At 59.3% G+C, this 110,041-nt stretch carries 78 protein-coding genes, 1 tRNA gene and 1 other RNA gene; 55 read left to right on the plus strand and 25 right to left on the minus strand.

The window, feature by feature from the left end:
• Positions 1-41: 41 nt before the first annotated feature.
• Both HMPREF2712_RS05300 and HMPREF2712_RS05305 read right to left on the minus strand, forming a co-directional pair.
• Positions 42-269 carry a DUF3107 domain-containing protein gene (locus tag HMPREF2712_RS05300; RefSeq protein WP_070507618.1) on the minus strand — a complete coding sequence of 76 codons (228 nt, stop codon included), beginning with the start codon at positions 267-269 and terminating at the stop codon, positions 42-44.
• Positions 270-468: 199 nt separating this feature from the next.
• Positions 469-1,731 (minus strand): glutamyl-tRNA reductase, encoded by a 1,263-nt coding sequence (locus tag HMPREF2712_RS05305; RefSeq protein WP_070819451.1) that lies wholly within the window; start codon positions 1,729-1,731, stop codon positions 469-471.
• A gap of 221 nt (positions 1,732-1,952) precedes the next feature.
• Here HMPREF2712_RS05305 and hemE point away from each other — a divergent pair, with 221 nt between their 5' ends.
• The 7 genes from hemE (at position 1,953) to hemB (ending at position 10,489) form a co-directional block, all read left to right on the plus strand.
• Positions 1,953-3,152: a uroporphyrinogen decarboxylase gene (hemE, locus tag HMPREF2712_RS05310; protein ID WP_070819452.1), complete on the plus strand. Its 1,200-nt coding sequence runs from the start codon at positions 1,953-1,955 to the stop codon at positions 3,150-3,152.
• A gap of 139 nt (positions 3,153-3,291) precedes the next feature.
• A complete protein-coding gene (gene hemG / locus HMPREF2712_RS05315; RefSeq protein WP_070819453.1) occupies positions 3,292-4,842 on the plus strand; it encodes a protoporphyrinogen oxidase in 1,551 nt (516 codons plus the stop codon).
• A 114-nt stretch (positions 4,843-4,956) separates the two neighbouring features.
• A complete protein-coding gene (gene hemQ, locus HMPREF2712_RS05320; protein ID WP_070819454.1) occupies positions 4,957-5,778 on the plus strand; it encodes a hydrogen peroxide-dependent heme synthase in 822 nt (273 codons plus the stop codon).
• Positions 5,775-7,223, plus strand: a complete 1,449-nt coding sequence (locus HMPREF2712_RS05325) for a ferrochelatase (protein ID WP_070819455.1) — start codon at positions 5,775-5,777, stop codon at positions 7,221-7,223. The genes hemQ and HMPREF2712_RS05325 overlap by 4 nt, the downstream gene beginning before the upstream one ends.
• A gap of 181 nt (positions 7,224-7,404) precedes the next feature.
• Positions 7,405-8,538, plus strand: coding sequence for a hydroxymethylbilane synthase (locus tag HMPREF2712_RS05330; protein WP_049337881.1), 1,134 nt, complete (start codon positions 7,405-7,407; stop codon positions 8,536-8,538).
• Positions 8,539-8,543: 5 nt separating this feature from the next.
• A complete protein-coding gene (locus HMPREF2712_RS05335; protein ID WP_083323944.1) occupies positions 8,544-9,452 on the plus strand; it encodes a uroporphyrinogen-III synthase in 909 nt (302 codons plus the stop codon).
• 35 nt (positions 9,453-9,487) lie between these two features.
• Positions 9,488-10,489: a porphobilinogen synthase gene (gene hemB / locus HMPREF2712_RS05340; RefSeq protein WP_070819456.1), complete on the plus strand. Its 1,002-nt coding sequence runs from the start codon at positions 9,488-9,490 to the stop codon at positions 10,487-10,489.
• A gap of 91 nt (positions 10,490-10,580) precedes the next feature.
• Here hemB and HMPREF2712_RS05345 read toward each other — a convergent pair whose 3' ends face one another.
• From HMPREF2712_RS05345 to HMPREF2712_RS05370, 6 genes are all read right to left on the minus strand, one after another.
• Positions 10,581-11,585, minus strand: coding sequence for a transcriptional regulator (locus HMPREF2712_RS05345; RefSeq protein WP_246828675.1), 1,005 nt, complete (start codon positions 11,583-11,585; stop codon positions 10,581-10,583).
• Between the two features lie 228 nt (positions 11,586-11,813).
• Positions 11,814-13,007: a carboxylate transporter gene (locus HMPREF2712_RS05350; RefSeq protein WP_070819458.1), complete on the minus strand. Its 1,194-nt coding sequence runs from the start codon at positions 13,005-13,007 to the stop codon at positions 11,814-11,816.
• A gap of 144 nt (positions 13,008-13,151) precedes the next feature.
• On the minus strand, positions 13,152-14,333 hold the full coding sequence (locus HMPREF2712_RS05355; protein WP_049349425.1) for a hypothetical protein: 1,182 nt from the start codon (positions 14,331-14,333) through the stop codon (positions 13,152-13,154).
• A gap of 32 nt (positions 14,334-14,365) precedes the next feature.
• Entirely contained in the window at positions 14,366-15,715 is a 1,350-nt protein-coding gene (gene hemL, locus HMPREF2712_RS05360; protein ID WP_070819459.1) for a glutamate-1-semialdehyde 2,1-aminomutase, read from the minus strand.
• 209 nt (positions 15,716-15,924) lie between these two features.
• Positions 15,925-17,292, minus strand: a complete 1,368-nt coding sequence (locus HMPREF2712_RS05365) for a threonine/serine exporter family protein (protein WP_070819460.1) — start codon at positions 17,290-17,292, stop codon at positions 15,925-15,927.
• A 165-nt stretch (positions 17,293-17,457) separates the two neighbouring features.
• Complete coding sequence (locus HMPREF2712_RS05370; protein WP_012903182.1) at positions 17,458-18,153, minus strand: 3'-5' exonuclease; 696 nt, start codon at positions 18,151-18,153, stop codon at positions 17,458-17,460.
• A gap of 305 nt (positions 18,154-18,458) precedes the next feature.
• Between HMPREF2712_RS05370 and HMPREF2712_RS05375 the strand changes: the two genes are divergently transcribed.
• The 5 genes from HMPREF2712_RS05375 (at position 18,459) to HMPREF2712_RS05395 (ending at position 31,583) form a co-directional block, all read left to right on the plus strand.
• Positions 18,459-19,514 carry a DNA cytosine methyltransferase gene (locus HMPREF2712_RS05375; protein WP_070819695.1) on the plus strand — a complete coding sequence of 352 codons (1,056 nt, stop codon included), beginning with the start codon at positions 18,459-18,461 and terminating at the stop codon, positions 19,512-19,514.
• A gap of 28 nt (positions 19,515-19,542) precedes the next feature.
• Positions 19,543-21,117 carry a PDDEXK family nuclease gene (locus HMPREF2712_RS05380; protein ID WP_070819461.1) on the plus strand — a complete coding sequence of 525 codons (1,575 nt, stop codon included), beginning with the start codon at positions 19,543-19,545 and terminating at the stop codon, positions 21,115-21,117.
• A gap of 47 nt (positions 21,118-21,164) precedes the next feature.
• Positions 21,165-22,745, plus strand: a complete 1,581-nt coding sequence (locus HMPREF2712_RS05385; RefSeq protein WP_070819462.1) for a PDDEXK family nuclease — start codon at positions 21,165-21,167, stop codon at positions 22,743-22,745.
• A gap of 164 nt (positions 22,746-22,909) precedes the next feature.
• Complete coding sequence (locus tag HMPREF2712_RS05390; protein WP_070819463.1) at positions 22,910-26,752, plus strand: UrvD/REP family ATP-dependent DNA helicase; 3,843 nt, start codon at positions 22,910-22,912, stop codon at positions 26,750-26,752.
• Positions 26,753-26,831: 79 nt separating this feature from the next.
• Complete coding sequence (locus HMPREF2712_RS05395; RefSeq protein ID WP_070819464.1) at positions 26,832-31,583, plus strand: ATP-dependent DNA helicase; 4,752 nt, start codon at positions 26,832-26,834, stop codon at positions 31,581-31,583.
• A gap of 1,102 nt (positions 31,584-32,685) precedes the next feature.
• On the opposite strand, the gene HMPREF2712_RS05400 is transcribed toward HMPREF2712_RS05395, so the two are convergent.
• Positions 32,686-33,687: a phosphotransferase gene (locus HMPREF2712_RS05400; protein WP_049341877.1), complete on the minus strand. Its 1,002-nt coding sequence runs from the start codon at positions 33,685-33,687 to the stop codon at positions 32,686-32,688.
• A 326-nt stretch (positions 33,688-34,013) separates the two neighbouring features.
• Between HMPREF2712_RS05400 and HMPREF2712_RS05405 the strand changes: the two genes are divergently transcribed.
• Together HMPREF2712_RS05405 and HMPREF2712_RS05410 are read left to right on the plus strand one after the other, a co-directional pair.
• Positions 34,014-35,948 (plus strand): ATP-dependent helicase, encoded by a 1,935-nt coding sequence (locus HMPREF2712_RS05405; protein ID WP_070819465.1) that lies wholly within the window; start codon positions 34,014-34,016, stop codon positions 35,946-35,948.
• On the plus strand, positions 35,932-36,570 hold the full coding sequence (locus HMPREF2712_RS05410) for a M48 metallopeptidase family protein (RefSeq protein WP_070616100.1): 639 nt from the start codon (positions 35,932-35,934) through the stop codon (positions 36,568-36,570). The genes HMPREF2712_RS05405 and HMPREF2712_RS05410 overlap by 17 nt, the downstream gene beginning before the upstream one ends.
• 119 nt (positions 36,571-36,689) lie before the next feature.
• Here the strand turns inward: HMPREF2712_RS05410 and HMPREF2712_RS05415 are convergent, their stop codons facing one another.
• Entirely contained in the window at positions 36,690-38,153 is a 1,464-nt protein-coding gene (locus HMPREF2712_RS05415) for a zinc-dependent metalloprotease (RefSeq protein WP_070616098.1), read from the minus strand.
• A gap of 321 nt (positions 38,154-38,474) precedes the next feature.
• Here HMPREF2712_RS05415 and HMPREF2712_RS05420 point away from each other — a divergent pair, with 321 nt between their 5' ends.
• The 5 genes from HMPREF2712_RS05420 (at position 38,475) to HMPREF2712_RS05440 (ending at position 46,100) form a co-directional block, all read left to right on the plus strand.
• Entirely contained in the window at positions 38,475-39,698 is a 1,224-nt protein-coding gene (locus tag HMPREF2712_RS05420; RefSeq protein WP_070616096.1) for a YlbL family protein, read from the plus strand.
• A 273-nt stretch (positions 39,699-39,971) separates the two neighbouring features.
• Positions 39,972-43,115 (plus strand): UPF0182 family membrane protein, encoded by a 3,144-nt coding sequence (locus HMPREF2712_RS05425; protein ID WP_070819466.1) that lies wholly within the window; start codon positions 39,972-39,974, stop codon positions 43,113-43,115.
• Between the two features lie 332 nt (positions 43,116-43,447).
• Positions 43,448-43,524, plus strand: a tRNA-Met gene (locus HMPREF2712_RS05430).
• A 648-nt stretch (positions 43,525-44,172) separates the two neighbouring features.
• Complete coding sequence (locus HMPREF2712_RS05435; protein ID WP_005505322.1) at positions 44,173-45,408, plus strand: IS256 family transposase; 1,236 nt, start codon at positions 44,173-44,175, stop codon at positions 45,406-45,408.
• Between the two features lie 98 nt (positions 45,409-45,506).
• Positions 45,507-46,100 carry a protoglobin domain-containing protein gene (locus tag HMPREF2712_RS05440; RefSeq protein ID WP_005505324.1) on the plus strand — a complete coding sequence of 198 codons (594 nt, stop codon included), beginning with the start codon at positions 45,507-45,509 and terminating at the stop codon, positions 46,098-46,100.
• Between the two features lie 575 nt (positions 46,101-46,675).
• On the opposite strand, the gene HMPREF2712_RS05445 is transcribed toward HMPREF2712_RS05440, so the two are convergent.
• From HMPREF2712_RS05445 to HMPREF2712_RS05460, 4 genes are all read right to left on the minus strand, one after another.
• Positions 46,676-47,299 (minus strand): hypothetical protein, encoded by a 624-nt coding sequence (locus tag HMPREF2712_RS05445; RefSeq protein ID WP_005505326.1) that lies wholly within the window; start codon positions 47,297-47,299, stop codon positions 46,676-46,678.
• A gap of 726 nt (positions 47,300-48,025) precedes the next feature.
• Positions 48,026-48,628 carry an ABC transporter ATP-binding protein gene (locus HMPREF2712_RS05450; RefSeq protein WP_239663304.1) on the minus strand — a complete coding sequence of 201 codons (603 nt, stop codon included), beginning with the start codon at positions 48,626-48,628 and terminating at the stop codon, positions 48,026-48,028.
• Between the two features lie 64 nt (positions 48,629-48,692).
• Entirely contained in the window at positions 48,693-48,932 is a 240-nt protein-coding gene (locus HMPREF2712_RS09250) for a gallidermin/nisin family lantibiotic (protein ID WP_005505332.1), read from the minus strand.
• 324 nt (positions 48,933-49,256) lie between these two features.
• A complete protein-coding gene (locus tag HMPREF2712_RS05460; protein ID WP_070684968.1) occupies positions 49,257-49,700 on the minus strand; it encodes a hypothetical protein in 444 nt (147 codons plus the stop codon).
• Positions 49,701-49,709: 9 nt separating this feature from the next.
• Between HMPREF2712_RS05460 and HMPREF2712_RS05465 the strand changes: the two genes are divergently transcribed.
• Both HMPREF2712_RS05465 and HMPREF2712_RS05470 read left to right on the plus strand, forming a co-directional pair.
• The gene (locus HMPREF2712_RS05465; RefSeq protein ID WP_369825424.1) at positions 49,710-50,222 is read left to right on the plus strand and encodes a site-specific integrase; all 513 of its coding nucleotides are present in this window, start codon (positions 49,710-49,712) and stop codon (positions 50,220-50,222) included.
• Between the two features lie 1,472 nt (positions 50,223-51,694).
• The gene (locus HMPREF2712_RS05470) at positions 51,695-54,115 is read left to right on the plus strand and encodes an S-layer homology domain-containing protein (RefSeq protein ID WP_070819467.1); all 2,421 of its coding nucleotides are present in this window, start codon (positions 51,695-51,697) and stop codon (positions 54,113-54,115) included.
• A 121-nt stretch (positions 54,116-54,236) separates the two neighbouring features.
• Here HMPREF2712_RS05470 and HMPREF2712_RS05475 read toward each other — a convergent pair whose 3' ends face one another.
• The 4 genes from HMPREF2712_RS05475 to HMPREF2712_RS09075 all read right to left on the minus strand — a co-directional run bounded on the left by HMPREF2712_RS05475 (position 54,237) and on the right by HMPREF2712_RS09075 (position 60,502).
• Positions 54,237-55,001 carry a PspA/IM30 family protein gene (locus HMPREF2712_RS05475; protein WP_070543768.1) on the minus strand — a complete coding sequence of 255 codons (765 nt, stop codon included), beginning with the start codon at positions 54,999-55,001 and terminating at the stop codon, positions 54,237-54,239.
• Between the two features lie 265 nt (positions 55,002-55,266).
• Positions 55,267-57,336, minus strand: a complete 2,070-nt coding sequence (locus tag HMPREF2712_RS05480) for a TPM domain-containing protein (protein ID WP_070819468.1) — start codon at positions 57,334-57,336, stop codon at positions 55,267-55,269.
• 269 nt (positions 57,337-57,605) lie between these two features.
• Complete coding sequence (locus HMPREF2712_RS05485; protein ID WP_070819469.1) at positions 57,606-60,020, minus strand: non-ribosomal peptide synthetase subunit; 2,415 nt, start codon at positions 60,018-60,020, stop codon at positions 57,606-57,608.
• 314 nt (positions 60,021-60,334) lie between these two features.
• Positions 60,335-60,502 carry a hypothetical protein gene (locus HMPREF2712_RS09075; RefSeq protein WP_168160863.1) on the minus strand — a complete coding sequence of 56 codons (168 nt, stop codon included), beginning with the start codon at positions 60,500-60,502 and terminating at the stop codon, positions 60,335-60,337.
• Positions 60,503-60,882: 380 nt separating this feature from the next.
• Between HMPREF2712_RS09075 and HMPREF2712_RS05490 the strand changes: the two genes are divergently transcribed.
• Complete coding sequence (locus HMPREF2712_RS05490) at positions 60,883-62,211, plus strand: S1C family serine protease (protein WP_070543765.1); 1,329 nt, start codon at positions 60,883-60,885, stop codon at positions 62,209-62,211.
• A 193-nt stretch (positions 62,212-62,404) separates the two neighbouring features.
• On the opposite strand, the gene HMPREF2712_RS05495 is transcribed toward HMPREF2712_RS05490, so the two are convergent.
• Both HMPREF2712_RS05495 and HMPREF2712_RS05500 read right to left on the minus strand, forming a co-directional pair.
• The gene (locus HMPREF2712_RS05495) at positions 62,405-63,052 is read right to left on the minus strand and encodes a uracil-DNA glycosylase family protein (protein ID WP_070543764.1); all 648 of its coding nucleotides are present in this window, start codon (positions 63,050-63,052) and stop codon (positions 62,405-62,407) included.
• 1 nt (position 63,053) lies between these two features.
• Positions 63,054-63,521 (minus strand): tRNA (cytidine(34)-2'-O)-methyltransferase, encoded by a 468-nt coding sequence (locus HMPREF2712_RS05500; protein ID WP_049352650.1) that lies wholly within the window; start codon positions 63,519-63,521, stop codon positions 63,054-63,056.
• 180 nt (positions 63,522-63,701) lie between these two features.
• On the opposite strand from HMPREF2712_RS05500, the gene HMPREF2712_RS05505 reads away from it, so the two are divergent.
• The 10 genes from HMPREF2712_RS05505 to secA all read left to right on the plus strand — a co-directional run bounded on the left by HMPREF2712_RS05505 (position 63,702) and on the right by secA (position 77,454).
• On the plus strand, positions 63,702-64,949 hold the full coding sequence (locus HMPREF2712_RS05505) for a cysteine desulfurase family protein (RefSeq protein ID WP_070819470.1): 1,248 nt from the start codon (positions 63,702-63,704) through the stop codon (positions 64,947-64,949).
• Positions 64,950-65,144: 195 nt separating this feature from the next.
• Positions 65,145-66,347 (plus strand): tRNA 2-thiouridine(34) synthase MnmA, encoded by a 1,203-nt coding sequence (gene mnmA / locus HMPREF2712_RS05510; RefSeq protein ID WP_070615043.1) that lies wholly within the window; start codon positions 65,145-65,147, stop codon positions 66,345-66,347.
• Positions 66,348-66,458: 111 nt separating this feature from the next.
• Entirely contained in the window at positions 66,459-66,857 is a 399-nt protein-coding gene (locus HMPREF2712_RS05515) for a chorismate mutase (protein WP_049356519.1), read from the plus strand.
• Positions 66,858-66,924: 67 nt separating this feature from the next.
• Complete coding sequence (locus tag HMPREF2712_RS05520) at positions 66,925-68,232, plus strand: uroporphyrinogen decarboxylase/cobalamine-independent methonine synthase family protein (protein WP_070615041.1); 1,308 nt, start codon at positions 66,925-66,927, stop codon at positions 68,230-68,232.
• A 55-nt stretch (positions 68,233-68,287) separates the two neighbouring features.
• Positions 68,288-68,989 (plus strand): MtrAB system response regulator MtrA, encoded by a 702-nt coding sequence (gene mtrA, locus HMPREF2712_RS05525; protein ID WP_005505360.1) that lies wholly within the window; start codon positions 68,288-68,290, stop codon positions 68,987-68,989.
• Positions 68,990-69,023: 34 nt separating this feature from the next.
• Positions 69,024-70,775, plus strand: a complete 1,752-nt coding sequence (gene mtrB, locus HMPREF2712_RS05530; RefSeq protein ID WP_070819471.1) for an MtrAB system histidine kinase MtrB — start codon at positions 69,024-69,026, stop codon at positions 70,773-70,775.
• 228 nt (positions 70,776-71,003) lie between these two features.
• Complete coding sequence (locus HMPREF2712_RS05535; RefSeq protein ID WP_070819472.1) at positions 71,004-72,710, plus strand: LpqB family beta-propeller domain-containing protein; 1,707 nt, start codon at positions 71,004-71,006, stop codon at positions 72,708-72,710.
• A gap of 226 nt (positions 72,711-72,936) precedes the next feature.
• Entirely contained in the window at positions 72,937-73,635 is a 699-nt protein-coding gene (locus tag HMPREF2712_RS05540) for a ComF family protein (RefSeq protein ID WP_246828676.1), read from the plus strand.
• Between the two features lie 209 nt (positions 73,636-73,844).
• Entirely contained in the window at positions 73,845-74,486 is a 642-nt protein-coding gene (hpf, locus tag HMPREF2712_RS05545; RefSeq protein ID WP_239665130.1) for a ribosome hibernation-promoting factor, HPF/YfiA family, read from the plus strand.
• Positions 74,487-74,838: 352 nt separating this feature from the next.
• Positions 74,839-77,454: a preprotein translocase subunit SecA gene (gene secA, locus HMPREF2712_RS05550; RefSeq protein ID WP_070819474.1), complete on the plus strand. Its 2,616-nt coding sequence runs from the start codon at positions 74,839-74,841 to the stop codon at positions 77,452-77,454.
• Between the two features lie 113 nt (positions 77,455-77,567).
• Here the strand turns inward: secA and HMPREF2712_RS05555 are convergent, their stop codons facing one another.
• Entirely contained in the window at positions 77,568-78,233 is a 666-nt protein-coding gene (locus HMPREF2712_RS05555) for an Rv3235 family protein (RefSeq protein ID WP_049356532.1), read from the minus strand.
• Positions 78,234-78,342: 109 nt separating this feature from the next.
• A complete protein-coding gene (locus HMPREF2712_RS05560) occupies positions 78,343-79,287 on the minus strand; it encodes a LysM peptidoglycan-binding domain-containing protein (protein ID WP_070687833.1) in 945 nt (314 codons plus the stop codon).
• A gap of 207 nt (positions 79,288-79,494) precedes the next feature.
• Here HMPREF2712_RS05560 and HMPREF2712_RS05565 point away from each other — a divergent pair, with 207 nt between their 5' ends.
• Positions 79,495-80,163: a hypothetical protein gene (locus tag HMPREF2712_RS05565; RefSeq protein ID WP_005508573.1), complete on the plus strand. Its 669-nt coding sequence runs from the start codon at positions 79,495-79,497 to the stop codon at positions 80,161-80,163.
• Between the two features lie 183 nt (positions 80,164-80,346).
• On the opposite strand, the gene HMPREF2712_RS05570 is transcribed toward HMPREF2712_RS05565, so the two are convergent.
• Positions 80,347-80,580: a helix-turn-helix domain-containing protein gene (locus HMPREF2712_RS05570; protein ID WP_044150292.1), complete on the minus strand. Its 234-nt coding sequence runs from the start codon at positions 80,578-80,580 to the stop codon at positions 80,347-80,349.
• Positions 80,581-80,941: 361 nt separating this feature from the next.
• On the opposite strand from HMPREF2712_RS05570, the gene HMPREF2712_RS05575 reads away from it, so the two are divergent.
• The 3 genes from HMPREF2712_RS05575 to HMPREF2712_RS05585 all read left to right on the plus strand — a co-directional run bounded on the left by HMPREF2712_RS05575 (position 80,942) and on the right by HMPREF2712_RS05585 (position 85,199).
• Positions 80,942-81,634, plus strand: coding sequence for an SAF domain-containing protein (locus HMPREF2712_RS05575; RefSeq protein WP_070819475.1), 693 nt, complete (start codon positions 80,942-80,944; stop codon positions 81,632-81,634).
• On the plus strand, positions 81,631-83,319 hold the full coding sequence (locus tag HMPREF2712_RS05580; RefSeq protein WP_070819476.1) for a nucleotide-binding protein: 1,689 nt from the start codon (positions 81,631-81,633) through the stop codon (positions 83,317-83,319). Before HMPREF2712_RS05575 ends, HMPREF2712_RS05580 begins: the two co-directional genes overlap by 4 nt.
• Positions 83,320-83,624: 305 nt before the next feature.
• Positions 83,625-85,199, plus strand: coding sequence for a sensor histidine kinase (locus tag HMPREF2712_RS05585; RefSeq protein ID WP_070819477.1), 1,575 nt, complete (start codon positions 83,625-83,627; stop codon positions 85,197-85,199).
• Between the two features lie 155 nt (positions 85,200-85,354).
• Here HMPREF2712_RS05585 and HMPREF2712_RS05590 read toward each other — a convergent pair whose 3' ends face one another.
• Positions 85,355-85,603 carry a WhiB family transcriptional regulator gene (locus HMPREF2712_RS05590; RefSeq protein ID WP_005505386.1) on the minus strand — a complete coding sequence of 83 codons (249 nt, stop codon included), beginning with the start codon at positions 85,601-85,603 and terminating at the stop codon, positions 85,355-85,357.
• Between the two features lie 472 nt (positions 85,604-86,075).
• Between HMPREF2712_RS05590 and HMPREF2712_RS05595 the strand changes: the two genes are divergently transcribed.
• Positions 86,076-86,516 (plus strand): alpha-N-acetylglucosamine transferase, encoded by a 441-nt coding sequence (locus HMPREF2712_RS05595; protein ID WP_070819478.1) that lies wholly within the window; start codon positions 86,076-86,078, stop codon positions 86,514-86,516.
• A gap of 65 nt (positions 86,517-86,581) precedes the next feature.
• Here HMPREF2712_RS05595 and HMPREF2712_RS05600 read toward each other — a convergent pair whose 3' ends face one another.
• Positions 86,582-91,090, minus strand: a complete 4,509-nt coding sequence (locus tag HMPREF2712_RS05600) for an FtsK/SpoIIIE domain-containing protein (protein ID WP_246828677.1) — start codon at positions 91,088-91,090, stop codon at positions 86,582-86,584.
• Between the two features lie 644 nt (positions 91,091-91,734).
• Here HMPREF2712_RS05600 and glf point away from each other — a divergent pair.
• The 18 genes from glf (at position 91,735) to HMPREF2712_RS05690 (ending at position 109,974) form a co-directional block, all read left to right on the plus strand.
• On the plus strand, positions 91,735-92,922 hold the full coding sequence (glf, locus tag HMPREF2712_RS05605) for a UDP-galactopyranose mutase (RefSeq protein ID WP_005508581.1): 1,188 nt from the start codon (positions 91,735-91,737) through the stop codon (positions 92,920-92,922).
• 2 nt (positions 92,923-92,924) lie between these two features.
• Positions 92,925-94,931 (plus strand): glycosyltransferase, encoded by a 2,007-nt coding sequence (locus HMPREF2712_RS05610; RefSeq protein ID WP_070819480.1) that lies wholly within the window; start codon positions 92,925-92,927, stop codon positions 94,929-94,931.
• Positions 94,928-95,809 (plus strand): ABC transporter permease, encoded by an 882-nt coding sequence (locus HMPREF2712_RS05615; protein ID WP_012903227.1) that lies wholly within the window; start codon positions 94,928-94,930, stop codon positions 95,807-95,809. Before HMPREF2712_RS05610 ends, HMPREF2712_RS05615 begins: the two co-directional genes overlap by 4 nt.
• A 4-nt stretch (positions 95,810-95,813) precedes the next feature.
• Positions 95,814-96,587, plus strand: a complete 774-nt coding sequence (locus tag HMPREF2712_RS05620) for an ABC transporter ATP-binding protein (RefSeq protein ID WP_005505398.1) — start codon at positions 95,814-95,816, stop codon at positions 96,585-96,587.
• A gap of 467 nt (positions 96,588-97,054) precedes the next feature.
• The gene (locus HMPREF2712_RS05625) at positions 97,055-98,317 is read left to right on the plus strand and encodes a TadA family conjugal transfer-associated ATPase (protein ID WP_070819481.1); all 1,263 of its coding nucleotides are present in this window, start codon (positions 97,055-97,057) and stop codon (positions 98,315-98,317) included.
• A complete protein-coding gene (locus tag HMPREF2712_RS05630) occupies positions 98,317-99,171 on the plus strand; it encodes a type II secretion system F family protein (RefSeq protein ID WP_070819482.1) in 855 nt (284 codons plus the stop codon). Before HMPREF2712_RS05625 ends, HMPREF2712_RS05630 begins: the two co-directional genes overlap by 1 nt.
• Positions 99,168-100,100 carry a type II secretion system F family protein gene (locus HMPREF2712_RS05635; protein WP_070819483.1) on the plus strand — a complete coding sequence of 311 codons (933 nt, stop codon included), beginning with the start codon at positions 99,168-99,170 and terminating at the stop codon, positions 100,098-100,100. Before HMPREF2712_RS05630 ends, HMPREF2712_RS05635 begins: the two co-directional genes overlap by 4 nt.
• 108 nt (positions 100,101-100,208) lie before the next feature.
• Positions 100,209-100,436, plus strand: a complete 228-nt coding sequence (locus tag HMPREF2712_RS05640) for a hypothetical protein (RefSeq protein WP_005505403.1) — start codon at positions 100,209-100,211, stop codon at positions 100,434-100,436.
• Complete coding sequence (locus HMPREF2712_RS05645; protein ID WP_070819484.1) at positions 100,436-100,891, plus strand: TadE family protein; 456 nt, start codon at positions 100,436-100,438, stop codon at positions 100,889-100,891. The genes HMPREF2712_RS05640 and HMPREF2712_RS05645 overlap by 1 nt, the downstream gene beginning before the upstream one ends.
• On the plus strand, positions 100,857-101,378 hold the full coding sequence (locus HMPREF2712_RS05650; RefSeq protein WP_049352612.1) for a hypothetical protein: 522 nt from the start codon (positions 100,857-100,859) through the stop codon (positions 101,376-101,378). Before HMPREF2712_RS05645 ends, HMPREF2712_RS05650 begins: the two co-directional genes overlap by 35 nt.
• Positions 101,365-101,934, plus strand: a complete 570-nt coding sequence (locus tag HMPREF2712_RS05655) for a pilus assembly protein TadG-related protein (protein ID WP_239662326.1) — start codon at positions 101,365-101,367, stop codon at positions 101,932-101,934. The genes HMPREF2712_RS05650 and HMPREF2712_RS05655 overlap by 14 nt, the downstream gene beginning before the upstream one ends.
• A gap of 247 nt (positions 101,935-102,181) precedes the next feature.
• Positions 102,182-103,309, plus strand: a complete 1,128-nt coding sequence (gene prfB, locus HMPREF2712_RS05660) for a peptide chain release factor 2 (RefSeq protein ID WP_049327697.1) — start codon at positions 102,182-102,184, stop codon at positions 103,307-103,309.
• A gap of 19 nt (positions 103,310-103,328) precedes the next feature.
• Positions 103,329-103,823, plus strand: a complete 495-nt coding sequence (gene smpB, locus HMPREF2712_RS05665; protein ID WP_005508591.1) for an SsrA-binding protein SmpB — start codon at positions 103,329-103,331, stop codon at positions 103,821-103,823.
• A 126-nt stretch (positions 103,824-103,949) separates the two neighbouring features.
• Positions 103,950-104,417, plus strand: coding sequence for a DUF4190 domain-containing protein (locus HMPREF2712_RS05670; RefSeq protein ID WP_049352608.1), 468 nt, complete (start codon positions 103,950-103,952; stop codon positions 104,415-104,417).
• Between the two features lie 238 nt (positions 104,418-104,655).
• Positions 104,656-105,537 carry a DUF4190 domain-containing protein gene (locus tag HMPREF2712_RS05675; protein WP_049352605.1) on the plus strand — a complete coding sequence of 294 codons (882 nt, stop codon included), beginning with the start codon at positions 104,656-104,658 and terminating at the stop codon, positions 105,535-105,537.
• Between the two features lie 262 nt (positions 105,538-105,799).
• Positions 105,800-106,172, plus strand: a transfer-messenger RNA (tmRNA) gene (ssrA, locus tag HMPREF2712_RS05680).
• Positions 106,173-106,672: 500 nt separating this feature from the next.
• Complete coding sequence (locus HMPREF2712_RS05685; RefSeq protein WP_065423884.1) at positions 106,673-108,988, plus strand: N-6 DNA methylase; 2,316 nt, start codon at positions 106,673-106,675, stop codon at positions 108,986-108,988.
• A 386-nt stretch (positions 108,989-109,374) separates the two neighbouring features.
• On the plus strand, positions 109,375-109,974 hold the full coding sequence (locus HMPREF2712_RS05690; RefSeq protein ID WP_049352602.1) for a hypothetical protein: 600 nt from the start codon (positions 109,375-109,377) through the stop codon (positions 109,972-109,974).
• Positions 109,975-110,041 lie beyond the last annotated feature (67 nt).

Here is a 110,041-nt window from a genome sequence, read left to right on the forward strand (position 1 = left end):
GGGGGGGGGGGCTAAAGCTAAAGGGGGTTCAGCCGCCGAAATTAGGCGCCGATACCGAAACCAACGTGACGCTTAGCGTCGGAACCCAGCTCGACGTAGCCAATCTGAGCGCCAGAAATCAGGGTGGTGTTGCCCTTATCATCCATAATCTGCAGCAGCGAGCCATCCTCAATAGCCTTCGAGACCTTCTCCATGAGGATTTCCTTAGCCTCACTGGTCTCAACAATAATTTCACGAGCAATGTGGCGAATGCCAATCTTGATTTCCATGAGTCTCCTCGCAGAATAGTCCGGCACAGCCAAACGTGCGCCGGGTATGGGAACTGTCTTATCTAGCATCTACTCTAGCGTGAATACGCCCATCGGCACCGTGAACGGGCGGTACTTCGCCGGGGGCTAATAAAATACTCGCCGCCGGATGCGCGAAAATGCGCGCGAAAAACGCCGGGAAGAGGGGAGGGAGCGACTCCTAAGACTCTTCCACCTGAATACCGTAGAGGGTCTCCAGCGCCTGCACGTAATCCTCTGCGCGGCCCTCCGATGCCAGCTTCTTGGCGCGCACCGTCGGGGTGTGCAGAAGAGACTTCACCATGCGGCGCATCGCCAGCTCAAACTGCTCCGTCGCCGCACCGCAACCAAACTGGTTACGTACCTTCTCCAGCTCGGAATCCAGCACATCCATAGTGTGCGAGCGCAACGCAACAATCGCGGAGTCAATCGTGCGGGAACGCTGGCGAGACACAAACGCCGCCAGCTCAGACTCCACAATGCGCGTAGCCGTCGCCACGGATTCCTCGGTCTCCTCGGGGGCGGCAAGGCGCACCGACTCGAGCGTAATCAGCTCAACATTCGGCAGGTCAGCGACCGACGGATCAAAGTCACGTGAAAGAGCAAGGTCAAGAATCGTGTGGTGGCCGCCCGGAATCTGCTCGGGAAGCAGCGGGTCGGAGCCGCCGGAGCAACCAATAATGACGTCGGCAGAAGCCATGGCCTGCTCCATGCCGTCCTCGGGCACTGCGAAGACGTCGCGCTTCGCCGCGAACTCGGCGGCACGACCCGAACGGGAATTGACCCAAATATCGGTGCAACCGCGCTCGCGCAGCGCCGCAATGGTCGCGCCTGCGTAAGCACCCGTACCAAAAATCAGGGCGCGGCGGGTCGACCAGTCCTTTTCGGCAACCTCGTCCGCAAGATCCAGGGCAACAGACACAATCGAGCGGCCCTGGGCGCCAAGCGCCGTATGCTGACCCACCTGACGAGCCGTATGCGCCGCATGCTCAAATAGCTGAACCAGCTCACCGGGAAGGGGGACGTCGTCCTCTTGTGCCTTTGCCTGCGCGGCAGCTAGGGCGCGGCGCACCTGACCGGCAATTTCACGCTCGCCCACCACGGCAGATTCCAGACCGGAGGCGACCGTTAGCAGGTGGCGTGCCGCCTCCTCATCTTCGAACAGGTCGAAGCTGGAGGCAACTAGCTCCTTATCCAGCCCGGAGGTCTGAGCAATCGAATCAACAATCAGCTCACGAACCATGGGGACATGGGCAGACACGTGTAGCTGAACATACATTTCAAGACGGTTACAGGTGGCAAGAACTACTGCACCCTTAACACCGAGTTGACGTGCGATATCCGCCGCCAGAACATCGGGTACGCCAGAGGCACCGGCGCTCAACGCAGCGACGGTGGTCAAATCAACGGTGTGGTGCGATGCCACAAATGCATAAGTACTCACTAGAGACTAATCATAACCACGCCGACTAAGCCCCTGTAAAGCTCATAGAACCTAAGTTCCATCATCGTAGGGGGCAAGAAAATCTGCGCGGTGGGGGAGCGGACACGAAGAGTAAGCGCGAACTAAGGTGTCCCTCACCGCTAAGAAAGCCATCATTAGGTAAGAGTCACCATGACATAGTGTCGCAAAAACGCCCACATAAACCTGTCACACTAGAGACTATGAGCGAAAACCAGCACACCACCCCCGCATCGGAAAAGGGCCCCGCGTCGGCACAGGGCACCGCACAGGCACCTTCCCTGCCCGCACACCCCACTGACGCCCAGCGACCCCTGCTCACCGACGAACAGCTCGCACACCTACCCGCAAACCACCCCCTGCGCGCAGGCGTCGCCGCCGACTCGCCCATGCTCCGCGCCCTCACCGGCCGCCCCTCCAGCCACCGACCCGTCTGGTTCATGCGCCAGGCAGGCCGCTCCCTGCCCGAATACCGCCAGGTACGCGAAGGCATCCCCATGCTGGATGCCTGCCTCACCCCCGAGCTCGCCGCAGAAATCACCGTGCAGCCCGTCCGCCGCCACAAGGTTGACGCCGGCATCTTCTTCTCCGACATCGTTATTCCCATGAAGCTTGCGGGCGTCAACGTCGACATCGTGCCCGGTAAGGGCCCGGTCCTCGACCAGCCCGTGCGCACCCTCGACGAGGTGCGCGCCCTGCCCGAACTCAAAGACAGCGACCTCGACCCCATCCGCGAAGCCGTCGCCGCAACCGTAGAAATGCTCGGCGACACCCCGCTCATCGGCTTCGCTGGAGCCCCCTTCACCGTCGCCGCCTACATGGTCGAAGGCGGTCCCTCCCGCGACCACCTGCGCCCGCGCACCATGATGCACGCCGACCCCGCCGCCTGGCACGAACTCGCCGCCTGGGCGGCCCGCACCGCAGGCCAGTTCCTGCGCGCACAGATTGAGGCGGGCGCATCCGCCGTGCAGCTCTTCGACTCCTGGGCAGGATCCCTCGGCGAAAGCGACTACCGCCGCTACGTGCAGGCACACTCCGCAACCGCCCTCGATATGGTGCGCGAATACGGCGTGCCGCGCATCCACTTCGGCACCGGCACCACCGCCCTGCTACCCGCCATGCACGAAGCCGGCGCAGACGTCATCGGCGTGGACTACCGCCTGCCGCTGTCCGCAGCGAACACCCTGCTCAACGGCGCCGTACCCCTGCAGGGCAATATCGACCCGGCACTGCTCGCCGCAGGCAGCGAAAACCTCTACGCACACGTAGACGAGGTCCTCGCAGAAGGTAACGCCGCCCCCTCGCACGTGGTCAACCTCGGCCACGGCGTACCCCCGACCACCGACCCGCAGGTGCTCACCGACCTCGTGGCGTATATCCATGAACGCACCGCGCAGGCATAGGATAAATAACGATAAATAGACGGTGCAGATGCCGGGCACCCTCCGGCATCTGCACCGAACACCTACCCCCCAGAACCAACCACCACACCCGTTACCGCAATGGGCAACTCCACTGCACGCAGACCAAAGGAGAACCACCATGGGCCACACCAACCAGGCACCGCACCGCACCGCACAGGTCAGTTCCTCCGCCGCGCCCCAGAACGCACGAGCTTTCACCCGCAAAGAGAAGGCACCCACCGCCATCGTTATCGGTGGCGGCCCCTCCGGCCTGATCTCCGCACGCCGCCTCGCCGCAGCCGGTATGCGCGTCACCCTGCTCGAACAGCGCCACCACCTCGGCGGTGCCGTTGGTGCCCATGAAGTTGGCGGCCTTCTGCTGGACTCCGGCGCAGAATCCTTCGCAACCCGCAGCCCCATTGTCAGCGACCTCGTCAAGGAACTCGGCCTGGGCGACCAGATCGTCACCCCCAACTCCTACGGCTCCTGGCTGTACCTGCCGCAGGGCGCCCGTCGCACCCCCAGCACCGGCATCATGGGCATCCCCGGCAACGTGAACGATAAGTCGCTAATCCCCGTCATCGGTAAGAACGGTCTGCGCCGCGCCCAGGTGGACAAGTTCCTGCCCGTCTCCGCCGGCGAGAACGCGAAGACCCTCGGTGAGCTCGTGCGCATCCGCATGGGCCAGAAAGTGCTCGACAACCTCGTCGCACCCGTCGTGTCCGGCGTGTACTCCACCCACCCCGACAAGCTCGACGTCGATGCGACCATCCCCGGTCTGCGCGAAGCCTTCCGCAAGCACCGCTCCCTCTCCGCCGCAGCGCACGCCTTCCGTTCGGCAGCCCCCGCAGGCTCACAGGTCGCCGGTATCGTGGGCGGCATGAACCAGCTGTCCGAACGTCTCGTCGAAGACCTGTACGCCTCTGGCGTTCGCATCGTCACCGGATTCGACGTCATCGCCGTAGACCGCGACGAATCCACCGGCCAGTGGTTCATCATCCAGCGCCACACCACCGACGGCGAAAACACCCCCCTCTACGCCGACTACCTGGTGCTCGCCACCGACGGCCCGACCGTGGCACGACTCATCGGCCCGCACGTCTCCACCGCACTACCCGCCCTGGAACCCGGCCCCGAAGTCGCCCTCGTCACCCTCGTCGTTGATGCCCCCGCCCTGGACAAGCACCCCCGCGGTACCGGCCTGCTCGTCTCCGAAGAAGCCACCGCCGTACGCGCCAAGGCACTCACCCACGCCACCGCCAAGTGGCAGTGGGTCGCCGACGCCGCAGGCCCCGGACGCCATGTCGTGCGCCTCTCCTACGGCCGCGGCGGCGAAGACGCCCGCTTCTCAGAAGTGGCACTCGCAGACGAACAGCTCATCACCCTCGCCCTGCGCGACGCCACCCGCATGATGGATGTAGCCCTCACCCGCAGCAACCTCGTCGACGCGGACGTGGTGCGTTGGCGCGGCGTACTGCCCGCCTCCACCCCCGGCCACCGCGACCGAGTCAAGGAATTCCGTGAACGCGCCAGCGAACTCGGAACCCTCAGCACCGTCGGCTCCTGGGCGGCAGGCTCCGGCCTGGTCTTAACCGTCAAAGACACCTACGAGCAGATGGACCGCCTCATCTACCACGCGGCACAGGACTGGGAAGGCGTCACCTCCCCGAAAGCCGCAACCGCCAAGTAGACGGCGTAGCGGCAGAAACCAACCAGCAACTAGACCAAAAAATTTGAGAAAACGCGCAGCTACGGAAGCCGCGCCTCCAGCACAGCGAACCCTCGCTGAAGAAAGGAACACACAATGTCTCACGATCACGCAGCACACGGCTACGGCGGCGCACACGGCGCAGGTCAGGGCGGCTACACCCACGCAGGCCACGGCTACGGCGGCGCACCCAAGGGCTACGCAGTCCAGCACTCCGCAGCTGACGAGAACCGCCGCGGCCGCGAAGAAGGCGAAACCCTGCACTACGCCCTGTACACCGTGTTCGCACGCTCTGGCGCACGCCCGGCAGAGGCTAACACCGACGAGGCTCGTGCCGAATTCGAGAAGGTTGTTGAGCAGCTGGCCGCCGAGGGTGTGACCCTGCGCGGCATCTACGACGTCTCCGCAATGCGCGACAACGCCGACGTCATGATTTGGACCCACGGCCAGAACCCCGAAAAGCTGCAGGCAGCAGTCCGCAAGATTCGCCGCACCGCACTGTTCGCAGGCACCACCATCGTCTGGTCCACCATGGGCGTACACCGCGAAGCAGAGTTCACCCGCAACCACGCCCCCGCCTACGCACGCGGCAAGGCACCTGAAACCTGGGTCTGCGTCTACCCCTTCGTACGCTCCTACGACTGGTACTACATGAACCCCGAACGACGTGCAGAAATGCTCAAGAACCACGGTATGAAGGCCATCGACTTCCCGCAGGTTCTGGCAAACACCGTCGCATCGTTCGGCTTGAACGACTACGAATGGGTCCTCGCCCTCGAAGCACCCGAACTCGTGGACCTCGTCGACCTGATGCGTCACTTCCGCAACACCGAAGCACGCCTGCACGTTCGCGAAGACACCCCCTTCTACACCGGCCGCCGCATCGGCGCAGACGAAGTAGCAGAGGTTCTGGCGTGAGCCATCAGCCGAACAACGGCGTAACCCTCAACGGCACGCTCCTGCCGGACGACGTGGTACCCAACCGCACCGACCCGGCGAACACCGCCTCCAACGGCCCCGCCACGCTCAATGAGCAGACCCTCGGCGACTACCGAAGCGAACGCAGCATCACCCGTGAACGTGCCGAAGAGGCACGCCCCTACGACCTGGTGATTCTCTCCTCCTTCGGTGGCCCCGAAGGGCAGGAGGACGTCATCCCGTTCCTGCGCAACGTAACCGCTGGTCGCGGCATCCCGGATGAGCGCCTCGAAGAGGTCGCCACCCACTACCGCGCCAACGGCGGCATCTCGCCCATTAACGAGCAGAACCGTGCCCTGCTCGCCGCACTGCAGCAGGCGCTCGCCGAGCGCGGCCCGCACATCCCGATCACCTGGGCAAACCGCAACTGGAAGCCCTACGTGAAGGACGTGCTCGCCGAAGCCTACGAGAACGGCCACCGCAACGTGCTCGTGCTGGCGACCAGTGCCTACCCCGGCTACTCGAGTTGCCGCCAGTACCGTGAAGACTACGGTATGGCGATCGAGCAGCTCGGCCTGGAAGGTCGCGTGCACGTGGGTAAGATTCGTCAGTTCTTTGACGTGCCCGGCTTCTCCCGCGCTTTCGCTGACGGGCTGAAGGACGGCCTCGCCACGGTGCGTGAGCAGCTTGCCGCACGCGATAGCGGTTCGCTGAACCCGCGCCTGCGGATCATGTTCTGCACCCACTCGGTGCCGACCTCCGCGGCGAATGAGGCAGGTCCGCGCGGCGTGAACTACGAGGGCGGCTCCGCCTACGTGGAGAAGCACCTGCAGGTCGCTCGCGCCGTGCTTTCGCTGGTTCGCGATGAGGCCCCGCAGCTTCTGCAGAACGTCGAATGGGAGCTGGTGTACCAGTCCCGTTCCGGCCCGCCGTCCATGCCGTGGCTGGAACCGGACGTCAACGACGCCCTGGAGGCGCTGCCCACCCCCGCCAACCCGGCGGAGGACGGCGAAGCCCCCGTGGAAGGCGTCGTGCTGGTGCCCCTCGGATTCGTCTCCGACCACATGGAAGTCAAGTGGGATCTGGACACCGAGGCGCTGGACACCTGCGAGCGCCTGGGCGTGGTTGCCGTGCGCACCCCCACCCCCGGCACGCATCCGGCGTACGTAGAGTCGCTGCGCCGCCTCATTGAGGAGCGCGTGGAGAACGGCGTTTCAGCCGACCTGCGCCCCGAACGTGAGAGCGTCCTCGCCCCGAGCGCGAGCGGTCAGTACGGCTGGTTCGACGAGTGCGAACCGGGTTGTTGCAAGCCCGGTCGTGGCGCGCCGAAGCCGGTCATCGCCGAGTATACAGCCGGCGCTACCGGCGCTGAGGACAGCGCTTCTGAGAACGCACCCGCCAGCCGCTCCGGTGGATGCGGCTCCGGCGGATGCTGCTCCCACTAACACCATCTGTAGCTCCGGCTCGCCCCAACACCCCATCACCGGGGTGTGCGGGCGGGTCGGAGCGCACGTGCCTACAGGCAACCCCCAGAATTTAGACAAACACACAGCGTCTAGGGGCACAGCGTCTAGAGGCAATGCACACGCCTACGGGCTATCACACACATCACCGAAAAGGAGAGATATGAGCCATCACGAGTACATCTTGGGCACCCGCGGGTCTGCTCTCGCCCTGACCCAAAGCCGTATTGCCGCTGAAACCGTTACCTCCCTCTACGCCGAACACCAGGCACACCACAGCGCCGCAGATGCCGAGGTTGTGGACTTCACCCTGCGCACCGTCAAAACCGAAGGTGACGTGCTCACCGGGCCCCTGGCAACCCTCGGCGGCACCGGCGTATTCGCTGCGGCACTGCGCCAGCGTCTGCTTGACGGCGAGAACGCCTCCGAAGAAAACCGCGTGGACATGGCAGTACACTCCCTCAAGGACCTGCCCTCCGCACCCTGCCCCGGCCTGGTGGTCGCGGCAACCCTCAAGCGTGAAGACCCCCGCGACGCCCTCGTGGCACGTGACGGTCTGACCGTCGACACCCTGCCCGAAGGCTCCCGTGTGGGCACCGGCTCACCCCGCCGCGCCGCCCAGCTGCGTGCACTGCGCCCCGACCTGGAAATCGTGGATATTCGCGGTAACGTGGGCACCCGCATCGGCCGCGTCAAGGGCCTCGAAGAGCACGCCGGTAAGCAGGTTGTGCTCCGCCAGAATACTGAAACCTCCGAACGCGCCGACCACGGTGTAGGCACCGAACGCAGCGGCGACTGCGATGCCGTGGTGCTCGCCGTCTCCGGCCTTAAGCGCCTGGGCAAGGAAGAACTCATCACCGAGTACCTTGACCCCACTCGCATGCTGCCCGCCCCCGGTCAGGGCGCGCTTGCCCTGGAGGTGCGCGAAAGCGAGTTCGAGAACCCGGACCCCGCCGTGCTGTCTGACCCCGAGGTGTCGCGCCCGGTGCGTGCCCTCGGCCGCGCTCTAATCGCCGCAAACCACCACGAAACCCGCCTCGCCGTCAGCGCCGAACGCGCCCTGCTACGCCGCCTCGAAGCCGGATGCGCCGCCCCCATCGGCGCGTACGCGCAGGTGGTTGAGGGCGACCTGGTGCTTAACGTTGTGGTGGCTTCCCCGGACGGCACCGACATGCTGCGCCATACCTCCGCAACCGCCGAACTGGACGTGCCCGGCGCCGAACGCCTGGGCGTGCGCGTGGCAGAAGACCTGCTGCAGATGGGTGCCGCCGCCCTGGCCGGTTTGGACCTGAAGTAGGCGCCATGTCTGCCTCGTGTTCTGAATCCCGGCAATGCGACGCCCCGCAGGCTGATATCCCGCGCACGGTTCTGCTGACCCGCTCCGCCGCCCAGGGCGCCGCCTTCGCACGCGCCCTCGCCGAAGAATGCACACAGAACGGGTTAGGGGAGTGCCGGGTACTCTTCGCCCCGCTACAGCAGGCACGCACCGTCGAACCGGGCGCAGACCACGCCGCCGCGCTGGAGGCGCTCGCCTCCGGTCACTATGCGTGGGTGAGCTTCACAAGCGCCAACACGGTTCGTGCCTGTGCCGAGCTGTGGGGCGCGGAGTTCGCCCGCGCCTGCGCGAGTGGGGGAGTGCGCATCGCCTGCGTGGGAGCGGCAACCGCCCGCGCCGTGCACACCCAGCTGGGGCTGGGCACGGATTTTCAGCCGCAGGTGCAGAGTGCCGTGGGTATGCTCGCGGAGTTTGGGCGCCCTGCCCCCGTAGACTCCGCAGCTGATTCCGCCGCGACTGATTCAGCCGCCGTGCTGGTTCTGGAAGGCTCCAACGCCCGCCCGACCCTGCGCGAGGGCCTCAAAAACCTGGGCTGGGACAGCCACCGCTGCGTGCTCTACGACATGGTGCCCGCTGAGCAGGTGGCACCCGGCGAGTTGAGCCTCAGCGCCGCCCGCGCACTCGTGCAGGGGAGTATCCCCGAAACCCCCGCGCCGGATGCGCTGGTGGTGACCGCCCCCTCCCGCCTGCACGCCCTGCTGGACGGCACCCCCGCGCTATCGCCTGAATCCGTGCCGCCCGAATCGGTGCCGCCGGTGGTGGCGATTGGGGCGAGTACCGCCTCCGCATGCCGCGCCCTGAACTTGCGCTACGTGCAGGCTGATTCGCCGTCACCGCAGGATTTGGCGCGCGCCGCTGCATCCCTCATCTACTAAGACCACATATTTTTATCGAGTTTTCAGGAGAGATCATGAACCTCACCCGCCGCCCGCGCCGCCTGCGCACCACCGCAGCCATGCGCTCCCTCGTCGCTGAGACCACCCTGCGCCCCGCGCAGCTGATTCAGGTGTTCTTCGTTCGCGACGGCATCGACGAGCCGCAGCCGATTCGTTCGATGCCCGGTCAGTTCCAGCACACCCTGGAGAGCATCATCCCCGCCGTGCGTGAGGCCTACGAGGCGGGCATCCGCTGCATTGACCTGTTCGGCATTCCTTGCGATGAGGATAAGGACGAGGTCGGCTCGACCGCGTGGGATCCGCAGGGCATCCTGAACCGCGCGATTGCCGTGTGCCGCGAGGAGTTCGGCGACGACCTGGTGGTCATGGCCGACACCTGCCTGGACGAGTTCACGAGCCACGGCCACTGCGGTGTGCTGGTCGATGACGGCCACGGCACGCTCGTGGTGGATAATGACGAGACCGTGGAACTGTACTGCAAGATGGCGGTTTCGCAGGCTCGCGCGGGTGCGCACACCGTCTCGCCCTCGGGCATGATGGACGGCCAGATTGCGGCGATGCGCGCCGCCCTGGACGAAGCAGGCTTCGAGGACGTGTCGATTCTGGCGTATTCGGCGAAGTACGCTTCGGCGTTCTTCGGCCCGTTCCGTGACGCGGTGGAGTCGACCTTCAAGGGCGACCGTAAGACGTATCAGCAGGACCCGGCGAACCGCCGCGAGTCGCTGCTGGAGGTGCGCGCCGACCTGGAGGAGGGCGCGGATATGGTCATGGTGAAGCCTGCCGGTAGCTACCTGGATATTGTGCGTGAGGTGGCGGAGTTTTCGCCCGTGCCGGTGGCGGCATATCAGGTGTCTGGTGAGTACGCGATGATTGAGGCGGCTGCGGCGAACGGTTGGATTGACCGTAAGGCTGTGGTGTTGGAGTCGCTGCGTTCGATTCACCGTGCAGGTGCGGACGTTATCCTGACCTACTACGGTACGGAGGCGGCAGGCTGGCTGCGCGAGCTGGACGCCTAAACCCTTCCCTCTTTGAACGCTGAGAAGCCACATGTGTTTCGAAAAGCCACGTCTTTGGTGGCTTCTCGAAACACATGTGGCTTTTCGCTGTTTATGATCGTTCCTCCGGCTCTTCGCTGACGGGTTTGTACCCGAGGGAGGTGCACACAATGTTGCCGTTGGTGAAGTATTCCGCGAGCTTTTCACGGTCGGCGGGGGAGCGCAGGTCCGCCCAGCGTTCCTGCTCCAGGTAGAACGCAACCTGGGAGGTCAGGCAGACGACCCGCTCATCGTGCACCGCCACAATGTGCCTGCGCAGCCACGGCATGCGCTTGGCAAGGTTCGGCGGAATCTTGGACGGCACCTTGATCTCTATCTGCCACTGTGACGGTTCGTAGAAGGTCGGCTTGATCTGTTCGGGGTTCTTCGGGAAGACACAGAACTCCACAATATCGGTGTAACGGTACTTCTTCGCGGGGAGGAAGAGCCGCCCAATGTAGAACGAATCGGGGTTGAACAGCAGGTACCGCCTCATATGAACCCACCGAGTTACTGCGGTTACCGTGGCAACAATTGCCAGCGTTATGGATGCGCCACCAATGGGCATAGGGCGGACACCCAGAATCGTCCAACCGACCAGCGAGTAGAAGAAAACGATGAGAGCCAGAACCAGCACAAAGTGGGTTTCAACGTAGAAATCATTCTTTGCTCGAACCGGTTTAGCTTGAGGATGAGCCCCATTCGGTACAGCAAAAATGTTTAGACGCATCAATGCTGCGCTATAGATTTGAGGCAATCCGGCTGTAATGTCATCCGCGTCGATGCTGCGGGCTTTACGCCAGGTGCGGCGACCTGAACGTGCACCCACGAACACCATGTAGAACGGCAACAACAGAGCCGGTAGCAGAATGCCATTATGGGCAATATCTGTGTACAGACGAAAGATGGACCGTGCGACAAGGCATGCCCACACATACATGAGCACGTGGAACCAAGCCTCAATCGAGGAGATACCGTATACGCTATCGATTTCTTTGCGGGCACGGGTGAGGTTAGAGCGCAGTTTATGTTTTGGTAGCGGGTTACCCTCCAGGGAACGACGTTCGGCATACCTCATTGCATTGTTGATGGGGGAGCCGTAACGGGCGATGTAGAGCTCCTTCGCCTTTTCCCTGCTGATAGTTGCCGGATGGGTGATAGCGGGTACTATGCATAACCCTATGTAAACGATAAAGGCGATGAGCCATATGTAGCGTACTGGCTCTAGGGGTATCCCCAAAGCGCTGAGCTCCATGAGTTGTCCTCTCTACGGTGTCGGTGATGGTGTGTGGCCTCGCGCCAGCCGCTAATCCACTGCACGGAAGGACGCGATACGCGCCGCCTTCTTCGTCAGCTCATTCGCCGGCTTGTAACCCAGCGTCAGGCAGATAGCGCGCCCCTCCACAAAATACAGGGGCAACTTCTCGCGGTCCGCCGGGGAATCCACATCTGCCCAGCGTTCCTGCTCCAGCTTGAACGCAATATGCGCCACCAAACAATCGATACGGTAATCCCCGAAGCCAAAAGTCTCTAGAGAACCGTTAGAGAAAGTGACGGCAAGACGCCAATCACTGGGCATCTGCTGATCAGGGTCTATATCCTCGGGATCGCCCGTGTACCAGGGGTAAACCTTGAACCGCTCAATATCGGAGTACTGATAGACCTTGGGCGAACGGAAAATACGCCCACGCTTCACCACGGTCGGCGTGAACTGGTAGTACGAACGCACCGTACACCACAGGTACGGAATGGCTAGCGCGTAGACAACAAGAAACGCTATTGAGGTCTTACCGATGTAGGTGGGTACATACTCGAGCAGCTCGGTGTTCGCGAGCGAATGAAGGTAGCAGAGCAGGAAGAAACCACCGACAGGAAGAGCCACAAAGAGGAAGATTCCCTGCCCCTTCCAATCAACTTGAATGGGTTCACTACTGGGCATGGCGACCGTGCCGCGGAACGGGGCACTGAGCCGACCCAGCGTCCTGGTGTAAATAGTGGGCATGCCCAGATGACGTTCATTTGGGCTGAAACCGCGTGCGACGCGCCAGCCGCGGCGACCCCAGCGCGCCGCCCAATACACCATGAGGAACGGCAGAAGCAGCCCCGGAATTAGGATCCCGTCGTACGCAATATCCCAGTACAGAACGAACGTCGAATAGACGATGACACACGCCCAGCCGTACACGAGGATATGCCCGAAATCCATAATGATGTTCGAGCCCTTAATGCTTTCCAGCTGGGCGTCAGCCCTGCGGAATGCCGCTTCTTCCTGCTCGGAGGTGAGGTGAGTGCCAGCATCCGCGAGCTCTGTAATTGCCTCCTTCACATCCTCGACGGGGGAACCCATCACCGAGGTGTAGACTTCGCGCGCTCGCGAGGCGCCAATGAGCGTCGGGTAGGCGACCTCCACCAGCAGGCAGCACGCCAGGTAGATGAAGAACGCCACCAGCCATACGTTGCGCACCTGCTCCAGGGGCAGGCCCAAGGCTGTAAGGTCCATGAGTTGTCCTCTCTACGGTGTCGGTGATGGTGTGTTCGTGATGGTGTGTCTACGATGCTGAGAAGCCACATGTGTTTCGAAAAGCCACGTCTTATGTGGCTTCTCGAAACACATGTGGCTTCTCGCGGTATATAGGCTGCAGGTTTACTTGTACTGCGCCTTCTGGAAGGACGCGCGGCGTGCCGCCTCCTCCGCATGCTTACCGGCAGGCTTGTACCCCATGGTCGTGCAGATCACGCGGCCGTCCACGAAGTACTTCGCCAACATTTCACGGTCCGCCGGCGAATCCAGCTGCGCCCAGCGTCCCTGCTCAATATTGAACGCAATCTGCGCCACCAAACAATCAATCTGGTGCTCATTCAGCGAATAGTCGTGCTTGCGGCCGCCAGGAAGCAGAATCTCCAGCGTCCACTGGCTCGCGTCCTTCGGGTTCAGCTTGATAGCGTCCGGGTTCTTCGGGTACACACGGAATGCGCGAACCTCAGAGTAGGGGCGGGACTTCGCCGGAAGGAGCAGACGCCCAGCCTGGAACGAATCCGGGTTGTACAGCACGTAATCGCGGCTACGCATCAGCAATATGATAATCAGCAGAACGCCCGCCGCCAGCAAGAACCAGGATGCGTGACCGATATAGATCGCTTCCCAATCCTCGTCAATGCTCCAGCCCGCCAACGAAACCAGGAAGACCGAGGCGAGCAGGAACGCAATACCGCCGAGGATCCAGTAGGCGGTGCGGTCGTCACGGATCGGCTCTACACCCGGCACCGTGCCGCGCACACGGAACGGTGCGCTCAGCTTACCCAGCGTCGCCGAGTAGATGCGCGGCATGCCCAGCACACGGTCGTCCTTGCTGTATCCGCGAACTGCACGCCACTGACGGCGGCCAATACGCGCACCCAGGTACACCATGAGGAACGGCAGAATCAGCGCCGGTAGTACAACACCGTCGTACACGATATCCCAGTACAGGGTGAAGATAGAGACCGCCACAATCCAGCCCCACAGGTACATGACCACGTGGAACCAGCCGCTAAACACGCCGGCGCCCTCAATGGAATCCAGCTTCTTCTTCGCCTTCTTCGTGGCGCTACCCTTGCGGGAGGAGCTCAGCGGCGCACCCATCGCGGTGCGTTCCGCGGTGGCGCGGCGCGCCTCATCAACGGGCGAGCCGGACACCTCAAGGTACAGTTCGGCAGCCTTCTCCTTCTTGATGGGCACCGGGTAGGCGATATCCACCAGCAGGCACAAGCCCAGGTACACCATGAAGGCGATCAGCCACACGTCGCGTAGCTGCTCCATAGGCAGTCCCAGAGCGCTCAGATCCATGAGCGGCTCACCTCCTTACGTCTCTCAAACTCCTACGCGGATGCGGCAGCAGCTGCGGCAGCCGGAAGAGCCGAGATGATACGGTCCATCGCCTCATCGTCGTGGGCGGCAGAAACGAACCACGCCTCGAACGCGCTCGGCGGCAGGTACACTCCGGATTCGAGCATGGAGTGGAAGAACGCGTTGTAGCGGCTGGTTGCGGACGCCTTGATGTCGGCGTAGTTGTGAACGCCCGCCTCGGAGGTGCCGAACGCCACCGAGAAGAGGTTACCGGCGTTCTGGATGGAGTGGTCCACACCGGCGGCGTTGAACGCCTCGGTCAGAGCCTGCTGCAGCTGGGCGCTGCGGGAATCCAGGTGCGCGTAGACGGCGGCATCAGCCAGGGTCAGGGTCTTAATACCCGCCGCAACCGACAGCGGGTTACCGGAGAGGGTACCCGCCTGGTAGACGGGGCCGACCGGTGCCAGGTACTCCATGACCTCACGCTTACCGGCCAGCGCCGCGATGGGCATACCGCCACCAATGACCTTGCCGAACGTGAAAATATCGGGAACCCAGCCGCCATCCTCGGGAGCCGCGTAACCCCAGTAACCAGCCGAAGACACACGGAAACCGGTCAGCACCTCATCAAAAATGACGAGCGCACCGTTCGCATGAGCAATCTCGTGCAGGCCACGGTTGAAACCGGGCTCGGGGGTCACCACGCCCATGTTGCAGGGCGCCGCCTCAGTAATAATCGCGGCAATCTGACCCTCATGGTTCGCGAACGCCTCACGTACAGCGTCCAGGTCGTTATAGGGCAGAACGATGGTCTCCGCGGCGGTTGCGGCAGTCACGCCAGCAGAACCCGGCAGTGCCAGGGTAGCCACACCCGAACCAGCCTCAGAGAGCAGCGCATCCACGTGACCGTGGTAGCAGCCCGCGAACTTAATAATCTTGTCGCGACCAGTCACACCACGCGCCAGACGAATCGCAGTCATGGTCGCCTCGGTACCGGTCGACACCATACGCACCTGATCAATTGCGCCGGGAATCGCCGCATTAATACGGTTGACCACCAGCTCAGCCAGCTCAGCCTCCGGCGCGCTCGCCGCACCAAACGACAGGCCGCGCTCAGCCGCCTGCTGAACAGCCTCAACCACCTGCGGATGCGCGTGACCCAGAATCGACGGACCCCACGAGCAGACCAGGTCAACGTACTCGTTGCCGTCTGCATCGTACAGGTAAGCGCCCTTAGCCTTCGCCGCAAACGCGGGGGTGCCGCCCACAGAATTGAAAGCACGCACCGGGGAATTCACGCCGCCGGGAATCACTGCGCGAGAACGCTCAAACAGCTTCTCGCTGGCTTCGTGGTGCAGCGGGTGGGTAGAGGAAGGAGTCATCGTATCGGTGCCTTTCAACAGGGACGGCGAACTAAAGAATTACAAGGGACGACGTGCAACGGGCAACGGAGCCCGCACGCTACTAGCGTCCCGTACCTAACCATCATAGGCGCTACAGATGAACCGCAGGTGACAAGCACCTGAACGTACCGAAAGGTGACGATAAAACACAACAGACAAGTTAGGGAACAGAGAGGATGCGCAACGCGCTAACGCAGGTGCCGGTCAGTGTCCAGGCGGTTGAGCACCTGAGTGTCCTGATCGAACAGCCAGTTCTTATCAAAGAGCAGACGCACAAACGCCAGGCCCATACCCAACGCCATGAAAATCAGCAGGGACTGCACGAAACCGCTCGCCGCCGAGTACATGTCACCGCTAGCAAAATGCGACATCGAACGGTAGAACGGAACACCCGGAACCATCGTCACCACCGCCGGAACCGACAGGGAAATACGGGTGTACTTACGCTGATGCAGCGGCGCCACAATCTCAGCCAAAATACCCACACCAAACACGGCAATCGTCGCTGCCATATGCGCGGGCATGCCCGCCTCCACCATGTGAATACGGACGGGGTTCGCCACCGCAGCAATCACGCCACCCCACACACACGCCACCGGGGAAGCGGCAAAAAGCATCGCGAAGCCAGCCGCCGCAACACCCGAGGAAAGCACCTGCAACACCAAATACAGGGTCGGGTCAAGGTTAAGAGGCGCAGGAGCCGCCAACGGCAGGTGGAAGAGTGAACCCAAAACCCACACCGCAAATGACGCACTCAGCAACAACAAACCCACATAGGTTAGACGCGAAATACCCGCCAAAAAGTCCATGCGGGAAATATCGAGCATGCCCGTCACCATGGGGAAACCGGGCACCAAGAACAGTACCGACGAAATGAAACCAATCATATGGTTCGGGCTAATCCAACCCACCGCGACCAGCACATTAACAATCGCAATGTACAGGCCCGCCGCCAGGAAGCCGCACGCCATCCACGTTGCCAAATGGCTCACCCCGCGCTTGAGCAGGGTCGAACGCAAAAACTGGCCGGCACCCGCCGCGAAGAACACCACCGTGCACTCCACCAGACCGCCACGGTTCAAGAACGCGAACCCGGCACACGCCACCGCCGACGCCAGCGCCAACATCCAGCGGGTGTACAGAGGCTTCGCCGAATCAATAAGGTCAAGCTCAGCATTCGCCTCCGCAGGGGTGATCTTTTCAGGAAGCTCAGAAATGAACTTACCCAACTGATCCAGCTTATGAGCGTTAATGCCCATCGTGCGCTGCTCAGCGACCTCGGTACGGAAATTACCCTCCGTGTACGAAGAGGTCGAAATCTCGGTGAAGGTCACCTGCGCGTGATGCTCCTTCAACCCCACAGCCTTTGCCAAACGCGCCATCGACGCCTTAATACGGTACGCGCTCGCACCCGACTTCATCAGGATGCGACCCAGGCGGAGCACCACCTGCGACTGCGCCACCAGGTGCTCATGAGCCAGACGGGTAGACCCCAGATAAATACTGCGCGTATTAGTGTCAGGGTACGGCTCGGGGGTGCGGGGCTGATCATCCATGAGAGGCCTTCCGGGTCGTGCTATTCACGTGCTATTCGTGTAGGTGCGGTTCCTTATCTAGCATAGGGGAGAAGCCCCTGCGGGGATAGTGTCAGCCCGTCAGTAAAGGAGAGGTGTTTGGGGCGCTACCTAGGTTTTTAGCGGCGCAGGTTTAGCGGCGCAGGTTTAGCGGCGCACGGGCCAGCGGCCGTCAATGACCTCAGATTCTTTACCCGGCTGCGTACGCAACCACGCCTGGAAGCTCGCCGCCTGCTCCGCCGCCCACTGAATCTGCTGCTCGTGCAGCTGGCGTGCATCCACGTTGAGGACCTCGGGGAACTGCTCGGTCAGCTTCACCAGCAGACGCTCCGCCGCCAGGGCATCATCAGCGGAGGTGTGCGCATTCTCCAGGGAGACACCGTACTCGGCGGCAAGAACCTCAAGGGTGCGCTTGCCGCGCTTACGCGGAATCACGTGCTTATGCAGAACATACGGGTCGAGCACCACACCCGGCGGCAGCTCACCGTTGGCAATATTGTGGCGCAGCATCTCGTGGTGCAGCACCGAAAAATCGTAGGCGGCATTGAACGCAATAATCGGCACACCGTCAAGGTTCAGCGCACCAATCGCACCGGCAAGCTCCCACACGACCTCGCGGGCGGGACGGCCGTGCTCACGCGCGTACTCAGTCGTAATACCGTGCACGGCGGCGGCACCGGCAGGGATCTCAACGCCGGGGTCGGCAAGCCACTCGCCACGGCGCACCACATTACCCTGAGGGTCCAGCAGGATCAGGGAAGCAGTCACGATGCGGGCGGTGGTGACGTCCACACCGGTGGTTTCAAGGTCAAAAGTGGCGCGCAGGCCGTTCATCCAGGTCATGCTATAAGACTAACCCAGCGGCGGTGCAAGCGCGCGCCCGGTCGTCATTGGCTCCCTGACTGGTGAGCTGGAAGCTAGATATAGATATGGGACATCCAACAAGGGCATGTAAGTTGGGCGCTCATTGGAACGAAAGGGGGAAGCTATACATGTGGTTGCTTGTGCGTTCGAATACTAAGAGGATGGTGAGAATATGATTTTTGATTCAATTAAATATATTTTTAGATACTTTAATATTTTCAATATTCGAAAATATGTGCAGCTCGTGGTTATATTTTCGAATATATTAGGGTATAGTTGTGGGCATGGAATTTAAGCTAGGTGAACTTTTTTGTGGCCCCGGTGGCCTTGCTATTGGCGCAACCCGCGCTTCTATCTCTGACCCCGACTGGAAGATTGTTCACCAGTGGGCGACTGACTACGACGAAGATACGTGCAATACTTACCGCCAAAATATCTGCCCGGATCGCCCTGAATCTGTAGTGCATGCTGATATTCGAGAGCTTGACTACTCCGTGCTGAAAGAGCTGGGCGATATTGATGGTCTAGCTTTCGGCTTCCCCTGCAATGACTTCTCTACTGTGGGCGAACAGAAGGGCCTGGACGGTACTTACGGTCCGCTTTATACCTATGGTGCTAAGGCCTTGGAAATGTTCCAGCCTCTGTGGTTCCTTGCTGAGAATGTCGGCGGCCTTCGTAGCGCTAATGAGGGTAAAGCCTTTAACCAGATTCTTGAGACCTTTGAGAAGGCTGGTTACAAGCTCGTGACCAATCTCTATAAGTTTGAAGAATACGGTGTTCCTCAGGCACGCCACCGCATTATTATCGTGGGCATTCGTAATGACCAGGATGTAGAGTTCAAGGTTCCCTCTACTGAGCCTTATCGCAATCATGATGTGTCGGCTCGTACCGCATTGGAGCAGCCTCCTATCACTGCTGAGATGACTGGTACCGAATTGACTAAGCAGTCGCAGGTCGTTCAGGAACGCTTGTCATACATCAAACCGGGACAGAATGCTTTTACTGCGGATATTCCTGAACATCTCCAGCTGAAGGTTAAGGGTGCAAAGATTTCCCAGATTTACAAGCGTCTCCACCCTGAAAAGCCCGCTTATACCGTAACCGGTTCTGGCGGTGGCGGTACCCATATGTACCACTGGGAAGAGAACCGAGCGCTCACTAACCGTGAGCGTGCGCGTTTGCAGACGTTCCCCGATGACTACAATTTTGCAGGTAGTAAAGAGTCTGTTCGTAAGCAGATAGGCATGGCGGTTCCTGCTGAGGGAGCCCGTGTTATATTTGAAGCGATTTTGAGGACGTTTAAGGGCGAAGAATACCCTAGTCAAGAAGCCTCCTACTAATTAAAGAAACTGCAAGGGAGTAGTTTGTATGGCTCGTAATACGTGGTGGGTTACCCGCCCCAAGCGTAGTCTGCCGCCCGTTCCCCGCTGTCTGATGGCAATTGCTCTTGAAGCAGAGGGCAAGGTCTGGAAAACGACTGATAAGACAACGGAACTGACCATCGAAAAGAACCTGGAGCTTGCCGGTCTTAAAGCGAAGGGAAAACGTCGAGATCAGACTGGTGGCGGGGCCCGCACGTATCGAGCCTGGCTGAAAAGTCTCGGCCTTGTCTTTATGGATGAGGACGGGAAGTTCTGGCTAACGGACGCTGGAGAAGCACTGGTAAAGCAGGAAATGCCTCCTCTTACGGTGCTCAAGAAGCAGGTTTTGGATTATCAGTTCCCCAGCGCCTTTACCTATAAGGGGCAGTCCGCTGTCGATTCACGGTTCAAAGTTCGCCCTTTCGTCTTCCTTCTGCAGCTTCTTCTGGACGAGCGTCTTGAAGGCTACCTGACTGAGAAGGAAGAAATCGGGAAAATTGTCATCGCACATGGCGTATCGAATAAGCAGTCGTGTGTGGATGACGTCGTATCTCGTATCCTTGAACACCGTCGTATCGGTGACGAATCTTTGGAAGAGAACTATGTAGAGCTCTATACCACTCCTAGGGCGGCTCCTCTCCTTGAGAAGATTTTTGCGAATCACGGAGACATTGCGAATACCTGCGGTAACTGGCTGGGGTACACCCAGCTTATTGAACGTTATAAGGGCACCTGGACGATTGCTTCGGGCGCTGAGGACGAAGCACGTAAGCTAGTCGAAGAATACTCATCGAAAGCGCTGGTCGCTAAGCCTAACGATGAGGAATACTTCCAGCGTAAGTATGGTTTGCGCCCTGGTAAGTTCAAAGACACTCGACGTCTTGAGGGGACCGGCAGCGTTTCTTCGAAGAAGATTGAGGAGAAGAATGTCCTCCTAGTGGCTGAAAAGTACGTGGCTGAGCGTCTTATCAACCGCGTGGATACCCAGCTTGTTGCTGATATTGCAGCGGAGACGGGTGTTTCTGCGGTGGAAACCGAACGTATTCTCTCCGCTAAGTATCCGAACGGCTTTGTCGATTCCTTCCTTTCTGAGTATGTACAGATGGCCTTTGAATCACGTGATAGGGCTACTGAATTTGAGAAGGCAACAACTTCAATTTTTGCCGACATCTTTGGGCTCTACGCAGAGCATATCGGTCAGAAGGGCATTGTCCCGGACGTGGTTGTCGCCTCTCGCGAAGAAGGCTGGTCTGGCATCTTGGACAGTAAAGCATATGCCAAGGGATACAGTATCGGACATGACCACCGTAACCGTATGGTCGAGTATATCGAACGGTACCCGAAGTATGGCCCTGAATTTGCGACGCTCGCGTTCTTCTCGTATGTGGTTTCTGACTACAAGAATTCGGTAACGCCTCAGATTCGTACTATCTCTGAGAAATCCGGTGTTCCTGGATCTGTGATTACTGCACGCGATATTGTGCGTATGGTGGAACGGCATCAGAAGAAGCCGTACGCCCACTCGGAGATTCGCGAAATTTTCTCGCTGAATCGTGCAATTACGTTTGAAGATATTGGGTAGAAGATTAATTTCTTCTTTTAAAGATTTTGTGTGAAAGGGAATATTTTATGGCTCATAATATGTGGTGGTTTCCCCGTCCCAAGCGTAGTTTGCTATCTACCGCTCAAGCTTTGAGGGAATTCGCTCTTCTGTTTGAGGGACGCAGTTGGAGTTCTGAAGGGCGGGAGATCGAGCTTTCCTTTGAAGAAAATCTTGAACGTGCAGGGATTAAGGGAGAAGGACCTCGATTTGACCGAACGGGTGGAGGGGCACGTACATACCGCGCTTGGTTTAGAAGCCTTGGGCTTTTTTATCAAGATAAAGACAATGTGTGTTATCTAACGGATGCCGGGGAGGCGCTAGTTAAAAATGATATGCCTCCTTTTGAGATTATTAAAAAGCAGGTTGTGGAAAATCAATTCCCCAGTACTTTCTCCTACAAGGGGCCTTCTTCGGTTGATAGCCGTTTTGCGGTGCGTCCGTTTATATTTATTTTACAACTCCTATTAGATAGGCATCTTGATAATTATCTTAGTGAGAAAGATGAAATCGCAAAGATTGTTATTGAACATGGTGTCTCCAATAAACAATCTTGTGTAGACGATGTCGTGTCGCGCATTCTTAAATATCGACGTGTTGGCGATGAATTATTAGAAGATGACTTCATTTATCTATATAAGCTTCCTAGAACTAAAAAAGAAATTAATATGACAAATGTTGTTACAGGGCTTAGGGATATCGCGAATACCTGTGGTAACTGGCTGGAATATACCCAACTTATTGAACGGCAAAACGGTAACTGGTCTATCGTCGCTGGTATGGAGGAAGAAGCTCGAGAACTGGTAGAGAAGTACGCTTCTAAACCGCTACTCAATAATGCTGACAATGAGGAGTATTTTCAGGGGCGATATGGTTTGCGTCCTGGAAAGACTAGGTACACCTCTCGTTGTGGCAAGAAGGGTCGTGTATCCCCAGAGGATATTAGAGAACGACTTGTACTTATGTATGTTGAGGAATACGCAAAGACATGTTATATCGAGAGGGTAGATGAGCAACTCATTAGCACTATTTCAAAAAAATCTGGAGTGCCCTTCGAGAATACGGAGCAAATTCTTTCAAAAAAGTACCCATATGGATTTGGAGACCTATTTCTTCAGAAATATATTGAGCTGTCACGTGGTGGGCGCAAAAGAGCTACTGAATTCGAGAAGGCAACTTCTTCAATTTTTGCTGATATGTTTGGGGTCTGCGCCGAGCATATTGGGCAGAAAGGCAGTGTACCTGATATCGTTGTAGGTTCCCGTGATGGAAAATGGGCGGGAATTTTGGATACCAAAGCCTATAATAAAAAATACAGCATTAGCAATGATCATAAAAATCGCATGATTGGATACATTGAGCGTTACTCAGAATACGGGTTTGAATTTGCTAATCTTTCATTTTTTGCATATGTGGTGTCAGATTATGGGAAAAATATAAACTCTCAAATTAGGTATATTTCGAATAAATCTGGCGTTTTGGGATCTGCCGTCACGGCTCGAGATATCATCCGGATGGTGGAGCGGCATCAGAAAAAGCCGTATACGCATGATGAAATTCGTGAAATCTTCTCGGTGAACCGCGCGATTACTTTAAAGGACATTGACTAATCAAGGGTAAAGCTTACCCGCAAGTTTTGATATTTTTGACTTGTGGGTGAGCTTTTCTTGATAGCCAAAAATTTCATTTACGGAGATGGCTAAAACTGTGTCTGTATAGTCGATATCGACCGACAGCGGAGGTGAACCAGCTGCCCACCCGATAGACTGAAACCATGACAACCCAACTTCTCACCGGCATCCCCGGAACCGGTAAAACCCACCACCTCACCGAACGCGCCCTGCGCTACCTCGCCGACGGCAACGACCCCGCCCGACTGCTCATCCTCGCACCCACCCGCACCGCCGCGACCCGCATGCGAGACACCATCGCCGCATCCAGCGACCGAAGCCTCTCCGTAGCACCCACCCGCGCCTGGGCCGCATATGCCTTCGACCTGCTCAAACGAGCCCAAACCCGCGGGCTACTCAGCGGCGTAGAAGGCAACCTCAAACTCCTCTCCGGCCCCGAACAAGACGTCATCATCGGCGAACTACTCGCCAACCACGCCGAAGGCATCGCACCCGGCCCCGCCTGGCCCGACGTACTCCGCGACGCCCTACCCACCCGCGGATTCCGCCACGAAATCCGCGACTTCTTCGACCGCATGGCAGAATACGACCTCACCGCCGACGACGTACACGCCCTCGCCACCGAACACAACCAGCCCGCCTGGCACGCCCTCGCCCAACTGCACACCGAATACCGTGCCGTGCGAGCCCTCCGCGCCAAAAACGCCTACGACCCGGCAGTACTCATCAACGACGCCTGCCGGCTGCTGCTGCGCGCCCCCGAATTCCTCGCCGAAGAACGCCGCCGCTACGACCTGATCCTCATCGACGACGTGCAGGAACTCAGCCCCTCCATCTACCGGCTGCTGCGCCTCATCGCCGCGGAAGAGCCGCCCGCAGACGCCGCGCACCTGACCGAAACCCACCCCGACCTCTTCGCTGAAGGCCCCCAGGTTGTCATGACCTACAGCGACGAAGCCGTCGTCCAGGGCTTCCGTGGCGCCCGCCCCGACCTCGTCACCACCCTGCAGGCGAGCTTCCCCAGCATGCGTACCCGCACGCTCACCACCTCATACCGCCTGCCCGCACTCATGATGCCGTTCGTGGCGGATATTCGCCGCCGCCTGCCGCGCTACACCCGATTTGTGCCGCTCACCGCCGAGCAGGAGGGTGCGAAGGATGGCGTAAAGAGCGGCGCGCCCGCAACCTTCGGACGCATCAACACCACCCCCGCCGACGAAGCCCTCACCTGGGGTACCACCGACGAACCGCTGCTGCACCTGGGCGCCGACGGTAAAATCCTCGACCCCGCACACTACCGCACCGCACCCGCCGGCGTGTATAAGTATGCGCTTTCCAGCTCCCAGGACGAGGCGAACCTCATCGCCCAAATGCTGCTCGAAGAACGCATCTACGGCAACCACCCCTACCGCGAATCCGCCATCATCGTGCGTAACGGCGCGGACGTGGCGCGCATCCGCCGCGTGCTCTCCTCGAACGGCATTCCGTCGCGCACCTCCGCGGCGCTCGTGCCGGTGCGTGACGAGCCCGCCGTGCGCCCCTTCCTCGACGCGCTCAGTCTGCTCGTCTACGCCCGCAAGCGTGGCGAGAAGGCGCTGAACCCCGCCGTGCACATGCCCGCTGGAGAAGGTACGGAGGCGAGGGAGCGACCCGGGTATGAGGCCCTCAGCGCCGCCGAAGCTGAAGAGCTCATGCGCCGAAGCCTCAACGACGTCATCGCCGAAGAAAGCCGCGCCAACCCCCTCGGCGGCGCGCAGAGCGCCATCACCCTGCTCACCTCCCGGCTCGGCGGCGCATCCAGCATGGACGTGCGACGACTCCGCCAGCAGCTACGATCCATCGAACTGCAAAGCGGTGGACACCGACCCAGCGACGACCTGCTCCTTGGCGCCCTGCTACACCCCGAAACCCTCCCCGAAGAGGGCGTAGGACGCGCCGTGCACCGCATCGCAGCCGTGCTCTCCGCCGGACGTAAAGCACTCGCCCGCCCCGAATCCACCAGCACCGAAGTGCTCTGGGCGCTCTGGGAAGCCAGCGGCCTCGAAAAAACCTGGGTCGCCCAGTCGCGCGGCGCAGGCCCCGACGCTGATGCAGCCCACCGTAACCTCGACGCCATGATTGGCCTCTTCGAAGCCGCCGACCGATTCGACGAGCAGATGCGCGGCGCCGGTGCCGAGCAGTTCCTCGACTTCATCGACGCGCAGGACCTGCCCATGGACACCCTCGCCGCCCGCGGCGTACGCCAAGACGCGGTCGAGATTCTCACCCCCGCGCTCGCAGCCGGTCAGTCCTGGCGCACCGTATATGTATGCGGCCTGCAGGAAGGCACCTGGCCCAACACCACCGTGCGCGGCTCCCTGCTGAGCACCGGCGACCTTACGGACCTGTGCGATGCGCGCCTCCGCCAGCGCGCACAGCAGGCAGAACAACAGCCGGGCGAGAGCGAGCAGCCGGTGCCGCCCGCCCGCATCCGCAGCTACCCCGAGCGCGTGCGCGACACCCGCCACGATGAGCTACGCATGTTCGCCGTCGCCGCCACCCGAGCTAGCACCCGCCTCGTACTCACCGCCGTGCGTAACGACGATGAGGCGCCCGGCGAGTTCTTCGACTTCGTGCTGCCCACCGACGCGGTCGGCGACTCCACGGATGTGCCGATTACCCGCGTGCGCCGCCCCGCAACCCTGCGTTCCCTCGTGGCGGAGCTTCGCCGCACCCTCGTTGAGGAATCGATGAACGCGATGCGTGCCGAAGAGGCTCAGGACGGCGCACCGATGCACAACGCACCGGAGGAAGAGACACTCACCCCGGAGGCTTCCGCGTACCGACTCGATGCCGCCTCCCGCACTCTGGCGCGCCTGGCGAACGCCCAGGCACCCGGCGCCGCACCCGACGAGTGGTGGGGCCTGCTGCCGCTTTCTAGCACTGAGCTACTTTTTGCGCACCGCCCGGCAGACCACGCTGAGCTGGACGAAAACCACGGTGAAGAACACGGCGAAGAACAGGCTGAAAACCCTGCCGAAAACCCTGGCCGCCGCACGATTACGCTTTCGCCTTCGCGCCTGGAAACCATCCACAGCTCCCCGCTGGACTGGCTGGTTTCCGCCGCCCGCGCGGAAGCCCAAACCGACCTGTCCCGCTCCCTCGGTACGCTCGTTCACGCCATCGCCGAGGAATACCCGACCGGCACCCTCGAAGAGCTCCAAACCGCCCTCGACGAGCGCATTAGCTCCCTCGGCGTGCCCGCCCGCAAGGAGGACGAAACCGACGAAGAGTACCGCGAGCGCGTGCCCTGGGAATCCTACGCCCTCTACGAGCGCGCCAAGCGCATGATTCTGCGCCTGAGCTACTACTACCGTCAGCACATGGGTGACGCCGGCTGGCAGAACCTCGGTGTTGAAGGCTCCTTCGCGGTGCGTGTGCCCGTGCCCTTCGACCCCGCCGGTGAGGTTGGCGAGCTAGATGCGCTGCTCACCGGTCGTGTGGACCGCCTCGAGGGTACCGCCCCGGCGGAGGACGGCACCCGCCGCTACGCCATTGTTGACCTGAAAACCGGTAAGTCTAAGCCGACCGGCTCGGAGATGGAGACGCATCCGCAGCTTGCCGCCTACCAGATTGCGGTGGAGGCTGGCGCCGGTGCGCAGCTGGAGGAGCGTTACCGCGCCGAAGCCGCCGCTCTGGAGGCGGGCGAGCCGCTACCGGATGCCCGCCCCCAGGAGCTGGAGTACACCGGCTACACGGGTCATTCCGCAGGCGCAGCGCTCGTGCAGTTGGGCGCCTCGGGCGTGACCGACGAGAGCAAGACTCGCCTGCAGGTCCAGCCGGCTCTGACGGAGCACGATTCGTGGGCGGCTGAGCTGGTGCAGCACGCCGCGGAGCTGATTGCTGGCTCGCAGGTGCAGGCTCGTCACCGTGAGGGCGGCTATGGGTGCCGTCTGCCGGAGATCTGCCCGATTTGTACGCGCGGCCGCCAGGTGACGCAGCCCTAGTAGTCGCGTACCCTACGTTTACTTTCGATATCACTCACCCCGAACCTCCCATGAGAATGATCCATGAGGAAGAGGAATCATGACTGACTCTGGCGCATATAGCGCTGATATGCAGGGCGCTACTAACCCCGGCGCTCACCCCGGTTCTGGCACCGGCATGCTCACCCCCGCCCAGTGGTGCGAGCACAATAGCTGGCAGCTGCCCAACGGCGTGCTCTTCTCTGCTGAAGCCGCCGCGAATGACCCCGCGCTGAAGCCTGCCGACTACCGCAGCGCCCTCGACATTGCCGAGATGCTCAACGGCGCCGACGGTAAGAAGCCGACCCCCGAGCAGGTCCGCATGATTGAGGCGGGCCCCGCCCCGACCCTCGTCATTGCCGGTGCCGGTTCGGGTAAGACCGCGACCATGGTTGACCGCGTGATTTGGCTGGTCGATAACGGTTTTGTGCGCCCTGAAGAGGTGCTCGGCGTGACCTTCACCCGCAAGGCGGCAACCGAGCTGCGCAGCCGTATGCGTGCCGGTCTGAACACTCTGCGCCGTAGCCGCCGCGTCGCCCCGAGCGATGAGGAGCTGCGCGAGGGCATCGCTGACCCGACCGTGCTCACCTACCACTCCTACGCGAATAACCTCGTCAAAGAGTACGGTTTGCGCCTGGGCGTGGAGCAGGACGCGCAGATGCTTGGCGATGCGCAGAAGTGGCAGCTTGCCGCGCAGATTGTGCAGTACTGGGAGGGGGAGCTTCCCCTCGATAAGGACGGCGTGCCGGTGTCTGCGGCGACCATGATTAACCAGATGCTGCAGCTTTCTGACGAGTGCGCGGAGCACCTGGTGGAGCCGCAACAGGTTATTGACTTCTGCACCGAGCAGTTGGCGGCGTATGCGGCGGTGCCCGAGCCTCGCCGTGAGACGAAGACTGAGAAGGACATTCTGAAGGTTCAGCGTCTGCTGCGGAACCGCCGAGTGTACGCGCGCATGGTGATGAGCTACGCCCGCGTGAAGGCGCGCATGCAGGTGCTGGATTTTGGTGACCTGATGCGTTTTGCCGCCCGCATTGCGGAGGCTGACCCGGCGATCCGTGAGGGTGAGCGTGCCCGCTTCAAGGTGGTTCTGCTGGACGAGTTCCAGGACACTTCGCACGCGCAGATGAGCTTGTTCTCCTCGATTTACGGTGCCGATGAGGCGGCGGGTATTCCGGCGCATCCGGTGATGGCTGTGGGCGACCCGAAGCAGTCGATTTACGGTTTCCGTGGCGCTTCGGACGGTCAGATGTTCAGCTTCTACCGCCATTTCCCGACCGCGCATGTGCGGCCGCTGTTCCTGTCCATCGCGTGGCGTAACGACATTTCGGTGCTGAACGCGGCGAACCACGTGGCGGAGAAGCTGAAGGAGGTTCCCGAGTGGGTGCGTGCCGCCGACGGCGATATTACCGCCGCTCAGGTTCCTGACCTGCGCCCGCGCTGCGCTCTGGTGGGGGAGCCTGGTTCACCCGCCTTTGAGCAGGCTGCCGCGGGCATGGTGGGGCGCGTTGATTTGACGTACCACGACTCTGACCGCGAGGAGGCTGTGGCTATTGCCGAGCGTATTGCGGCGATGCGTGCGCAGGCGGTGCGTGAGTATGAGCGCGCCTACGCGGCGCATCGTTCCGGTGATGGTTCTGTGCGTCCGCGTTTGAAGATGCCTGAGATTGCGGTGTTGGCGCGTGTGCATGGTCAGCTGGACCCGATTCGTGTGGAGTGCGAGCGTCTGGGTATTCCGGTGCAACAGGTGGGTTTGGGCGGTTTGCTTTCCCAGCCGGAGGTTGTGGATTTGGTGTCGGCGTTGCGTGTGCTGGCTGATCCGAACCGTTCGGATGCCCTGGCGCGCCTGCTGACGGGTGCGCGTTGGCGCCTGGGTGCGGCAGATATGTTGGCGCTGGGTGATTGGGCGCAGTCGCTGGTGCGTGAGCGTGAGCGTGCCCTGCGTGAGCAGATGGCGTTGCGTATGCTCGCCGAGGCGGAAGACGCTGACGATGCTGCCGCTATCAACCTGCAGGCGGAGCACCTGCGTGCCGCCCAGGAACGCCTGGACGAAACCCTCAAGGGTGCGGTGGAGGACTCCTCCGGCTACGCCTCCCTGATTGAGGCGGTGGAGAACCTGCCGCAGGATGGCGCGGACGGCGAACCTCTCTACGGTGAGCAGTACCGCGGCCGCCGTTTCTCCCCGGCTGCGCTGGAGCGTCTGCGTGCTTTTGCTGAGCAGATGCGCGTGTTGCGTGCCGGTTTGAGTGAGGATTTGGGCACGCTTCTGTACGAGATTGAGCGGACCATGCTGCTGGATATTGAGCTGGCGGTCCGCCCGGGTACCGACCCGCTGGGTTCACGCGCGAACCTGGACGCTTTCCACGAGGTGGCCGCCGCCTACGGCATGTCGGCGCCGCGTATTAACGCGATGATTTACGCCGGCTCTGACGGCGTGAGCGCGGAGGAGGGCGACCCGGGTGCGCGCCGCTTCCTGCTGTCTTCGGGCGGCGTGAGCTACGTGATGGGCTTCCTCGCGTGGCTTGAACGTGCCGATGACGAGGAGAAGGGCCTGGCGCTGGGCGCCGTCGAACCTGACCCGAACGCGGTGCAGCTGATGACCATGCACGCGGCGAAGGGCCTGGAGTGGGATCACGTGCTTCTGCCGGGCCTGTGCGGTAGTGCGACCGGCGGGCAGACCCCGAACCTGTGGCAGATGTCGGCTAATGCGGCTCTGCCCTGGCCGCTGCGTGGCGACCGCGAGTACCTTCCGTCGATTCTTGAGACCCCGGAGGAGATTACCGCCTTCGAGAAGGCGAAGGACCTGGAAGACTACCTGGCCGAGCACAAGGATGATGCCGCCGAGCATGCCGGCATGGAGGACCGCCGCCTCATGTACGTGGCGATGACCCGTGCCCGTAACCTGCTGGCGTTGAGCGCCTACCGCTGGAAGAGCGCCGCTATGCTCCCCCTGCCGGTGCAGCCCTTCTGGGAGGAGCTGATGGAGATGCTTTTCAAATCGCTCTTCGGCCCGAATACGCCCATGGTGGATGCGCCCTCTGTGCGTTTCGAAGAGACAATGGATACCCCCTGGGCGGCACCGCAGCTGGTGGGCATGGGCCTGTCGTACACGATGCCGAACCCCGCCGATAAGCGCAAGAAGGTGCACCTGAACCATGTGCGCCGCTGGGCTGAGCAGCTGGCGGAGTCGAAGTACCGCCTGGTGGAGCCGGTGACCCTGGTGCACGGTACGGTTGTGGACCCCTCGAACCTGCCGCCCGCCCCCGATGAGGCGGCGCTGCTGAAGGCTCTGGAACTCTACCCCGTAGACGCCGACGAGCTCACCCCCGTACAGGCGGAGGCGAGCGCGAACGCTCGGGCAACCTACGCCGAGCAGGTGCAACGCTACGCGTGGGCGCTGGTTGAGGTCATGGCTCCCGCCCTCGCGCAGGATTGGCAGCTGGCGGCTCCTTCCGTACGAGCACGCACGGTGGCGGAGAACTGTACCCGCCTGAACCTGCCGGTGCCCGAATGGATTATCGAAGCCACCGAGCGGGAGAAATGGCGTGAGGCGCAACCGCCTCAGCCCGGTTTCTCACCGACAGTGGCGGCGGCGCTGCCGATTGAGGTGCGCGGCCAGTTCGCCCAGAAGAACTACGAGGACAGGAACCCGAACCTGGGTGCGGTGCTGACCGCCATGTGGCCTTTTGACCCGCTGGAGCGCCCCGTGATTTGGCGTTGGGCTTCTGACGATGCTCTCAACCGGGGCACGGAGGCGATGCTTCGCCGCGGCCAGCATGAGCAGCTGGAACGTGAGATTGCGATTAACTCCTCGAGCCGTCGCGAGGCGGTGGAGCGTGCCGCACTGGCGGTGGAGCTTGCCGTCGGCGCGGGTGAAGATGACGTGCACCAGAGCGGGGATGTATCGGGGGAGAGCACAAGCCATCCTGCAACCGCCGTACCCGCTGTACACGGCGAGTCCGCCATTCCCGAATCCCTGCGCCAGCAGGCGGTGGACTGGGAACGCGAAGCCGACCTGCTGCTACTCATGATGGGGCAGACCGACCCGGTGCTGAGCGATCAGCTGCCGGGGCACCTGTCCGCATCCACGTTCATTCGTCTGAGCGAGGACCCGCAGGGCACAGTGCATCAGCTGATGCGCCCGGTGCCTCAGCGTCCCTCGCGTGCGGCAACGATTGGTACGGCGGTGCACGCGCTAATTGAGGAGCACTTCGGTGTGGTGCCGAGCGCCGACCCGCTGGAGGCACCCGACGCGGAGGACACGGTGGGCGTTGACCTGCCTGGTTCCGCTGCCGCCTCCACCTCCACCGCGCCCGCAGATCCCGCTGACCTGCAGGAACAGGACCAGTTCACCTTCGAGGACGCCTTCGAGGAGTCCGAGAGCGAACTGGACGCCTCCGTTCAGCGCCTCTGGGAGCGCTTCGCCACCAGCGAGTGGGGTAGCGACGAGTGGAAGGACCGCATCTGGGCGGTCGAATACCCGGTCGAAACCCACATCGAGGGCGTAAGCCTGCGCGGCCGTATCGACGCGGTGTTCCGCACCGAGGATGAAGACGGCGAACGCTGGGTCCTGGTGGATTGGAAGAGCGGCTCCCGCCCGAAGATGGCGACCATGCAGTCTCGACGCTTCCAGCTGGGCCTGTACCGCATCGCGTTCTCCCGCATTATGGGCGTGAACCCGGAGCGTATCAGCACCGTATTCGTGTACCTGGGCGGCAAGGGTGTTGCGGAGGTGTGGGACCACCAGATCCGCGGCGGCCTGCCCACGGAGGCGCAGCTGGCGAAGGTGATTCGTGAGGCGCGCAAGGGCTAGGCAGCAAGGCTAGGCGGCGGAGACATGCGCTCGCGTACTAGCCTGCACAGTGCCAGTTTGCACAGGCCAGTGCCAGCGCAGTGCGAGCGCCCGCCGTAACTGAATACAGAAAAGCAGCTCACGGAGGCATTGCGCCTCGTGAGCTGCTTTTCTGTGTGGACTTCTGCGGTTAATGGCAGAGAACGCCTCTTCACCCCACTGCATTAGGGTGATGAGGCGTCCTCAGCCGCTGAAGAACTATAGAGGTACTTCGTGCCCTCGCACGCTCCGGGAAAGAATCGCGCCGAACGACTGCCGCTCTCGCGGCCTCACTCGCGCCGCCGGCGCCCCGTGGGGTTTGCGTGCGTCTTTACTCTCAAACACAACCTCGAAAGTAACTCTATAGATTTCTGCCATCGGTGATTGGTTGCGCGGTGCATGAATCCGGCTCGGGTCTGACATGACCGGTCAGGGTCCCGTCCAATCTGTCTCCCCACTTTATCGCTGCCACGATATCAGCGCTGGTCAGTGCGCTATGGGGAGTGTGTCCGCTGGTTTTCTCGCGGCACAGCAAAAGTATTCCAGGAGTTTTTGAAAAAATCTACAGGGTAAGTTTTTACCCTAAAATGCACTATTTTGAGCATGGTTCAAGGTGAAGTTGATGCTCTGTGGACTCTTGAAATCAAAAGTTGGTTTATGTGAGTTTATGGCGTATTTGCGTCCGGGAAATATTGTGAATGACACCTTTAGCGCACCTTCAAGTCTCAGCCTTAATCTGAGTCATTCATGCACAAAAATGCAAAACTAGTGCTCAAAAGGTGAGGGGAAACACTTAAAGAAATTTTGTCAAAAAGGCCACTAAAGCCCTTCCACTAACCCTTATAGGCATCATCCCGTCGGTTTGGCAGACAGTCAGTGACAGACAGTCAGGAGAGCAGGTTTTACCGGGCGCGAGTCAGCGGATATACAGCCCAGTAGATACAGTTCAGCCCCGCAGTGCAGTACTACGGGGCTGAACCGAAAACCTAGTTGAACCGAAAACCTATGCGGCAGGTGACACCCTGGCTGGCAACAACCTGGCGGCTATTTACCCTATGAGCTACTCGGCGGGACCGACCAATATCTATTCGGCGGGGCCGACCAGCGGGCCGACCTCCTCCTGTCCGAGCAGTTCGCCGGAGGCACGCAGGTCGTCCTGAATGTCCAGGAGCATGGACACTGCGTGGGTTGCGCCGTCGCGGTCGCCAACCTCCACGGTGTGGGTGAGCCACTGGGCGATCGCGAACTCTGCGTAGAAGTTCGCACGCTGCGCCAGGTAGGCGTCGGGCAGCTGAGGCATCTGCTGGCGGTACACCTCGATTGCCTCGTCGGTGAAGTCGATGTCCTGGCAGGAGTACAGCCACGCGAAGTCCTGCGCGGGGTCGCCCACGTGCACATCGGACCAACCGGTGACCTCCACGATGCGCGCCTCCGTAGGAGTCACGTGCAGTACGAGGTTCTCTGCGCCCATGTCGCCGTGGACCACACGCGGGCGGAACTGCCACATTGGTCCGGGGGAGAGCACAGCACGCCAGTGCGCGAGCAGGTCGGCGGGCACCTTGCCGGTTGCGGCGGCACGCTCCAGCTCGGCGTTCTTGCGCAGACGAATCTGCTCCGAAGAGTAGGAGGGCAGGTCGGCTTCGTAAATGATGTCTTCGGGCATCACGTGCAGGGTCGCGATGTCCTTGGCAATGATGGATGCCAGGGAGGGGCGGTTCGCCGCAACTTCGCGGCGGCTCAGCTCGGCGAGCTGGTCCACGTCGTAGATGGTGCCGGGGATGTGCGTGTACACGAACACGTTGCCGCCCGCGTAGGGTACGGTGCCGGCGACGGTGGGTACGGCGAAGGGCAGTCGGGCGCGCAGACCGGGGCTGAACGACTGCAGGATGAGGTGTTCAGCTTCCAGACGCATGCTGGCGTCGGGGCGGCGCGGGGCGCGCACTCGCCAGCGGCGACCGGTGGAGTCGGCGATGATTGCCGAGTCGAAGTCGTCGCTGTCTTCGCGGACCGGTTCGGCGCCGACGGGGTAAATCCCGGGCACTCCGGCGGAGACAATGGCTGCTAGCTGAAGGGGAGATAAAGTCACGGGTTAAGGTTACCAAACCAATGTGTGCCGTTTAGTAGTTTTTAGGATCTTTATGCCAAGTGGTGAAGATACATGTGGACAAGCCTAAACGTGCTCGCTTGCGCAGTCCGTTGAGCTTCTCACCGCGCGCGTCCAAACATGCGGGTTCCTCACGTCCTGAACGAAAGCAACAGCTAAGAAGCCGCGGCAGGTCTGGAGAACACAGTCTGGGAGAATACAATGGAAGACCGGCTATCACCGCCTCGCGCACCCGCATACACACGTCCGTATGCCCGCGCGAGCGCACGCCGCCTTGCCCGTACCGCCCGCCTTACTGATGGAGCATTATGACCGCCACACCTCAGCAGCCTCAGCATATAATCTCCGCAGACGATATCCTCGCCGGGCTTGACCCGGATCAGCGTGCGGTCGCCACCGAACTGGACGGCCCCATGCGCGTGCTGGCGGGTGCCGGTACCGGTAAGACCCGCGCGATTACGCACCGCATCGCCTACGGTATTGCAATCGGTCGCTACCAGGGCCCGCGCGTACTCGCCCTGACTTTTACCCTGCGCGCGGCGGAGGAGATGCGTACCCGCCTGCACCAGCTGGGAGCGCACGGCGTGCAGGCGCGTACTTTCCACTCGGCGGCGCTGCGTCAGCTGGCGTATTTCTGGCCGCAGGTGGTGGGCGGTACGTTCCCGTCCATCGTGCAGAATAAGGCAGCGCTCATTACGGAGGCGGCGAACCGTCTGCGCATCAGCACGGATCGTTCCCTGCTGCGTGATTTGGCGTCGCTGATTGAGTGGGCGAAAGTTCAGCTACTCACCCCGGACACCATCATGCAACGTCTGAGTGAGAAGCAGCTGCCCTCGGCGATTACCCCGCAGAATATGCAGCGTATTTTCCAGGCGTATGAGGATTTGAAGGATGAGCGTAACCTCATCGATTTTGAGGACGTACTGCTGCTGACCATCGCCATGCTGGAGGAGGACGAGAAGCTCGCCGCGACCGTCCGCAACCAGTACCGCCATTTTGTGGTGGACGAGTACCAGGACGTGTCCCCGCTACAGCAGCGCCTGCTGGATGTGTGGCTGGGCGGCCGCGACGATATTTGCGTGGTGGGCGATGCCTCCCAGACGATTTACTCTTTTACCGGCGCAACCAGCCGTTACCTGCTGGATTTTGCGCGCCGGTACCGTGGCGCGCACACGGTGAAGCTGACCCGCGACTACCGTTCCCATTCGCAGGTGGTGGAGTTGGCGAACCGCCTATTGGCGGCGCGTCGTCCGCATCCGGATTCGAGCCCGCATTCGTGGGCGCCGCCGCTGGAGTTGATGTCTCAGCGCGGCCCCGGCGTGGATGTGGAGTGGTTCGGCTATGCCGACGATGAGCAGGAGGCGGCCGGCATTGCCGAGGATATCCGCGACCTGATTGAGAAGGACGGCGTGCCGCCTGCGGAGATTGCGGTGCTGTTCCGCACGAACGCGCAGTCGGCGGCGATTGAGTCTGCGCTGGCTGCCGTCCACATTCCGTACCAGCTGCGTGGCGCGGAGCGTTTCTTTGAGCGCCCCGAGGTCAAGCAGGCGATGCTTGCCCTGCGCGGTTCGGCGAAGTCCACGGACGGTACAGAGGACGTCACCCGCTACACCCGCGATGTGCTCGGCGGCCTCGGCTATAAGGAGGAAGGCCCCCTTTCGGGAGGCGCCACCCGCCAGAAGTGGGAGTCCCTCACCGCCCTGGTGCACATGGTGGACATGATGGCGCAGCACCGCCAAGAGCAGCTTCAGGAGCACCGCGCGAACCCGCGCCCGGGCGTGCCCGAGCCGCTACCTTTGACCATGCACGAGGTCGTGGCGACCCTGAACCACCGCAGCGAATTCAACGACGCACCGCAGGTCAACGGTGTAACCCTCGCCTCCCTGCATGCGGCTAAGGGCCTGGAGTGGGACGCCGTGTTCCTGTGCGGCCTGAACGAGGGCCTCATGCCCATCACTTTTGCGACCACCCCGGACGAGGTGGATGAGGAGCGCCGCCTGCTGTACGTGGGCATTACGCGCGCCCGCAAGTACCTGTGGCTAACCTGGACGATGACCCGCACCGTGGGCGGTCGCGGTCAGCGTAAGCGCTCGCGTTTCCTGGACGATATTGATCCGGCGAAGCGCCGCCGCAGGGCTGAGAGCGCCGGCTCGTCGTATAGCCAGGCTCGTTCGGCTCAGCCCTGCTCGGCTCAGACTCGCCGTTCGTCGAAGGGAAGAGGAGACTATGGCTCAGCGTTTTAAACGTGAAATTCTGCCCGCCACCGAGGACCGCCCGCAGATTGAGCTAGTCCGCTCGGCGCGCCGCACCCGCACCATCAGCATGCAACGCGACGGTGTGGATGAGCACGGCAACCCCGCCTACCGCCTGCTCATTCCCGCCGCGAGCACGAGCGAGGAGATTGACGAGCATATTGCCCGCCTGCTGCCGCGCATTCAGCGTCGTGCCGCGCGCCGTGAGCGTGCCACGCAGCTGACGGTCACGGACGAGTACCTGCGCTCCCGCGCCCTGCACCTGGCGCAGAAGAACCTGCCGGAGCTGGTTGCCTCGGGCAGGCTCGAGAAGCTGTCGATTCGCTGGGTGAGCAACCAACGTCAGCGCTGGGGCTCGGCAACCTACGCGAACACACAGATCCGCATCTCCTCGGAGCTGCAGGGCGTGCCCGAGTACGTGCTGGATTCGGTGATTCACCACGAGCTCTGCCACCTGTTGCAGCCGAATCATTCGGCGGCGTTCCGTGCCCTGGAGGCGCGCTACCCGCAGCTGCTGCGAGCACAGGCCTACCTGGAGGGGTACGCGCTGGGGCGCTCGCGTGCGGAGGGCGAAGGTGCTGAGAGCGAGCGCGACGAAAACAGCGCCGACTAAAGCAGACCCAAAAACCTACCAACCCACCGAAACATTCGAGCGGGGGTGGCTTGTACATTCACAAGCCACCCCCGCTCGACTGTCAGCTATTTACTTTCGCCGCTCAGTTTTACTTTGCTCTACTTTTCTTCGGGTGCGTCGCCGAAGCCGCCGTCCAGCAGCTTCTGCAGCTCCGAGTCGAAGTCCACGTCGTCCAGGCTGATTTCGTTCATGCGCGCATCGTATGCGGTGAAGTCTTCCAGCTCGGCGGGGGTGGGCAGGGTCTCCGGGGTGTCCCAGAGGCCGTCGCGCGCCTCAATGCCGTGGGAGTTTTCGTACCAGCGCCAGAACTGCTGTGCCTCACGCACCAGGCGCGGGCGCAGTTCCAGGCCGACCAGGTTCTCGAAGACCTGCTCGCTGGGGCCGCCGTCGATGCGGCGGCGCGCCATGATTTCGGTCAGCTGCGGTGCCTTGGGCAGGTTGCGGGTCGCGTCCTCGGTGACGACGGATACCCAGCCTTCGATGAGGGCGAGCAGACCCTCAAGGCGCTGTACCGCCAGTTCCTGGTCTTCGGTGCGCTGGGGGCTGAACATGCCGCCTTCGAATGCTTCCTGTACGGCGTCGGGGTTGCTCATGTCCACCTGGGATGCGGCGTCCTGCATGCGGTTCATGTCCACGCGGATGCCGCGGGCGTAGCGCGCCACAAGCTGGACCAGGTCTTCACGCAGCCAGGGGTTTGCCTTGTGCAGGCGGATCAGCGCGGATTCACGCACGGCAAGGTAGAGCAGGACCTCCTGCGGGGGCACCTCGATACTGTCGGCGAGCTGCTGATAGCCGTTGGGCAGCAGAGCGGAGGAACCGGGCGCGAGGGGGAAGCCCACGTCGGTGGAGGAGTACACCTCACCGGCGAGCTGCGCGAGTGCCTGTGCCATCTGCGCACCAAAAATTACGGAACCAATGTTGTTCAAGAAACCGCTGTTGAGAATCTGCGAGATCTCTTCGGGTACGTCTTCGGGTGCGCCGGGCATGACCATGGACTGGGTGACTTCGGCTGCGACCGGCTCGACCATTTCGCGCCAGGAGTCGAAGGAATGCTCAACCCATTCTGCCTTGGACCATGCCTGTACCGGGTGGTTGTGGCGTTCAATGGTGGTCACTGCGTCCAGCCAGAGGTCGGCGAGGTTCGCCGCGTCTTCTACGGCGCGCTTGAGGTTTTCGGGTACGGAGGGGTCTTCACCCTTGGCGGCGAGCATCTGGCGGGTCTGGTTCTTCACGTTGTCCCAGTTCACGCCGCTGGGGCTGTCGGATGCGCCCGCGCCGGAGAACATTGCCTGTACCTGCGCGAACATGCTCTGCATCATGGCGGGGTCGAAGCTCATGCCCATGTTCTTCAGGTCTTCGGGGTCGATGCTGATGCCGAAGGGGTTCTGGCCGCCTTCGCCGAAGAGCGCGCCGAAGGGGTTCTGCGCGTTGGAGGAGGCGCCCTTACCGCCCTGGCCGGTTGCCCCTGCGGAGGGGTCGAAGCCCTGCTCCTGCATCTTCTTAATGAATTCTTCGAGGGGGTCGCGCTCGTTGGAGGCGCCGCCGGTGGGGTTCTCAGACATGTAGAAGCCTTTCGTAATCCGGGGGTGGGCGTAGCTGGCCCGCTCGCTGTCCAGCCTACCGATTTTTGCTGAGAATTTCCCGTGCTGACTCTGTGGAGGCGGGTTAATCAGCTAAGGGCTCACAAGCTTGTCTTTGGGGTCGGGGTTTGGGAGCTTTTTCGTGCCGCTGTCACCGTCGGGTGCTGACACAGCGCGGTGCGGGTCAGAGCGTGAACGCCTCCTGGTTGCTCTATTTTTAGCGGGGTGACGGTGCCCGCCTGCGTGTTGTCACAGTGCCCGCCCGCGTGCTGAAAAGCCGGTTTATCCGGTACTGTAGAAACCATGACTAAGTCCACCCCCGATGCTGAGCAGCAGCCGAACGCCGCCTCCGCGAGCGTGAAGAGTAATGAGAAGGCGGCTAAGCGCCGTTCGCGTTTTGCGCCGCGCCGCGTGAACTTGCGTTCGGTCAGCGCTGTGGCGACGTGCGCCCTGCTGGCTGGTGCTTTTGTTCTGCCCAGCTCCTATGTGAAGGAGGGCCCCGGCCCGCTCTTTGATGTGCTCGGAACCTACCAGGAGAAGGACGTCATTGAGGTCTCGGGTGCGCCGAGCTATAAGACGTTCGGCAAGATGAACATGACCACGGTGTCGGTTTCGGGCGGCCCGTACACGGAGCTGTCCGGCGCGGAGGCGTTCTACGGCTGGTTGGCGTTTGACGGTAACCGCAGCCTCGTGGTGCCGACCGATGCCCTGTACCCGCACGTGAGCCATGAGCAGGCGACGGCGGCGACCGGCGCGCAGATGGCTGATTCGCAGACTCAGGCGAAGGTCGCGGCGATGCGCCAGCTGAAGATGGCGGTGACCGAGAAGGTGCAGGTGCTTTCCACGGTGGAGGGTTCCCCGGCGGCGAGCGCTCTGAAGGCTGATGACCGCATCGTGAAGGTGGGGGAGAAGCAGATTGAGACCCTCACCGATGTTCCGAAGGCGGTGAACGCCTCGAACGGTTCGCCGATTGACGTGACTGTGGAACGTGGCGGCAAGCAGCAGACGTTTAATCTGACCCCGGTTCGTGCCAGTGACGATAGCCGCTGGATTCTGGGCGCGGGTTTGAAGCAGAGCTATGACCTGCCGGCACACGTGCAGTACAACCTGGACGGTGTGGGCGGCCCGAGTGCGGGTCTGATGCTGGCACTGGGCACGGTCGATAAGCTGAGCGAGGGTACTCTGCTCGCCGATGAGGACGCCGGAGGCGACCCGTACCGCAGCTACATTTCGGGTACCGGCACGATTGATGCGAACGGTAAGGTCGGCGCAATTGGCGGCATCAAGTACAAGATCCTGGCGACGGGCCGTTACGGTGCGCGCTACTTCTTGGCGCCTAAGGAGAACTGCGATTCGATTGTGAAGATGCAGGCGCAGGACCCCGACCTGTTCAACTACTATCATGCCGGTCAGGTGCGCGGCACGATGGTGGTTGTGCCGGTGTCGACCCTGGATGAAGCGGTGAAGACGGTGGAGGCGATTAAGTCCGGCACCCCGGATGATTCCCTGCCCCGCTGCGGTTCCTAACGTAACGTTTCTCTCCGCGAGGTTCTCACCCGTATAGCGTAGAAGTCAGCCCCGGTACTTTACGGTACCGGGGCTGTTCTGCACCCTATTCTCTGTCCTCGTCTGCGTCTCCGTAATCCTCGCCAGCACCTCTCACCTCAGCATTTCGCGTCCCAAAACCTCTCAACCCGGTCATATTTCGCCCCGAACTTCTACGAGGTTCTGCCCTTCTGCTGTACCTCTGAGATACTTAAAGGCAGTTATTTTCTCTAAACGTATGATGAGCGAGGAATTGTGTCTGAGTCGACCAATAACACCGCGCATCCCAAGCCGAAGAAGTCAACGCCTAAGCGTCGTAGCCCCCTGCGGGTGACGATTGCTGTGGTGGCGGTGCTCATTGCTGCTTTTGTGGGTGCGTCCCAGGTGTACACGGACTGGCTGTGGTTTGATCAGCTGGGTTATAGCACCGTGTTCACTACCCAGATTTTGTTGAAGGCAGCCGTGTTTGTGGTGGCTGCCGTGGTGATTGCTGTGCCGCTGTGGGCTTCGATGTCCTACGCGGTCCGTCATGCTGATGTGGCGCCGGCGTCCGAGAAGGAGCCGCAGGAGGCGCCGAACCCGAATCAGAGCGTGCCGACGAGCGGCACGGATGCTGCCGAGCAGATGCTGCGTGATGTGTTTGGTCAGCAGCGTGCTGAGGAGAGCATGCGCCGCTACCACGAGAGCGTGGATAAGGCGCGTAAGGTTCTGCTGATTGTGGTTCCGCTGCTGTTGGGTCTGTTCATTGCTTCAGCGACGATGACTCAGTGGAGCACCGTCGCGCTGTTCTTCAATCAGCAGTCCTTCGGTAAGACTGACCCGGAGTTTGGTCTGGATTACGGTTTCTTCCTGTTTGCGTTGCCATTCTTCCGTATGGTGGTGACTCTACTGACCTCTGCTGTGGTGCTGTCGGCGCTCGCGGGTCTGTTCATGCACTACTTCTACGGCGGTATTAAGGTTCAGCCCGGTGGTGTGAGCACTACCGTGGCGTTCCGCCGTCACGCTGCGATTGTGGTGGCTGTGTTTTTGCTGACTCGTGCGGTGAGCTTCTGGTTGGACCGCTATTCGTCGACTCAGCAGCAGGTGGGCCGCTGGGCTGGCGCAATGTACACGGATGTGAACTCGTCGATTCCGGTGAACGCTATTTTGGCGATTTCTGCTTTGCTGGTGGCGATCATGTTTGTGGTGGCTGCTTCGATGAATCGTTGGCGTCTGCCGCTGATTAGCACCGCGATGCTGGTGATTGTTGCCGTGGTTGCTGGCGGCCTGTACCCGTGGATTGTTCAGCGTTTCCAGGTGGTTCCGAATGAGCAGGGCGCTCAGTCAAAGTTCATTCAGCGCAATATTGATGCGACCCGTTACGCGTACGGTCTGGACAAGATTGAGACCACCCCGTATGACGCGACGATTGATACCCGCGCCGGTGCGTTGAGCTCTTCGAGCGCGACCATTGCGAATATCCGCCTGCTGGATCCGAATGTTGTGTCCTCGGCGTTTGCGCAGATGCAGCAGTTCCGCCCGTACTACCGTTTTGATTCGCAGCTGTCGGTGGACCGCTATGCGGTGGGTAACACCACGCAGGATACGGTGCTGGCGGCTCGTGAGCTGAACCCGGCGCAGACCAGCGGCGATTCTTGGTATAACCGCCACGTGGTGTACACCCACGGTTACGGTGTGATTGCCGCCTATGGTAACCAGGTGGATTCTGCGGGTAACCCGAAGTTCTTGCAGTCCGGTATTAAGGCGACCGGTACCCTGAGCGAGGATTACGAGCCGCGTATTTACTTCGGCACGAGCTCGCCGGAGTATTCGATTGTGGGCGGTAAGGGTGACACCCTGGAGCTGGACCGTCCGCTTTCTGCTGACGAAACCAACGCCTCCGATGCGAAGTACACCTTCACCGGTTACGGTGGTCCTCGCGTTGATTCGCTGCTGGCTCGCCTGTCCTACGCGATTAAGTTCCAGTCCTCTGACATTCTGCTGTCGGATGCGGTGCGTGAGGGCTCGCAGATTCTGTACGAACGTAACCCGCTGGATCGTGTGCGTAAGGTGGCGCCGTACCTGAGCGTGGATTCTAAGCCGTACCCGGCGATTGTGAATAATCGCGTGCAGTGGATTGTGGATGCTTACACCACGAGCGATCAGTTCCCCTACGCGCAGGGTAGCTCCCAGGATGCGGCAACCGCTGCGGGTGCTCAGCGTTCTAACTCGGTGAACTACATCCGTAACTCGGTGAAGGCTACCGTGGACGCGTACGACGGTTCGGTGACCCTGTACGCGTGGGATGAGGAGGATCCGGTGCTGAAGGCATGGCAGGGCGTTTTCCCTGGCACGGTGAAGAGCTACCGTGAGATGAACGCTTCGCTGATGAGCCACGTGCGTTACCCGACTGACATGTTCAATATTCAGCGCACCATGCTGAATAAGTACCACGTGACGAACGCGAATAGCTTCTACGCAGGTGACGATGTCTGGTCGATTCCGAATGACCCGACCAATGATCGTAACCAGCCGATTTCGCCCTACTACCTGTCCCTGCAGATGCCCGGCGATTCGCGCGCGCACTTCTCGTTGACGACCACGTTCATTCCTCAGCAGAGCGATTCGAACTCTCGTAACGTGATGTACGGCTTCCTTGCCGCTAATGGTGATGCCGGTACCGGTAAGGACGGCGAGCGTAGCCCCGACTACGGCAAGCTGCGTCTGCTGGAGTTGCCGCGTTCTTCGGTGGTTCCCGGCCCCGGCCAGGCTCAGAACATTTTCAACTCTGATGCTGAGGTGTCGAACCAGCTGAACCTGCTGCGCCGCGGTTCGTCCGAGGTTATTAACGGCAATATGCTGACTCTGCCGGTGGGCGGCGGCATGTTGTACGTTCAGCCGGTGTACGTGCAGTCGAGCGGTGACGCTAAGTACCCGCGTCTGCAGCGTGTGCTGGTGAGCTTCGGCGATAAGGTCGGTTTCGCTCCGACTCTGGAGGAGGCGCTGAACCAGGTGTTCGGCGGCTCCTCGGGCGCGAAGCTGGACGGTTCGGCGGCTAGCCCCTCGGCTTCTGCCTCCGGCTCCTCTGGTTCTTCGGGTGCTTCGACCGGAGGTTCTTCGGCTTCGCAGTCTTCGGAGCTGAAGCAGGCTCTGACGGATGCCTCGAAGGCGATGACCGATGCTGATGCGGCGATGAAGAAGGGCGACTGGGCTGCCTACGGTGAGGCTCAGAAGCGTCTGGAAGCAGCCGTGAAGAAGGCTCTGGAGGCTGAGGAGGCGCAGAACGCGGCTTCCGCTAAGGCTTCGGCAGCGCCCAGTGCCTCTGCGGCTCCGAGCGCCTCTGCAGCTCCCAGTGCCGCGGCTTCTGCAAGCGCCCCCGCAAGCGCGAAGCCCAGCGCCAGCGCCTCGGCTTCTCGCTAAGACTAAGAGGCTAAGCCTAAGAGACAGCGGGGGAGTAGCCCATACCGGATGCTCACGGGTCTAGCGTCCTCGCTCTAGATCCGGGGCCTGCACTGGATACGGCTCCTACCGACTAGCTCTAGCGGTCTCTGCGGGAACATCTCTGCGGGAACGGGGTGGAAGTGATTCACTTCCACCCCGTTCCTGTATGTTCTACCCCTGGCACTGCCCCGTAGCCCCTATTCCTACCCAACTGCTTTCTACCCAACAGCCCCTATTTTTGTGTGCTTGGTTACAAATCGCGTTTTTGGCTTGCATGCCCGGTTTGGGGTCTGTATAGTTGTATGAGTCGCCGCGGGGTGGAGCAGTTCGGTAGCTCGCCGGGCTCATAACCCGGAGGTCGCAGGTTCAAATCCTGTCCCCGCAACCAGAAAAACCCGGTATCTCAACGAAAAGTCGCTGAGATACCGGGTTTTGTTTTGCCCTGACGAGACCGAATCCCTATGTTATTCCCTACCTTTCAGCCAAACTCAGGCCCGTCGTCGAGGTGGGGGGAGGGGGGACTATCACCCAACATCGAGGACTATCATCCAACGCCCCTTCGGGGCGTATGACTATCTTCGCTCGTGCATGATCTCGTGGGAGGGAGGTTGCAGAGGAGGATTTTCACCGCCTAATCGGCGTTGATACCGGCTGTTTACCGCCTGAAAATGCAAAAGCGGTATAGCATTTTCCCTCGTATCTCAACCGAATCCCAACCCTTTACCGCCTTCACCGCCTAAAACCGAAAACTTTTATATATACACACGCATATGTAGGAAGATGAACACTCGCGTGTACACTTTTTAGAAATTAGGCGGTAGAGGCGGCAACACACCATGTTTTGACTGATATACCAACGTTTTCGATATACCGCTTAGCCTCAAACAGGCGGTAACTAAGCGGTGAAAGAGTAGCGTCCCGCATAGTGGTGTAACCGTGTGGTGATCGGCCCGTTGCTTGTGATGGGTGCGGTCACCGTGTGATCCTTCGAGAAAGCTCTTCTACTTCTGACTCGAAATGATTTGGAGGCACAACGATGACCGCTCCTCATATTATCGACCCTGCTGGCATGCTTGGCGAGGCGTTGTCCCAGGCATCCCCAGATTTGATGCGTTCCTTGCTCCAGCACGTCATTAACGCGTTGCTATCAGCGGACGCTGATGCGGTGTGCGGGGCCCAGTGGGGTCAACAAGATCCGCAGCGTCACACCAGGCGCAACGGGTATCGCTACCGGCCCCTGGACACCAGGGTCGGCACCATCGACGTGGCGATCCCCAAGCTGCGCTCAGGCACCTACTTCCCAGAATGGTTACTGCAACGGCGCAAACGCTGTGAAACCGCGTTGATCACAGTGGTCGCTGACTGCTACCTGGCAGGAGTATCCACGCGCCGTATGGACAAGCTCGTCAAAACCCTGGGGATCACAGGACTGTCCAAGTCCCAGGTCTCACGGATGGCAACAGACCTCGACGAACACGTGGACCAGTTCCGCAACCGGCCCCTCCACGATGCCGGGCCTTTCACCTTCGTCGCCGCTGACGCACTGACCATGAAAGTACGCGAAGGAGGACGCGTCGTCTCGTGCGCGGTTCTGGTTGCCACCGGAGTCAACAATGACGGACACCGCGAAGTGCTGGGGGTGCGCGTGTCCACCAGCGAGACCGCTCCAGCCTGGAAGGAGTTCTTCGCCGACCTGGTCGCCCGAGGCCTGACCGGCGTGCGCCTGGTCACCAGTGATGCCCATCTGGGCCTGGTTGAGGCCATCGCCGCCAACCTACCCGGAGCCACCTGGCAACGATGCCGTACCCACTACGCCGCTAATCTCATGTCCGTCACCCCCAAAGCACTATGGCCCGCTGTCAAAGCGATGCTGCACTCGGTGTATGACCAGCCCGACGCGGCATCGGTCAACGCTCAATACGACCGGCTCTTGGACTACGTCCACGACAAGCTCCCCGCCGTGTGTGATCACCTCGATCAAGCCAGGGCAGACGTCCTCGCGTTCGCGTCCTTCCCCACCGGGGTGTGGACCCAGATCTGGTCCAACAACCCCAACGAACGCCTCAACCGCGAAATCCGCCGCCGCACCGACACCGTGGGAATCTTCCCCAACCGACAAGCAATCATCCGCCTAGTCGGAGCCGTCCTCGCCGAACAAAACGACGAATGGGCCGAAGGCCGACGCTACCTCAGCCTCGACATCCTCACCAAATCACGACTCACACCACAACCCACCGGGCAGGAGGACACCCCACTCCAACTCAGCGCATAACCCAACCCGAAGGACACAAAACGATTACACCACTCCACAGGACTTGACCTGAGCAAGAGCACGTTCTACAATTGACGCATAAGTTCAAGGAGGTTCGTATGACCGCTTACGACCACTCGTCGGGGTACACCTACGGCACCGATGCCGTCCCCACGTCTCCGCTCACACTCGAGGATCTACGCCAGATTGAGGCCGCCGCGCACGTCCAGCCCGGTGACGCAGAGCTGCTCGCGCGAGCAGAACCCATCCTGGCGCCGCATGCCATGGAAATGGTCGACACGTGGCGCGGGATTTTGGCTCAAAAGACCTACCTGGCAGCACATTCCGCGCATCCGGATGGACAGCCGAACCCCGAGTACGCGCAGGCGTCAAAGCCCCGATTCGCCCAGTGGATCATCGACATGTGCACGCGCGAGCGGGATCAGGCGTGGTTGGACTACCAGTACCTGATCGGAGCTCGACACATGACCGCGGCGAAGAACGCGGCGGATGGGGCGGACTCGACGCCATTCGTGCCTCTGCGCTACGTGCTCGCCTTCATCGCGCCGACTGTGGAGGTCGGGCACCGTCTCCTGGCGGAGGGCTTCGAGGGCGCAGAACTGGACGCTGTCCGTGACGCGTGGACTCGCGCTGTGACTGTCGCCGTGACAGTGTGGGCGTATGCCTACCGCGATCACCCCGAGCAATTCTGATCCGGCGCTCGCCACCTACGACTCCCCCATCGGCCGCCTCACGCTTGATAGCGGTGTATTCGTCTTTCGCACTCTCTGACTGCTCTCCCTGGAAGCCTCAGTGGCTTCCAGGGAGAGCTTTCTTTCTGGGTTATAGGACACTACGTGTTGCTGGTTGGGTGACTTTTCGGCTTTCTGGTGCGGGAAAGTCACTCTTTCAGTTGGTCGTGTTTGCCTCGTTCCTGTGAATACTGCATCGTGCTCTGTGTGTGGCTGCCCCATGATCCGTCACGGTAAGAAGTCAACAGGAGGTCCTTTGAAGATCGCGGTGGTAGAAGTCCGCTCATCATCAAGGACCTCGACCTCTACCCACAACCCCCGACCAATACCTGGTCACCCACACTCAACTCGGAAGAGCCGGAAATAGCCTTCGTGATAGCGGAATAAAACGAAGGTGTGGAACTTGCAAGGACCGATCTCAAACTGGGATTCGATAGAACAGTTTAGCAAACGCTGACTTCGCTTTGCCGTCACTTGGAAACCTATCCGTTGGAAGTGCAGCTATCCTCACATACGCTTTTCCAAGTGAAGTATAGCTATGCACGTTTCACCGACGTTAGTAAAAACCCCGAACTTATCGCAGCCAACAGAAACCCGGTAGAAAATATATAGGAGCCAAAGGTGGCGCCTTTTAAAATCCAAGTCGTGGGAACGACAGCAAACAAGATCGGTGAGTTCGCAAAATCACCTGTGCTAATCGGAAGACCTGCCACCACAAAAAAGATGATAACAATCCATGAAACTAATGAAGTAGTCCAAAGCCGAAGCGCAAAACAGGCCAGAGTTAGCACAACCGAAGAGAAAACAAGTACTAAAGCAGTATGACTCGACAGTCGCTCATTAACAAGCTCGCCAATGATAGAGACATAAAGCAGACTCAAACAAAGGTTAACTACTTGTGCGAGAAGCAGCGATTTAGCAATGAACCGGAGCAGAACTTTATCGTGAATACTAAACGAGACGTACGAGGCAGGGACCTTAGCATGCGACAAAGCTAGACCTGCCGTGGCAATTGGGAGCATGATGAGTAACGCGGATTGCGCTACGGCAATGGTATTTCCATAACGGAGAAACAGCAGCGGAAGAACTAGTGCACCGAGATAAGCGATCGTGACCCAACGAATGATTGCAATTCGCTCGATAGAACACAAAGACTTCATTTTCTTACTGCTCCTTTACTTCGAAACCTAGCCACAAGAACATAGGTAATAATTAGGATTGGTACCGGGATAAGCGCAGAGAAACCGAAATTTGATTGCTCCTGGATATCTACGAACGAGATTGCGGTACCATTGAGATTCAGCCCTACGGAGTGGAGGGCGTTTGATATGTATGGGGTAGCATTGTCAGCTAGGTTACCGGGTAGCACTATCCAGAAGTACAGAAGAACACCTGAAATTACCGCGGCAGTCGGAGGTTTTGAGAGACTTTCTAATGTCGAGTAGATCAGAGCAATTAGTATACTTTGGAAGGTAAGAAAGCAAAGCAGGGTTGCTAGCCCAGAGTGCATTTTCGAACCAGACAAAACCATTGTTAGATCGAATAGCAGCACACTAAGTAGGTTTACAAGAACTATTGAAAGTGTTCGACAGATGGTGCGTAGGACGCTAGGCAACCAGGCAATGTATACCTGCTGAGGCAAACCCCCGTAGTGGACCTTGGAAACCCTAGCATCAAGTATAAAGAGTAATGCGAGGGAAATTAGTGGCTGCGTTCCAGTAAAGAAGAAGCTGTATCCCCCTGTTATTGGAGTTCCGCTTGCCTCACTTGAAATCCATGCACCGAGGAATAGTGACGCCATTGAGCCCAAGATAGCCGCGAGAAAATACCAGATGTTCCAATAGTAAGTAAGCAAAGCACGGATAGCTGAAGTAATTCGCATGGTCCTACCCCCGGTGATATAGGTCCGCGAGATTCACGCCGTTGAGGTCGGGGATATGCAAAGCTTTGCCGTTACGAACTACGACACACTCATCCGGGACGCCTTGAATCTCATGGAGGAGGTGCGTTGATATTACAACGCAGTTCCCTTCGTCCCGATAACGACGAAGCGTCGCAGACAAGGAGATCATGCCATCTGGATCCAAACCATTCTGTGGCTCATCAAGGAACAAAAATCTTGGTCTAGATAATAAAGCAAGACAAAGCTCCAGCCGTTCCTTCATGCCGGTCGAGTAGTCCTTGGCTTTCCGCCCGTGGGCAGCGCGGACGATGCCCACACTATCCAAGGCCGACTCAGGATCAACATCCAGACCCCAGAATGCCGCGACGACCTGTACATTTTGTTTACCGCTCAGATACGGAAAGTAGCTTGGATGGTCGATTGCAGCTGACATTTCGCTAATGTCTGTCTGATCGTATCTAATGTGGCCACTTACTGGTTTTATCCGACCAAGGAGCGTTTTCATTAAGGTGGTTTTACCTGCCCCATTTGGTCCAAGGAGGCAGATTATCCTGCCAGTATTTAGCTGCAAGTTAATGCCGCTCACTACTGGGGAATTCTTGTACCCAACCGACAAATCAGTTACCGATATAGCTGGCATGGCCTACCTTTCAAAGAAAACGGCCCTGGAGGTAAGGCCTAGGATGCCTTCCCTCCAGGGCCGACTGCTGCGACAAAGCTACTAACCACTTGCAGCCAACAGAGATGCCGCAGCCGTTAGCACACTGGGCAGTGAAGCATGCAATGCCACCCGTCGGGCACCCAGGGGCGCACAGGAACTTCGAGGTGATGTGAGGACAAACAGCTTCCTCAACCTCTTCAACACGGGTGTCAAGGTCAACGGTGACCACGACTTCTCCAAGCTCTCAGAATCTGAACATATTCAGGTAACAGAAAGTTACCCGCACTGCTATGATACAACGATGCAAGATTAGTAGGGGCAACTTTCAGAATGTTCAGATCTGACTATGATTTAGCCTAATTACTTTAGACTGTTGATCAGACCGAGAACACGGCGCTGATACTCTCAACAACGCTCTCGCCTTTGCGCACCGTTCCATCGAGCCGCTCAGCGTTCTTGTTGATAGGCCGAGAGTGATCGACCTCGACGCGAGGCTTGCCCAGTTTGATGCCCGTTCCAATCATAGGTTTCACCATCCTTCTCACCTCCTTCCTCACCTGAGTTCCTCGTAGATCCATCGGCTCACCCGCAAGACTGCCCAGATGAACAACGATGCCCCACCGAGCGTCGCAGCAGCGATCAACATCTTCTGCCACCACAGCGAGGCCGCTGTGAACGAGGCCCATGCCCAGCCAAAGAGAGGACCAATGCCGAACATGCTCATAACGCCCCACACGAGGCCACCCACGAGCAAGAGCGAGGCGAACAGCGGTAGCACAGCAATGGCAACTTTTCCGACCGTCGTCCAAGGTATGCGCCCCTCCAGGGACTCCAGATGGCGCTCGTTGCGCTCTAGGGACGCAAACACCTTGTTAGCCTTGTCTGAGACCTCAGCGACCTTCTGAGCGGTTTCAGCGACCTTCTGAGCGCCAATATCAGCAACGCGCTGCTCATACCCATCGAGAGTGCTCTCAATGCGCTGAACGCGCTCCTCCACCGCTGCTGCATCGACCTAACCCTGCTCCAAATGGCCACAGGGCTGCGCGTAAGCGAAGCAAGAACTCTCATGTGGGACGACATCATCACCGACGACCAAAACCGCCCAGCGTGCATTATTCGGGCTGAAAACGCCAAGACAGGCACCACCCGCGTCGCGGCTCTCGTCGAGCCTGCGGTCTATGAGCACCTTACCCGTAGACGAGATGAAGTCGGTGGAGCCTACGTTGTGGGCGCACCGCTCAACCCAGACACCGAGTGGGACAGATACAACGCTCAGAAGGCTCTCAAGGCGTTCTATAAGGATCTGGCTCGCGACTGCGGAGTGCCTCTGCTGGAGACCCACCGCACCCACGTCTGGAGAACCACCCTCAACACCATGTACCGCACGGACGTAGACGCGCTACTGCGTGCTCGAACGCTCGGCCACTCGGTCGATGTGAACGCACAGGCATACTCAGACCTGTCAGACCTCACAACGCTGTACGAGGCAGCCCGAGCACGGCGTAGGGAGGAAAGGTAGTCCCTACCTTATTCCCTATCTTTCGTGAGGATATGCCGGTAACTTCAAGTATCTTTAGGGAAGGATAAGGGGACGGTTACCGCACAATATCAACGATTACTTGGCTGTATCTCACTGTTTCATTAAAAAGAGATGCAGACCCCGGAGGTCGCAGGTTCAAATCCTGTCCCCGCAACGGATAACTCCCGATAGCTTAGCTATCGGGAGTTTTTTTATTCCCTAAAACCCGTACTCCCGCCGACCTGTCTCCTTCTGCTGTCCTCCCGTCACCTTCCGACCGCCGGTCTGCCTTCTTTCGCCACCTTCCTGCACCTTTCCTGTCGGCGACCTGTCTTCATTTGCCGCCTACTTTTCTTCTTCTTGTGCTACCTTTCTGCCGCCTGCTGGGCGGCTTTCTTTATATCTCCTGCCTCTCCGTATCTCCTGCCTTCTGTAATCTGCGGAGGGGGTCTTCTGAACCTTGTCGGGGCGGTGCTTCGGGGAGACTGATGGGGGGGGCAGCCTGCTGCCCCTTCCGGGGTGCTTGAGGTGGATCTTTCGGCCTCTCGAAACCCCTCTTGAAACCTCCTCACGGAATTTCATAGAACCGTCGTGAAAGTACCCTGGACTGGTTTCGGAACGTCTCCCGATGCGTCTTTCGAGGTATTCCTCAGTCCGTCTATCGGGGCTTCAAGCGGGTGTGCCCATGGGGGTGGTGGAGTCACTTCCGAGCGGTTGCTGGAGGGTGGTTACGCCTTCTTGAGACGCTGCTTTTGAGCTCCTTGAAAGGGGATCTGAAAGGGGTCCTGAAGGGGGCTCTGGGGAGGGTTTCAATAGCCTGATGAGGGCTCCGAAAGGATACCTGATTGGGGGACTGTCGAGAGGGCTATTTTTGCCTCAAAGTGCATGCTCAAAGTGGAATATGCGAAAGGTGTCTATATTCCGGGCTTGGAAATCACTCGTTTTGCCCCGGAATTCCGCGGTTTTTGGAAGAAAATGGTCTTCGAGTGCAACAATTCACTCTGAAAGTGATTGTAGTCACATATAAAACATTCAAGTTAATTGTAGGGTTTTCTGAAACCCTTTCAAAAAACGCTCAAAAACCCCGGAAAATCAAGGAAAAATAGCTCATTCAACCTCTACTTGAGGGTGATTAAAGTTAAGCTAGAAGTTGAGAAAAAGCTCTTGTTAAGATTGAGTCTTGTTCGATACCCAAAAATAGCCCCAAAAAACCGCTGGAAAAGGCTTTTTGACCTGGTAGCTTTGAGTACGTGGTCACCGCGGTCCGCCGCGTAGCTCTCCGGATCCACACCGCACCCCTCCATCACATGAGGACATCCCCGCAACACACATGGGGATGGTTGATGGAAGCGTCTCGTGCGGCGTCACATCCGCGGGCCGACCGCCTATAGGCTTCTCACCTATAGGCCACCTATCACTCAACCACTCACGGGCGTTCACGCCCCAGAAACACCAACAACGAGGACAACCCCATGGCACTTCGCCCCCGCACTATTAAGGCTGGCTCTCTCGCAGCCATCGCTGTACCCTCCGTGCTCGGTAGCACCCTGGTAGCACCCGCTTCCGCTTTTGCACCCGTCGTTCAGGACATCCCCGGCGCAGCTACCGCAACCCAGGCTCCGAAGTCTCTGTTCACCTCCACCGTGCAGCCGACCCTCTCTCAGGTTGCTGTGCAGATCCGTCAGCAGGCTGAACAGGTAAAGCAGGCGCAACAGGCTCCCGCAACGACCGCGGTTCAGCCCATCCAGAAGACTTACACTGCACAGGCTGTTCAGCCCGCACAGGCAACCCAGCAGGCTGCTCCCTCGGCTACCTTCCAGTCCGCACAGGCTGCGCAGGCTACCCAGGCTGCACAGCCTTCCGCTCAGCCCGCGCAGACCGCACAGGATGCTCAGTCGGCATCCGGTGTGGCGGCAACCCGCACCAACCAGACTTTCCTGTCGTACACCTCCCCGGCGGGTACTACTTCGCAGTACCACGTTTACGCTGAGGGTGTGGACTTCTCCAAGCCCGTTGGTGTGGTCTTCTACTTCGACGGCGACTACTGGCGTAACGACCAGTCCAAGGTCTACGACCCCTCCGGTGAACTGGCTCAGATGGCTGCATCCGCAGCGGCACAGAACATGCTCTTCGTGCCCGTCATCTCCCCGGACACCAACCGTTACGATGCTGGCGTGAGCTGGTGGGAAGACATGGAGCGTAACGGCGAGTTCTTCCGTTCCTTCGCTTCCTCCTTCATCGCGGCTAACGGCGTGGACTCCTCCAACGTGTGGACCATGGGCTACTCCGGTGGCGCTGAGTTCATCACCTACGAGCTGAACACCAAGCCCCAGACCTGGCGCAATGGCGGCGGCTCCATTATGGTCGCTGGCGGCGGCCTGGACGAGGGTACCCCCTCGGCTGCGCTGAAGTCCCAGCCCATGTTCTGGTACGCAAACTCGAACGACGGTACCGGTGAGACCTACCCGCAGACCTGGAGTGCACGAGGCGCCGTTGAGGGCGGCTACGACGCCTACCTGGCTGCTGGCTACACCAATGCTTCCGCGACCGTTCTGAACGGCTCGGGCCACTTCGACTACAACTTCTCGCAGATTCTGAGCAACTCGCTCTCCAAGGGCAAGGCAACCGCCGCTCCCAAGGTCGAGCAGAAGGCTGAGCAGAAGTCTGAGCAGAAGCAGAACACTCAGCGTGCCCGCACCATGAGCTCCGCAACCTACCAGAGCTACACCTCCCCGGCGGGCACCACCTCCCAGTACCACGTGTACGCGAACAACCTGGACTACTCCAAGCCCGTTGGCGTGGTCTTCTACTTCGACGGTGACTACTGGCAGCGTGACGAGTCCAAGGTCTACACCCCCGACGAGGGCATGCTCGCGGCGATGGGCAAGATTGCTAACGCCCGCAACATGGTCTTCGTACCGATTATCTCCCCGGACACCAACGCATCCGGCAACGGCATCACCTGGTGGGAAGACATGGACGCTAATGGCGAGTTCTTCCGCTCCTTCGCGAAGTCCTTCGTTAGCCAGAACAACCTGGACGCTTCCCAGGTGTGGACCATGGGCTACTCCGGCGGCGCTGAGTTCATCACCTACGAGCTGACCGACCACAACACCTCCTGGCGTAACGGCGGTGGCTCCATCATGGTCGCTGGCGGCGACTCGGACGGCTCCGTGGACGCTGATGCAACCACCAAGGCATCCCCGATGTACTGGTGGGTTGGCGCGAAGGACACCTCTGGTAACACCTACCCCGTCACCTGGAGCGCACGAGGCGCAGTCGAGTCCGGCTACAACGCATACCTGAGCGCAGGCTTCTCCAACGCCCGCGTGAAGCTGATCGACGGCTTCAGCCACCACGACTACGATCTGCCGCACATCCTGGCGTCCTCCCTGGACTTCGCGGGTAAGACCCCCGCGCTGGGCTACCGCGACCTGTCCGACTCGGACCCGAACTACAACGAGATCAGCTGGAACTCTGATAAGCGCATCATGCTCGGCTTCGCGGACGGTACTTTCCGCCCGAACGCATCGGTCAACCGTGCGCAGCTGGCAACCTACCTGTACCGCGTGGCTGGCCGCCCCGCAGTGAACGCACCGGCTGTTTCGCCGTTCAGCGACGTTCCGGTCAACCACCCCGCGTACAAGGAGATTTTCTGGCTGAGCCAGCAGGGCATCAGCGGTAGCGACTTCCGCCCCCTGGAAGCCGTCACCGAGTCCACCATGGCTGAGTTCATGTACCGTGCAGCTGGCTCCCCGGCACAGGCTCAGGGCGGCTACGCGTCCCAGGCTCTGGCGTGGGCTGCCTCCAACGGCATCGGTACCGGCTCCACCTCCTCGGCAGCCATCACCCGTGACGCTATGGCAGGCTACCTGTACATCTACGCTAACTAAGGCGCACGGCCCCTAACGCATAAAGAACCGCCCCGCTCCTGAAATTCAGGAACGGGGCGGTTCTTTCTATAGGTTTAGCTCAAGAAGCTATACGCTAGACCAAGCTTAGAAGATCCTAGGCTTAGAGGGTCTGGGTGGGGGATTCCACAGCCAGGGGAGCCGGAGCTGCCGGAGCGTTCTTTGCCTTCAGAGCAGCCAGGCGAGCGTCCAGCTCGGTGTCGCGCTCCATCTGGTCCAGGGTGTTGAACTGTGCGTCCAGGGAGGAAGCTGCCAGCTCCTGCTGACCGATGACGCGTGCCTCTTCGCGGCGAACCTTCTCTTCGAAGCGGCTCATCTCGCTGGTCGGGTCCAGAACGTCGAACGCCTTCAGAGCGTCGTTCACCTGGGTCTGAGCTGCTGCAGTCTTCTGACGTGCGGTCAGCTCATCGCGCTTGTACTTGACCTCTTCAAGCTTGGAGCGCATCTTCTCCAGGCCGTCCTTGAGCTGGTTGACAACCTGAGTCTGAGAAGCCAGCTGAGGCTCAACAGCCTGCGCAGCCTTCTCAGCCAGCAGCTGCTTGTTCAGAGCAATCTTCGCGAGGTTATCGAACTTGTCAGCGTTGGCAACGTCGCCAGCTGCGCGGAACTCATCAGCCTTGTTAGAAGCTGCCAGAGCCTTGGTGCCCCACTCCTGAGCGGTCTTGACGTCCTCAGCGTGGTCCTTCTCGAGCAGACGCAGGTTGCCGATGGTCTGTGCTACTGCAGCCTCCGCCTCGCGGATGTTGTTGGTGTAGTCACGAACCATCTGGTCCAGCATCTTCTCCGGGTCCTCAGCTGCATCAATCAGAGCGTTGATGTTTGCCTTAGCGAGCTGTGCAATACGGCCGAAGATGGTCTGCTTAGCCATAATCTCCTACTTTCTGTTCACGGGCTGCGGGGGAGCACTACGCTCCTCGTGAGCCGTGCCCGTATAACTAATTATGTGGCAGATTTCTGGGTGCATGCTGTGAAAATGATGCACGCCTGATTTCTGCAACCTAAACTTTTGGTAAATTACCTCAGGTGTTTTCCGACTGGGGAAGAAAGCGGTGAGGTAAGCTATCCACCCCGCCGGTCAGACTGTAGAAAAACCTACAGAAACCGACCGACAGAATCGGTAGCATCGGAGGCGGTTAGAAGCTACCGCCGTCACCACCGCCGCTACCCCAATCGCCGCCACCGCCGCTGAAGCCGCCGCCCCAGCTGCCGCCGCTACTACCACCACTGCTGTGGCCGCCGCTGCTACCCCAGCTACTGGTGCCGGAGTTCATCGCGGTCATCAGAGCGCCCAGCAGCAGGCCCTTCGCCAGGTCACCGCCGAAGCTACCGCCGCCGCGGTCGTTCTGGTTGTTGTAGTAGTTGCCGACCTCGCTCTGAGCTCGGTTCTGCGCGTCGGTCGCCTTCTGGATCGCCATGTTGGCTTCCTTCATAGCGTTCAGTGGATCCGAAGAAGCCAGACGCTGAGCCTGACCCAGGTGACGCTCCGCCTCAGAAACAGCGGTCAGGGTCATCGGACCCACCGCAGCACGGCGGTTATTGATGTAGCTACGCGCACCGTTCACCGCAGCGTACGCAGAACGCATCGTACGATCCAGGTTCTGCGAAGCCGCACGAGAACGCTCACGGGTAGCACGCATATTCGTCATTGCCTTATCCAGCTCAGCGGAAAGCTGACGCAGCTGGTTCGCCAGAGTCAGCGGGTCATTCGGGCGAGCCGAAGCGCTCTGGTTGACCTGGTTGAGCACCGCCTCCATACCGGCAGCGACCGCACCCAAATCATCGCGACGCTGAGAAGCAGCCAGGCTCTTCGCCTCCGCCACGTCGCGCTGAATGCTCAGCAAGTCGGTGCTCAGACCCAGCTGAGCCTGCTCCAGCTCCTGCGCGCGGGTATTGACTGCCGCACCCAGCGCCTGAATCTGTGAGGCGGCTTCCTCAGCGGTGCGCAGGTGAGCAACCGCCTCCGAACGAGCGGTCGCAACGGTCGCCTGAGCCTTTTCAACCTCCGCGGCACACAGCACCATGTTCGACTCCAACAGGGTAGGAGTCTTCGAAATGGGCTCCAAGGCGCTGGGCAGGTAACGTTCCTTCAACGCGCGGTACTGGGCGGCAATCTCCTCCACCGAGGCACGCAGCTGCGGCAGACGCTGAGCCAGAGCCTCAATAGCCTGCGGTGCCTCCTGCTCCAGGTTGCGCAACTGAGCCAGCTTAGCGTCCTGCTCCTGAGCAATACGGGTGACTTCCTGAGAGTTATCAATAATCTCAGTCAACCAGGCACGCTGCTCAGCCTCAGTATCCGGGATGCTATCGGTCAGAAGCTGCTGACGCTGGAAGGACTTACGCATCAGATCCTCAGCACGCGCAATCTCCTGGGCGAACTCAGCAACCTGCTGATCGCTGTACTGTGCGCGCGCAAAATCCAGTTCCTGCTTCGCGTGGCTCATCGTCGTATCAGCCTGCAGCAGGGCGCTACCGGCGCGAGTGCGCAGCTCCTCCAGCGGAACCTCCGGAATGGGGGAGTAGTTACGAGGCGCACCGTAGGAACGCTGAGGCTGCTGCTGAGCGTTCTTCTTCTTGCGGCGGCGGTACATCGCGTAACCGCCAGCACCCACGGTCGCCGCAGCACCCACACCGAGCACGCCGGTTACAACACCCGAAGAGCTGCCGCCCTTCTGAGCCTCGATACCCTCAACTGCGGCAAGAGCCGCACCCGAATAGTCGCTATTCTGCAGCTTCGGTTTGATGTAGTTCTGGTAAACCTTCGTCTGCTGATCGCTCGACAGGGTCTTCGTGCTACCCGCCAAGAAATACGCCTGGCGAGATTCGGTAGCAATCACCAGCACCACATCGGCAGAACCCCAATTGTTCTTCGTGGCAAGCGCCTTCGTCCAGCTCGAAGAAGTAGACGGGTTCTCAAACTTATCGATGACCACTACGTGCAAATCCACGTTGTGCTTCTTCGACAGAGCAGAAATCTTAGACTTCAGGGTAGCGGTATCACCCAAAGAGTTCGTGGAATCGTACACGGTGGTGCCCGTAATCTGCATCGGGTCAGCAGCCTGAGCAGACGTGCTCAAAAATGCAGAACCAGCCGGCAGAACCACCGGGGCACAAGAAAGACCTGCCGCCAGCACTGTGGCACCCAAGATAGTGCGCAGGCGAGGGCGTGCGGGACGAATCTGACGCGCAAAGGCGTGCTCGGTCATGGTCTTTCCTCCGTTGTCGTGAAGTATGAACGGACCTGCACTTCACGGCGTGCTTGAACATCGCACACCTTAGTGCTGGTCACATTATTAGTGTAGCTGTGGCACAGCCACACAGACGCACAGATACGAGAATATTGCGCCGCTGTTTGCCGACCGTTTACCGACTTCCCAGGCTTTATACAGGAAAGCCGGTATACAGGAAAGCCGGCGTACAGAAAAGCTGGGGTCTAGCCTCATGCTAGACCCCGGCCCACCGGCTATTCAGCTAGTTAGCGCCGCCGCGCAATCTTCAGATTGCTCATCAGGTGCTCCACTACCTCCGCGGCATCAACATCGTGGATGCTCTGTGCTATGCCGTTCACCACCTTAACCCGCGAAGACGAGGCGAACATCCAGCCTAAGAACTGCACAGTATTCAGCAACCTAGAACTGCGTTCTGCCTGCTTGCGCATCTGTGACCACAAAAAGGGCGTAGTCGGCACGCCACGGCCCTTATACACCTGGGAATTAGAATGGGCATCCAGAAGCTCAGCGAGCGCCTCAATATTTTCGGTCAGCTCCTTCAAATCCTCATCCCCGGCAGAGGAGCCGACGTAATACCGTTCAACCAGGCTCAAAGGCATGTAGCCGCTACAGCTACTCACCCACGCCAGCTCCAAACGCAGATTCTGCAGACGAAGCACCTGCTTCAGAAGTCTCGAATGGGTGCGCAACACAGACAACGGCATGGAAGATAGTCTCTTCTCCTCCGAAAGCAGACCCTCGAAGGAGCCTTCCCCGGAAAACGCCTTATACGGATCCGAGACGCCCACCAGAAGCACCGGTCCCTCGTAGTGAACGAACGCCAGAACCTCGGGAACACTCGAGAGGGAACGGATGCGCTCGCCAATGGTCGGAAGATCCTCCCCATCCGGGGCGTACTGTTCGCGGCTGAACGTCAACGTCTGGATAGGCTGCTCGGCAAGGTCGGGCGAGTCATGAGCAAGCGCTCGCAAATCGGTCACAACCTCCGCCAGAACGCCGTCCTGCTCAACCTGCAGAAGCTCCTGGAGAAGCTCAATGACAGAGCGCGCCTGCAGGCACAAGACAGCGGCGCAGAACTCCGCATCCTGAAGCTCAAGACGCACCTTCTCCAGGCGCTCTTCCAGCGTGGACTGCACGCCCTTGAGCTCAAACTCGCTTAGCTGTTCCGGACGGAGCATACGGTGCGTACCATCATCGCCGGAACGGTAGAAAAGCTCGCTAAACTCCAGCGTAGACTGAACGCCCTTCAACGCCTGCTCTCGCAACTCGGGCAGAACGTCAAAGGCGACTTCGGTCATCTCATTCCAGACCTTGGCCTCATCGATCTTCGAATCCTTACGAGCAGTCTTCTTCCATGTCTCGGCAAGCTGCATAGCGCGGTCAAATTCGCTCAGTTCCACAAAAGCCGCCAGCTTCTGTGCGCTCTCACGCAGATAACGCACCGCATACAGGCGGTCGCTCAAAGAATCTGGGAGGGTATCCTCCAGCAGACGCCAACGGAAGGTACGCTCAAAGCACTCCTCGGTCAGGCTAATGACGGTGGCGCTCAGGGAGAGCGCATGATCGCGAGCAAACGCGAAAGAACCCGGGGTATCCGCCAGACGAGGCAGGGACGTATAGAACTCCAGCGCCCCGCTCAGCTTCAGCTGAGATACCCGGATGGTTTCTTCCAGCTCGGCGGCAAGCACCGCGCGGTCAGCCTGGGCAGTCTCCTTGAAACAGTGCAACGGAGAAACCTGCGCACGCTCGAGCGTCTGCAGGTTCATGACTGCACGCATGAGATAGTTCTCAAGAATATCGATCTGCTGCCGGCGCGGACGCTGATTCAGCGGAACATGATTCTCCTGCGTGCCGACCAGCAGATGCTGCGGCACACCGCTAATCGACGGCAGCGCAAAGACCTCATCCTCTGATGTACTGACAGAAAGCACCATGGGGTAGCGGCTACGCTGCGCATTCTCTAGAGGGGGAATGAGCTTGAAGTTGGTGCTCAAAGAGAAATGGTCAGAGGGCGCCGGGTTACTCTTGGGAGCCTGCTGGGCGGTCTCCTGCTGCGGGCGCTCTTCAGGCTGCGCCGGGGTGTTCTGGGGCATGCTCTGCTGTTCCTGGCTTTCTGCTGAATGGTTTTGCGCCGAGTGGTTCTGTGCCGAGTGGTTCTGTGCCGAAGAACCGGAGACACCACCGGCCTGCATCGGCTCCAACGGGGATGGCGCCGCCACCGGCTGCTGAGGAGGCTGAGGCGACTGAGTCTGCTGTGCCTGAGCCTGTTGAGCTTCGACAGCCTGATCCTGCTGGGGGATCGGGGGCTGTGCCGGCTGCTGAACGCTACCACCGGGCTGTGCCGGTTTCGGTTGGTAATGCATCGGGTAGCTCACCGCGCCCTGTACCTGCTGAGGGGGTACTTGCTGTGAAGGCCCCTGCTGAGGTGGTACCTGCTGATTCATCGCCTGGTTCTGCTGCTGTTGCAGTACCTGCCGCCTAATCTCACGCGCACGACGGCGCGAAGGGCTCAACGACGCGAAAAACGCTACAGCCGCGCAGATTAGAACAAATATAAGCAACGCATACAGGCGTGTTGCGCCGTCTAGGGAAGACGCCACCGCCGCAGGCATGATCGGCAGCGCGCCAACAAGAGCGAAAACAGCAGAAATAATCCTCATGACTTCACCATAACCCAGCTAAATCCCGGGTGCTCGCAACGCCGTTGCCTTACCGCATACTAAAAGGGAAGTAGCCGGGGTACCGGGTGCTCTCCGCCAGTGCTTCCCGTGCTCGCATCCGCATCCGCCTCACAGTTAAAAGACGATGCGGCGTGCGCCCCATGTAGGGGCTCACGCCGCATCAATCATCACTCAACTCATTATCACACCCGGGCCGGTCCTCACACCGACCCTTCGGGACATACTGGGGATTCTCGCCCCTCCCGGTGCAGGGCTCTCATCTCCCGCCCCGGAAAACTATCAAACTTTATACGCTACCTACCGGCAGTCAGTGCGTGGGTAGCCATCTGCTGAGCCAGCTCGGAGGCCTTTTCCGCACGATGACGGCGGTACACCATTCCCGAGCAACACGCCACAATACCCGCACCAATACCGATGGAGCTTGCCAAGATCGCACAGAAAATCAGGGTGCCGATCATCATGGGTTTCTCCTTTACCTTTGTCCTTTGCCTTTGTTCTCGGCTCTATGTGCCTTCAACATTACGGAGCAACCCTGTGTTCAAGCTGTGTACCAAGAAGCGTCATGCTGTGTAAACCGTGAAGAAAAACTGGGCTCTTTAAAAGAGAAACCTGAGAGTGACGAAAAATAGTGAACAAAGCCCCAAAATAAACTAGCTGCCGGGCAAATCGCCGGGTATCTCAGACCAGCGAATCAGCTGCCGATGAAAGGGTGCGAGGAAAATTCCCAGGGAACTCCCCGATAACCAACAGCAAAAAGATATAGAACGCAATGAAACACCATCTACAGTAGAAAGATAGCGTGCGCCCAGGGTGACGCATACGCACGACTCTAGGAGAACTCATGACTCAAAATAACGGATGGTCTTACGGCGGCAATGACGGCGTCACGGATGCAACCCGTCCCCTGCAGAACGTGAACGGACAGGCAAGCTACCAGCCCGCAAACCAGCAGCAGGGTCAGAACGCATACCCGCAAGCATATGCTTCTCCCGGCTACACCTACCCCCAGGCAGCCGCTGCTCAGGTCGCTTCGGCGCAGTCTGCACGCCAGAACACCGATAACAACAAGCGTTACGGCGCAGGTGTTGTGCTCACCGCGGCTCTGCTTGCAGCCCTCGTTGGCGGTGGCGTTGGCGCGGGTGTCGGAGGCGGCATCGCAGCATCGAATAACAGCTCCACCAGCACCTCCTCCCGTGGTTCCGTCAGCTCCAATATCAGCAACTCTTCCACCGTGGCAGGCGTAGCAGAAACCGCGAAGAAGGTCCTTCCCTCTACCGTGACCATCATGGCCTCAAGTGGCTCCACCTCCGGCGGCGGTAGTGGTGTCGTCCTCGACAAGGACGGCCACATCCTCACCAACCACCACGTGGTCACCCTCGAATCTTCCAGAGAAGCATCCACCATTGAGGTTCGCCTGAGCGACGGTACCGTACGCACCGCATCCGTGGTAGGCCTGGACTCTGCCGCTGACCTGGCAGTCCTGAAGATTAACCCCTCCGGCCTGGACCTGCAGCCCATCACCTGGGGCGACTCCTCCAAGCTGGTCTCCGGCGAAGCCGTGGTTGCCCTCGGCGCGCCGTATCGTCGTAGCGAATCGGTGACCGCCGGCGTAGTCTCGAACGTCAACCGCGTGCAGCCCGCTGACGCGAAGGGTCAGAACTACATCCCCATGATTCAGGTTGATGTGCCCATCAACCACGGTAACTCCGGTGGCCCGCTGGTGAACCTCAAGGGCGAACTGGTCGGCATTAACGCGCAGGGTCAGGCAAGCCAGGACGGCGGCACCGCCGACGGTATGGCGTTCTCCATTACCTCCAACTACGCCAAGCGCATCTCCTCCGAGATCATTGCCAAGGGTAAGGCAACCCACGGCTACCTGGGCGCGAGCGTAAAGAACAGCCCCGCGGACACCGGTTCGGGCTCGTCCAAGCTCATCCCCGGTGGCGTTGAAATTGCCTCGGTAGAATCTAACAGCCCCGCCGCGAAGGCAGGCCTGCGATCCGGCGACGTCGTGATTGAAGCCGACGGTCACGCCGTGACCAAGAGCGACGAGCTTAACGGTACCGTGCGTGCCGCGGCAGCAGGCTCTGATCTGAAGCTGAAGATTAAGCGCGGCTCCTCCACCCATGACATCACCGTGACCCTGGGCGACGCCGACAGCCAGAAGTAAACAGCCAGAAGCAAAACGCGTTGCGCCAACGAACGTTGAGAGATACGGCTGAGAGACACCCGCTCAGTTGCCTATAACGTTCAGCAAGAACGCAACATAGCGTACACAAAGAAAGCTCCCACCCCGCGTATGGGGTGGGAGCTTTCTTTTGTTAGTACAGCAAACTGTATTGGCGTTGCAGATTAGGGGAGAATTAGACGCCCTCGAGAACCTCGCCCACGCGCTTCTGCAAAGCCGGGACAACCTCCTGCTCGAACCACGGGTTCTTCGCCTGCCACCTAAAATTCAGCGGCGAAGGATGCACCAGCGGCAGAAACTTAGGAAGATAAGACTCCCACGCACGAACCGTCTCCGTCAGGTTCTTCTGCGCCTTAGGGGCGTGCACACCATCCAGGTAGTGCTTCTGAGAGTAAGCCCCCACCAGCAGAATTAGCTGAACGTTCGGCATGAGCTCCAGAAGCTGCGGATGCCACTTCGGGGCGAAATCCTTACGCGGCGGGTTATCGCCGTGCGCGCCCTTACCCGGGTAATAGAAATCCATCGGCAACAGCGAAATCAGGTCGGGGTCATAGAACTGCTCATCCGTCACGCCCATCCACTCGCGCAACTTCACGCCGCTCGGGTCATTCCACGGGATACGGCTCTCCTGCGCGGCACGCCCAGGCGCCTGACCAATCACCACAATACGCGCCTTTGGGGACGCCGAATAGACCGGCTCCCAACCCTGCTCCGTGAACTCCCTATTCTGCGGATCCTGGCGAATCTGCTCAGCCAGGGGAGGGCGCGTCTCCAGAATCTGCTGAACCAGAGGCCCCGGCAGATTATGGTGTGCTGCAGCCATGCTAGATAGCGCCTCCCTCAAAACCGTTCTGACGCCACGCCTCAAAAATCGCAATGGACGCAGAATTAGCCAGGTTCAGCGAACGGCGACCCGGCTTCATCGGAATCTTCACCCGCTTAGTCACGTGCGGGTCCTGCTGAACCTCAGCAGGCAGCCCCACCGACTCCGGACCAAACATGAACACGTCACCGGGACGGTACTCAATATCCGCATACGACGTCGAAGCAGTCGTCGTGAACGCAAAAACACGCTCCGGAGCCAGAGCCTCCCACGCATCCTCGAGGGTCTCGTGCACCGTCACCACCGCCAGGTCGTGGTAGTCCAGACCCGCACGGCGCAGATGCGCATCATCAAAGTTAAAGCCCAGCGGCTTCACCAGGTGCAGCTCAGCGCCAGTAATCGCCGCCAAACGGATAGCATTGCCGGTATTGCCCGGAATCTCAGGGGTATAGAAAAGAATCTTGAACACGTTCCTAAGTGTACCGCGCAGCCCCCGACCAGCCCGGAACAGCCCCCGACCAGCATTGAGCGTCCCGGGGCAGTAGCGCTCGCCGACCCAGCCGCAGGTGAACACACCTAGAAGAGCGCGGATAGAGCGCGATAAAATAAGCGAGGCGAAAAACCGCCGAACAACCCAGCAGGAGGAACCATGAGCGCAGAAACCAACCGTCAGAACGGCCGCGTCTACCTTGACCACGCCGCCACCACCGACGTACTGCCCGCAGCCATCGACGCCATGGTCGAACAGATGCGCAACGGCGGCAACCCCTCCTCCCTGCACGCCGTAGGACGCGACGCCCGCGCCACCGTCGAATACGCCCGCGAACGCATCGCCCGTGCCATCGGAGCCGACCCCGCCGAGGTTATTTTCACCTCCGGCGGCACCGAGGCGGACAACCTCGCGGTCAAGGGCATCTACTGGAAGCGCCGCGAAGAAGACCCGCAGCGCACCCGAATTCTCGTCTCCTCCATTGAGCACCACGCCGTGGAAGAAACCTGCGAATGGCTCGAAAAGGCAGAGGGCGCGCAGCTCGAATGGATCCCCGTAGACGAGCACGGTAGCGTCAACCCGCAGACCGTCCGCGAACTCATCGAGAAGAACCCCGAAGACGTCGCGCTCGTGACCGTCATGTGGGCGAACAACGAGGTCGGTACCGTACAGCCCATCCCCGAGATCGCCGCCATCGCCGCCGAATACGGCATTCCCGTGCACTCGGACGCGGTGCAGGCTTTCGGTGCGGTCCCCATTGATTTCCACGCCAGCGGGGTAGCGACCCTTGCAATCTCCGGTCACAAAATCGGTGGACCCATGGGCATCGGCGCGCTGGTTGCAACCCGCGCCGTGCAGCTGACCCCCGTGCTTCACGGAGGCGGTCAGGAACGCTCCGTACGCTCCGGCACCATCGACGCGCCCGCCATCGCAGGTTTCGCAGAGGCCGCCGTGCACTCGGTACAGCACCTCGACAAAGAATCCGCCCGCATCGCCGCGCTACGCAACGAACTCGTTGCGGCAATTAGCGCGCTTATCCCGCAGGCACACCTGAGCGGCGAAAACCCGCTCACCGAAGAATACCCGGGTCAGAAGCGACTGCCCGGCAACGCCCACTTCACCTTCGAAAACGCCGAAGGTGACACCCTACTCTTCGTGCTGGACATGCAGGGTATCAGCAGCTCCACCGGCTCCGCCTGCAACGCCGGGGTGACCCGCCCCTCCCACGTGCTCATGGCAATGGGAATGGACGAAGACACCGCCCGCAGCGCCCAGCGATTCACCCTCGGCCACTCCACCACCGGAGCCGATATTGCGCGCCTCATCGCGGCACTACCCGCCGCCTACGAACAGGCTGCAAAGGCGGGACTGTCCTCGCAGCTGCCGGACGCCTCCCGCTGGCATTAGAAAAGCAGAAGAGAAGATACCCAACCGCCCTCAGCCTGCAATCTCAGCGTTCGCTGAGGGCTGGCTGAGGGTGCACTGCCCAATATCCCGCCGAGCCCCTGCGTACAATGGGTAGCTACAGTAACGGAAAGTCCGCCCGCACACAGGGCACGCTCCGAACGTTCCTAGAAGCTCAACAGAACAGAAGGATAGGCAGTGAAAATTCTTGCAGCTATGAGTGGCGGCGTTGACTCCGCAGTCGCCGCAGCCCGCGCCGTAGAAGCAGGACACGAAGTAGTCGGCGTTCACCTAGCCCTATCCCGCATGCCCGGCACCCTGCGCACCGGCTCCCGCGGCTGCTGCACCCTCGAAGACTCCATGGACGCCCGCCGCGTCTGCTCCCAGCTGGGCATCCCCTTCTTCGTCTGGGACTTCTCCGAACGCTTCAAGGAAGACGTCGTCGACGACTTCATCTCCGAATACGAAGCCGGACGAACCCCCAACCCCTGCATGCGCTGCAACGAAAAGATTAAGTTCGCCGCGCTACTCGAACGCGCCCTCGCACTCGGCTTCGACGCCGTAGTGACCGGCCACTACGCCCGCGTCATCACCACCGAAGACGGTAACCGCGAACTGCACCGCGCCGCCGACTGGGCCAAGGACCAGTCCTACGTGCTCGGCGTGCTCACCCACGAACAGCTCAAGCACGCCTGGTTCCCCCTGGCGGATACCCCCTCCAAGGCACAGGTGCGTGCGGAGGCGGCAGAGCGCGGCTTCTCCGTGGCGAAGAAGCCGGACTCCTACGACATCTGCTTCATCCCCGAAGGTGATACCCGCGCCTGGCTGGGCGACCACATCACAATGCGCCCCGGCCTCATCAAGGACACCCACGGCGAGGTGCTCGGCGAGCACCCCGGCGCGCAGGCGTACACCGTAGGCCAGCGTAAGGGCCTGGCGCTGGGCCGCCCCGCCGCCGACGGCAAGCCTCGCTTCGTGCTTGAGGTGCGCCCCAAGGAAAATGAAGTCATCGTCGGCTCCCGCGAGCTACTTGCCGTGCACGAAATCCGCGGTATCCGCGCCACCTGGGCGGGTGTCCCCGTGGAACAGGCGGCACGTTTCCTGGAAGAGCCCGCGCAGCTGGGCGCCCGCAGCGAAGAGTTCGAGGTGACCGCACAGGTGCGTGCGCACGCCGACCCGGTCCGCGCCAAGGCGTACATGACCTGGGCACCCGACCCCGAAGCTGAAGAAGAAGGCGCGCTGCGCCTGGAAACCGTAGTGCGCCTCCTGGATCCGCTCTCCGGTGTGGCACCGGGGCAGACCATGGTGCTCTACCAGGGCACCCGCGTGCTGGGCCAGTCCACCATCGCCCGCGCCTACTCGCTGGACCGCGAAGACATTCAGGAAACCCTGGGCGCTTAGCTTCTCTACCAGCGCCGACTAGCCGCTCAGAATAGCCACACTCAGCTGTTCCCGCCCCGTTGCCGCAGCCGCAGCCGCATAGAAGACCACAACCAATCCGAGGAGAAACCGATGACCCCCGAAAACACTTCCTGCGAATTTGACCCCCACGCCACCTCCATGGGCGATGAAGTCGCACCGGAGGTCTACGAGGAGCTCTTCGCCATGCGCCGCTCCATCGACAACTTCGATGCAGCGCTGGTGCACATCCTCGCGGAGCGTTTTCAGGCGACCAAGCGCGTGGGCGTCCTGAAGGCTAAGCACAACCTGCCCGCTGGCGATCCTGGCCGTGAAGAGGCACAGATTGCTCGCCTGCGTGCCATGGCGAAGGAATCCAGCCTGGACCCGGAATTCGCGGAGAAGTTCCTGAACTTCATTATTTCTGAGGTGATTCGCCACCACGTGCGCATCGCAAACGAGCAGGCTGAGCAGGACGGCGAGGCAACTGAAGCCGAGAACTCCGAAGGCTAGTACCGCGCAACTTTCGCATCATTGCGTTTGAACCTGTACTCCATCTGACCCCTCTGGACACACTCCTATGCCCGCTCAATCTTCCAGCCGCCAGAACGTCCGTACTGAACCGATGCCGGAGCGCCTGCTACTGCCCGGTGAGTACCGTGCCCCCGAAGGGGACGAACTGACCGAACAGGACCTCGCCGCGCTCGCTACGGAGCGTCCGCCGGTGCGCGCCAGCGGACTGGGCGATTTTCCCGGCGATGATTTGGGCGAAGCAATGTCTCGAGTGGAAGGGGAGCTGGGTTCTCCACACCTGCCGTTCTTGCCGCATCTGCCGGCACTGGGCTGGCGGAGTACTCCTCTGGCGCGCACCCTGGCGGTGTGCGAGGGACTTGCCTTTGACAGTGCCTCGTTTGGTTGGCGCATGGTGCATAGTGGCGGTAGGGGAGCTCGCGAGTCTGCCCTAGCTCAGGACCGTCTGCTTTCGGATATCAATCTTCTCGCTGACCGTGTGGGTGCGCAGAAGAAGAGGTTCACTTCCAGTGCTGAGGGTTCCGCTGCGGTGTATAAGATTCAGCTGGTCGGTCCGCTGACTCTTGCCGCCAGTATCTATCTGCCCGGCGGCGAGCGTGCCATTAGTGATGCAGGGGCGAGCCGTGACCTGCTGGAGTCGTTCCTGGAAGGCCTGGAACGCTGGATGGGTTCTCTGCGCGAGGCTCTGCAAGCTCCGCGGGCGCTGATTGCCGTGCAGCTGGATGAATCCGAATTTCAGCGTCTGCTGGAGGGGGCCATCCCTACGGTGAGTGGCTTCCGCTCCCTGCCGGCATTGCAACCTCACTACTATCAGCAGGTGTACCGCCGTATCTCGGAGCGTTTCGCCGAGCTGAATCTGCAGCTCATCCTGGACGTGGATGGCACCGCGCTCAAGCCTGTGCAGGAGCTGAAGCTGCTGAGCCAGTCCCGCCCCGCCCTTGACGCGTTGGCTCTTGTGAAGGCGATGCGTGTTGAGGACGGCGCTCCCTGCGCTTTGCTGTTGCATCCTGATCGCGCCCGCCTCAAAGGGCCCGGCACGCTGCAGGTTCCGCCGCTGAGCGACCCTCGTTCCTGGGAGCCCGTCGCGCAGCTTCTGGATGCGCAGACCCAGCTGTGGCTGCCGGTGGTGACTTCTGCACGGGTTCCTGATCAGGTGCGCCGCCTGTACAGCCTGTGGCGTGAGGTTGGTCTTGAGCCGACGCAGTTGAGTGCGGTGGGTTTGATGCCTGATGAGCGTATTCAGAGCGGTTCCGTGCCTGCTGGGATGACTTCAGCCGCGGTAAGTATGCTGGATGCCACGGCTTCGCTGGCGCGGGTGACAGAGTGTGCCCGTGCATTGGCTGAGTGCGCGGTATGATTAGAGAATCAGCTTTTTTATGTAAGTATTTACGACAATTCTTTAGGGAGGTACTGTGAGCGCAAGCGACGCACACACCATTTTGGTGGTTGATGACGATGATGCTCTGGCGGAAATGATTGGCCTCGTGCTCGCGCAAGAGGGCTTTAACGCTGTTTTCTGCGAAAATGGCAGCCGCGCTTTTGAAACTTTTATGCGCTCCACTCCCGATTTGGTGCTTTTGGATTTGATGCTTCCTGGCATGAACGGTATTGAAGTGTGCCAGCAAATTCGCCGTTCTTCTAATGTGCCGATTATTATGTTGACCGCTAAAAGCGACACTGAAGATGTTGTTAAGGGTCTTGAAGCTGGCGCTGATGATTACATTGCTAAGCCTTTTAAGCACGCTGAATTGTTGGCGCGTATTCGTACCCGTTTGCGTCCGCGTGAGAGCCGTCAGCTGGTGGTGTCCATTGGCGATATTGTCATGGATATGGACGGTCGTACCGTCAAGTACCACAGCACTGAGGTTCCAATGACTCCTCTGGAGTTTGACCTGTTGGCCGCGCTGGTTCGTCACCCGGGTCAGGCGTTGAGTCGTCAGGAACTGCTGGACATGGTCTGGGGTTACACTGATGTGAGCGATTCGCTGGTAAACGTGCACGTCCAGCGTTTGCGCGCTAAGTTTGATGAGCTGGGTGCGGATCGTTTTATCCAGACGGTCCGTGGCGTTGGCTATAAGATTCCGACCGAGCTGGTGGGATCTTCCGGTAGCTAATCGGAACCTATTCATAGGCGAAGGGATAACCTGATTGTCTGTTGCGAAGTCGAGCCATGAGCACGGCGCTTTGACGGCGGAGGCGGTAGCCTCCGCCTCTTCGCGTACCCGCGCTTCCAAGCCGCGTAAGGCACAGAAGCAGCGTAGGAACCTGATCCAGCGCGCTCAGCGTCTGTGGAAGGAATCTCTGCAGTTCCGTGCTCTGGGAACCGCGGGCATCATGATGTTCCTGAGCTTCTTGATGGTGGGTTGGTCCTTGTCGAGCCAGATTGCATCGAGTCTTTTTGAGAATCAGAAGAGCCAGGCGTTGGCGGAATCAGAGAGTGGTTTCCGCAACGTTCAGAGCGTGCTGGACTCCTCTGAAGCCCGTAGTGACAGCGAGATTCGTCGTAATGTGAGCCGTACCCTGACCGTCTTGGACGCGGGTAGCTCGGGTAAGCGCAATTGGATTCTTGTGCCTTTGGAAGGTCAAGGTAAGCAGGGTTTTATTCCTGAGCAGAGCAGTAATAATTCTTTGAATTCTTCGAGTATTCCGAATGATTTTAAAAAAACTGTTCGTGATAAGGACGGTATTTTCTGGCAGACGTCTACGGTGACTACTGTCGAAAATAATCGTGAGCGCACCTATCCGGTGCTTATCGTTGGTACACATATTTCTATTTCTCAGAACCCTAATTACGGTTTGTTCCTTGTGTACGATATGACGGATTCTTCCGCCACGATTGCGCATATTAACTTTGTTCTTTTTGGTGGTTTCTGTGCACTGCTTACTGTGGTGCTTTCTGTGGTGTGGATTGTGACTCGTTTTGTGGTCCGCCCGATTACGCAGACCGCTATTACGGCGGAGAAGCTGGCTGCTGGCGACCTGGATCAGCGTGTGTCTGTACACGGTGAGCATCAGGCGGCGCGTCTGGGCTATTCCTTCAACCTGATGGCTGACTCGCTGCAGGAGAAAATTGTTCAGCTGGAGCGCCTGTCGACTTTGCAGCAGCGCTTCGTATCTGACGTTTCTCATGAGTTGCGCACTCCGCTGTCGACGGTGCGTTTGGGTACTGAGCTGCTGTACGATTCGCGTGAGAATATGAACCCGATGCAGGTCCGTAGCGTGGAGCTTCTGCATGAGCAGGTGGACCGTTTCCAGTCAATGCTTTCTGATCTGCTCGAGATTTCGCGCTTCGATGCTGGTAGCGCAATGCTGACCATTGACACGGAAGACTTCATCCGTGTTCTCTCGAATATTTTGCAGGAGGCCCTGCCTCATCTGGAACGTACGCATACGAAACTGAACGTGCATACGAGCCATGAGAGCATCATGGTGGATATGGACCGTATACGTATTGAGCGTGTGCTCCGTAACCTGCTGTACAACGCGATTGAGCACGGCGAATCCCGACCGATTGACGTGTACGTGGATGCAAACGCCACGAATCTGGGTATTGCGGTGCGCGACCACGGTATCGGCTTGTCTGAGGATGAAGCCGTTCAGGTGTTCAACCGTTTCTGGCGTGCTGATACTTCGCGTAAGCGTACCCTGGGCGGTACGGGTCTGGGTCTGTCGATTGCTGCTGAGGATGTGCGTCTGCACGGTGGCACGATTGAGGCGTGGGGCGAGAAGGGCCGCGGTGCTTGCTTCACGGTGAACCTGCCCCTGGTTCATGGCGCTCCGTTGGGTGAGTCGCCGGTTTTGGTGACGGGTGAGCCTGAGTCAAGCTCGCATCGTTCGGCGCCGGCTAAGGATACGTTGCCCAATATCGCTCCTCGTACGGCTGCTGGGGGCGACCTCTAGAAGAGGCGCGGGGCCCTGGTCCCTGTCATGAAACGGGGGATTGGGGTCGGTGCGGTTGTATTTGCACTTATCCTTGCGTATTTGCACTGTTTACCCAGTACAATCAATGCAGATATATTTTCACGGTGTTGCTATTTCGCTGTGTTGATTCTTTCGCCGCGCTGCGATGGCCTGCAGCGGTAGCTGGTGATTGTTTGTCTTTGTTCGTAGAGGAAGGTTAAGACCTCCATGTCTCACAGGGCTATTGTTTCTCGACGCGCCGCGCTGTCTTGGTGCGCGGTGTCTTTGGCGACGCTGATGAGCTCTTGCGCGGGTCTTCCTTCGAACGACCGAGTGACTCAGCACAGCAGTGGTCTGGATGTGAAGAGCGTTAATACTTCTCCGGCGCGTGCGCCGGGACCGCTGGCGGGCGCTACCCCCGAGGCGATTATTGAGGGCTTCGTGCGTGCTGGCGTGGATAGTATCGAAAATTATGCTGTGGCGCGCCAGTATTTGAGCTCTTCTTTTGCGGGCCGTTGGAATCCCTACGGTACGACTCGTGTGTACCGTAATACGGTGCAGCCGCGTAGTGATGATAGCGGAAACGCTGAGGGTACGTACCATGTGCGTTTTCAGCAGACTGCGACCGTGAATAGTCAGGGTATTACGAGTACCTTCCCTGAGGCTCAGACTGAGACTCAGGATTTCACCGTGGTCATGGAAGATAACCAGTGGCGTATTAGCTCCTGCCCGGATGGCTTGTGGCTGGATGGCACTGAGTTTGAGCGTGTGTTTAGCCCGTGTCGCCTGTATTTCTACGATCGTGCGTTCCGTTATGCTGTGCCGGATATCCGTTGGTTCCCGCATACGGATCGCTATTTTGAGTTGCTGGTGCGTACTCTGATGATTGGTCCGGCGTCCTATTTGAAGGATGTCGCGTTTTCGGCATTGAATGAGTCGATGAGCCTTGAGACCGCCAACATGAGCGATAACCAGGATGTTCTGGTTCGCCTTTCGGGCGAGCAGCTGGACGACAACCGTTTGGCGCGCGTGCGTGAGCAGATTATGCACGGCTTGGAGAACTTCTCGGGTCTGGGCAAGACTGAGGTTTTCTATAACGGCACTCTGATTCCTGAGAACGCGCCGAGCGGCTTTTCTGCGGTGAAGCTGAACCCGGGTGTTCCTGCCCGCACGGTTGCTATTAATTCGAACGGCCAGATGGTGGCGCGCGATGACTATATGAGCAATGCGGGTGAGCAATTGCTTCTGCGTGGCGTGACCCAGTTGAGTTCCCCGGCGATGGGCTATTCGGCGGATGTTTACGCCTGCTTGGCGAATGATGCTGCGAGCCTGTACACGGTGTATCAGGGCACTGCCCGCCGCGTGTGGCAGAGTACCGCGCTGACTGCCCCCAGTTTTGATGCGTACGGCTGGGTGTGGGCTGCCGATGGTGAGGGTACTGTTCGTGCCTTCAAGCCGGATTCTGAGGATGCAACCGAGCGTGAGCGCGGCGTGGATATTGGTTTGTCCTGGCAGCGTAATTTGAGTTTTACGAGCGTGAACGTTTCTCACGATGGTGCGCGCATGGCGATTGTAGCGGCTACTGAGGGCGCGTCGGCGGTGATTATTTCCGGTATTGTGCGTGATGAGGCAGGTAAGCCTCTGCGCTTGACGGAGATGGTGCGTCTGAGCTCTTCTGTGACTCCGCGTAATGCCCGTTGGGCTGGCGACCAGAGCGTCGTGGTGGTGAACGTGAAGAACGGTGAGTCTGAGGTGATTTCCCTCAGCGGTGAAGAGACGAAGCTGGACCGTCTGGATGGTGTCATAAGCATTTCCACCGCAGATAATACGTCGAATATTATTGCCCACCGTTCTGATGGTTCGTGCTATCTGATGGAGGAGCGCGGCTGGATCCGTTTGGATACGACCCTGCACGAGATTAGTTACGCCGGTTAGCCTCGGGTACCGGGTATAGCGCGCGGAAAGGTTGCTTTCGGTGAGTTCAGAACAGCGTGGTTTGAACGAGCCCGTGAATGGGTCTCTGAGCAGGTCTCTGACCGGGCTCGCTGGCGCTCTCAAGAGTGCCGGCGGGTCTTTGGGTGAGGTGCTGATGCCGCGTACTTGCCCGTGCTGTGCGGTGCCGGTCACTTATGGGGCAGGCTCGCCACTGTGTGAGGCTTGCTTGCCGCAGTTGCGTTCGGCGTTGGCTAAGGTGGAGCGAGTATATGCTCTGCAACCTCTTGATGGCGCGGCTGCTCCCGAGGTGCGTGCGGCATCCCGTTATGAGGGGATTATGCCGCGTGCCCTGTTAGCGTTGAAGAATGCGGGCCGTACAGATCTGCTGCCCCTGTTGGGAGAGGGTTTGGCTCGTAGCGTGTATGAGCTTCTTCGGGTTCACCGGGAGGGGCTTCAGCCGGAGTCTGCTTCTTCAGTCCCGGTTGAGGTTCTGCTGATTCCGGCGCCGTCCTCTGCTCAGAGCGTGCGCCGCCGCGGCTATGCGCCGGCGAATCTTTTGGTGCAGGAGGCGGCGCGTCAGCTTAATAAGCGTCTGCCTGCCTCGGTGCGGGTGCGCGCTGTGGACGTCATCGGGTATGAGCCTCGCGGTCGGCGGGGGAGCGGCGCCTCCATTATTTCTGATGCGATTTCCGGTGCGCAGAACGAGCAGAAGAGCCTGGGCGCTGTGGGGCGTGCCGAGCGGATGCACGGTGCTCTGCGTGTCATGGAGCCTGCCCTGTGCGCGGGTCGGGTGAGCGTTATTTGTGATGATGTGGTGACCACCGGTGCGACCGCCTCTGAGATGGTGCGTGTGCTGCAGGAATCCGGTTCGCGGGTGCTGGGCGTGTGTGCTGTGGCGGCGGTACCGAAAAAGGCTCAGACATAGCGTTTCTTGTAGTTAGTTGCAAGAGATACACGATTTTTGGCGAATAAAGTTCGCAGACGGACGAATAGCTATTATTTAGGCTAAATATTTGTCATATCTAGTGATATGAAACATGTTTCGTACTAGAATATAGACAAGGGAACGGCATTGGAGTCGAACCCCCGTACCGGGTCCAGCCGGACGCGGTATAAGCCCCCAACCTGGAGGGAATGATCGTGGAAGTCAACATCTACGGCCGCAATATCAAGGTCACCGAACGCCTGGAAGAGTACGTGAGCGAGAAGGTTCAGAAGTTCGCTCAGCTCGGCGATAACGTGAAGGACATCGACGTCAAGTTCAGCAAGGACGGTCACCTGGGTGGCGAGTCCATCCGCGTTGAGATTACCGTTGTTGGTACTGGCCCTGTCCTCCGTTCCGAAGCCCAGGGTCACGACAAGTTCGCGGTCTTCGATGAAACCTACGGCAAGCTCCTGGAGCGTCTGCGCCGTGCACGTGACCGCCGCAAGCTGCACAAGCGCGGTGGCAAGCACCCCGTCTCCGTGGCGGACGCTACCGGATCGATTCCTGTGGTTACCGAAGCAATTACCGAGATTCTGCTACCGGATGTTCCGGTGGAAGAAGCAGCATTCGACAACAGCGAGGTCACCCTCGCCGACGAGGCCGCATCTCCCATCGAGATTCGCCACAAGAGCTTCAAGGGTGAGCGTCTGACTCCCGCAGAAGCTGTTGACCGTATGGAACTGGTCGGCCACGACTTCTACCTGTACATTGACAGCGAGACCGGCGCACCGGCTGCGGCATACCGTCGTAAGGGCTGGAGCTACGGCATCATTACTCTGGACAACGAGTAAAAACTAACGTACCTGCTGGATGCTGAGGCGTAAGGCTCTTTAGGGGTCGTACTCAGCGAGTAGGCTCAAGACCCGGGCGGTCTGGGAACACACACCGTGTTTCTCCAGGCCCCCGGGTTTTTCTTTGCTCTCCACACATCTGTTCCTTTAGACGGATGGGTCGGCTCTGCCTCAACCGGAGGGTGAAAGATTCGAGTGTCACCAAATGTCACCTCGTGGGCGCAGAGCGTAAAAAAGAGCTCGGACGGGCGAATTAGGCGGCTCTGCCATACAATATGTAGGAAGGCCTCACCGCGCGCACTTTCGCGCGCCCTTGGTGAGGGTACCGAAACAAGCAAGGAGTAGAAGCTCAGTGGCATCTTTCTTGGAGAAAATCCTCCGAACCGGCGATAAGAGGGTTCTGCGACAGCTCGAAGCGTACACTAAGGCGGTGAACTCGCTCGAGGACAGCTTCGCATCGATGACCGATGAGGAACTGCGAGCAGAGACCGACAAGTTCCGCGAGCGCGTCAAGGACGGCGAATCCCTCGACATTATGCTGCCGGAGGCCTTTGCGGTGGTCCGTGAAGCATCCAAGCGCACCCTGGGCAAGCGCCACTACGACGTGCAGCTCATGGGTGGTGCAGCGCTGCACCTGGGCAACATTGCCGAAATGAAGACCGGTGAGGGTAAGACCCTCGTCGCGACCCTGCCCGCGTACCTGAACGCGCTGAGCGGCAAGGGCGTGCACATTGTGACCGTGAACGACTACCTGGCTGAGTACCAGGCGAACCTCATGGGTCGCGTGTTCCGCTTCCTCGGCATGGAGTGCGGCGTGATTCTCTCCTCCATGGAACCTGACGAGCGTCGTAAGCAGTACGCCGCAGACATCACTTACGGTACGAACAACGAGTTCGGCTTCGACTACCTGCGTGACAACATGGCGTGGACCGTGGAGGAGCAGGTTCAGCGCGGCCACAACTTCGCCATTATCGATGAGGTGGACTCCATCCTGATTGATGAGGCGCGTACCCCTCTGATTATTTCCGGCCCCGCAGCCGGTGAGGCAAACCGCTGGTATGCAGAGTTCGCGCGCATTGCCGCAACCCTGCTCAAGCGCGGTGAAGACTACGAAGTAGACGAGAAGAAGCGCACCGTCGGCATCCTCGAATCCGGTATTGACAAGGTGGAAGACCACCTGGGTGTGAAGAACCTCTACGAATCCAAGAACACCCCGCTCATTGGCTTCCTGAACAACTCCATCAAGGCGAAGGAGCTGTTCACCAACAACAAGGACTACGTGGTCATTGACGGCGAGGTCCTGATTGTTGACGAGCACACCGGTCGTATTCTGCCGGGCCGCCGCTACAACGACGGCATCCACCAGGCGATTGAGGCGAAGGAAGGCGTCGAAATCAAGCCTGAGAACCAGACTATGGCGACCGTGACTCTGCAGAACTACTTCCGCATGTACGACAAGCTCTCCGGTATGACCGGTACCGCGGAAACCGAAGCGGCAGAGTTCATGAACACCTACGAGCTCGGCGTGGTGCCCATCCCCACCAACAAGGGTGTGCAGCGTATCGATAACCCCGATAAGGTGTACCGCGACGAAATTGCCAAGTTCAAGGCGGTCGTCAAGGACATTAAGGAACGCCACGAGAAGGGCCAGCCGATTCTGGTTGGTACCGCAAGCGTGGAGAACTCCGAGTACCTGTCCCGCCAGCTGGCGAAGGCTGGCGTGCGCCACGAGGTGCTGAACGCAAAGAACAACGAGCGTGAGGCTGCTATTGTTGCGCAGGCGGGCCGTAAGGGCGCCGTCACCGTGGCAACCAACATGGCTGGTCGCGGTACCGACATTATGCTCGGCGGTAACCCCGAATTTGAGGCCGTCGAGAAGATGCGTGAGCTCGGCCTGGACCCGAACACCAACTCCGAGGCGTACGAGGCACGCTGGCCCGAGGTCCTGAAGGCCTGCGAAGACGCCGCGGCTGAAGAGCACGAGGAAGTCACCAAGCTCGGTGGCCTGTACGTGCTCGGCACCGAGCGTCACGAGTCCCGCCGTATCGACAACCAGCTGCGCGGTCGTTCCGGCCGTCAGGGTGACCCGGGCGAGTCCCGCTTCTACCTGTCGCTGACCGACGAACTGATGCGCCTGTTCAACACCGGCATGGCAACCCGCCTCATGGCGGCAGCCCCCGAGGACTCCGCACTGGACTCCAAGATCGTTAGCCGCGCTATCGCTACCGCCCAGTCAAACGTTGAAGGCCGTAACGCTGAACAGCGTAAGAACGTGCTCAAGTATGACGACGTGCTCAACCGCCAGCGTGAAGCGATCTACAAGGACCGCGGCCGCATCCTGCACGGTGACGACCTGAAGGAACAGATTTCCGGCTTCGTGGACGAGGTGCTGACCACCATCATCGACGCGCGCGTCGCTGAAGGCCACGCCGAGGACTGGGACTTCGACGAGCTCTGGAGCGCCCTCAAGCAGGTGTACCCCATCTCCATCACCGTGGACGACCTCGCTGAAGACGCTGGTGACCGCACCAAGATTACTCGCGACCAGATTGTGAAGGAAGTCCTGGCGGACGCACACCTCATCTACGATGAGCGTGAAAAGAGCGTCGGTGAAGAGAGCATGCGCGAAATCGAACGCCGTGTCATGCTGTCCGTCATCGGCGAGCGCTGGCCCGAGCACCTGTACGAGATGGAATACCTCAAGGAAGGTATCGGTCTGCGTGCGATGGCTCAGCGTGACCCGCTGGTCGAGTACCAGCGTGAAGGCTACGACATGTACCAGTCGATGCTCGGCGCGATCCGTGAAGAGACCGTGACCTACCTGTTCAACCTGGACCTGTCCAAGCAGCGCACTCAGGCTTCTGCCGTGCGCCTGGCTGAGCCTTCGCGCCCGAAGTTCCTGCAGTACTCCGCCCCGGATGAGGACGGCCACGAGCAGGTTCACGTGGAACGCTCGAAGGACAAGTAGCCTCAGCGTAAAAGCTGAAATGCTATAGACCTAGCAGAGAGGGTGTGAATCCAACACTGGATTCGCACCCTCTCTGTTTGTCTGTGTGTTTTGTAGGGGAAGCCGGGGAAGCCTTAGTCTTCGTCCAAGCGGCTCTGCGGCTGCTCAATTGCGGTAATCAGCCACATGCCGTGAATCAGGCGCATCTGCATGGTCACCACACGCACCTTATCCGCACAACGCAGCAGCGCCACCACCTCGTAGAGCTCCTCGTGCACCTTCTGCGCTCGCACCCGCAGCAGAACCGGAGGAAGAGTCAACAGCATCTCTTGGCGCACCTGACGCGGGTTCTTCGGGAAGAAGGGCAACAGACGGTGGAAACAATCCACTGACACCCACTGCGCCAGCTGCTGACGCGAACGACGAGCCGACATAATCTCCAGGTAAGCAATAGCCACACCCGCGCAACGGCCCTCCAGCTGGCGAGCTAGCGCATCCGCCGGACGCAGCGGGCGGCCCCTCTTCACTACCTTCGGGCGCTGAGCCGAATGCTGCTCATAACGCGGCAGAGGAAGCAGCGAATAAACCGAGGGGCTGTTGCGCCTCTGCACCAGAGTCATCGTGCCCTGCCCCTGCTCGGGGAGCGGAGCCACCTGCTCGGCAGCCACCGGCTGAGTCACCGGCTGGGATGGGTACGTCGCCTGACGCTTCGAGTACGGGCTGGCAGGCTGGTTGTCGCGGGAGGCAGGCTGATGCGGCGGGGTCCACGGGGAACGGGGGAGAAGGTTGGAGAAGCTCATGACGGCTCCTTTCGGTGCAGAGGCTTTCGGTGCAGGGGTATGTGAGGTGAGTCGAGCGAACGAAAGACTGTTGGGATGAGGTGGAATGGGGTGGAAGACGCGGGTGAGGTTAGTGAACGGGCTGTTCGGGAATCTGCAGAACCTGCCCCTCGTAGAGCAGCTCAGCGTTCTGGCCCAGAGCGTCCTTGTTCGCCTCGTAAATGTCGAGGGTGTAGTCGTAAATGGTGGAGGCGTCGGTGCCTTCGCCCAGCTGGTCGGCGGCAATCGACCAGAGCGTATCGCCCGCCTGAACCGTGTAAGAGTAGGTGCCCGCCTCGGTGCGGGGAGGAGAAAAGAAGGGGCTACGGTCCTGCAGGTAGCCTGCCGCCTCCGAAGGCTCGGGAGCCAGGGGAATATTGGGAACCTCAGCAGAAAGGGTCAGGGGAGTAGCGGACTGATTCGGGGCGGTATCGGAGAGAACCGCATCTGAGCTGGCGTCTGCCGCCGCGGTAATCGATGAATCTGCTGCCATAACTGCTGAAATGGTCGTCTGCGGCATGCCCTCCGTGCCGTTTACCCCGGCGTTGCTGGGCGTAGCCACCGTAGCCTGTGCGGGAGCCAAGACCGCACCCACTCCAAGAGCCGTGCCGCCAAGCGTCAGAACGATGCGGCGCATAAAACGCGGCCGGAAAATCGCCGGAACCTTCAGCACAGTGCGGTCAGCGTTGTGGCTCGAAACGCGCAAAGACCAAGCGTAGAAGAGCGCGTAGATAAAACTGATGAACCACCAGGCGGCAATGAGGATTGCTACCGCGCCAGCGCAGAGCAACGAAGCATCTGCCAGCGGGTGTGCCGAGGGGATGCGGTGCAGGTTCATACTCAACGCGCCCAAGACCGCCGCGGAAAGCAGGGGAGGGGCGATGAAGAGCAGCGCGTCCTGGTAGCTTGCCTTAGCGCCGGGCTCGGTTGCGGAGCCGGTGCCGGCGGCTACCTCTACGCTGACAGTACGAGGCGCGGCGGCAGGGCGTGAAGCGAAGGCTGCGGGCGCCTGACCCGGCGTGGAAAGATGGTCCACAATGACCTCCAAATGGTGTGTTTGATGTGTTTTGGTGTTGCTTCATTTATACAGGAAGTCACGCTAAAAATGAAGCAAAAAGCATCAAAATGCATGAAAAACATATAATTTGGTGGAATTTGGTACAAAAATCAGGTTTGAGAATCATCATCTGACCAGAAAATGTCCCGGTTCGTATCCGCCCCCATCCTCAGGTAGGGTCATAGCATGAGCATGGAAAAGTTCCTACGAGACATTGAGGCGCGCCTCGCCTCCGAACGCGCCTGGGATATGGAACAGGACGCCCGCCAAGTCGCCCGCGTCCAGTACTCCACCATCACCCTCGACGACCGCCTCCTCGCGCAGGTCGGCGGCCCCATCCGCATCTGCGCCACCGACATGCAAACCTACGAAGGCAAACTCGAAATGGTTGGCGAAGAATGGGTCAGCATCGAAGCGCGCGGCGAGAACATCATCATCCCCCTGCGCGGAATGCTCTGGTGGGAAGGTGGCATCGCGCCTGGGCGCGCCGATATTCGCCCCGAACGCTACCGCATGAAAATTCAGCTCGCCCTCCGCTCCCTCGCCATGGCGCGCGAACCCGTCCGCCTCTCCCTCGAGGGTGGCACCGTCAGCTACGACGGCGTGATCGAGCGAGTCGGTGCCGACTTCCTTGAACTGCGCCTGCTCAACGGCGGCCAGTACCCGCGCATCTATGAACGCGACCAGTACGCGCGTGCAGCCTACAGCGCGCAGGGAACCTATGGTCAGGGTGGTTATGGGCAGGCTGGTTACGGTCAGGGTGCCTCCGGCTACTCCCGTGCACCTCGCGGCGCCGGCGTGCGCACCATTCCGCTGGCTCGCGTCAGCGCGGTGATTGCCCGCATCTCGCGCTAAAAATATGCGACAAATAGCGGGTGATGCCGTCGGAAAGGGCCTTAGCGTAATGTCCCACCCGACAAGCATAAACACCCGCATCAAAGCATAAATACATGCAAAAAGGTCCGCCCCTCTCATGCGAGAGGAGCGGACCTTTCTGAAACCACTCGAGCGTTACGCCCGCGAGGTGCATGTCGAATACTACTCAGCCTTAGCCTTTGCAGTGAGCTTGCCGGAAGCAATTGCCTCCAGAGTCTGCTCGTGGCGCTCGGTAATGTACTCTTCAAAACGAGAGCGTTCAATACGCCACTGGTTACGCCCACCAATCTGGATGGCGGGAAGTTCGCCGCTACGCACCAGAGCACGTACCTGCGAAAGCGAAACCTGCAACTCCTCGGCGACGTCGCTCAGAGTGAGGAAACGAGGTGCAGTCATCGAATTGGATCCTTTCCGTGAGTGAAATCCTGGGCCCCTAGCTACCGTTAGTAGCCTTTTACATAGAGTCCATACAGAACATCTATTGAGTACTTTCAGTATATGCCATCACCGTGAAATTTGCTCGCAAAAAGCCTTATATGAGCTGAAAAGTTATCTAATCACCCCTTCAAAAGGGGCAAGACTCAAAAATATTTCATAAACACGGCTCTTGTTGAGAGAGAGTACTAAATGAAATATGCTGTTAGGGTTAGTGTCAGAACCAAATAAAGCACTATCGAAAACACACCACTCGCTCATCGGTCAGTTGAACAACACCGGAATCACCGCCGGCTTCCGCACCGAAAGGCACAACCACATCATGCGCATACGACAGAACGCGACGAAGCGTTCCACCCTCACCGAGCCCCACGCCAAACGCCTCAAAAGGCCCACCGTCAAGGATTGGCGATTCATTCTCGGTGTACTACTCGTGCTCGTCTCCATCACCGGCGTGCAACTCTACGTACAGGCGAATAACAGTAAAACCGAGTACTACACCGCCAAAAGCGAAATCCGCCTCGGCGAGAAAATCACCGAAGACAAACTAGCCCGAGTCGAAGCGAACATCGACTCCGCCAAAGACAAGTACTTCACCCGCGCCGATGCCGCACAGATGAACGGCAAAATCGCAATTCAGCGCATCCCCGCCGGCAACCTCATCAGCAAAGAATCCGTAGGCACCGAAACCTCCCCGGGACGCCGCCTCGCCACCGTCAGCATTGACCGCACCGCCGCCTCCGCACTCAAGGCAGGCGAGCGCGTAGACGTGTGGACCTCCGGCCCGCGCAACCCCGACACCAAGAGCGATAACCGCGCCGAAAACGGTGCCCGCGCCATCGTCACCAACGCAGAAATCGTCGCCATCACTGTCGACGAGGGCGTGCTCGGCGCCAACGGCAAAGCAACCGTGCAGCTGTGGGTCAAGGAAGAAGCCCTCACCGACCTCGTGAAAGAAAGCAACAGCGACTCCAAGATCAGCCTCATCCCCGGCACCTACGGGGAGGGCCAGTGAACATCCCCGTCATCCTCTACGGCGATGACGGTTCGCTCCTGACCCGCATCGAATCCCAGCGCGGCCGCGTTTCCGTGGCGCGTACCGTGCAGGACTTCAGCGAAGCCGTCGGCATGGCGCACACCGGCATTGCCCGCGTGCTGCTCTGCGTCCATGTGCCCGCCGAAATGAGCGCCTCCACCGTGGATACGCTCGCCGCCTCTGAAGTGCTCCTGGCGATTATCGCCCCGGACAACCTGCCGCTGCCCACGCAGGCGCACCGAATCCGCCCCGAAGCTGCTCTCGAAGAGATTCTGGGCTCGCTCGAACAGGCTGTGGATGCGGCGCTCGCCCGACCCACCGCAGGCTACGGCATTCCCGCGCAGATGCCGGCTCAGCAGCCCGTTCAGCCTGTTGTGCACCACCCGGAGGCCGCCTACGGTCAGGACGCTGGTTACGGCTACGATGCAGGCTACGGCTACGACAGTGGATACGGCGGCTACGGTTACGATAACGGAGCTGCTGGCCATGGGTCGGGCGGCTACGGCTACGACCCCGCCGCGGGTACTGCCGTAAACGCTGGCGCACCCTACGGTGCCGACTACGGAAGCTACGGAATCGACCCAGCGGTGCCCGCTGGAAACGCGCCCGGCGCACCCAGTGCATCCGGCGCGCATGACCCGGCGGAAGCCTCCTCCGTTGTGCCCAGCAACGAGGAATCCGTGCTCAGCCAGGCCGCCGCCATCGTCGACTCTTTCGCACCCGGCAACGACTACGCCCTGCATGTGCAGAACGAGAACAACGACGGCACCCTGCCACAGCACCCGGACATCAACCAGGACCCCGCCGCGCCCTCCCGCTACCAGCCCGGCCACCGACTCGGCAAGATTGTGACCGTCTGGGGCACTCACGGTGCGCCCGGTCGAAGCACCATCGCCTTCAACCTCGCCGCCCTCGCGGCGCAGCAGGGCCAGCAGGTCTGCCTCATCGACGCAGACACCTACGCGCCCAGCCTGGATGCGCTCATGGCGCTCGAAGATACCGGCTCCGGCCTGGCGATTCTCTGCTCGGACGCCGACCGTGCCCAGCTCGACGAGAAAAAGGCGGGCGCCATCATGGAGCGCGTACCTCTGAAGAACGGCACCTTCGACTTCTTGAGTGGCATCACCTCCTCCTCACGTTGGCCCGAGGTGCGCGCCCGCGCTTTCGCCGAGGTGCTCGAATGGCTCAAGCACCGCTACGACCTGGTCATCTGCGATGTCGCCGCACCCATCGAGGTGGACGAGGAACTGACCTTTGATGGTCCGGCACCGCGCCGTAACGCCGCGACCCTCACCGCGCTCGCCTGCTCCGACCGCGTGATTGCGCTCGGCGAAGCGGACGTCATCGGCCTGCCGCGCCTGATCAACCTCGCCCGCGAGGTGCAGGCACGCCCGGATCTGTTCGCACCCGAAACGGATGTGCAGTACTGGCTTAACCGTAGCCGCCGCGAAGCCGCCGGGTTCAATCCCGAGGCGAAGATGCGCGAGAACTGGGCACGCTACTTGTCCATCCCGCTCGCCGGCGTGATTCCGTACGAACGGAAGGTCATGGACCGTTTGCGCCGCAACGGTGAAGCACTGCTGGAGGTGGCGCCCCGCCACGCGGTCGTACAGTCCTTCGAAGCGATGCTTACGGGCATGTACGCGGTACGCCCCGGCGCTTAGGCCCGTCAGCTATAACTAGCGCTTGCTAAAAAGCCCGGCTTATCGGTATTCCTCTCAGAATATGGGAGCGCCGATATGCCGGGTTTTTGCGCCTTCACACGGGGGTCGAAACGGGGGAGTAGTGCGAATGCCTCACTGTACAACTGAGGGGTGCATCTCATCTCACAGCGTCATATTTGGGATTAAAAGCGTGCTTCAAGAAATGCTCTGTAAACTATTCCACGTATTGTCGTTTGAATGGGATTTGCGGCGAACAAACCGTAAAATGGTTGAACACACCCGAACTTAGGGAAGCACACAAACATATGTCTTTTGCAGAAGGAATTATGAGCGCCTGCGACTTCGGTCCCGGCGACACTGAACGCGTTCACCTCATCATGGGCGAATGGCAGGTCATCTCTGACATTGCCCAGAGTGACCTGGTTCTATGGTTCCCCACCGACTACGTTGTTGCCGACGGCAGCTCCCCGGACGCCGTATCCGGTCCCAGCGTAACCAGTACTTTCCGTGCCTTCGCGCACGTGCGCCCCTCTAACGTCCGAACCCTCTTCCACCACGACATCATCGACCACGACATGGAAGACGGAATCCGCGACGAAGCATACCGCGTCTGGATTGACCAGAACATCAGCACCTACACCGACGAAGGAAGCGGTGAAGGCGTTGGTGCCCGCCCGCGCGTACACGTAACCTTCGTGCCCATCGTGCGCAACAACCGCACCATTGCGTTGCTGACCAGCCACAAGATTGCCACACCCAGTGGCTACCCCTCCATTAGCGACGAAGTCTACGAATTCGCTGCCGACACCATGCTCTCCATGGTGCACTCCGGCCTGTGGCCCGACCCCCTCGCCCAGGGAAACAACACCCAGGGCAACCCCCGCGTGATTGACGGCATTATTGTGCTTGACCCGGCAGGCCGCGTAGTGGTGGCATCCCCGAACGCGAACTCCATGTACAACCGCATGGGCATGACCGGCTACCTCGAAAAGCGAAACCTTGCAGACGTCACCCGTGCGATGCTTCCTGCCGGTGAGCAGGCGGATGAAACTCTGCAGTTGGTCCTTGCAGGTCGTAGCGACCTGCGCACCGAATTGGTTATTGCTCGTGCCCGCGTGACCATGCGATCCATCCCGCTGCTTGCGCAGAGGCGTGCTCATATCGAGCGTGAGGGCGCCGTGATCCTTTGCCGCGACGTGACCGAGTTGCGCCGCCGCGAGCTGGAGCTCATGACCAAGGACGCGACCATCCGCGAAATTCACCACCGCGTGAAGAACAACCTGCAGACCGTGTCCGCTCTGTTGCGCCTGCAGTCACGCCGTATGACCACTGATGAGGCACGTCAGGGCCTGGAGCAGGCGATGCGCCGCGTGGCAACGATTGCTACCGTGCACGAGGCGCTTTCGCAGGGTCTGACTCAGAACGTCGACTTTGATGAGTTGATTGAGCGTCAGTTCCACCTGGCCGCTGAGCTTGCTTCCCCCGGTCAGCACGTGTCTACCAAGCTGATTGGCTCCTTTGGATCTTTGCCGAGCCAGTTCGCTACCCCTCTGGCACTCGTTATCAACGAGGTTGTCGCGAACGCTGTGGAGCACGGCCTGGACGGTGAGACTGGCACCGTAACCCTCGAAGGTATTCGCGGCACCAACGATGAGGGTGAGAACATCCTCACCGTCGTGATTACTGATGACGGTAAGGGCATGGGCGATAAGAAGATTGAAGAGTCCGGCCCGAACGCCTACCGCCCGGTGACCGGTAAGGAAGGCCTGGGCATGCAGATTGTGCGTACCCTGGTGGCGAGCGAGCTGAACGGCTCGATCCGCTGGGAGGCTAACGAACCGGCCGGTACCCGCGTGGTCATCACCGCGGTGCTCGTCTAAGCCCCTTCTCGTATGACATATAGAACTGCCGCCGCCCCGAGTACGGGGTGGCGGCAGTTTGCTGTCTAGATAGGTTCTGTATATGGCAAAAGCGTGGTGCAGTGACATAAAGTCACTGCACCACGCTTTTGATGCCCTATTGAATACTCCGGAAGTTAGGATGCACGGCGGGCACGAGCTGCGCGACGCTTCATCGCACGACGCTCGTCTTCACTGGTGCCACCCCATACGCCGGAGTCCTGGCCGGTCTCGATGGCCCACTTCAGGCAGACGTCTACAACCTCGCAAGAGCGGCAGACAGTCTTAGCCTCTTCAATTTGCAACAGGGCAGGTCCGGTGTTTCCTACGGGGAAGAACAGCTCCGGATCCTTGTCCAAACAAGCTGCACGACTACGCCAATCCACGGTGGACCTCCTTCATGATTTACGGTCTCACGCGGTGGCAAGACACATCTATTTTCCTGTGTGCGTGTCAAATACATCCGCTGATGGGATGCTCACCCAGCGTTAGGGTGAAAATTGACTTATCAACTTTCGCATGTTGGAGCGGATGTGACAAGTACTTTTCTCTAAAAACTTCAGTATTACGCTGAGGCATCTATCACTTAGGCAAACCTTTGTCTAATTGATGGGGTGAAGAATCGCATCCTGACACGCATAGTCTGCACCCCGTCTCATGGGCGAGGCGCGGGCGGCTGGGTGAGCGGCGCCTCAGGCATAATATAAAGCGGTACCTACCCCTGAAATACCGCACCGACGACGAGGCGGTGAACCCGAGGCGAACCCGAGGCAGGGGAGCACCCACCCGCTAACGCACTAGCACATCGGGCTGAGTACATCCCGGTCTGCCGCCGACACTACCCATGAGGAGCCCACCGTGCCGTCACGCCCGTTCAACGTCATCTATGCATTCGCCCTGACCGAAACCTTCGCGGCATACATCCTGATTCGCGGCATCCTCTACCCCTTTATCATCAGCGGAATGTCTACTGCTCAGGCGATTGTGGGCGGCGTACTCCAGGTGCTCATTGCCGCGGGCATGACCTACTTTGGCCTGCGTTTCTACCGCGGCCGCTTCGGTTCGCGCCTGCCCATGATTCTGATTACCCTCTGCGCACTGTGGGTCACCGCAAGCACCCTCGTCATGAACGTGAGCGCTTACGGCCTGAACATTGGCCAGGTCATCACGATTGCGGGTGTTATTGGTGCGGCGGCTGCCTTCGTCTTTGTGCTCATGCCCAGTAGCCGCCGCTATATTGAGGCGGTTACCGAAGCATCGGGCGAAGAAACGGAGAAGTACAGCCGCCGACGCCGCTAAACCCCTAGCGCGTAAACCCCTGGCGCCGCTAACCCCTAGACGGCTTGGCTCTAGAGTGCTCAGCTCTAGACCGCTACCGGCACCTTCTGCGTAGCTGTTACAGCCTGTGCAGCCGTGCTCAGCGCCAGGGGAACCTGCGCCGCGCACACGGAGGCGCCATCCACCACCACGATGCGACCGGCGGGCTGCTCGCCCTGCGTGAACCGATCCAGCGGCAGCGCGGTCACCGTGCACATGTCGGCGTCCGCCAGGGATGCGGGCGCGAGCAGAAGCGCACGCGAGCATCCCATGAGCGCAGCCAGCAGGGGTGAGGAGGCGCGCCTCGGCCAGGGCGTGTAGGCGACCAGCATGGCGCGGAACTCACCTCGACGCTCCAGAAGTAGCTGCTGAACGGCGGGCTGCAGGTACTGCAGATCGTCAATGAGCACGAGCGTGCGCGCGGGGTTTGTCACCGAGTCCAGGAGCGCACGGGTACGCTCCACGCTTGGAGGCCCACCCGTAGCCCCGCCATCACCCGAGGTGCCGCCAGACCCCTCAAGGACGAGGGTATCCAGCTGCGGGTTGAGTCGAGCAATGCTTTCCAGCAGGGTGCTTTTACCGGCCGACCGGGAACCCTGCACCGGAACTACCGAGCCAGCCGGGGCGCTCAACCACACCGGCATCTGCCGGCGGTCAAATGCGACCAACAGCTTGGCGCCCTGAGGATTGCAGGTGGTGTGGGCGGCGGTCACGTACTCGGTCGAGGGCATGCGATAGTACTCGGGGAACTGCCGCAGAAGAGTGCCGGGGCGAGTGTTTGACCCGTTAGAAGCGCTCGCGGCGTTACCCCGCAGAACCTGAATCAGCTCCTGGAAACCTGCAACGCAGGGCGAAAGAACCGAAGCGCTCAGCGGCTGATCCCCGATTAACTCCTCATTGATGGCACCCTCCACGCAGTAGTGGTTCTGCGCAGGGGTCGGGTAGTCCTTGCTCGTTGAACGCATCAGGTCGGCGTCCAGGAAGCGGCGGCTCAACAGCGTGGAATGCGCTGCAGCAGCGAAACGGCCGCGCGGGTTCAACGCGGAGGTGAACACCACCGAGTAGCCGCGACGGCACCCCTGCGAGAGCAGATCGTAGAGCAGGTTCTCCGTATCGGGTTGGCGGACTAGCGTCTCCAGCCAGCTGTCCAGGCCGTCCACGACAATGAGCGGGCGGGTGGTAGCCTCGGTGCCCCACAGGTTCGGGGTGCGCAGCTCCTCCAGGCAGAAACGCAGATGCGAAAGCTCCTGCGCGCCCACGAGCGTCTCAAAGGCACCGGCGTAGGGTTCCAGGTCGCGGTAGAGTGCACCGTCAGAGGTCAGCAGAACAACCGGCGTGCGTGCGGCGAATGCCTGAGCTAAAAGTCCGTACAGCATGGGGGCACGTTCGGCGCTCTGAGCCAACAGCGCCAGCGTCTGCTGACCCGACCAGCTGATCGGGCGGCGCACACCGTAGCGGGCAATCTCCAGCTCGCCCAGCAGATACCCCTCGGAAGCCGCGCCAGAGTCTGCGGGTTCCTGAGAATCTACAACCTGAGAGGTAGCCGCCGGGTCAATACCGTACGCTACAGGTTCGCTCACCGGCGCCTGCACCACTGGCAGCGGGGTGTTCTCGGGAAGCTCCGGCGGAATCGGGCAGTATTCATCCTGAACCTCCGCATTCTTCTGAAGATTCTTCGGAGCGTACTCGCGTTCATAAAGCGCACGAATCTGCTGTGCCGAACGAATCAGCAGCTCATCCTCATTGCCACCCAACGTCTGAACGGCAGAAGCGGCAGTCAGCTCACGCCAGCCGCCCTCCTCAAGACCCAGCACCTGCACCGGGCGGGCATCGCTACTCGAAGGGACCGCATCCACCAGCGGGGCACGGAACGGCAGGGAACGACCATTCGGCAGGCGCACATACCCGGCACCCGGATGCGCCGCCGAAATATACGCCGCAGACTCATGCTCCAGCAGGTTATAGGAATCCTGCGCGCTCGCCACACGCAAGCAAATGCTCGTGGCAATATTGGCGCGAATATCCTGCGAAATAGCACCCTGCGGACGCTGAGTCGCCAACACCAGGTGCAGACCCAGCGAGCGGCCAATCGTGGCGATGCGCATCAGCTCAGCCATAGCGTCCGGCATAGAATCGATGAGCATGCGGAACTCGTCCACCACAATCAGCAGCTCGGGGTATCGCGGAGTGGTACCCGCTGCCTGGCAGGACGCCAGGTAGTCGCGGTAGGAGTTCACGCCGAGCGCCTGCAGATCCACCTCGCGGCGGTGAATATCGGCGCGCAAAAATTCGAGCGCACGCTCCACCGCGGATACATCAAAATTGCTCAACACGCTGAGCGCATGCGGTAGCTGAGCCAGAGGACCCAAACCAGCCGAGCCTTTGAAATCCACCAGAACCAGGCCGAGGCGCTCGGGCGGGTAACGTAGCGCAGCGCTGAGCACCAGCGAACGCAACAGCTGCGATTTACCGGCACCAGTCGTGCCACCGAGCAGCCAGTGCGGGCCGTGCTCAGACAAACCAATATTCAGCGAGCCACCCGAAGAAACACCCAGGTAGCAGCGAATATCGGAGGCGTAACGCTGAGCGGACCAGCGCTGCAGAACGGACTCCACCGCCATGTCATCGGTGCGGTTCTTCTGCCGCGCGCTCTGCGCCTGCAGGGAAGAGAACAGATGCGCCGACTGGTGCACCTGAGCCTCACTAAGCGCGCCCTGCTCCTGCTCGCATCCGGCGCGGTATAGATTCTCAAGAGCGGTACAGAACGCCTCAACGCTGAGCCCATCGGCGTGCTGGCACAGACCCTCACCCGCCAGCGGGTGCACCTGGTAGACACCCTCGGTGGGCTGCACCGGAGGCGCCGCATAGCCCTGCGTGCGGTATCGGATGCTCTGACGGTGGCTACCCTCACTCGCACACTCAACCCAGGCGGCACTAAAAAGCGCACCGGGTGCATGGGCGGAGCTATCATCCTCAGCACTGCCCAGCACGCAGAGCGCCGGGGTGTTCATCTTCTGCTCCCGCGGGGAGGCGAACGCACGGGACTGCGAAGACTCCGCGACCGCCCCAGAGTTCAGCGCGGTCAGTAAGGGAGCGTAGACAGGGCTCGCCTGTAGGGGCATGAGAATCAGCGGCGGAACCGAGAGCTCCGACTGCAAGCTACTCTGCAGGGCCTGCAGATACTTCTCCTGCTGCACGCCCGGCAGGCAATGCACGCTCACGCCCGGCACCACAGCCAGAGTCTGCATCAGGCGATTGGTTCGCTGCTGATCAGCGCTATCAGCGCCCGCCAGCAGAACGTGCACCGAACCCGGATAACCCGCCACCAGCTGCACCAGGTAGGCGCGCAGATGCGCCTCCTCCAGCTTCAGGTAGTGACCGAGAGTCGGGGTGGGTAGCGGCAGATAGTGGGGCGCATCCTGCTGCTCCAGAGTGCCCAGCGGGAGGTTGCGCCCGCGCAGGTAGGGCTGGCGGGGACCGCACCCGAGCACAATAGCCGGGTAGGCGGCATCATGCAGAGCGGAGGGACCCGAAATCGCCAGGTCGCCCGCGGTCGGCAGGGCGAGGGCACGTTCCTTTTCCTGCAGTGCCGCCTGATGAGTTTGCTGCGATGCGGCACGGTTCTCCGCCCGACCGCCAAAGAAATGCAGAAGCATCAGCAACGAAGACGCCGCAGACATCAGCAGAAGGAACCACATGCCGGTCACCAGCGCAATAATCAGACCCACCACAATCGGCAGACACACGCTCAACAGAATCTGCTTGAGCTTACGCGGTGCGGGAGGGTTCACCACTACCGGCTCAAAGGGGTTGCCGGCGTCGCCCAGAGGAGCGAGCATCTGCACGGGCTCGCCAGAGGTCGTGGCAGGCGTGCTCGCCTTTTCTACGGTGCGTTCGCCGTCTGCGCTGGGGGAGGTGAGCATGCAGAGCGAGGAGCCGAGGCGGAAAGGCTCGTCCCAGCGCAGGATGCGCGGCTCGGTGCTCTGCACCTTCTTGCCGCCCTGTGCCTTCATACTGCCCTGTGCGTTCTCGCTACCCTCGCTCGCAGCGGGGCGTTTTTCGATCCAGCGGATGCCGGAGCTGTCGGCGTAGAAGTTGCCGTGTACCGGCTTGAGGAAGGGGTCTTGCAGGTGAATGTGGTGCGGCTGTTCTCCTCTACGGGCAGGTAGTGCCGCCCTGCCGAGGCTGGTGCGGCCGCGGCTGATGGGGAAGGTTGCGCCCGCGTCGGGTCCGCGCAGAATGTGCAGGAGGCTGACGGCGGGCGCGCCCGGAGTTTGAGATTCGTTCGGAATGTGGCTGTTTGGCGCAATCGAGGCGCCGGCGGGGTTCTTATCGTGCGCGGGGCGTAGCTGGAACGTCGTTTCCTGTGCCTGAGCGTGCGCGCCGGGTGCAGGGTGCTGTAGAGCTTGGTTGAGTGCCTGCTCTAGAGCCTGCTGGTGTGCGCTACCGGGGCACAGCTGTATTCCGGTGGGTGCCGCCTCGCCGTCGAGTCGGAGTACGCGAGGGTAGGGGAGCGTGTCGGTGATGTTGTGGTGGTCGAGAAAGAAGAGAGTCATACCCTCAGAAAACATTAAAAAGCATTAAAGCTCAATAAATTATCTGTACATAAATTAACATGTTCGTATTTTTTGAATTTTTCGCCCCGTTTTTCGAAAAACTGTGGATAACTCACCGACATACTGCCCAGATTGCCGCTCGAAAGCCCGGCAGTGCACCCGCTGAAACATCCATGCTTGACCCTGCTCGCGCATCCTCATTGACGCCCTTAGAAGACTCCGATATCCGAATTGGGTCACGGCTTTGTCCCGTCGATCGTTTGGTGGTTCAGCAAAATCGCGATCGCTATTCACGATGAATATTTACCCGTAAACCAACTTTCCTCGCCGTTGGTGGAACGTCAAAGTCTGCAGAAAAAGGAACTCGCTCAGACCCGCTTGACCTCGGGGTTCGTGAAGAATATTCACTTGGGGAAAGAGTGTGCGAACAATAGTCCAAAAGCCCCTAAAAGCACGTCATAAGTATGCGTAGTGCTTGATAAACAGGTATCTTAGATTATGACTATATCCATCACGGGAGGGGCTTTTTGTACCCACCCGTGCGGATTGCGGCGCGACTGAGAACCCTCGGATGTGTCCAATCTGGTAGGTGAATACCGCCCTCGCAGAAGCGGCGGTGCGCCGTGATAATACAGGAGAAAACATTGACCGCTGACCTCGTAGTAGTCGGTTCGGGCCTCTTTGGTCTGACCATCGCAGAACAGGCTGCCACTGAGCTGGGCCTGAAGGTTGCCCTGCTGGACCGCCGTTCCCACATCGGTGGTAACGCATACAGCGAGAAGGAGAAGCAGACCGGTATTGAGGTGCACCGCTACGGTGCGCACCTGTTCCACACCTCCAACGAGCGTGTCTGGGAGTACGTGAACCGTTTTACCGAGTTCACCAACTACGTACACCGCGTGTACACCCGCCACAACGGCATCGTCTACCCCATGCCGATTAACCTGGGTACCATCAACCAGTTCTTCAACGCAGCTTACTCTCCCGCAGAGGCAAAGGCGCTCATCGCTGAGCAGGCTGGCGAGCTGGCTGGTACCGACCCGCAGAACCTGAATGACAAGGGTATCTCCCTGATTGGTCGCCCCCTGTACGAGGCGTTCATCAAGCACTACACCGCTAAGCAGTGGCAGACCCCGCCGGAAGAGCTGCCCGCATCCATCATTTCCCGTCTGCCGGTTCGCTACAACTATGACAACCGCTACTTCAACGACAAGTACGAGGGTCTGCCCGTTGACGGCTACGCAGCATGGCTGGAGCGTATGGCGGCGCACCCGAACATTGAGGTGCACCTGAACACTGACTTCTTCGAGCCCGGTCACCAGTACTCTCGCGAGAACGTCCTGGGTCAGATTCCCGTGGTCTACACCGGCCCGGTTGACCGCTACTTCGACTACGCTGAGGGCGACCTGTCCTGGCGTACCATCGACCTGGAAGAAGAAGTCCTGCCGATTGAGGACTTCCAGGGCTGCTCCGTGATGAACTACCCCGATGCTGATGTTCCCTTCACCCGCATCCACGAGTTCCGTCACTTCCACCCCGAGCGTGACTACACCAAGGACGCAACCGTCATCATGCGCGAGTACTCTCGCTTCGCGAACAAGGGCGACGAGCCGTACTACCCGGTCAACACCTCCGTGGACCGTGAGAAGCTGCTGGCGTACCGCGACCTGGCTAAGGGCGAGAACAACGTGCTGTTCGGTGGCCGCCTGGGTACCTACAAGTACCTGGATATGCACATGGCTATCGGCGCTGCACTGTCCATGTTCGACAACAAGATCCGCCCGCACTTCGCTAACGGTGCGAAGATCGAGTCCGGTGGTGTTGACGCATAACCATGGCTGATAAGACTTTGAAGAACCTGCAGCGGGTTATTTTCCCGAGCGCAGTTGAGACCGACGTCGTCCCCCTGTACGTGGACGCGAGTGTTGCAACCGGCGTTCAGCTGCCCACCCGTATTGACGGTGACGCTTCCACCTCCATTGCGGAGGCGATGAACACCTCCGGTCAGTCTATGTCGAGCGCCAGCGCGAACCGTGATGCCGCGAACAGCCTGAACAGCCGCCGCTCCATCACCGTGAACGCGGGCCAGAGCCTGTCTTTCGGTACGTACTTCAACGCGTTCCCCGCCTCGTACTGGCGCCGCTGGACCAATCTGCAGAAGGTCGTGCTGAGCGTTCAGACTCGCGGCGAGGGCATGGTCATTGTGTACAAGTCCAATGGCCGTGGCGTGATTCAGCGCGTGGATGCGAAGCTGCTCTCCGGCGAGGAAACCAACACCTTCACCCTGCCCCTGGCACCGTTCGGTGACGGCGGCTGGTACTGGTTCGACCTGGCTGGCACCGGCGACCTTGAGCTGATTGAAGCGAACTGGCTGGGCGACATTGAGCCCCGCGCAGACGTGAAGGCTGGTCAGGCGACCGTGCAGATTACCACCATGAACAAGGTGGAGTACTGCATCAATAACATTCGTGCTCTGGGTGAGAGCCCCGAGATTTTTGATGCTGTGCACGAGTTCCTGATTGTGGATCAGGGCACCCAGAAGGTGCAGGACCACGAGGACTTCGAAGAGGTCGTCAAGCCCCTCTCCGGTAAGTTCCGCATTATCAACCAGGGTAACCTGGGTGGTTCCGGTGGCTTCTCGCGCGGCATGTTCGAGGCTGTCAACAACGGTTCCGATTACGTGCTGCTGCTCGATGATGACGTCATCGTTGAGCCCGAGTCGATTCTGCGTATGGTGACCTTCGCGAACTACTGCAAGGAACCCACCATCGTGGGTGCGCACATGTTCGACATGTTTGACCGTTCGGTCCTGCACGCGTTCGGTGAGGTTGTTGACCCGTGGCGTAACTTCTACGCTAAGCCGCACGAGGATATGGGCATGGGCCACAACCTGGGTCACCACAACCTGCGTAACACCCCGTGGCTGCACCGCCGCGTGGACGTGGACTACAACGGCTGGTGGATGTGCCTCATTCCGACCGCCGTCATCAAGGAAATCGGTCTGTCTCTGCCTCTGTTCCTGAAGTGGGATGACGCTGAGTACGGTCTGCGCGCTAAGGCTGCGGGCTTCGCTACCGTTTCCTTCCCCGGCGCGGGCGTGTGGCACGTGTCCTGGACCGATAAGGATGACTCCGTCGGCTGGCAGGCGTACTACCACGAGCGCAACCGCCTCATTACGGCACTGCTGCACTCGCCCTTCGATAAGGGTGGCCGCGTGCTGCTGGAGTCCCTGTTCTTGGACGTCAAGCACACCCTGTCCATGCAGTACTACACCGAGGCTGGCCGCCTGATGGCGCTGGAGGATCTGCTCTCCGGTCCCGATCACCTGCACCCCTCGCTCTCGCAGCGTCTGCCGGTAATTCGTGCGATGGCTAAGGAGTACCCGGAGTCTCAGGTGAAGCCGAACGTGGATGACTTCCCGGCTATTCAGACGAAGAAGCCTCCGTTCCGTGGTCGCCGTTCCTTCGCGTCCCCGGGCTATAAGAAGCTTGCTTCGTGGACCGCGAAGACTGTTGCTCGTCAGCTGCTCAAGCCGGTGAGTGAAGAGGCGAAGGCTCACCCGCAGATTCAGCTGAACTACGGTGAGACCAACTGGTGGACCCTGTCGAAGTTCGATTCGGCTCTGGCGACTAACGCTGAGGGTACCGGTCTGTTCTGGTACCGCCGCGATCCCGAGCAGCTCAAGTCGAAGCTGGCTCAGGCCGCTAAGCTGCACGTTCAGCTGGTGACCGGTTGGGATAAGCTGCGTGAGCAGTACCGTTCGAAGGCTGCTGAGGTTGCCTCCTACGATGCGTGGGCTAAGACCTTCGCTGAGCATACGGATTCTGAGCTGACCCGATGAACGATCTGAAGTCTGTTCCCCTGAAGGCGCCCGGCCGTGGGCGCGGCATCCTGGATGCGGTGAAGAACCGCTACCTGCTTCGACTGCTGGTCGATAAGGAAATCCAGGTCCGCTACCGCGGCTCGGTGCTGGGCATTTTGTGGTCGTACATTAAGCCGGGTGTGCAGTTCCTGGTGTTCTACATTGCCATGGGTATGTTCCTTGGCTTGGAACGCGGTATGCACAACTATGCGGTGTACCTGTTCTCGGGCATGATTGCCATTAACTTCTTCTCGGAGGGTTTTGGTAATGGTGCTCGCGCCATGGTGGTTAACAGCGCGCTGATTCGTAAGATTTACCTGCCGCGTGAGCTGTTCTCGCTGTCGACGGTGTGGGTGGCTCTGGTGCATTTTGTGCCTCAGATTGCTGTGATGCTGCTGGCCTGCTTCTTGGTGGGTTGGTCCCCGACCTTCCTGGCGTTTGGGTCGATTCTGGCGGGCATGCTGATTGTGATGATGCTGTCCTATGGTCTGGGTTTGATTTTCGGTGTGGCGAACGTGTTCTTCCGCGATTCGGAGAACATTGTGGACATGCTGCTGATGGTGGCTACCTGGTTCTCGCCGGTGCTGTACTCCTGGACCATGGTGCGTGACACTCTCTATCCGTGGGTGTTCAACGTGTTCATGCTTAATCCGCTGACCGTTGCGGTGGAGCTGTTCCACTATGGCTTCTGGCATCCGACGCTCCGTCCTGAGGATTTGGCGCTTCCTGCTTCGCAGGTGGTTCCGCATCTTTTCAGCTTCTGGACTCCGATTGCCCTTGGTATTTCTCTGCTGACCGTTTTGATTGGTGATTTGCTCTTCCGTAAGTTTGAGGGCAACTTCGCCCAGGAGCTCTGATTCTGTGGATATTAAGAAGCTTGAGTTCCCGCCGGTGAGCCCGGACGCTCCCGTGGTGATTCACGTGGAGAATTTGGTGAAGCGCTTCGTTCTGCGCCACACCCGTTCGATGAAGGAAGCTTTTGTGTGGTTGATTAAGGGCCGCAAGGGTGATCTTTCGGAGAAGTTCAATGCGCTCAATGGCGTGAGCCTGGATATTCGTCAGGGCGAGCGTGTAGCTCTGCTGGGTCTGAACGGCTCGGGTAAGTCCACGCTGCTGAAGATGATTTCTGGTGTGATGCGCGCTGATGAGGGTGAGGTTCTTACTCGCGGCAATATTGCGGGTCTGATTGAGGTGGGCGCTGGTTTTCACCCGGATCTGACCGGCCGCGATAACGTGTACCTCAACGGCGCAATCTTGGGTATGACCAAGGATGAGATTGAGGCTTCCTTCGATTCGATTGTGGATTTCGCTGAGATTCACGACTTTATCGATACCGAGGTGAAGTTCTACTCTTCGGGTATGTATCTGCGTCTGGCCTTCTCGGTTGCGGTGCATACGAACCCGGATATCTTCCTGGTGGATGAGATTCTTGCGGTGGGCGATGAGCCGTTCCAGAAGAAGTGTATTGCGAAGATTCAGGAGCTGTGCTCTGCCGGTAAGACTCTTGCCGTGGTGAGCCACGACCTGGATTTGGTGTCTAAGATTTGTGACCGCGGCGTGGTGCTGGAGCACGGTAACCTGCGTTTTGACGGTCCGATTAAGGAAGCCGTGAAAGTGATTCGAGGCGGCGACTAACCGCTAGATGATTGCTGGTGATGGGGCGTGTATTCCCGATGGGGGAGTGCACGCCCCTTTGCTGTGCCCGGGAAGGAGCGCCCGAAAGTTGTGCCCGGGAATGTGCTGCTGCTGGGTAGGGTTCTTGCGTTTTAGCAGGGGAGGCTGCGGCTTTTAAGACGAAATGTTACGTGTGCACCGAGTGCAATATGGCAGTGATTAGCGGTGAGCGGTTCGAGGTGCGTACCTGCAACTGTTCTGTGAGTCACAGCTGACTAGGCGTTTTGAATGTTGGTGCACATTAGGTAACGATATGTGCAGTTCTATGCATCAAAAATAGTCAAATACTATACTTGTAAATATTAAGGGGTGTTTTATTACATTTTGATAAATTTGATGCGCTGAGGGTAGGGTGATGGTGGCATTGATGTATCAATGCCTCACCGTATTCCACACAACCACACCACACACAGCATCGGATCATTTCAATGGAGAACACCGTACTGGATACCCGGGCGGAGCATCTAAGTCTGCTCGAGGAGAATATCCGTGAGGCAATGCGCTACCGCAGCCTGGATCCGCACGAGGACCAGCACGCCGTTCGCGGGCTCATTGACGAGCACCTGAACGATTACGAACAGCGCCGCACCCGCATTTCCCTGCCCGATTTGGGTGACCGTGAATCCGTAATTCAGCGCCTGCACGATGAAATCTGCGGCTTCGGAGTGATTCAACCGTTCCTCGATGATGAGTGCGTTGAAGAAATCTGGATCAACTCTCCTGACGAAATCTTTATCGCCCGCAACGGCGAAAGCGAATTGACCGGTCTGCACCTGAGTGCCGAGGCCATCAATAGCCTGCTGGAGCGCATGCTCAAGCCTTCGGGTCGTCGTGTGGACCTTTCCTCCCCGTTTGTTGATGCATCCCTGCCGGACGGATCCCGCCTGCACGCGGTGATTCCGGATATTACTCGCAGGCACACGAGCATCAATATCCGTAAGTTCGTGGTGCGTGCCCGTCGCCTGCCCGACCTGGTGCGCATGAACTCGCTGAGTGCCGGCGCGGCGTCCCTGCTGCACGCGGCGGTGGAGAGCGGCATGAACATCCTCGTTTCGGGTGCAACCCAGGCGGGTAAGACCACGATGCTGAATTGTCTGTCGGCGTCTATTCCGCCGCGTGAGCGCGTGATTACGTGCGAAGAAATCTTTGAGCTCGCGGTTCCGCTACGCGATGTGGTGGGCCTGCAGTGCCGCCAGCCGAACCTTGAAGGCACCGGTGCGATTGAGCTGCGCCGCCTGGTCAAGGAAGCTCTGCGTATGCGCCCGGACCGCATCCTCATTGGTGAGGTGCGTGAGGCGGAGTCCCTGGATATGCTCATTGCGCTCAACGCGGGTCTGCCAGGTATGTGCACAATTCACGCGAACTCGGCGCGTGACGCGGTGACCAAGATTTGTACCCTGCCGCTGCTGGCGGGCGAGAATATTTCCTCGGCGTTCGTGGTGCCGACCGTGGCGTCCTGCTTTGACATTGTGGTGCATTGCGGCCGCGATTCGCGCGGTCAGCGTCAGGTCGAAGAGATCAGCATGCTGGGTGGCCGCGTTGAGGACGGCGTGATTGAGATGTCCCCGCTGTTTGTACGCCGTGACGGTCAGATGATGTGTGTGGCGTTGGAGCTGCCGAACCCGGACCGTTGGATTCGTGCCGGTCACCGCCCCGAGCAGGTGCTGGCTGCGGCGAAGGCGGGGCAGTAATGCCCCTGTTTCTGAGCCTGATTTTGGGGTTGGGCGTCTGCCTGATTTATCTTTCTTGCTTTCCCGATAACGGCAAGCCTCCGGAGCCGAGTAACGACCCGGCGCTGGTTGTGGCGTTGCGTAAGGCGGGTATGCATTCGCTGACTCCTCGCACGTTCATGTGGGTGAGCGTTGCCAGCGGTGTGAGCGCGTCGGTTCTGTTGCTGATGCTTACTCAGCTTTTGCCGCTGGGCCTGCTGGGCCTGATTGGTGGTTTTGCGGCGCCTCGCGTGATTGTGAATCATCGTGCCCGCGCGGCGGATGCCCGTATTTGGCAGTTGTGGCCAGATGCGGTGGACCACCTGCGTTCGGCGATTCGTGCGGGTCTGTCCTTGCCGGAGGCGCTGATTCAGCTCTCGTACCGCGGCCCGGAAGAGCTGCGTGATGCCTTCGCCCATTTCTCGCGTGATTACCGTGCGTCGGGTGAGTTTGTGCCGTCGCTGAACCGTTTGAAGGAGTACCTCTCTGACCCGGTGGCGGACACCATCATTGAGGCGTTGAAGATTGCCCGTGAGGTGGGCGGTTCGGACCTGGGTAAGCTGCTGGGCACGCTGAGTGATTTTCTGCGTGAGAATGCGCGTACCCGTTCGGAGCTTCTGGCTCGCCAGTCGTGGACTGTGAATGCGGCTCGTCTCTCCTGTGTGGCGCCCTGGTTTGTGCTGTGTCTGATGGCGACTCAGCCTGCCGCGCGCATGGTTTATAACTCGTTTGCCGGTGCGATGCTGATGATTGCCGGTGCCGCTATTTCTTTGGCGGCGTACCGTCTGATGCTGCGTATTGGTGAGTTGCCGCGTGAACGGAGGGTTTTCGGGTGAATCTGCCTCTGATTTTTGGTCTACTGTTGGCGGCCGGCGTGGGTCTGATTCTTTCGTCGGTGCTGAATACTCGCAGTATTTCGTTTTCTGATCGTGTGGCGTCGCAGTTGCGCGGTGAGACTCTGCGTGAGTCGCTGTTGAAGGAGCAGGAGCGCCGTGAGCCGAGCCTGCTGGAGGCGATTTCGGCGTTCTGTGCGCCGCTTCTGCGTTCGCTGTCTTCGTCGTTGAGCGGCTCGTCGCTGAGCGATAGTTCGGTGCAGGAGCGTCTGCGTCGTGCTGGCTCTTCGCAGAGTGTGAGCGCGTTTCGTGCCGAGCAGCTGCTGTGGGCTCTTGCCGGTGTGACCGTCATGAGTGCCCTGACCGTCATTGGCGTGGTGCAGGAGCGTTTCTCCATCCTGGTGGCTCTTGTGCTGGTGCTGGTGAGCGGTTTGAGCGGCTTTCTGGCGCGTGACTGGTGGCTGGGTGAGGCGGTGACTAAGCGTGAGAAGCAGTTGGTTGCTGAGTTCCCGGCGCTGGCGGAGATGATGGCTCTGTCGGTGACGGCGGGCGAGTCGGCGCTGGCGGCTTTGGAACGTATCTGTTTGACCTCTCGCGGCGAGTTGGCTCGTGAGTTTTCTGAGATTTTGGCGCAGACCCGCACCGGTATTTCGCTGCTGAGCGCGTTGCAGGAGTTTGCGGAGCGTACTCGCGTTCCGGCGTTGAGTCGCTTCGTTGAGGGTATTGCTGTTGCGATTGAGCGCGGTACCCCTCTGGCTGATGTGTTGCGTGCGCAGGCGCAGGATGTGCGCGATAACGCTAAGCGTGAGCTGATGGAAACAGCCGGTAAGAAGGAGATTGCGATGCTCGCCCCGGTGGTGTTTTTCATTCTGCCGCTGACCGTAATTTTTGCGGTCTTCCCGGGCCTGTCGCTCATGCGTTTGAACTTTTAGATTTTGCGGCGGGTACACACCGTACCGGCTGCACCGCGGTGGGCGGGGCTGATTGCCCGGTGTGCCGCACCAACCACACACTACACCCTTTGATAGAAGGAGAAAATCATGTTCCGTCGTTTCCGCACCACCCTCACCGTGCTGATTGCCCTGGCTATCGCATCCGTGCTGGCTCTGCGCCTGAAGAACAAGCAGGATGACCCCGAGCGCGGCGACGTGCCCGGCTGGGTCATGATCACCATGATGAGCGCCGTGCTGGTTGCCGCTATCTTGGCGATTGCCCAGCCGGCTCTGACCAAGATGTTCAACGACGCGATCGCTCTGGTTCACCAGTAATGCGTAAGCCCCGCATCGCTTCTGAGCTGACTGCCGCTGAGCTATCCTCCGCGGAATATTCTGTGGAGGATAGCGAGCGCGGTGACGCCAGCACGGAATTCGTCATGGTCGGTGCCCTGTTGGTGTTGCTGACCATGGCGATTCTGCAGGTTTCTTTCGCCCTGTATGCACGAACCATGCTGGTGGATGCTGCGGCGGCTGGGGCACGGTACGGTACGATGCGTGACCGCACTCCGCAGGAGGGCATGGAGCGTACCCGTCAGCTGATTGAGGGGGCTCTTCCGTCTTCGTACGCTGAGAACATTTCGTACCGTCAGAGTAGTGATTCTACGGGTGTGCGCACTTTGGAGGTGACGGTGAAGTCTCCGTTGCCGGTGCTGGGCCCGTGGGGTTTTCCGGATTCTATTGAGGTGAAGGGGCATGCGATTTATGCGGAGCATCGTTCCGGTGATTAGTGGCTTTTCGCTTCGGCAGCGTGTGAAGGAACGCCTGAAGAGCCGTTCTGATTGGCCTCTTTTTAGCCAGCACCGCCCTGAAGAGGGTAGCGCCATTGTGGAGTTCCTGGGTTTAGGTATTACTCTGCTCATCCCGGTGCTCTACGGCATTCTGACGATTTTTAGCTTGCAGTCTTCGGTGATGGCGGCTCATGCTGCGAGCGCCCAGGTGGTGCTGTATGTGCAGGAGCAGCCGCAGGATTCGTCGGTTGGCCCGGATTTGGCTCAGCGTCTGGCGGTGCATGCTGCCGCGGATTACGGGGTTGAGCCTTCCGATGTGAGCGTGTCGTTGAGCTGTGCGTCGGGGGAGTGTGTCTCGGGTACGAAGGCGTACGCCACGGTGACGGTTCAGGCGCATCTGCCGCTGCTGCCTTCGTTTATGGGTGGCGGCGTGATTCCGGTGAGTTCTCATGCGACGAGTTGGGGGTCTGGTCATGCTAATTCCTAATGGCTCGCCCGCTCGACTGTTCTCGCCCGCTCGCCTGCTTTCCTCTGTGCGGGAGCGCTACGCTAACGCATACCGTTGTGCCCGTCTACAGGTTCGTGCCCGTGCGCAGAGCCGGGCGCTCGCCGCTGACCCAATCGCCTCGGGCCCGGAAGAGGGCAGCATTGCCCCGCTGATTGTGGGCATGCTGGCGTTGCTTCTGCTCATCGGTTCGGTGACGGTGGCGATTACCGGCGCGTATCTGCAGACTCAGCATCTGCAGGATATGGCGGACGCTCAGGCGAACTCGATTACCCGCACGATGCGCACTCCTGATGAAGCGAGTGGTTCGGCGGCGTGGGAGTATGCGAGTGCGTACCTGGCTGAGGTTCAGCCGGGGCAGGATTTTCACGCGTTGCGTCTGGAGAATGTGTCCGTGGATTCTGATCACAGCGTACACGTGTACCTGTCGGCTCGTATTCGTCCGCCGCTGCTGTCGATTCTGCTGCCTGATGGTATTGAGGTGACCGCTCATGGTTCGTCGCGTTTGAAGACGAGCCAGGGCCCGTCCACCGATTAGTGCGTCCATCAACGGTGCACGGGCATATCGGCGCACTCGCTTATTGGTGTGTTGTGAGCCCCCTTAGACTGCGAGGGTGCATCCGCAAGGTAGTGTAACGGCTAGCGGATGCGCCCTCGTTTTATGCCCTTTTTAGGTCTTCATTGCGTGGCTTCTGCCCTCTGCCTGCCTTATCCTTCTGCGCTGTGGGCTGTTGCGGGCTGTAACGGCGGGACTTTCTGGCTAATTCGCGATAGTGTTAAAAGCTATGGCATCCTTCGACTTTTCTGCTGAGATTAAAGAGCTTCGCGCGATTTTCACCTCTATTGCTGCTGTGAGCGATATTGAGGGGATTGAGCGCGCCATTGAGGACCTGTCTGCGCAGGCTGCCGCACCCGATTTGTGGGATGACGTGGAGAACGCGCAGAAGGTGACGAGCGCACTGTCGTATAAGCAGTCGGAGCTGAATCGTCTGCGTTCGCTGTCTTCTCGCATTGATGATGTTGAGGTGATGGTGGAGCTTGCCGAAGCGGAGGATGAGGAGACTGCCGCCGAGCTGCTCGCTGATGCTGAGCGTGAGTGCGGTGAAATCCGCGCCAAGCTGGAAGAGCTTGAGGTGCTGGTGCTGCTGTCTGGTGAGTACGATCAGCGTGAGGCTGTGGTGACGATCCGTTCGGGCGCTGGTGGCGTGGATGCTGCTGATTTCGCGGAGATGCTGCTGCGCATGTACCTGCGGTGGGCGGAGAAGAACGGCTACCCGACGAAGGTTCTGGACACCTCCTACGCTGAGGAGGCGGGCCTGAAATCGGTGACCTTCGAGGTGAACGCACCGTATGCTTTTGGCCGCCTGTCGGTGGAGGCGGGTACTCACCGTCTGGTGCGTATTTCGCCGTTCGATAATCAGGGCCGCCGCCAGACCTCGTTCGCGGCGGTTGAGGTAATTCCTCTGATTGAGCAGACGGATGCTATTGAGATTCCCGAGTCTGAGATTAAGGTGGATGTGTTCCGCTCCTCGGGCCCGGGTGGTCAGTCGGTGAATACGACGGATTCGGCGGTGCGTATGACTCACTTGCCGACCGGTATTGTGGTGTCGATGCAGAATGAGAAGTCGCAGTTGCAGAACCGTGCGGCGGCTTTGCGTGTGCTGCAGTCTCGCCTGTTGCTGTTGCGTAAGGAGCAGGAGGACGCGAAGAAGAAGGAGCTTGCCGGTGATATTAAGGCAAGCTGGGGTGATCAGATGCGCTCCTATGTTCTGCATCCGTACCAGATGGTGAAGGATCTGCGTACCGGCTATGAGGAGGGTAATACCTCTAATGTTTTGGATGGCGGTTTGAACGCCTTTATTGATGCTGGTATTCGCTGGCGTGCTTCGGGGCGCGCGGCTGAAGAGAGCTAAGACGTATAAGGATTGAGTGATGGCTCAGAAAAAGAAGAAAGACGCGAAGAAGGACCCGAATAACGCGATTATTGCCCAGAATAAGAAGGCTCGCCACAACTACAACATTGTGGATACCTATGAGGCGGGTATTGTTCTGCTGGGTACTGAGGTGAAGTCTCTGCGTGATGGTGGGGCGTCCATTGTGGATGGTTTCTGCCAGGTGACCGATAACGAGTTGTGGCTCGAGGGTATTCATATTGCGGAGTATGGTTACGGTACGTGGACGAACCATGCGGCTCGTCGTCGCCGTAAGCTGCTGCTGCATCGTTCTGAGATTAATAAGTTGGCGCAGAAGCTGAAGGAGACCGGTTACACGGTAGTTCCGTTGAAGCTGTACTTCTCGAATGGTCGTGCGAAGGTTGAGATTGCTTTGGCGACCGGTAAGCGTGAGTATGATAAGCGTCAGGCTTTGCGTGAGCGTCAGGATGACCTGGAGGCGCGCCGCGCGATGCGTTACCGCAACCTCGGCTAGGGCTGAGGCAACGGCGGATGCACCGCTGGTTCGGTGACTGCCTGTAGGGGCGGGGCGCGGTTCCTCGCGTATAATGGTTGAAAATTCGCGGTGTACCGCGAGCACCATACGTTTTTGAGGAGACACATGTCTGAGAACCCGAACTACCAGCAGAACCCGGGCGAGTTCATCCCCGCACCGCAGCAGGCACCCGCATACAACATGCAGGGCGGCTACCCCGGCTACCAGCCGAAACCGGGCTCGGGGCTGGCTATCGCCTCCTTGGTCTGCGGTATTTTGGGTGTTCTGACCGGTATTTTTATCTTTAGTGGACTTTCTCTTGGCCTGGCGGGTATCGTGCTGGGTATTGTTGCGCTGGTGAAGGTAAAGAACGGTACCGCTTCCGGTAAGGGCATGGCGATTGGTGGCATTGTCACCGGTGCGCTGGGCATGATTTTTGCGGTTGTCGTGCTGATTCTGGGCATGATTGGCCTTAGCATGCTCGGCGACTGCGCTGAGCAGGCCGTGCAGGATTCGAATGGCAACTACGTGTGCACCATCGAGGGTAAAACCATGACGATGAGCCCCGATGAGTACAAGGTGTACCGCCGTTAAATCGCGTTGAGTCTTTGAAGCGTTGAGGGACCGAATAGTGTTGAACTATTCGGTCCCTTGCTCTTTTTCTGCGCTGATTCTGCCCGATTGGTGGATTCTGGGCGCGGATTCTGAAATCTGGGACTTCACAGATGACCCGGATGACAGCTTATTTATATAATGGAACCGAACTCAGCGCGCAATGGTGCGTTGGGCGAGTATAAATTGTTCGCTGCAACTGTGAAGGAAAGAACGACGGATGTCTGAGAATAACTACGGAAACAACCAGGGGAACGCACAGAACCCCTACGCTGCTCAGCAGCCTAATTCTTCCGCCCAGAGCTCGTACGGTCAGGATTACGGCCAGGCTCCTTCGGCACAGAACACTTACGGCCAGGATTACGGTCAGAGCGCATCCACTCAGAACACCTACGGCCAGACTCAGCAGCAGAACGCCGCTCAGCAGAACCAGTACGGTCAGTTTGGTGCGCAGCCTTCTTCGCAGAATGCTTACGGTCAGAACGCTGCTCAGGGTACCTCCGCCCAGGGCGCTGCGACTCAGAACACCTACGGCCAGGCTCAGCCCGCTCAGCAACAGTACGGCTACGGTCAGGATGCTTCCTACCAGGGGCAGCCCGCGCAGCAGAACCAGTACGGTTACGGCCAGGACGCCTCCTACCAGGCTCAGCCCGCTGACTACAACTACCAGCAGAACTCTTACCAGCAGCAGCCTCAGCAGGACGCTTATGGTTACGGCCAGCCCGCAGGTTACCCGTATGCGGCTCCCATCGTGAAGAAGGCTCCCGGCATCGCGCTGGCTGCGATGATTCTGGGTATTGTGGGCGTCGTGACCGGTTTCTTCGTATTTGGTGTGCTGCTGGGTATCGCTGCGATTATTCTGGGCGCCCTGTCCCTGAAGAAGGTCAAGGAGGCTGGCGCGGGTAAGGGCTTCGCGATTACCGGTATCGTAACCGGCGCGGTGGCTGTCCTGTTCTCGCTGGGCATGCTCTTCGTGTACATTTCTGTTGCTCAGACTGCTGAGAAGTGCCTTGAGGTTGGTACCGATGACGGCCACGGTAACGTGGTGTGCCAGATTGGTGATAACCCGAACAACCGCATGACTGTTCCGGCTCACCGCTAAGTCTTAGCCGCCTAATTTTGGCTACCCAGCGCGGTACGCGAACGGGGTGGGGCTCCCAGAATTCTGGGGCGCCTCACCCCGTTTGCTGTGCCCGTGATTTTCTGCGCCCGCCGTTGATTCGGGCGTGTGCGGGGTGGGGGACTTGCACGCCGTTAAACATCTTAGATATACTGAATCTCTACCGTGTTTGAATGGCACCGCGGCATCAAGGTATGTTGAGGAAAACTTTCAGAAGACGGTGGGCTTTTTGATAAAAGCATAGGGGGATGATCGGTTTCGACGATGTGAGTTGAGATGGGTGAAGCGTGCCGAGGATGCAGGGTTATCTCGTTAACGCCCTCTGCAAAAAATTAAGTGCAGAATCTAAGCGCACTGACTTCGCACTCGCTGCCTAAGCGCGAGTTGCCGTCTGTCGGCCTGAGCATGCCTTTGGCTCAGTTACCGGCATCGACTTAAAAGGCCACTGCTGCTAGCCCTTGTTGCGGGGGCTGGCGGGACTTTTACGTAACTAGGTTCGTCGGTATATGTGTTTATGCAAGTACCGGAGCCGAAAAGTAGCGTTCGCATAAACTGCGCACGGAGAAGCCCCATCGACGCCACATCGGACCGGGGTTCGATTCCCCGCATCTCCACGATCTCCCAGCCGTCCGCTATCCCGTATGGGGTGCGGCGGTGATTATCGGTTCCAATCCAGAGGAAGAACCGCGGTAGGTTTCTACCACCCGGCAGGACGCCTCACCGCGTCACCTGCCGGGTATTTTTATGCCCTTTAGTAGCTTGAATTTGAGAGACACATCGATATATATCGTTTGAACATAGCTAAATACAAGTTGGGGAGGTAATTATGCCTCGTGGGTTTCCTACTAAAAAGCATCGTCAGGTGTTTATGATATTTACTTCATGAAGAGGTATCGTAGAGGAAATACTCTTCGAAGAGCGGGATGTTTGCCTGGCGGTTTCTAAGCTGAAACTGAGGTAAATCATCTGGCAGGTAGCCTACCTGCTAATAAGAGTAGGCAAGCCGTACTGCTTTGAGAGCGGAGGAAGGGCTGCTATGAGCAGGTACGGATATTGATTGGTAGACGCTGTAGACCTCGACATAGGGGCTACAGAACACATAGGAGGTGAACAAGTAATGAATCGGTTCAATATCATTGACACGGTTGGTCGTGAGTACCTTACGGAGAATCTCGAGAAAGGTGAATTTAGCTATCCTAAAGCTTTCAAAGAGAAGGGTCTTGAATTTGACCCAATCATGAAGAAGAAGGGGAAAGGCGCTTGGCAGTTTCTTGATATTCGATTTGAGCTGTCAGGAGTTTCCCTGCTCATTGAGACAAAGAACAATGCTGATAAGTGGCCTACTGTCGAAGAGCAAATTGCTGCATATGTCGAATATGAGAAGCGGTTAACTGGTAACAAGATTATTGCGATAGTTGCAAATACTGAGGATGATCGCATTACTGTCTGGAAGTCTGCAGTTGAAGATGACCGAAAACTGGTAAGCGAAGGAGCTATCCGTACGATGCCAGAGTATGTAGAAATGTTTGATGCAAAGCATACAAACAATAAAGAAGAGGTGATGCGCAATACTTATAAGCTCAATGAAAAGCTGCATCGTCACGGTATTAACGAGAGGCTGCGTGCTCAGTTCGTTGGCACTTGTCTCTTGGCTATTAAAAATGGTCTTTCTTATAGTCGCAAACTAAAAACTTCGCAGATTATTAGTGGTATTCGGTCTATTCTTGAGGATCTACTTGAAGGCTCTTTACAAAAAGCTGAAAAGCTATTACTGATTGATGTTCATGTTCTTAAAGATCAAGATATCCGTGACATGAATAATGAAAGCTTTTGTGAAATTCTTGATTTTATTAAAATGGAAATATTTCCGTTTATTAATGATAAAAGTACTGCGGGTCAAGATTTGCTAAATTTGTTCTTTGTTACCTTTAATAAATATGTTGGTAAGTCGGATAAAAATCAGGCCTTCACTCCGGATCATATTACGGACTTTATGTCGACCATTTGTAACGTAAACAAAAACTCAGTTGTTCTTGATATGACGTGTGGTAGCGGTTCATTCCTTGTGCGCTCAATGACGCAGGCTCTTGAAGATTGCCACACAAAAGCTGAAGAAGAGCAGGTTAAGAAGTTCCATATTTATGGCGTTGAGTATGATGAACAGGTATATGGCCTTGCGACAACGAATATGCTTATACACGGTGATGGAAACTCAAATATCGTTCAAGGTAGTTGTTTTGATGAAGTTCCCAAATTTATTAAGGATGGTATTAGTTTTGATGTTGTTCTGATGAACCCTCCGTACAACGCAATGGTAAAGCAGGTTCCCAAGGAGTTCTCTAAAAAATGGGGAAACGCTAAACAGGACCCATCTAAGGGGCTCTACTTTGTCAAATTTATTCTTGAGCAAATGAACGAAAATAATATGCGGGGTAAATTGGCAGTTCTGCTTCCCATGGCATGCGCTATTGGAAATAGTTCACTGATGAAGCAGATGAAGAACGAAATTCTACAGAATAATACGTTGGATGCTGTTTTTTCGCTTCCTGATGATATCTTCTACCCTGGTGCAAGTGCATGTGCCTGTTGTATGGTTTTTGATATTGGAACTCCGCATGCTTCTGCCAAGCGGGAGACTTTCTTTGCATACTGTAAGGACGACGGGTTTAAAAAGCGTAAAAATCTTGGTCGTGTTGAACAGGTGGATGAAAACGGTGACAGCTTGTGGGTAGCATTTCGCGAAAAATGGATTAATACGTATAAGAATCGCGATATTATTCCTGGTTTTAGCGCAAGACATATGGTTACGGGTAATGATGAATGGCTGTGTGAGGCATACATGGAGACTGACTACACAGCCCTGACTGACGCAGACTTTCAGCAGACTGTTAATGATTATCTCGCCTATTTAGTAAAGATGGGAAATAAAAGGCTTGGTGTTTCGATAGATTCTAATAATTGGAAATGGTTTCAGCTTGGTGGTGAATCTGGTTTATTTGATATACGTAAAGGAAAGCGATTGACAGCAGAAGATCAGACAGAGGGATTTACTCCATATATTGGGGCTATAGATTCAAATAACGGCGTCTCGAATCTTATTGGTCAAAGCCCTCTGCATGAAGGAAATACTATTTCTCTGAGCTATAACGGGTCAGTAGGAGAAGCGTTTTATCAGCCTCTGCCTTATTGGGCAACGGATGATGTAAACGTATTGTACCTTCGTCCTGAATACGGGAAGCTTAACCCAGCTGTGGGGCTATTTATATGTTCTGTGCTCAGAAATGAGAAATATAGGTACTCTTATGGCCGTAAGTGGACGCTTGATAATATGAAACGGACAATGATTAAACTCCCTGCAACCTTTGAAGGTGTCCCAGATTGGGTCCAGATGGAGGAGTATATAAAATCAATGCCTTACGGTGATAGGCTATAAGGATAGATTGGTCTATCTCTTTTGAGATAGACCAATCCGTCGTTACATGACTTGTACTTGTTATTTCCTATATATTCTTAGGTTTCTACCACCCGGCAGGACGCCCCACGGCGCCACCTGCCGGGTATTTTTATGCCCATTTTCGGGCCGTTCAGGGTGTACCTGTGGGCTTGGAGGGCGCTCAGGTGACCGCATTGTAATGAGAACGTCATCAGAGAAGACGAAAACGCACCCTATGCCGTAGTATCGAAGGGTAGATATCGTTGTTCGGTGTTGGCTGTTCATTCAACCTCACCGGCAATGTACGAGAGCAACCCAAAAGTCGCTCATAGGTGCACCACCGCTACGATGCGGTAGCCGCTATGACGACCACTCAAGGACACACCATGGAAAACCAGATTCCCGCCCCCTCCTTCCCGGAGCAGAACAATGCAAACTCCCCGCAGCCGGTACCTGCAGGCGTAGCACCCGGCGCTCCCCTCGGCGCAGCACCCGCTGGCCCCGCCCTGGGCGTGGCACCGGCTAACGTGCGTGACCGCGACGACAGCTACCAGCGCATCCCGGACGTCTACCAGGTGCCTGCTGAATACCGCCGCCCCTACGGCGAGACCACCGGCGACTTCCGCGGCCCCGGCTACTTCTACTCCATCGGCGCGTTCGGCGCCTCCCTGGGTGCACTGGCGCTGACCCTCTACGCGTGGGTTCAGGTCGCGGCACTCCACTCTGAAGCAACGCTCAACTCCCGCGGTTACAGCTCCTCTGCGTATAGCTCCGGTCTGAGCCCCAACATCATGGTGATTGCTCTGCTGCTCGTGGGCCTAATCCCGGTCGGCGTTTCCATTTGGCTTGCCATCTACTCGGCGAAGGTGAACGCCGGTCACGTCACCAAGTACACCTCGAAGATGACGACCTTCAACATTCTGGCGTACATCATCTCGGGTCTGAGCCTGCTGGGTCTGCTCGGCACCCTCACCATGCTGTCCTAAAACTGGCAACGCTTGCTCTCATAGCGATACATAGCGAGGCGGCGGCTTTCCACTTACCGGAAAGCCA

Source organism: Rothia sp. HMSC064F07, assembly GCF_001837265.1.
GTDB classification, from domain to species: domain Bacteria; phylum Actinomycetota; class Actinomycetes; order Actinomycetales; family Micrococcaceae; genus Rothia; species Rothia mucilaginosa.

Coding starts and splice junctions, on each gene's coding strand:
- HMPREF2712_RS05300 (WP_070507618.1), bottom strand. CDS start 269: ATGGAAATCAAGATTGGCATTCGCCACATTGCTCGTGAAATTATTGTT.
- hemE (WP_070819452.1), top strand. CDS start 1,953: ATGAGCGAAAACCAGCACACCACCCCCGCATCGGAAAAGGGCCCCGCG.
- hemG (WP_070819453.1), top strand. CDS start 3,292: ATGGGCCACACCAACCAGGCACCGCACCGCACCGCACAGGTCAGTTCC.
- hemQ (WP_070819454.1), top strand. CDS start 4,957: ATGTCTCACGATCACGCAGCACACGGCTACGGCGGCGCACACGGCGCA.
- HMPREF2712_RS05330 (WP_049337881.1), top strand. CDS start 7,405: ATGAGCCATCACGAGTACATCTTGGGCACCCGCGGGTCTGCTCTCGCC.
- HMPREF2712_RS05335 (WP_083323944.1), top strand. CDS start 8,544: ATGTCTGCCTCGTGTTCTGAATCCCGGCAATGCGACGCCCCGCAGGCT.
- hemB (WP_070819456.1), top strand. CDS start 9,488: ATGAACCTCACCCGCCGCCCGCGCCGCCTGCGCACCACCGCAGCCATG.
- HMPREF2712_RS05345 (WP_246828675.1), bottom strand. CDS start 11,585: ATGAGGTATGCCGAACGTCGTTCCCTGGAGGGTAACCCGCTACCAAAA.
- HMPREF2712_RS05350 (WP_070819458.1), bottom strand. CDS start 13,007: ATGGACCTTACAGCCTTGGGCCTGCCCCTGGAGCAGGTGCGCAACGTA.
- HMPREF2712_RS05355 (WP_049349425.1), bottom strand. CDS start 14,333: ATGGATCTGAGCGCTCTGGGACTGCCTATGGAGCAGCTACGCGACGTG.
- hemL (WP_070819459.1), bottom strand. CDS start 15,715: ATGACTCCTTCCTCTACCCACCCGCTGCACCACGAAGCCAGCGAGAAG.
- HMPREF2712_RS05365 (WP_070819460.1), bottom strand. CDS start 17,292: ATGGATGATCAGCCCCGCACCCCCGAGCCGTACCCTGACACTAATACG.
- HMPREF2712_RS05370 (WP_012903182.1), bottom strand. CDS start 18,153: ATGACCTGGATGAACGGCCTGCGCGCCACTTTTGACCTTGAAACCACC.
- HMPREF2712_RS05375 (WP_070819695.1), top strand. CDS start 18,459: ATGGAATTTAAGCTAGGTGAACTTTTTTGTGGCCCCGGTGGCCTTGCT.
- HMPREF2712_RS05380 (WP_070819461.1), top strand. CDS start 19,543: ATGGCTCGTAATACGTGGTGGGTTACCCGCCCCAAGCGTAGTCTGCCG.
- HMPREF2712_RS05385 (WP_070819462.1), top strand. CDS start 21,165: ATGGCTCATAATATGTGGTGGTTTCCCCGTCCCAAGCGTAGTTTGCTA.
- HMPREF2712_RS05390 (WP_070819463.1), top strand. CDS start 22,910: ATGACAACCCAACTTCTCACCGGCATCCCCGGAACCGGTAAAACCCAC.
- HMPREF2712_RS05395 (WP_070819464.1), top strand. CDS start 26,832: ATGACTGACTCTGGCGCATATAGCGCTGATATGCAGGGCGCTACTAAC.
- HMPREF2712_RS05405 (WP_070819465.1), top strand. CDS start 34,014: ATGACCGCCACACCTCAGCAGCCTCAGCATATAATCTCCGCAGACGAT.
- HMPREF2712_RS05410 (WP_070616100.1), top strand. CDS start 35,932: ATGGCTCAGCGTTTTAAACGTGAAATTCTGCCCGCCACCGAGGACCGC.
- HMPREF2712_RS05415 (WP_070616098.1), bottom strand. CDS start 38,153: ATGTCTGAGAACCCCACCGGCGGCGCCTCCAACGAGCGCGACCCCCTC.
- HMPREF2712_RS05420 (WP_070616096.1), top strand. CDS start 38,475: ATGACTAAGTCCACCCCCGATGCTGAGCAGCAGCCGAACGCCGCCTCC.
- HMPREF2712_RS05435 (WP_005505322.1), top strand. CDS start 44,173: ATGACCGCTCCTCATATTATCGACCCTGCTGGCATGCTTGGCGAGGCG.
- HMPREF2712_RS05440 (WP_005505324.1), top strand. CDS start 45,507: ATGACCGCTTACGACCACTCGTCGGGGTACACCTACGGCACCGATGCC.
- HMPREF2712_RS05445 (WP_005505326.1), bottom strand. CDS start 47,299: ATGAAGTCTTTGTGTTCTATCGAGCGAATTGCAATCATTCGTTGGGTC.
- HMPREF2712_RS05470 (WP_070819467.1), top strand. CDS start 51,695: ATGGCACTTCGCCCCCGCACTATTAAGGCTGGCTCTCTCGCAGCCATC.
- HMPREF2712_RS05475 (WP_070543768.1), bottom strand. CDS start 55,001: ATGGCTAAGCAGACCATCTTCGGCCGTATTGCACAGCTCGCTAAGGCA.
- HMPREF2712_RS05480 (WP_070819468.1), bottom strand. CDS start 57,336: ATGACCGAGCACGCCTTTGCGCGTCAGATTCGTCCCGCACGCCCTCGC.
- HMPREF2712_RS05485 (WP_070819469.1), bottom strand. CDS start 60,020: ATGAGGATTATTTCTGCTGTTTTCGCTCTTGTTGGCGCGCTGCCGATC.
- HMPREF2712_RS09075 (WP_168160863.1), bottom strand. CDS start 60,502: ATGATGATCGGCACCCTGATTTTCTGTGCGATCTTGGCAAGCTCCATC.
- HMPREF2712_RS05490 (WP_070543765.1), top strand. CDS start 60,883: ATGACTCAAAATAACGGATGGTCTTACGGCGGCAATGACGGCGTCACG.
- HMPREF2712_RS05495 (WP_070543764.1), bottom strand. CDS start 63,052: ATGGCTGCAGCACACCATAATCTGCCGGGGCCTCTGGTTCAGCAGATT.
- HMPREF2712_RS05505 (WP_070819470.1), top strand. CDS start 63,702: ATGAGCGCAGAAACCAACCGTCAGAACGGCCGCGTCTACCTTGACCAC.
- HMPREF2712_RS05515 (WP_049356519.1), top strand. CDS start 66,459: ATGACCCCCGAAAACACTTCCTGCGAATTTGACCCCCACGCCACCTCC.
- HMPREF2712_RS05520 (WP_070615041.1), top strand. CDS start 66,925: ATGCCCGCTCAATCTTCCAGCCGCCAGAACGTCCGTACTGAACCGATG.
- HMPREF2712_RS05535 (WP_070819472.1), top strand. CDS start 71,004: ATGTCTCACAGGGCTATTGTTTCTCGACGCGCCGCGCTGTCTTGGTGC.
- hpf (WP_239665130.1), top strand. CDS start 73,845: ATGATCGTGGAAGTCAACATCTACGGCCGCAATATCAAGGTCACCGAA.
- HMPREF2712_RS05555 (WP_049356532.1), bottom strand. CDS start 78,233: ATGAGCTTCTCCAACCTTCTCCCCCGTTCCCCGTGGACCCCGCCGCAT.
- HMPREF2712_RS05565 (WP_005508573.1), top strand. CDS start 79,495: ATGAGCATGGAAAAGTTCCTACGAGACATTGAGGCGCGCCTCGCCTCC.
- HMPREF2712_RS05570 (WP_044150292.1), bottom strand. CDS start 80,580: ATGACTGCACCTCGTTTCCTCACTCTGAGCGACGTCGCCGAGGAGTTG.
- HMPREF2712_RS05575 (WP_070819475.1), top strand. CDS start 80,942: ATGCGCATACGACAGAACGCGACGAAGCGTTCCACCCTCACCGAGCCC.
- HMPREF2712_RS05585 (WP_070819477.1), top strand. CDS start 83,625: ATGTCTTTTGCAGAAGGAATTATGAGCGCCTGCGACTTCGGTCCCGGC.
- HMPREF2712_RS05600 (WP_246828677.1), bottom strand. CDS start 91,090: ATGACTCTCTTCTTTCTCGACCACCACAACATCACCGACACGCTCCCC.
- HMPREF2712_RS05610 (WP_070819480.1), top strand. CDS start 92,925: ATGGCTGATAAGACTTTGAAGAACCTGCAGCGGGTTATTTTCCCGAGC.
- HMPREF2712_RS05615 (WP_012903227.1), top strand. CDS start 94,928: ATGAACGATCTGAAGTCTGTTCCCCTGAAGGCGCCCGGCCGTGGGCGC.
- HMPREF2712_RS05625 (WP_070819481.1), top strand. CDS start 97,055: ATGGAGAACACCGTACTGGATACCCGGGCGGAGCATCTAAGTCTGCTC.
- HMPREF2712_RS05630 (WP_070819482.1), top strand. CDS start 98,317: ATGCCCCTGTTTCTGAGCCTGATTTTGGGGTTGGGCGTCTGCCTGATT.
- HMPREF2712_RS05640 (WP_005505403.1), top strand. CDS start 100,209: ATGTTCCGTCGTTTCCGCACCACCCTCACCGTGCTGATTGCCCTGGCT.
- HMPREF2712_RS05645 (WP_070819484.1), top strand. CDS start 100,436: ATGCGTAAGCCCCGCATCGCTTCTGAGCTGACTGCCGCTGAGCTATCC.
- HMPREF2712_RS05650 (WP_049352612.1), top strand. CDS start 100,857: ATGCGATTTATGCGGAGCATCGTTCCGGTGATTAGTGGCTTTTCGCTT.
- HMPREF2712_RS05655 (WP_239662326.1), top strand. CDS start 101,365: ATGCTAATTCCTAATGGCTCGCCCGCTCGACTGTTCTCGCCCGCTCGC.
- prfB (WP_049327697.1), top strand. CDS start 102,182: ATGGCATCCTTCGACTTTTCTGCTGAGATTAAAGAGCTTCGCGCGATT.
- smpB (WP_005508591.1), top strand. CDS start 103,329: ATGGCTCAGAAAAAGAAGAAAGACGCGAAGAAGGACCCGAATAACGCG.
- HMPREF2712_RS05670 (WP_049352608.1), top strand. CDS start 103,950: ATGTCTGAGAACCCGAACTACCAGCAGAACCCGGGCGAGTTCATCCCC.
- HMPREF2712_RS05675 (WP_049352605.1), top strand. CDS start 104,656: ATGTCTGAGAATAACTACGGAAACAACCAGGGGAACGCACAGAACCCC.
- HMPREF2712_RS05685 (WP_065423884.1), top strand. CDS start 106,673: ATGAATCGGTTCAATATCATTGACACGGTTGGTCGTGAGTACCTTACG.
- HMPREF2712_RS05690 (WP_049352602.1), top strand. CDS start 109,375: ATGGAAAACCAGATTCCCGCCCCCTCCTTCCCGGAGCAGAACAATGCA.